A 114,579-nucleotide genomic window follows, 5' to 3' on the forward strand; every position below is an offset into this window, starting at 1 on the left:
AAGGGCGCCACGGCAAAGACGATCAAGCGGACTGAGCGCAGCAACAATCGCAAATCCAAGGTCCGCGCCCACATCGAGCACGTCTTCGCGGTTCAAAAGCAGAAGATGGGCTTGGTCGTCCGCACGATCGGCATCGATCGCGCCAAGCTCAAGATCGGCATGGCCAATATCGTCTACAACATGAGGCGATTTATGTGGCTCGAAGGCCGAAGTGTGCCTGCGTAGGAGGACCGAAGCCGAAAAACACCACTCTGGCGCCGAAGAACGCGCCGAAATAGGCCTCCAAACGGCCCGGCATGACCTGAAACTCGCCGCACGCCGCCGATCAGACCCGTTGATAGAGGTGTCCAGTTGGTATAACTGCCTGTCATGCAGGAAATAATTGGCAACACCCGCTATGACTTACGCTATTTACGCCGGCCATAGGCGCGCTCGACGCGAGCGATCCGTACTTCGTAATGGTCATACCACATATCGCGGCCGGCTTTTTGAGCCGCCATGTGGTCGACGACGCGCTTCCAGTTGCGGATGGCGTCCTCATTTTCCCAGAATGAATTGGTAATGCCGAAGCCGTCGGCGCCGCGCACGCTTTCAACGCCGAGATAGCCCGGCTGTTTAGCCGCCAATTCGATCATGCGGGTCGACATGTCGTTATAGCCCCATTCTTCCTGGGTGCGTTGCGAACTGAAAGTGACGACATAGTAGGGCGGGGCGGGCAGGGTGGCAAAGGTCATGCGGAGGCTCGGCTGAAGGTTTGACGGTAGGCGGTTGGGGTCGTGTTGAGATGTTCGCGGAAATGGTGGCGCAAATTGGTCGGGCTGCCGAAACCGGTATGTTCGGCGATGCGCTCTATGCTGATGTCGCTGGTTTCCAGGTGATCCTTGGCCTCGCTCAGACGGACATGCAGCAGCCATTTGGCCGGCGTCATACCTGTGGCCTCACCGAACCGTCGCAAAAAGGTGCGCTCACTCATGCCGGCGCGGCGGGCGAGGTCGGGGATGCGATGTTCCTTGTGCAGATGCGTGCGCATATAGTCGAGCAGAGGTCCCAGGCGATCGCTCTCGTAATGGGTTGGCACGCTGCGTTCGATGAATTGCGCCTGACCGCCGTCACGGTGGGGCGGCACGACGAGGCGGCGCGCGACGGTATTGGCGGCAGCGGGACCGAAATCACGCCGAATGAGATGCAGGCACAGGTCGATACCGGCGGCGCTGCCTGCCGATGTCATGATCTGGCCTTCGTCGATGTAGAGGACGTCAGGGACAACGTCGATGTCGGGATGGAAGGTTTTGAGCTGCTCGGTATACTTCCAGTGGGTCGTGGCGCGCAGCCCTTTCAACAGGCCACTTGCGGCCAGCACGAAGACGCCCGAACAGATGGTTAGGATACGGGCGCCGCGTCGATGGGCGGCGATCAGCATGTCAGTCACTTCATGTGGAACGGGTCGATCTATGGGCCAGCCAGGCACGATCACGGTTCCGGCGCCCTCAAAAACGTGCATTCCGCCATCGACGTGGATTTTCAATCCGGCGGTCGTCTGTGCCGGTTGACACTCCAGGCCACCCACCGCGAACTCATACCAGTTAGGTCCCATTTCCGGGCGGTCGAGGCCGAACACTTCAACCGCTATGCTGAATTCGAACAGCGGCATGCCATCAAAGGCGAGGAGCGCCACTTTACGATTGGGAAGGGACAATGACTTTGGCATGATTCTGTCTTTAGATGTCAGTTCTGCCATCTTCAAGGGCGAAATGGCCGGGATGAGGCGGTGACTCAAGTCAGGTCAGCCCCTGTCGTTGGCGGATATAATGAAAAATGTGTGCCCAGCCTTGATATTTGTGCGCTTTGCCTGTAATAGGCGCGCCTCGGCTTGAAGGAAGCAATTCCTTCGTGTCGTTCTGTCCGAGACCTTCGGGGATCAGGGGCCACCTGATCCATAATGTGCGAGAGCCCTTGCACGCCGAATTGAGACGGGACGCGAACCGCCAAACAGAATTCCCGTGCCGCCTTAAAAGGTCGCGCGTCTCTGTGGTGATCAGCATCTCATCTGGACAGTAACCTTCACGTTCCATTCGGGACGCGAAGGCTTTTGTTTGTTCTGCGGGTTTTCCGCAGGACGTCACCCCCATGGAGGCCAGCAATGGACCGCGCAAAAAAGGCCGAGTCGATCGAAGAGCTGAAAAGCGTCTTCGCAAACTCCGGCGCCGTGGTTGTTACCCAGTATACGGGTATGACCTTTGTGGAAATGTCTGAACTTCGCAACCGCCTCCGCAAGGAAGGCGCCGTTGTGAAGGTGTTCAAGAACCGTTTGGCTCAAAAGGCCCTGGATGGCAAGGTTGGCGAAAAGGGCGATGCCCTGTTCAAAGGCCCGGTCGCCCTGGTCTATTCGGCCGATCCGGTTGTTGCCGCCAAGGTTTCCGTTCAATACGCCAAAGAAAATGACAAGCTCAAGATCATTGGCGGCATCATGGACACGGAAGTCCTGACCGAAGCCGGCGTAAAGTCGCTTGCGACCCTGCCGTCTCTGGACCAGCTGCGTGGCAAGCTTATCGGCCTGCTGCAAGCCCCGGCGACCAAGATCGCTGGTGTTCTGCAAGCTCCGGCCGGCGCCGTCGCTCGCGTCATTGGCGCGTACGCTGCCGCGAACGCCTAATCAGACCCTTTCACTCAATACACTCATCTTTTAAGGAAATCACATGTCTAAGTTGGAAAAGCTGGTCGAAGACCTGTCCGCCCTGTCCGTCCTGGAAGCCGCTGAGCTCTCCAAGCTGCTCGAAGAAAAGTGGGGCGTTTCCGCCGCTGCTCCGGTTGCCGTCGCGGCTGCCGCTCCGGTCGGCGCTGCTCCGGCCGAAGCTGCCGAAGAGCAAACCGAGTTCACCGTTGTCCTGACCGACGGCGGCGACAAGAAGATCAACGTGATCAAGGAAATCCGTGGCATCCGTGCAGACCTCGGTCTGAAGGAAGCCAAGGACCTGGTCGAAGGCGCTCCGCAGAACGTTAAAGAAAACATCTCGAAGCAAGAAGCTGCCGACATCAAGAAGAAGCTGGAAGACGCCGGCGCCAAGGTCGAAGTTAAGTAATTTCGGCTTTAGCCAACGTCTGAAAAATTCAGGTCCGGAAGTTCGCTTTCGGGCCTGTTTTTTATTCAAACGAAAATAATTGACGTCGCCTCTTTACATGCCGCGGCAACGGGCGTATGTGACGCTCCCCCATAGGGCGTATTGCGCCTTGTTTCGGGGCCCGAATGCCGGTCTTATGCTCTTTCTACCGGCGAAGGGTTTGATCCGAATCTACGGATCATCACACAGCGTCTTTGGCTACACAGCCATAAAAGAGCAGGCGCAAGGCAAATTTTTCGGCCGAAAACCGGCCCAAACCCAACCCTTCGCGCGCAGTTTACTCTGCATAATTTTGATCACAATCAGGCGTTTATAACGCAAGGAAAAACGATGGCCTTATCGTTCACCCAGAAGAAGCGGATTCGTAAGTCTTTCGGCCGCATCCCCGAAGCTATCCGCATGCCCAACCTCATCGAGGTGCAGCGCTCGTCGTATGAGCAGTTCCTGCAACGCGATGTTCGCCCGGCCAACCGCATCGATGACGGTCTGGAAGCGGTTTTCAAATCCGTTTTCCCGGTGAAGGACTTCAACGAGCGTGCCACGCTCGAATACGTCTCCTATGAATTCGAAGAGCCCAAGTACGATGTCGAGGAATGTATCCAGCGCGACATCACCTATGCTGCGCCGCTGAAGGTCAAGCTGCGCCTGATCGTTTTTGAATCCGACGAAGAAACTGGCGCCCGTTCCGTCAAGGACATCAAGGAGCAGGACGTCTATATGGGCGATATCCCGCTCATGACCGACAAGGGCACCTTTGTCGTCAACGGCACCGAGCGCGTCATCGTTTCGCAGATGCACCGGTCTCCGGGCGTCTTCTTCGACCACGACAAGGGCAAGACCCATTCGTCGGGCAAGCTGCTGTTTGGCGCGCGCGTCATTCCGTACCGCGGTTCGTGGCTCGATTTCGAATTCGATGCCAAGGACATGGTCTATGTCCGTATCGACCGTCGCCGCAAGCTGCCGGCAACGTCCTTCCTCTATGCTCTGGGCATGGACGGCGAAGAAATCCTGACGACCTTCTACGACGTTGTGCCGTACGAAAAGCGCGAAGCCGGTTGGGTCACGCCTTACAAGTTCGAACGCTGGCGCGGCGTGAAGCCGGAATTTGACCTGATCGACGCCGATTCCGGTGAAGTGGTCGCTCAGGCCGGCACCAAGATTTCCGCCCGCGCCGCCAAGAAGCTTGGCGACACGGTTAAGTCTCTGCTGCTGAGCCAGGACGCCTTGGTCGGCCGTTATCTGGCGCGCGACGCCGTCAATTTCGCGAACGGCGAAATCTATGCCGAAGCCGGTGACGAGCTTGATGCCGCCGCCGTAAAGACGCTGGAAGAGAACGGCTTCACCACGGTGGACGTGCTCGACATCGACCACGTAACCGTCGGCCCCTACATGCGTTCGACCCTGCGCGTTGACAAGAACAACTCGCGCGAAGACGCCCTGTTCGACATCTATCGCGTCATGCGTCCGGGCGAACCGCCCACGATTGAAGCCGCAGACGCCATGTTCAACTCGTTGTTCTTCGAGCTGGAGCGCTACGACCTGTCGAGCGTTGGCCGCGTCAAGATGAACATGCGCCTGGAACAGGAAGTCGCTGACACCGAGCGCGTTCTGCGCAAGGACGACATCCTGAAGATCCTCAAGATCCTGGTCGGGCTGCGTGACGGCCGCGGTGAAATCGACGATATCGACAATCTCGGTAACCGCCGCGTCCGTTCGGTCGGCGAATTGCTGGAAAACCAGTATCGCGTCGGTCTGCTGCGTATGGAACGCGCCATCAAGGAGCGCATGTCGTCGGTCGATATCGACACCGTCATGCCGCATGACCTGATCAACGCCAAGCCGGCCGCCGCCGCTGTCCGCGAATTCTTTGGTTCGTCGCAGTTGTCGCAGTTCATGGACCAAACCAACCCGCTGTCGGAAATCACGCACAAGCGTCGCCTTTCGGCGCTTGGCCCAGGTGGTCTGACGCGCGAACGCGCAGGCTTCGAAGTCCGCGACGTTCACCCGACCCACTATGGCCGTATCTGCCCGATTGAAACGCCCGAAGGCCCGAACATCGGCCTGATCAACTCGCTGGCTACTCACGCCCGGGTCAACAAGTACGGCTTTATCGAAAGCCCGTATCGCAAGGTCGTGGACGGCCAGGCTCAGGAAGAGGTCGTCTATATGTCGGCCATGGAAGAGTCCAAGCACGTCATCGCTCAGGCCAACATCACCATGAAGGATGGCCACATCGTTGAAGACCTGGTTCAGGGTCGCGTCAACGGTGAACCGGGCCTGCAACAGGCATCGACCGTCGATTATATGGACGTGTCGCCTAAGCAGGTTGTTTCGGTCGCCGCCGCGCTCATCCCGTTCCTTGAAAACGATGACGCCAACCGCGCGCTGATGGGATCGAACATGCAGCGTCAGGCCGTGCCGCTCGTTAAGGCGGATGCGCCTTTCGTCGGTACCGGCATGGAAGAAGTGGTTGCCCGCGATTCCGGCGCTACGGTCGCCGCCCGCCGTACCGGCGTGGTCGAGCAGATCGACGGCACGCGTATCGTTGTCCGTGCAACCGAAGAAAGCGATCCGAACAAGCCGGGCGTCGATATCTATCGCCTGTCGAAGTTCCAGCGCTCCAACCAGAACACCTGTATCAACCAGCGCCCGCTGGTCCGCGTGGGTGACAAGGTGTCCGCCGGTGACATCATCGCCGACGGCCCGTCGACCGACCTGGGCGATCTGGCCCTGGGCCGCAACGTCCGCGTCGCCTTCATGCCGTGGAACGGGTACAACTTCGAAGACTCGATCCTGATCTCTGAGCGTATCGTTCGCGATGACATCTTCACCTCTATCCACCTGGAAGAGTTTGAAGTCATGGCCCGCGATACCAAGCTTGGGCCCGAAGAAATCACCCGCGACATTCCGAACGTCGGTGAAGAAGCTCTGCGTAACCTCGACGAAGCGGGCATTGTCGCCATCGGCGCCGAAGTCCAGCCGGGCGATATCCTGGTCGGCAAGGTGACGCCGAAGGGTGAAAGCCCGATGACGCCGGAAGAAAAGCTTCTGCGCGCCATCTTCGGTGAAAAGGCCTCCGACGTGCGCGATACCTCGCTGCGCCTGCCGCCAGGCGTTGCCGGCACCATCGTCGAAGTCCGTGTCTTCAATCGTCACGGCGTTGAAAAGGACGAACGCGCCCAGGCTATCGAGCGCGCCGAAATCGAACGTCTCGGCAAGGACCGCGACGACGAACTGTCGATCCTGGAACGCAACATCTACGGTCGTCTGAAGGAACTGCTGCTCGGCAAGGTCGCCGTGTCCGGACCAAAGGGCATGGGCCGTGGCGAAGTCACCGAGGAAAAGCTGGCCGAGGTCTCCAAGGGCCTGTGGTGGCAGGTTGCCCTCGAAGACGAAAAGATCATGGCCGAACAGGAAGCCATGAAGCGTCAGTTCGAAGACGCCCGCAAGCGTCTGGATCGTCGTTTCGAGGACAAGGTCGAAAAGCTGCAACGCGGTGACGAACTGCCCCCGGGCGTCATGAAGATGGTCAAGGTGTTCGTGGCGGTGAAGCGCAAGCTGCAACCGGGCGATAAGATGGCCGGCCGTCACGGAAACAAGGGGGTTATCTCCAAGATTCTCCCGGTCGAAGACATGCCGTTCCTGGCCGATGGTGAACACGTCGACATCGTTCTGAACCCGCTGGGCGTGCCTTCGCGCATGAACGTCGGTCAGATTTTCGAAACCCACCTGGGTTGGGCCTGCGCCAATATAGGCAAGCAGATCGCGGCGTTGCTGGAAGACTGGCAGCATGGCGGTCAAAAGCAGGCGCTGATCGATCACCTGCACGGTGTCTATGGCAAGGATCAGGAACTTCCGGAAACGGATGAAGAACTGATGGACCTGGCCCGGAACCTGTCGCGCGGCGTGCCGATCGCGACCCCGGTATTCGACGGTGCGCATATCAGCGACATCGAAGACATGCTGGAGTTTGCCGGTCTCGATCGTTCGGGCCAATCGATCCTGTTCGATGGTCAGACGGGTGAGCAGTTCAAGCGTCCGGTCACCGTGGGCATCATCTACATGCTGAAGCTCCACCACCTGGTCGACGACAAGATCCACGCCCGCTCCATCGGGCCATACTCGCTCGTCACCCAGCAACCGCTGGGCGGCAAGGCGCAGTTCGGTGGTCAGCGCTTCGGGGAAATGGAAGTCTGGGCTCTGGAAGCGTATGGCGCCGCCTACACGCTGCAGGAAATGCTCACCGTCAAGTCGGACGACGTGGCGGGCCGCACCAAGGTTTACGAAGCGATCGTCCGTGGCGACGACAGCTTCGAAGCCGGTATCCCGGAAAGCTTCAACGTTTTGATCAAGGAAATGCGTTCCCTGGGTCTGAACGTCGAGCTGGAAAACGGGCAGGGCTAAGAGACGCGGGGAGGGCGCAAATCCTCCCCTGATCCCTAACCGCATTGAATTTTTTACGGGCCTCGCCCAAATTGGAGTCACTGGAATGAACCAGGAAGTCCTGAATATCTTCAACCCGGTCCAGGTCGCCCCGACCTTCGACCAGATCCGCATCACCCTGGCGTCGCCGGAAAAGATCCTGTCGTGGTCGTTCGGCGAGATCAAGAAGCCGGAAACCATCAACTATCGTACTTTCAAGCCGGAACGTGACGGCCTGTTCTGCGCCCGTATCTTTGGTCCGACCAAGGACTACGAATGCCTGTGCGGTAAGTACAAGCGTATGAAGTACAAGGGCATCATCTGCGAAAAGTGCGGCGTCGAAGTGACGTTGTCGCGCGTTCGCCGTGAGCGCATGGGCCATATCGAGCTGGCCTCTCCGGTCGCTCACATCTGGTTCCTGAAGTCGCTGCCGTCGCGTATCGCCATGATCCTCGACATGGCCTTGAAGGACGTCGAGCGCGTTCTGTACTTCGAAAACTACATCGTCACTGAGCCTGGCCTGACCTCGCTGAAGCAGCACCAGTTGCTGTCGGAAGACGAATACTACCGTTGCCAGGAAGAATTCGGCGATGACAGCTTTACCGCTGAAATCGGCGCCGAAGCCGTGCGCAACATGCTCATTGCCATGAACCTGGCCGAGATTGCCGAGAAGATCCGCAGCGATCTGGTAGACAACACCTCGGAAATGAAGGGCAAGAAGCTCTCCAAGCGCCTGAAGCTGATCGAAAACTTCATGGAATCCGGCAATCGCCCGGAATGGATGATCTTGACCGTTGTGCCGGTCATTCCGCCTGAACTGCGTCCTCTGGTTCCGCTTGATGGCGGTCGTTTCGCCACGTCCGACCTCAACGATCTCTATCGCCGCGTCATCAACCGGAACAACCGTTTGAAGCGCCTGATGGAACTGCGCGCGCCGGATATCATCATCCGCAACGAAAAGCGCATGTTGCAGGAGTCGGTTGACGCCCTGTTCGATAACGGCCGCCGCGGTCGTGTCATCACCGGCGCCAACAAGCGTCCGCTGAAGTCGCTGGCCGATATGCTAAAGGGCAAGCAAGGCCGCTTCCGTCAGAACCTGCTTGGCAAGCGCGTCGACTATTCCGGCCGTTCGGTCATCACCGTCGGTCCGGAACTGAAGCTGCACGAGTGCGGCATTCCGAAGAAGATGGCTCTGGAACTGTTCAAGCCGTTCATCTACGCCCGCCTCGACGCCAAGGGCCTGTCCGGTACGGTCAAGCAATCCAAGCGCATGGTCGAACGTGAGCAGCCGCAAGTGTGGGATATCCTCGAAGAGGTCATCCGCGAACACCCGGTCATGCTGAACCGCGCTCCGACCCTTCACCGTCTCGGCATTCAGGCGTTTGAGCCCAAGCTTATCGAAGGCAAGGCCATCCAACTGCACCCGCTCGTCTGTTCGGCCTTCAACGCTGACTTCGACGGTGACCAGATGGCCGTGCACGTGCCGCTGTCGCTCGAAGCCCAGCTTGAAGCGCGCGTCCTGATGATGTCGACCAACAACATCCTGTCGCCCGCCAACGGTCGTCCGATCATTGTCCCGTCGCAAGATATCGTCCTCGGCCTCTACTACCTCTCTCTGGTGAAGGACGGCGAAATCGGCGAAGGCATGATCTTCTGCGATCTCAACGAAATCCAGCAGGCGCTCGACTCGAAGGCCGTGTCCATGCACGCCAAGATCAAGTGCCGCTTCACCCAGAAGGACGCAGATGGCGTCGTGCGCACCAAGGTCGTTGACACGACCCCGGGCCGCATGAAGATCGCTGCCCTGCTGCCGCATAACGAAAACATCGGCCTTAAGGTTCTGGACAAGACCCTGACCAAGAAGGAAATCGGTAACCTCATCGACATCGTCTACCGCCACTGCGGTCAGAAGGCGACGGTGATCTTCGCCGACCAGATGATGGCGCTGGGCTTCAAGGAAGCTGCCCGCGCCGGTATCTCCTTCGGCAAGGACGACATCGTTATCCCCGACACCAAGAAGGGTATCGTCGATGAAACCCGTCATCTGGTTGAAGAATACGAGCAGCAATACGCCGACGGTCTGATCACCAAGGGTGAAAAGTACAATAAGGTGGTTGATGCCTGGTCCAAGGCGACCGACCGTGTGTCGGATGAAATGATGAAGGAAATCAGCCGCAAACATACGGACGCCGATGGCCGCGAAAAGGAGATCAACTCGATCTACATGATGGCCAACTCCGGCGCCCGGGGTTCGCAGGCCCAGATGAAGCAGCTCGGCGGTATGCGCGGCCTGATGGCCAAGCCCGACGGCTCCATCATCGAAACGCCGATCATCTCGAACTTCAAGGAAGGCCTGTCGGTTCTGGAATACTTCAACTCGACCCACGGTGCTCGTAAGGGCCTCGCGGATACCGCGCTGAAGACCGCCAACTCCGGCTACCTGACTCGTCGTCTGGTCGACGTCGCCCAGGATTGTATCATCATGGAAACCGACTGCGGCACCACCAAGGGCATTACGCTCAAGGCGGTTGTCGAAGGCGGTGACGTGCTGGTCTCGCTCGGTCAACGTGTTCTGGGCCGTACCACGGCTGAGGACATCAAGGACGTGGCGACCCAGGAAGTCGTGATCGAGGCCGACACCTATATCGACGAAAATGTAGTGGACCTCATCGACGCCGCCGGCGTGCAATCGGTCAAGGTTCGCTCCGTCCTGACCTGTGAAGCCGAGCTCGGCGCCTGTGCGGCCTGTTATGGCCGTGACCTGGCTCGCGGCACCCGCGTCAACATGGGTGAAGCGGTTGGTGTCATCGCGGCTCAGTCGATTGGTGAGCCTGGTACCCAGCTGACCATGCGTACCTTCCACATCGGCGGTACCGCTCAGGTCGCCGAACAGTCGTTCTACGAAACGACTTCGGATGGTGTGGTCAAGTTGTCGACGGCTCCGACGGTTAAGGGCTCGCATGGCGATCTGATCTCCATGTCGCGTAACTTGATCATCACCATCCATCACGATGGCAAGGATCGCGAAACTTACAAGGTGCCGTACGGCTCACGTCTGCGCGTCACCGCAGGCGCGACGGTCAAAAAGGGCCAGCGTCTGGTGGAGTGGGATCCGTACACCACGCCGATTATCACGGAAGTCGGCGGTAAGGTCCGCTACGAAGACCTCAATGAAGGTCAGACGGTGCGTGAGGAAACCGACGAAGCGACCGGTATCTCGAACCGCGTCGTGGTCGATTACCGCGCGTCCAAGGGCGCCGAACTGCGTCCGAGCATGGGTATCACCGACGATGCCGGCGCCTACAAGAAGCTGACCAATGGCGGTGACGCTCGTTATCATCTGCCGGTCGGAGCCATTCTCTCCGTCGGTAACGGTGATGAGGTCAAGCCGGGTGACATCGTCGCCCGTATCCCGACCGAAGGCGCCAAGACCCGCGACATCACCGGTGGTCTGCCGCGCGTCGCCGAACTGTTCGAAGCCCGCCGTCCGAAGGATTGCGCCGTCATCGCCGAAATGGATGGCCGCGTTGAATTCGGTCGCGACTACAAGAACAAGCGCCGCATCAAGATCACGCCGGAAGGCGAGGGCGAAGCCGTCGAATTCCTGATCCCGAAGGGCAAGCACATCTCCGTCCATGACGGCGATTTCATCCAGAAGGGCGACTACATCATCGACGGCAACCCTGATCCGCACGATCTGCTGCGCATTCAGGGCGTCGAGGCGCTGGCCGAATACCTGGTCAACGAAGTGCAGGAAGTCTATCGCTTGCAGGGCGTGCCGATCAACGACAAGCACATCGAAGTCATCGTGCGTCAGATGCTGCAGAAGGTCGAAATCCTCGATGCCGGCGATACGGGCCTCATCAAGGGCGACCATCTCGACAAGGCGGAAGTTGACATCGAAAATGCCAAGGCTGAAAAGCGTGGCGGTCGGCCGACCCTGACCCAGCCTATCCTGCTGGGTATTACCAAGGCCTCGCTGCAGACCAAGTCGTTCATTTCGGCCGCGTCCTTCCAGGAAACGACCCGCGTTCTGACCGAAGCCTCGGTTCAGGGCAAGATCGATACCCTGGATGGCCTGAAGGAAAACGTCATCGTCGGCCGTCTGATCCCGGCCGGTACTGGCGCCTATCTGCGCCAACTCCAGCGCGTCGCCATGAAGCGCGACGAGCAACTGTCGCATCAGCGCGAAGAGGCCATGGAGCCTCTGCCCGCCGAAGTGCTGCTTGAAGGACCTGTGGACGCCGGCGAATAAGCCGTCTTCAGAGACATAAATGATAAAGCCTCCGTGCTTAGGTGCGGGGGCTTTTTTCATGTCTGAAATCTGTCCAATTGTTAACTGGTCACAGGCAACCGCTCTTTATAGCTTCGCCTCATGACAAGGCTACCGTGTTCCAGATTCGCATTTGCTCTTGCTGCTGCCTGCCTGGGCCTCGCCGGTTGCAGACCGGAGACAGCGCCAGCAGCTCAGCACGCCGTGGCGGAGGGACTGGAAACACCCCGCCCTTCGGGACCGTTTGGTGTTGGTGTGGTTGAACGGGATGGCCGCTGGTTGATCTACTATCCGGCGGAAATGAACCATACAGCACAAGCGGCGCCAGCCCTGCCCAAGGACCACATCGCAGACTTGAAGCGCCGATTCGGGTCGGTGGTTTCGCAGGCATTGGAGGCAGGCATGGGGTTCGCGGTAGCCAACGCGCACCCGGCGACAGGGGCGCGGCCCGTGATCGTATTCGCGCCGGGTTGGCATATGATGGCACAGGACTACCGCGCTGTGCTGGAGGATATTGCCAGCCGCGGATACGTTGTTATGGCGCTGGAGAGGCTGCCGGAAAGCCAAACACCGCCATACGCTGCCACGGCGCGAGCGCTTACAGAAGGCGAGGCGCTTGCCGCCGGAATCGCCGCCGACCGTATGGATTGGCTAAATGCGGCAATCGATTCCCAAAAAATTGTTTTTGTGGGGCACTCGGTGGGCGGTGCGGCCGCGGTGCTGGCGGCAAGCAGGAACCCGACGGTCAAGGGCGCCGTCAATCTCGACGGGGATTACGCGAATGAGGCCGCATCAGCCCGGCCCACTGTCCCTGTCTTGTATATGCTCAGTTATGCGCCGGACGAAGCCGCGTCGAGTATTGCCCGCCGGGCTGAGGTCTGGCGTCAGGTGAAAGCGAAATCATCCGCGCCGCTTGCCCTGCAAGTCCAGGGCTTTCGCCATTTGAATTTCATGGATGCTGCGCTTCTGGCCGAGCAGGTCCCCCTCAAGGCGCGTGCCAATGGCTTCGGCTATTATATTCCCGCCGCGGGGCTACGCATGACGGCGGACCTTGTCGCGGCCTTTTGCGATGAATATGGGAACGGTAACGGGTGGGCCTTGGCGCAAAAACGCGTGCATTGGCGCGACGCAATTCCCTTGGCGGATTAAAGCGCGGACCGGATCGATTTTTTACGCCGAATAGCATCAGCTCGCGGGCAGCCGTCGTGAAAAGGAACGCAGTATGGATCCGGTTATCTACACACCCGATATGGAACACAGTATCGACGACGAGGCGGAGATTAATGCGCATCTGGCGGATACCTTGCTGAAGATCAGCAAACAGACAGAAGCCGACGGGTTTCATGGCCTGCGCAGCGTTCATGCCAAGAGCCACGCCTTGCTGGTTGGTGAACTCGAAGTCGCGTCCGACCTGCCACCGCATCTCGCTCAGGGGCTTTTCGGTCATGCCAAAACCTATCCGGTCGTAATGCGGTTTTCGACGACACCCGGCGACATTCTGCCCGACAGTGTATCAACCCCGCGCGGTCTGGCCATCAAGGTGGTGGGGGTCGAAGGCGCGCGCCTGCCTGGCTCCGAACCCGATGTGACGCAGGATTTTGTCATGGTCAATGGCCCGGCATTCCAGACATCCAACGCAAAGTCCTTTCTCAACAGCCTGAAATTGCTGGCGGCTACGACGGACAAGGCGGAAGGCGCCAAGGTCGCTTTGTCCGCGGTAATGCGTGGTACTGAAAAAGTCATCGAGACGTTCGGTGGCAAGAGTACCTTGGTTCGTGGCCTCGGCGGCGAACCGGCCAGCCATCCGGCCGGCGAAACCTACTATACCGGTGTACCGATCCTCTATGGTCGCTACATCGCCAAACTTCAGGTCGCGCCGGTATCTGAAAACCTGACCATGCTGGCGGATCAGGCGATCGATATCACCCATGGCCAGACGCCCATCCGTGACGCCATGATCGAGCATTTTGCACTGTATGGCGGTGAATGGGAGGTGCGCGTTCAACTGTGCACTGACCTCGATACCATGCCGGTCGAAGACGCGGCAAAAGTATGGCCGGAAGACCAAAGCCCCTATGTCACGGTCGCCAGGTTACGCGTGAAGTCTCAGACGGCCTGGAGCGAAGAACGATCCCAGGCTGTGGATCACGGCATGTCGTTTTCGCCGTGGCATGGGCTTGCGGCGCATCGTCCGTTGGGCTCGATCATGCGGTTGCGAAAGTCTGCTTACGAAGCTTCGGTGCAGTTCCGGTCGGTGCATTCAGGGCATCCGGTTGTCGAACCCAGGTCATTTGACGGCCTGTTTACCGATGAGCCGGCATCGGAGCTGACGGATGTTTATTACCCCTGAAACGCTTGACTCCATGTAACCTATAAGTTACAAATAACCTATAGGTTACATGGAGGGTGCTATGTCAGAAAATGAACGCCTTATCAAGCAGGCAGAACACATGGGCGGCCTACGCCGCCTGCTACTGATCGGCCAGGCTGTCGGTTATATTGGTTGGATTGGGTCACGGGGGCTGGGCTATGTCCAAGCCCTTAACATTGATCCGCTTCTTCTGATGGTGGTACAAAATCTGTGCTGGCCGTTATGGGGAGCTAGTCTGTTGGCAAGCCTGTGGCTGATGCGTCGCACACCCAAGAACCGCCAACTCAGCGCGCTACTGGATGATGAGCGCACAGCTGAGCTGACCAAAAAGGTCTTCCAAATCAGCTATTGGGTCCTGTTGATTGCCGTAGCGCTTGTCTATGCCTCTACGTTTGTGACCGACGTCGATATACGCGCCGTAGCGCCAATCCTGCTGTCGCTCGGTGTCGCGGTCCCGTCACTGACCTATGCCGCTCTTTATCGCGGCTGATCGATGAGCGTTCTGAAAAACCGGTTAAAAGAACACAGGTCCGCGCGCAACCTGACCCAAGCTGATTTGGCGGTTATGGCGCAGGTGTCGCGCAAGACAATAAATACCATTGAGAACGAAGTCTTTATCCCATCCACGCTTCTCGCCTTGTCTCTGGCTCGGGTGCTGGACGTCAAGGTCGAGGACCTGTTTTACCTGGAGGAGACATGAAACTGCGCACATGGGGACGTAAGCCGGACCCTCGTAAGCTGGAAAGCGATCGGAAGCGTCAGCAATCGATGATCTATACGGCCATTTATGGCGGCAGCGCGGGCGTCCTTATGATGGCCTTAGCGGCTTCGGCCCTGTCGCGCTAAACCGCCTGGCCGGCCGCCCAACCCGATGACCACGCCCATTGGAAATTGTATCCGCCCAGCCATCCCGTCACATCGACGCATTCGCCGATGAAGTACAGGCCCGGCTGAAGCTGGCTTTCCATGGTCTGAGAGGACAGGCCACGTGTGTCGATGCCGCCCACGGTGACTTCGGCCGTCCGGTAGCCTTCTGTGCCGTCGGGGATAAAGGACCAGCGATTGACGGCATCGGACAGGGTCTGCATCACGGTCTTGCCAAGGTCAGCCATGCGCGCCTCCGGTGACAAGGCGTGCCAGTCCAGAATCCGATCGGACAGGCGCCGCGGCAGAAACTCCGCAAACGCATTGCCAAGTGTTTGCTTGGGCCGGTCCTTGCGATGCGTCTGCAAGGCTTCGAACGTGTCTGTTCCCGGCAACAGATCGACCTCCACCGATTGTCCCGGCTTCCAGTAGCTTGAAATCTGTAACACCGCCGGTCCCGACAGGCCGCGGTGCGTAAACAAGAAGCCATCGGTAAAGCGCGTCTTGCCGCAGCTAACGCGCGCGGTCAGCGATACGCCGGACAACCCGTCTATGGCGGCGAGCCTGTCACCGCCGAAGGTAAAGGGTACGAGCCCAGCCCGGGTATCGGTGATGTCATGGCCGAACTGGCGGGCTATGTCGTAGGCCAGACCGGTGGCGCCCATTTTCGGGATCGACAACCCACCGGTGGCGACCACCAGCTTGCTGCAGCGTAATTGACCCTGCGAGGTTGCGATTTCGAACCCATCGTCCCGACGGCTGACGCCGGTAATGTCGACGCCCAGATGCAGGTCGGCACCGGCCTGGGTCAGGTCATCGATCAACATGTCAATGATGTCGCCCGCCGACGTTTCGCAAAACAATTGCCCCTCGGTCTTTTCGAAATAGGGAATCCCGCGCGCGATGACGCGGTCGAGGAAATCCCAAGGCGTAAAGCGTTTCAATGCCGAGATGCAAAAGTGCGGGTTTTGCGACAGGAAGTTTTTAGGGGTGGCCTGCAAATGGGTGAAATTGCATTTGCCACCGCCCGATATCCGGATCTTTTCGGCCGGTTTTCGCGCGTGATCCAACACGATCACCCGTCGTCCGCGACGGGTGGCTTCTACGGCGCACATAAGTCCTGCCGCGCCTGCGCCCAATATGACAACATCGAACCTGACTTCGGCCATTCGCAAATATTTCTCTCAACTTGACCCAAGGTCTATCTTGTTCGCGCCGCAACTTACGTTAAGGTCAGCCGCAACCCTGTACCACAAAACCGGAGGCGAACATGTCCGATCTCGAAACCATTACCCAAAAAATTGCTGGCGCCGTTGGTGAAAATTCCGGCCTCGGCAAGATCATCAAGGTCGACTTCGGCGACGCCGGCAAGATTTTGATCAATGCGGCTACCGTTCCGAACGTGGTCAGCAATGATGACGGCGAGGCCGACACGACGATTCAGATTTCCATCGACGACCTGAAAGCCATGGCTACTGGCAGCCTTGACCCCATGATGGCCTTCATGATGGGCAAGATGAAAATCCAGGGCGATATGAGCGTTGCCCAGAAACTGGCGCCCCTGCTTAAGGGCTAAGCCTGTGTCTTGGCTGAAAAGCCTATGAAATCAGCCGGGCCCATGCGTATTGGGCCCGGCGTTGCTTACCACGCTGTCGGCCACGAACGGATTGGTTTGCCGTTCGACGTTGAAACTCGACATCGGGCCGTGCCCCGGCACGAAGCGCACATCGCCCAGCGGCCATAGCTTTTTCGTAATCGCGTTGATGAGATCGGCATGGTTTCCGAGTGGGAAATCCGTGCGCCCGATCGATCCCTTGAATAGTACGTCACCCACCTGAGCGAATTGTGACGGGGCGTGGTAAAATACAACATGCCCGGGGGTGTGACCGGGGCAATGAATAACGTCCCAGGTGGTCTCGCCCAGCGTAACCGTGTCGCCATCTGTCAGCCAGCGGTCCGTGGTGAAGCTGCGCATGTCCGCAATGCCGTAGCGCTGTCCCATGGACGGAATGGTGTCGATCCAGAACTGGTCGTCCTCATGCGGCCCTTCTATCGGCGCACCGGTTCGCTCCTTGAGTTCAGCCGCGCCGCCGGCATGGTCGGCATGGCCATGCGTTATCCAGATTTTTTCGACCGTCAGACCGCGACGCTGTATTTCCTCCAGAATCGGATCCAGATCGCCACCCGGATCGATGATGGCGGCCTTGTTCGTCTTCGTGCACCACACCACCGTGCAGTTTTGCTGAAGCGGGGTCACGGGCGCGACGAACAGACGGATTGGGGGCGTTTCAGACATGCGGGCTCATTACAAAAAGGGTTCTGATAGCAAAAAGGGCTCCGGCACATATAAGCGCCGGAGCCCTTTTTGTCATATGACAACGACTATTTCTTTACATCGTCCACGCCGTGGCCCAGGGCCTCGGCAACGGTTTCCAGTTCGTCGTCTTCGGAAATGTCGATGCCCTTGGCCAGCTTGGAATGCCAGAAGCCGTAGCCAGCATAGATCAGCAGGCCGACCAGCGCGTAGCAGACCAGGATGGTCAGCGGCAGGGTATTGCCCCGCTTGTAGTGATCGATCATCGGCGAGAAGTTTTGGTAGGCCAGGAACAGGCAGGCCAAAATACCGAGCACGGCAGTGACGATGCCGCCGGGCACCTTGAACGGGCGCTCCATTTCCGGATGCTTGACGCGCAGGTAGATGACCGACAGGCAGACGATAGAGAAAGCAACGGCTGTCCCGAGGCTGACCAGGTCGCCGAGCAGCGAAATCGGCAGGAAGGAGGCCGCCACGGCGATCATGATGCCGAGCAGGATGGTGCCGAGCCACGGGGTGCGGAACTTACGGTGGATCTTGGAGAAAACCGCAGGCAGAAGGCCGTCACGCGCCATGGTGTAGAAGATGCGGGTCTGGCCGAAACACAGCACCAGCATGACCGAGCTGAGCCCGGCGACGGCGCCGACCTTGATCAACAGGCTGATGGCGTTCATCTGACCGCTTTGGACATAGGGCCACGGGAAGTTGGCCCAGGTCAGGGCCATGTGGTCGATGGCGACGGCGATAGGAGCCGGGCTGGCCAGTTGCAGGTAAGGAACCACACCGGTCATGACGGCGGCAACGGCCATGTAGATGATGGTGCAGATGATCAGCGCGCCCAGGATGCCGATGGGCACATCGCGCTTCGGGTTCTTGGCTTCGGCGGCGGCGGTGGAGACGGCTTCGAAACCGACATAGGCGAAAAAGATGATGGCCGCGCCACGGAAAATACCACCGACGCCGAATTCACCGGGGTTGCCGGTCGCTTTCGGGATGAAGGGGTGCCAGTTGGCTGGATTGATGTAGGAGATGCCGACGGCGATGAAGGTGATCAGGACGATAATCTTCAGGATCACGATGGCATTGTTGACGTTGGCGGATTCGCTGACGCCCAGCACAAGCAGGCCGGTGACCAGCGCAATGCCTATGGCGGCGACCAGGTTGAATGTGCCGGTCATCGACATGGTGGTGTGTCCGGCGGCATCAGCGGTCGCCTGAACCAGCGGCGTGGCCCACATGACGGCAGCATGGTCTCCGCCCGGTGCCCCCGCAATCGCCGGGAAATGGACGCCGAAATCACCCAGCAGGCTGACGACATAGCCGGACCAGCCAACGGCGACGGTAGAGGCGGCGATACCGTATTCCAGCACCAGCAGCCAACCCATAATCCACGCGGCATATTCGCCGAGCGTGCCGTAGGCGTAGGTGTAGGCCGAGCCCGAAACGGGCATGGTCGACGACAGCTCAGCATAACAAAGACCTGCCAGAGCGCAGGCGATACCGGCCACGACAAAGGAGATCATGATGGCCGGACCGGCATTGGCCGACGCGACCTGACCGGTCAAAACAAAAATGCCGGCGCCAATAATGGCGCCGACACCCAGCGACATGAGATTAAGCGGCCCAAGCGTGCGCTTGAGCGGACTTTTTGCTGCCTCTGTCTGGATTTTGAGAATCGACTTTTTTAGACCAAGTCGATTGAAAATATTGGCCATCAGACCCCTCGCAAATTTTTTGTTATTGATGCGCCAGCCTTACAGACACAGCGCTTGACGGGCCTTGGTCCGGCCCCTGACGGTCACGCTATCGTCATATTGTCACTTTGGCAACGGGTTAATAAATATGGGGGAAGGCTGTGGCCGGTGCGAAACATCGCCCGGTCGGACTTGAGTTCAATAGGGGTTCTGCTACCAAGGCCCGATGTTGCCTGTCGAGGAAATCTATACGCCGCTGAAATCGTGGCTGACGCAGAACGCCACGGCCCTAGTCATTGCGCCGCCGGGGGCGGGGAAGACGACCGGTATTCCCTTGGCCCTGCTCGATGCCCCTTGGCTTGCGGGGCAGAATATCGTCCTGCTTGAACCGCGTCGTCTGGCCGCCAGGGCCGCCGCTGCCCGCATGGCCGAGACCTTGGGCGAGCCGGTCGGTCAGACGGTCGGTTTTCGTGTGCGCGGCGACAGCAAGACGTCCGCCAAGACACGGATTGAGGTCGTCACCGAAGGGATTTTCTCACGCCGCATTCTCGACGATCCGTCATTGGAAGGTGTGGGGTGCGTCATTTTTGACGAATTCCACGAACGCAGCCTCGATGCCGACCTGGGGTTGGCGTTTGCCCGTGACGCGCAAGGCGTATTGAGGGACGATCTGCGCCTTCTGGTCATGTCTGCCACACTGGATGGCGATCGGGTATTGGGATTGCTCGAAGGCGCGGGCCGGTTTGAATCGCTGGGGCGGAGTTTTCCCATCGATACCCACTATCTGGGCCGCGATCAATCATTGCAGATGGAGCAGGACGTGGCACGTCACGTCGCGCGTCTGTCGGCCAAGCTTACGCCGGAAAATGCGGAAACCATGCTCGTATTCCTGCCAGGGCAGGGCGAAATTCACCGTGTTGCCCGCTTCCTGGATGAAAAGGGCGTGGCGCCGCATATCGATGTTTGCAAGCTCTATGGCGCGATGGATTTCAAGGATCAGGCCCATACCTTGGCCCGCAATGCGCCGGGGCGCCCGAAGATCGTCTTAGCCACCGCCATAGCGGAAACGTCGCTGACTCTGGATCGCGTATCAATGGTTGTCGATTGTGGTCTGTCCCGGCTCGGCCGGTTCGATCCGGCCCGCGGTGTGACGCGTTTCGTCACCGAACGCGTGTCGAGAGCTTCCGCCGATCAGCGGCGCGGCCGGGCCGGACGCACCCAGGCGGGCGATGCCTACCGCCTTTGGGATGCCGAACAGGACCGCTCCCTGATTCCGTTCGCCAAGCCGGAAATCCTGGAGACCGATCTGTCGCAACTGGCGCTTAGCCTGAGGCTTTGGGGTGCCAAATCGACGGAAGGCTTGGCGTTACTCGATCATCCTCCGAAGGCGGCGATGGACGAAGCGGTGAAGTTGCTGCGGGCGCTCGGCGCGGTGGACGCCAACGGCGACCTGACCGGCCACGGCAATGCTATCGCGCAGTTGCCCATGGCGCCACGTCTGGCGCACATGTTGATAACGGCGGCATCATATGGCGCGGCGGAGCAGGGGGCGAACCTGGCCGTCCTGCTGTCGGAAAACGGTCTGGGGGGCAAATCGACCGACCTGGATGCGCGTCTGGAGGCGTTGGCGCGTGACCGGTCGCCGAAAATTGCGCAGGCGCGTACCCTGGCGCAAGGATGGGCGCGTCAGGCTCAGGCACTTGTGAAAAATCAACCCAAACAAGCCGGTGGAGCACGCTTCTCCCACCATTTGTTAGCTGAGTGTTTTCCAGAACGGATTGCGAAAGCCCGCGGCAAGCCCGGCGAGTTTGTTATGGCCAACGGTCGTGGCGTCTATGTCGATGCGCATGACCGCCTGGCGCGTGAGTCCTTTCTCGCGGTTGGTGACCTGGGCGGCGGCGCTAACCGTGACCGTATATTGCTGGCCGCGCCCTTGACGGAGGTGGAAATTCTAAGCCTGTTCGCTGACCGGCTAGAGCAGGAAACGGTGCTGGAACGCAACAATGGCCGGTTCCGCGCCTTCGATCAGACGCGGCTGGGCGGAATTGTGTTGGCCAGCAAGCCGCTCGAAAAGATACCGGCGGACTTGCTTCTTCGCGCCGAAGCCGAGGAGATTCAGCAGAGAGGCCTCAACGCCCTTAACCTACCGGAAAGCGTTCAGACTTTGCGCGCCCGCGTCGCCTTCCTGCGGGCACAGGATAACACCTGGCCGGATCTGTCGGATACAGCGCTCCTGGCCACCCTTGAGGACTGGCTGGGGCCCTACGCCGCCGGCAAATCCATGCTGTCGCTGGGCGGCGGTATTGTATCGCAAGCGTTGCATAATCTGCTCGATTACGACCAGCAGCGCGCGCTCGACCGGTTGGCGCCGGAAACCTGGCGCATGCCGACCGGTTCCAACATACGCATTGATTACGGCGCCGAAGGCGGGCCGCGCGTGGAGGTTCGCGTCCAGGAGCTTTATGGCACTCAAATTCATCCGGTCGTTGGTCCCAATCGTACGCCTCTGACCTTATCGCTCACCTCGCCGGCGCACCGGCCGATCCAGATTACCAAGGACCTGCCGGCGTTTTGGGACGGGGCGTGGGCCGAGGTACGCAGCGAGATGAAGGGGCGATATCCCCGTCACGTCTGGCCGGAAAATCCACGAGACGCCGATCCTACGACCCGCGCCAAGCCGCGCGGCACCTGAAACGGATTAATCCTTTATGCGAGCCACGCGTATAAGGTCGAAAAGGAGTTTGCCATGATCACTGTCCACCACCTCGACAATTCCCGTTCGCAACGCATTCTTTGGCTGCTGGAGGAACTCGGCCTCACCTATGAGGTCAAGAAATACAAGCGCGATAAACGTATGCTGGCGCCGGCCGAACTCAAGGCGGTTCACCCTTTGGGCAAGGCGCCGGTGATAACTGACGGGCTAAGGACCCTGGCGGAAACGGGGGCGATTATCGATTATCTGGTGACGACGTATGGCGCAGGCAAGCTGATCCCGCCGGCAGGAACCGAAGACCGGTTCAGTTATACCTACTGGATGTATTACGCCGAAGGCTCGGCGATGACGCCTTTGTTGCTGAAACTGATCACCACCCAGATCCGCAAGCGGACGCCCTTGATCCTACTGCCGGTGGCGTCAGGCATAGCCAATTCGATCGACAAGACGTTGGTGACGCCCAACCTGAAAGCCAATGTCGATTTTTGGGAGCAGGCGCTTAACAAGGCACCATGGTTTGCCGGCGCGGAATTCAGCGCCGCCGACATCATGATGAGTTTTCCGATAGAAGCGGCATCATCACGCAAGTTGGCGCAGGATAAGCCAGCCATAGAGGCCTGGCTAAAAGCTATTCATGACCGTCCAGCTTATCAAGCGGCCCTTAAGCGCGGCGGCCCCTATGCCTATGCGTAAGTGGCTTGCTCGTCGGACTTAGATGGTGATGCAGCCCGCAAAAGCAACGCCGATGAACGGCAGGACGATGAGTTTCAGAATGAGCTTTTTCATGACGTACTCCACAAGACGATCTGCCGCACAGGCTAAGGGCGATGGCGGGCATTGTAAACGACAAAGGCGCCGTTTTTAGCGGCGCCTTACGGTTGGGGGTGTGATTCCCGATACGGCCTTAGCGGCTATATGTGAAGTGGGAGCCACTGCGGTCGACGATGATGCAGCCTGACAGCGATGAAGCCAGAACGGCAACGAGAAGAAGTTTGATAGCGATGGATTTCATGGTTTTCCCCAATACTTAGAATGCCAGATACTTAGCCAGATATTTTGAATGCCAGCTACTTAAAACGATGGCGAACTTGACATCACATCGGCCGGCTTTTCTTTGGCGCTAGCCGGTGGCGACGAGTCATAGTCACGATCAGGGCTGACATACATGATGCAGCCGGTCAAGCTGGCGGCCAGCGCGGCAACGCAGGCCAATTTGATGACGATGGATTTCATAGCGGTGTCTTTCGGTTGAGACGCCGGATGCGCCCCCTCGATATCGAACTTAAGAGCGGCTCTATGAACGCTATATGAACCAAATCCACCTTAATTCTTTTTAATTATCAAGCTTCAGCAGGCATTTCTGCGTCCTGTGTCTCTTTTGCCCACCGACTGGCCAGAGGCGTACAGATCAGAAGCTGAAGCGGATGATAGATCATAATGGGCAAAAGAATGAGCCCGAGCCCGGGATTTCCCGCAAATATCAGATGCGCCATGGGAACGCCGGATGCCAAGCTCTTCTTAGTGCCACAAAAAACAACGGCCGACCTGAAGGTGGGTGCGATATGGAAGCGGTCGCATAGTTTCCATAGCAACACCAGGACAAGGAAAAATAAGCCAAGCGTTGCCGCAACGGTGAGGGCCAGGGTAATGGGCGAATTGCCACTCCAGATATTCTTGGCAAAGGAATCGCAGAACGAGGTGTAAACCAGCAGGATGATGGTGCCACGGTCGGCAAATTGGGCCCAATTACGATGGCGTTGCAACCATGCGCCGATGAGGGGCCGAGCGATCTGGCCCGCCACGAGCGGTAGCACCAGCCAACAGGTCAAATCGATGAAAATACTCCACACATCAAGGGTTTGTCCCGAAGTTTGAAGGAGCAGGCTCATCCATAAAGGGGTGATCAGAATACCTAGTGGGCTGGACAGGCTGGCATTGAACAAAGCGACGGGCACATTGCCGCGTGCGGCCGCCGTCATCGCGACCGAGGACGAGATGGTCGAGGGCAGGGCGCAGAGGTAGAATAGGCCAATGCGCAGGTCCGGCGTAATCCACCGGCCCACAACAGCCAGGAACGCCAGGCCGATCAGCGGGAAAAGGACGAAGGTAGTGCCCTGGATGATCAAGTGTAGCCGCCAGCGCATGATGCCGTCGCGCAGAGCGGCAAAGGACAGCAGGGCGCCGTTGAGAAAGAAGACGAGGGCGATGCCGAGCTTGGTCAGCAATTCCGGCTGCAGCACGCCGCCTTCGGCGCCCGGCCCTGGAAACAGCGCTGCCAAGACGATGGCCAGTACCATTCCGGTCAGGAAGCCATCCAGTTTGACCTTGCCGATAGTCACAGGCCTGCGGCTGCGTAGATCATTATGCCGGTCGCGACCGACAGGTTCAGGCTGTCGGCACGCCCCTTCATCGGAATTTTGACATGCAGGTCGCAGGCCGCCGCGACCTCGGGTGTCAGGCCCGATTGTTCGGTGCCCATCAAAAGCAAGGTCGGACGGACGTATGGCGCCGTGCGGTGATTGTGGGTGGCGGTTAGCAAGGTTCCGACGACCGAGCCGGTCCAGCGCGGGCGGTCGTTCAGGAATGCCTCGCGCGTACATTTGACGATCGGCAGGGCGAAGATTGAGCCCATGGTGGCCCGGACGGTTTCGACCGAAAATGGATCGACGCAATCCCCGATCAGGATGACCCCGCCTATGCCGGCGCCGTCTGCCGTGCGGATAATGGTACCGAGATTGCCGGGGTCGCGCACCTGTTCCAGCGCCACCCATACGTCATTAGAGGATGGATCGATATCGGCCAGTGTCTTGGCAATCTGCGCGAACACCGCCACCACCATCTGCGGATTGTCCTTGCGTGAAATTTTCTCAAGTATTTCGTGGGTTACTTCCAGAACTTCACCATTGGCATGAAGCGTTTCGTCTATGGCACGCCTAAGCAGGGGATGATGATCGGCATCCTTGCCATAGACCAGAATTTGCGGCGCAAACCCTTGGTCCAGCGCATCGATGATGATCTTCAACCCTTCGGCCAGGAACTGCCCGGTGACTTCGCGTTCCTTGCGCATATGCAGGGCGCGGATGTCCTTGACCGTCTGGTTGGTCAGCGACGTAATGTGTTTGATCATTTTGCGGACCCACCCAGCCAGCGGGCAAAGAAGCTGAGACCGATTTCGCGCGGCGCTATGTCGGCGGCACGCTGGCCCTTCGGTGGCTTTGCGTCTTCGACCAGAGTCAGTTCGCCATAGTCGACACGGCCGCCTTTTTGCGGTCCGACCGCTTCGGCGACCAGATGCGCCAGGGCCGGGCCCGATACGCGCGCGGCGTAAGCGTTGAGCAAAAGAAAGGCGGCGTCATCGCTTAGCAACTGGGCGCACAGATGGATCATTTCGGGCAGGTCTTCAAACAACCGCCAGACCTCTCCTGTCGGTCCGCGCCCGTATTTGGGCGGATCAAGGATAATGCCTTCGTACTTGGAGCCGCGCTTGACCTCGCGTTGGACATATTTACGGGCATCTTCGCAAATCCAGCGAATGGGAGCGTCGGCCATACCCGACAGGGCGGCGTTTTCGCGTGCCCAGCCGATCGCCTTTTTCGACGCATCGACGTGGGTCACCTTGGCGCCCGCCGCGGCGGCAACCAGGCTGGCGACGCCGGTATACCCAAACAGGTTCAGGACGCGCGGAGCGTTACGCCGGGCGATAACGTCTTTTTGCCATGCCCAGTTGGCGGCCTGTTCGGGGAAGAAAGCCAGGTGACGGAAATTGGTAAAACGGCCGTAGAATTTGACACTGTCCCAAGCGAGCGACCATTGGTCGTCCGGCCGCCGGCTGAAGCGCCAGTTGCCTTCGTCATCTTCGCCCTGTGGGTCGAATATGGCGTCGGCCTTATCCCAGACCTGGGGGTATTTGGGCGCCCACCAGCACTGCGGTTCAGGCCGTATGACCAGGTAATCGCCGTAGCGTTCCAGCTTCTTGCCGTCGCCGGAATCGACGAGCGCATAGTCAGCCCACGCTTTGGTGCGCAAGGTAGTTGGCGTATCATTGATAATCATGCAAACGCCATAAGCGTTTGGCCGGTATTCGTAAAGTCAAAAGCTCGCCTTTACGCCTTGTGGAAAGCTGTATCGGCGAGGGCAGAATCCTTATAAAGCCATTTTTGTTTGAATGCCTGCAGCACTAGGCTCCTTACTGGGCTCCTTCCGGGAGATTTCGTCACGAAATCGGGTGCTGTTACGGGGCGCGGCTTTTGAACCGGGATGACCAGTTTGACGACAGGATATCGGCCGCATTTGGGGCCGCACAAATGGAAACGAACCGGCGTTTGCACTACGGCCTGCCTCCTGCTTGTCGCCAGCCTATCTGTGGCCGGCCCGGCCGTGGCGCGGGCAGTTGCGCCTAAGGGGGATGTTCGCGCCCTGACCGTCGTCTCGCTTGACATGTGCGCGGATCAGTATGTCCTGGGGCTTGTGCCGCGCGATCAGATTTTGGCCCTGTCGGAACGATCGGCCTTGCCCGATTCCAATTTTCGCGAGCGGGCCGAATATGTCCGGCGCATAAAGCCGCGCATAGAATCCATCCTGGCTCTCAATCCTGATGTGGTTGTACGTACATGGGGCGGTGATTTAAATCTAATCAAGGCGCTGGAAAGACGTCATATAAAAGTTATCAATATCAATGATATAAACAATTATGAACAGGCGAAATCTGAGCTGTTCCGCATCGGTCATGAACTCGATCAGGAGGCCAGCGCCCAAATCGAGGCGCGCCGCTTCGATATGGCCCTTGCGGATATTCAGCCTTTGGGCCGCGGGCGCTCGGTCCTTTACTACACGCCGTCGGGTTACAGTGCCGGACCGGATACAATGACCGGCGACATGCTGCGCCGACTCGGTTTCAAGCTGGAAACTCAGGACAAGGGGTATTTCTATTTGTCGCCGGAAGTCTTGCTGAGCAAGAAGCCTGACGTCTTTGCCCTGGCCTTTTACGATGACGCCTACGCCATGCGCCGAGTACCCGGCCGAAACCCGCTGATCCGCGCCCGTATCGCCGACACCCCGCATATTGTGCTGCCGCGTCAGGCCTTGAGCTGCAATGGCTGGTTCACGGCCTACGATCTGGTTCGGGTGTCGAAAACGCCAATCCATGTCGGTAGCGGAAAGGCCGGTTTCTAATGCATGTGTCCCAGACCGCTTTTAATGCTGTGGTGGGTATTGCCATCGGGCTTTTGCTCATTGTCTTGATGTTGTTTGGCGACATCGCGCTCAGTGGCCATATGTGGCTGGACGCGCTCATCCATTGGGATTCGATTGGGGCAGAAATTGTCTGGGGCATTCGAATGCCACGCAATCTGGTGGCCGTCGGTGTGGGCGCGATGCTGGGAATGAGCGGCGCTTTGATGCAGGGGCTTCTGCGCAACCCCTTGGCGGAGCCAGGCTTGCTGGGCGTTTCGGCCGGATCGGGGCTGGGCGCCTCCTTGGCCATCGTTTTCGGCCTCGGCCTCGTTCCCTTTGCTGTTGAGAGCTTTGCCTTGGGGGGGGCTGTTATTGTGGCGATCGTCCTGCTCATATTTGTACAACGCTTTCCGCAGCGGCAATCGCTTATTCTGCTGGGGGTTGGGCTTTCCGCCCTGTGCGGTGCCCTGATGTCTCTTGTCTTCAATCTGGCCCCGTCGCCGGTCACCCTTTCCGAAATCATGAACTGGATGATGGGGTCGGTGCAGAACCGGAGCTGGTTCGACGTCCTGATCTGTATCTTCGGTCTGGCTGCTGCCGGGCTGCTTAATTTGACGCTGGGCAAGGGGTTGCGGCTGTTGACACTGGGGGAAGAGACCGCGCGATCCATGGGGGTGGATATGACCCGGTTGACGCAGGTGGTGGTGATCGGCTCATCCCTATTGGCAGGGCTTGCGGTATCGGTTGCGGGGGTAATTGGCTTTGTCGGCCTGGCGGCGCCGCACTTCGTTCGCGCCTTCGGCATCAAGGATCCGTACGCACTTATCTGGCCGTCGACACTGACCGGCGGGCTGATGGTCTTGCTGTCCGATGGCATAACGCGGTTCCTGCCGCCGACCGCCGACGTACACTTAGGGGTCCTGACCTCGCTGGTCGGTGCGCCCTTGTTCGCTGTATTGGCCTACAAGAGCGCCAGAAGTTGGATGCAGGATTGATGACGCAGCTTTCTATCGACAAGGTCACTGTCGCTCTCGGTCAGGAGACCGCCGTTCATGCGGTCAGCGCCGAGTTGGCCCCCGGCGGCCTGTATATTATCGTCGGTCCCAATGGGGCCGGAAAGACAACGCTTTTGAAAGCCATGGCCTCGTTGCTACCCTTGCAATCGGGGGCCATACGCCTGGATGGTCGCGACCTGAAATATATCACCCTGGCGCGGCGGGCCGAGCAGATGGCCTACTTGCCGCAGGACCGCAGTATCGCCTGGGATCTGAGCTGCGTCGATATTGCGGCGCTGGGGGCGCCGCACATGGCGCCGGAGCAGGCGCGCCGGGCGGCGTTCGCGGAATTACAGGCTCTGGGGCTTCAGGAGGTTTCGGACAGGGGCGTATTCAGCCTGTCGGGTGGGCAACGGGCACGCGTTTTGCTGGCGCGCGTTCTGGCCGGTCCGGCGAAAGTGCTGTTGCTGGATGAGCCGCTGATAGCGCTGGACCCGGCCTGGCAACGCCAGGTGCTGATCCGATTAAAAGCGCGGGCGGAAAGTGGCCAGACCGTCGTCCTGAGTTTGCATGACTTACATTTGGCTGCCCAGTTCGCCGATTCGGTTCTGCTGATGAAAGAGGGCCGGCTGATCAAGATGGACCAGCCGGAAAAAATATTTGTGCCCAAGCTGTTGTCGGACGTCTTTAATCTCGACGGTGAACTTGTGGGCGGCGCATTGAGGCTTGAAAGCCGGCCTAAGCTTTAAGCGCAGGCGCTTTGATCTCAGTCCCGTTTCGCCTTCTTCTTTTTTACCGTCGTTTTCTTGTGTTCAGACGTGCGATGGCTTGTGGCGGATTTCTTTTTCGCCGCCGTTCCTTTTGTCTTGTGGGTTTTCGGTTCTGCCACTGCCTTTGCCGGCGATTGCGCCGTGGCACGCGGCTGAGCGGTGAGTTGCTGCGCCACCTGCGGATCGGTTGTCTGAGCCTTTTGGTAATCAAGGTAGTTGATCGGAGCGTCCGGTTGCTCGGTGTCGCTGAACTCAGCTCCGGTGAAGGGGCCAATCTGCCCGGGGCTGCCACGGGTGACATCCGCCATCGCGGTAAGGGCCGCCGTGCCGCCGTTGAGGCGGGCGCGGTAAACGCGCATGTTTTCCGTCACGCGCATCATATAGTTGCGCGTTTCGGTGAATGGGTGGCATTCGATAAATGACAGCGCGTCGGCGCCTTCGCCACGGGGGTCTCCGCAATCATTGACCCAGGTCTGCATTCGGCTGGGGCCGGCATTATAGCCGGCGGCGGCCATCACATAGGAGCCATCGAAGCGGTTGACCAGTTCCCCAAGGTGATAGGTCCCAAGCGTCATGTTGTAGTCAGGCTCATACAGGCGCGACTCGCTATAGCCGAGATTCATGCGATTGGCGACGGCGCGGGCTGTCGACGGGATGAGCTGCATCATGCCGCGGGCATTGGCATGGGAGCGAACGGCGGGGTCGAAGCTGGATTCCTGACGGGTGATAGCCAGGACAAACGCCTTTTCGGGTCCCGGGACATCGGGAACGGCGCGCACGGGATAGGCGCGTTCGGGCAGGTAGAAGCCACGTTGCATCGATACGCGCGCCACCTTCATGGCCATCAATTGCGAATCGTAAGACCCGACAAGATCGACCAGCAAGGCTTCTTCTTCGGCATTGGGCAAAATGTCGTCGAGGTGCAGAACGAGGGCGCGGAACAGGTCCAGCTCGCCCATTTGCCCAAGCATGCGGGCGGCCTTGATCATGTCGCGGCTTTCGAAGCGTTCCTTGTCGGCCCGTGAAGGCACCGGGTCCTTGCCAATGGTTATCGTTTTCTGGCCGGCTTTTTCGGCCGCCAGTTGACCGTAGAAGGCATAGATGTACTGCCCACCCTTGGCATAATAGCGTTGCGCGATCGCAGCGTCGGATTCCATTCCGTTCACCGCCGGATTGTTCCGCATTTCATATGCGCGTCCCAGCCAGTAATTGGCCCGGCCTTGCGTGATGGGAGAGGTGCCGGCCGTAGCCAGGCTTTGGAAATGGCTGATGGCGGCGTTGGCGTCATTGAGCTTGATCATCGCCACCCAGCCAGCGAAGAACTCGGCTTCGGCCTTGGCTTCCCCGGGTTCGAACCCACCGCCGTTCATGGCGTCGTAGGCGGCGCGGTAATTGCGCGCCTTGAGAGCGGATTTGAAGTAGCTCCAGCGCAGCGAATAAAGCTGGCTTGCGGCGTCCGGGCTGGCAGAGGCGGGCGGCAGATCGGCCAGCAGCGGGAAGCCAAGCGCTTCCAGCCCCTTGCCCGACAAATATTTGGCGCGCGCGAAGGCCAGGACCTGATTGTGGGGATCGCTGGCCAGGGCCGCCTGATATAACGAGTCCGCACTGGCTGCGCTGGTGCGCATGGCAATGACGGCATTGGCGATGTCGGCATCGTGCTGTCCGGCAAGGGCCGCGACGTCCCGGATGGCCTGCGAGGCGCCCGACTGGATATTGAGTTCCAAACAGATCAGGCGGGCCCTATGATCATCCTGGGTCAAATAGGTGCCGAAGGCCTGATAGAAGTTGGCCTGGGTCATGGCGTCGAACACCTTTGTGCGCCACCAGTTGCGGGCCAGGGCGCGTGCGTCCTCCGTGCGGGTCAGGTTGCCATAGGCGGTGATCAGGGCGGATGCACCTTCCGTGCTTTGCGGCGGCGCGCCCTTGAACCAGTCGACGATCTGTTGCGGCGTCATACCTGAGGTCGTTATGAGTTTTTCGGCGGCGATTTGGCGTTTCTGTTCACGCGGCCATCCCCACAGGTCGCGCCGAGCGGCATCGAGCGCAGCAAAACCGTAGATGTTGCCGTCGTTATTGATGATCGTCCAGGTGACGATCTTGCGCGCAATCGGACTGGACAATTGCGACGCCAGCGAATCGGCCTGGGTGAAGTTGCGCGCTTTTACCGCCGAAAGGGCCGACCGCAGGGTTTGCGAATCCGCCTCGGTCATGCCGGACGGTATATAGGGGCGGGCCGTATCCATCGGTGTGAAGACGGTGCCTTGCGGAATGCCGTTGACGTCGGGCGCCGGATCGTCCTGCGCGGCCACGGGTTGAAGGGTACACAGGCTTATCAGGCTTACACCCGCGACCAGAGCGATTTTACGCAGTCGGACGAGATTAAAACGGTTCGGGCGGTCAGTTTGAGGCATGATCTTCCTGTGTCTGGCCAAAGGCATTTGTCAAAAAAAGTCAGGTACGGACTATAGGCGATAGTTTCTTTTTAGAAAGACATTGCAGCGAAAGCTTTGCTTATCTATGGCTATTTTTTATATTCTCTGTGGGCAAAAACATGCCCCGATTGCAGCTTTTTCCGGCGTTAAAGGCCTACCTCCATGACCCATTCCACCGACCTTCCCTTGTTTCGCGGCGTCATCACGGCTCTGGTAACGCCGTTCAAAGGCGGTGAGGTGGATTACGCGGCCTTCGAAGCCATAATAGAGCATCAGATTGCTTCCGGCGTTCATGGCGTGGTGCCCGTCGGGACGACCGGCGAAACCTCGACTCTCAGCATGGAAGAGCATCGTAACGTCGTCGAATTATGCGTCAAAAAGGTGGCCGGTCGCATAAAGGTGATCGCTGGCGCGGGCTCTAATAATACGGCGGAAACCCTTGAACTGGCTCGCCACGCCAAGGCGGTCGGTGCGGATGCCGTGCTGGTGGTCGCGCCCTATTACAACAAGCCGTCGCAGGAAGGTTTGTATCAGCATTTCAAGGCATTGAACGACGCCGTTCAGATTCCCGTTTTGCTTTACAACGTGCCAGGTCGCACCGTTGTCGATATGAGCAATGAAACGATTGCGCGATTGGCGAAATTACCCAACATCGTCGGAATCAAGGACGCGACCGGGGAAATCGAACGCTTGAGCCAGATGCGCCTCGAAATCGCCGGCAATTTCTCCTACATCTCGGGCGACGATCCAACCTTGTTGGGCTACATCGCGCATGGCGGTCATGGGGTTATTTCCGTGACCTCCAATGTCGCGCCGGCTCAGGTGGTCGCCATGTATGAAGCCGCCAATCAGGGCGCGTTCGACACCGCCCGTCAATGGCAGGATAAGCTGATCACCCTGCACAAGGTATTGTTCGCCGATTCGTCACCATCGCCGACCAAGTATGCCATGAGCCGCCTCGGACTGTGCACCGATGAGGTGCGTTTACCGATCGTCGCCTGTTCGCAAGCTGTGCGCCCCTTGGTTGATAAGGCCCTGACGCTGGCCGGACTGGAACTGGAACAAGCCTGATGGCAGAACTGACTACCAACAAGACGATTGCCGACAATCGCCGCGCACGTTTTGATTATTTTCTCGAGCAGAATACCGAGGCGGGTATTTCGCTGACCGGCACCGAGGTCAAGGCCTTGCGGTCCGGTCGCGCCAATATCGCCGAATCCTATGTCAGCATAGAAAATGGCGACGAACTGTGCCTGATCAATGCGGATATCCCGCCCTACGGTCACGCCAACCGGTTCAATCACGAGCCCCGCCGTCCGCGCAAGCTGCTGCTTCACCGCAAGGAAATCAGCCGGTTCATGATCGCCATTCAGCGCGAAGGCATGACGATCATACCGACGCGGCTTTATTTCAACGATAAGGGACGCGTGAAACTGGAAATTGCTCTGGCCAAGGGCAAGAAGAACCACGACAAGCGCGAAGCCACTGCCGAGCGCGATTGGGCGCGCGACAAGGCGCGCCTTATGCGTGACAAGGGCTGAATATGGCTAGGTCGTATCCCGATGCGATGACATCGGATCGGGATGCGATCTAAAGTACGCCCGGATAGGCCCCGCCGTCGATCAGGAGGCTTTGGCCCGTAATGTAGCCCGCCTGGGCTGAGCACAAGAAGGCGCAGGCGGCACCAAATTCCGGTGGGGACCCGAACCGTTTTGCCGGAATTCGCGCTTGGCTGTCAGCGCGAACGACGCCTATATCCACGCCCTGTTGTTCGGCCTTGGCCGCCAGGCCCGTAAGCTGACGATTGGTATCGAACGAACCGGGCAGCAGAAAATTGATCGTCACATTGGCGTGGGCCACTGACCGCGCGACGCCTGCCAGAAATCCGGTAAGCCCGATACGGGCACCGCTGGACAGGTCCAGCCCCGACAGTGGCATCTTGACAGAGGCGGAGGTAATATTGACGATCCGGCCGAAGCGCCGCGAAACCATGCCGTCGATGACGCGCTGAACCAGTTCTATGGGGGTCACCATATTATTGGTGACTCCGTCGATCATAGCGGCGCGGTCGATTTGGCGGAAGTCGCGATAGGGCGGCCCGCCATTGTTGTTGACCAGAATATCGACCTGGGGCACGGCACTGATCAACGCATCCTGGGTTTCCGGCCGGGCAACATCGCCGGCTATGGCGATGATTTGGCCCCCTGTCTGTTCACGCAGTTCCGCAGCTACCGCATTCAGCTTTTCCGCGTCACGTCCATTGATGACGACAACACAGCCCGCACGTGCCAACTCGGTGGCGCAGGCTCTGCCTAGCCCCTGGCTTGACGCGCAGACAACGGCATAGCGTCCCTTAATGCCCAGATCCATTTATCATCCCTAGTCTATGAAATTTTTAGTGCTGCGACAGTGATAGCAGGTTGCCGTCTGGATCTTTGAACCATGCCACCTTGTCGCCTGACGGTGCGGTCCACACGCCATGAGGCGTCTGTGCTGCGCCCAAGGCCTCGTAAAGTTCAAACGTAATACCGGCGGCTGTCAGGTTGAAGACCTTGTCGTCAATATTGACGACCTGCCAGCCGAACACCGTATAGGGCGCGACAAACAGCTTTTCCGGGCGCGTGAGCCTTATCAGAGTGGAGCCCGACCGAAGCACAAGCGCGTAGTCATCCTGGCTGAATACCGTCAAGCCCAGCACGCCTTCGTAAAAGGCGCGCGCCTGTCCGAAATCGCTGACCGCTAGAAAGCCCATTGGCGTGCCATCGCTGAGCGGCTTCGTTCCTGGCGTGACGTCCGCAGGTGTGGCTGACTTGTTAGGGGTAAGGTTCAAACCGAGCATGACGACGCCTCCGAATAATACCGCCGACAGCATGACGCCGCCGGCGATAAAAAATCAAATCGGAATGTGGAAAGCGTCAGACGGTTTCGTCGTATTCGTCTTCGGCGCCAAGGAATTTTGGCGGATTGGAATGGGCCTGACGCGGACGGCCGACAACCGTGGCCAGATCGGCCAGATCGACAAAGGTATCCGCCTGGCGGCGCAATTCGTCGGACGTCATGGGCGGTGACGATTTGACCGTCGAGACAACCGTGACACGCGCGCCCTTGCGCTGCACCGCTTCAAGCAGCCGGCGGAAGTCGCCATCGCCCGAGAAGAGGACGAGATGATCAGCATGCTCGGCCATCTCCATCATATCGCAGGCGATTTCTATGTCCATGTCGCCGCGCCAGCGTTTGCGGCCTTGACTGTCGGTATATTCCTTGGCCGTCTTGGTGATAAGGGCGAAGCCGTTGTAATCCAACCAATCGACCAGGGGGCGGATCGGCGAATAGTCGTCGCCTTCGACAAGGGCGGTGTAATAATAGGCCCGGATCAGAATGCCGCGCTTGCGGAATTCATCGAGCAGCTTGCGGTAATCGATGTCAAAATTCAACGCCTTGGCGGCGGAATAGAGGTTGGCACCATCGATGAAAAGGGCGATACGGTCAGTTGGGTAAAAGCTCATAGTTCAATCAATATCCTGAAAATAAATAGTCAAAATGGCAGAAATAGATGATCCCGACGCGATCTTTATCGCCTACGGCTCAAACCTGTTATCAGGTCCGGAAACTGCATCGCAAGCTTTTGAGCGGGTTGTCAAGGATTTGCGCGATAGCGGATTGCAGGTTACAAAAATTTCACGTCTGTGGTCGTCCATAGCGTGGCCAAATAATCAGGACCCGGCATATGTGAATGCTGTTTTGCAAATTAGAACTGACTTGCAACCTGATGAATTGTTACAATTATTACATAAATTAGAATATGCGCGCGGACGTGTTCGCGACGAAAAAAGAAACGCGCCGCGTGTACTCGATCTCGACATAGTTGCGTATGGGCGCCACGTTTTAGCTTCGGAAAACGGATTGAATTTGCCCCATCCCCGAGCGGCAGATCGCGCCTTTGTGATGGGGCCTCTTGCCGAAATTTCGCCCGGCTGGGTGCATCCGGTTCTAGGGCGGACAGCGCAAGACCTGTTGACGACGGCCACAGTCGGGCGCGACGCCTATCCGTTGGACTGAGCCGCCTTCTTTTGCGTGGCGGCATACCTTTGGTCGATCCATACGTATAGAGCGACCCCGACAAGGACAAGTATAGTGCCCGCAACGTCGGCCAGGCTGATATGCTGGTTAAGGATGAGAGCGCTCATGGCCAGGGTGAAGATCGGGTTGACGAAGCTGATGATCGCATTGGCCTGGGACGAGATGCGGCTGAGCGCGAAATTGGTCAGGTAGCTCGGCAACACCGTGGCGCCGATCGCCAGGCCTATGACCAGTGCCAGCAACGGCGGCGTCAGGTGGATATCGCTGATGCGGTGGACGATCAGAAAATGAATGCCGGTCGCGATCGCCGCGCCGCTCATGGCCCAGGACGTAAACAGCGACGGTCCCATGCGCTTTATCAGCGGCTTGGCCAGCAGCAGGTAAAGCGCGAAGGCGACGGATGAAACGGTGCACCACAGGGCGCCGGCCACGATCATCGAGCCGTAGGTGGTCAGGTCGGTGAAAAAGACGAGGGCGAGCCCGGCATAGCTGATGGCGAAGGCCGACACGGCCTTAAGGCGGAACGGCTGTTTGAAGAACAGGGCGCCGAACAGGATCACGAACAGGGGGTAGGTGAACAGGATCAGCCGTTCGAACTGTGGCGACAGCGTGGTCAGGCTTTCAAAATCGGTATAGCTGGCGACCCAGTAGCCGAGTGCGCCGACAAGCAGGGTGCGGATATAGAGCCAGGGGGCCTGATCGATAGGTGGCAGGGTGTTGGTCCCCTTCGCGCGGGCGCGCAGGAAGGTCAGGATGCCGAAGACAACGAAGAAGGGGGTAGCGAAGGCCAGCCGCAGGGCAATGAGGGACGATGCGTCGATCTCTAGGTTATAAGCCAGCTTGATCCAGATGCCCTTGCTGGCGAACAGGAAGGCACCGAGCATGGCCAGTATATAGCCGCCCCAGGCCAGGAACCAGGCGGGCTGTTTGCTGTGGGCATCGCTAGTGGACATTCAAAGGAGCCTTGATCGGGCGCCTGTCGTTTATGCTGCGCCATTTGGAAAGGGCGCGGAGCGAAAACCGTCGCCTAAGATTTTTTGCGGATGCCAAGGCGCACGGTCTTGCACGTCCAGATAAGCTTGGACATGATGTCGATGTGCGTTAGCGCAAAAGTATTGGCGAATTGGGTAATCATGGCGGCGGGCTTAGACAGTTTGAGGCATAAGCGCAACCGCAAAGCCGCCTTCCAGTTCTCACTTTGTGTTGCCGTCTGTTTGGTGGTTTGTGTACCGGCGTCGGCACAGCCGCTTCGTATCGCGGGAAAGGCCTTTGTGATCGATGGCGATACGGTGGTGATCAATCGCCGGCATATTCGCCTGTTCGGGATCGACGCGTTCGAACGCGATCAGACCTGCGGGCGCTTTCGCTGTGGCGCCGAAGCCCGGCGCGTGTTGCAGGCCTTGACGCAGGACCAGATCGTGTCCTGCGAACAGCAGGATATAGACCCCTACGGTCGAATGGTGGCGATTTGCCGGACCGCGGCCGGACTGGATATTGGTGGCGAAATGGTCCGGCGCGGGCTGGCCGTTGATTACCGCACCTTCAGCGACCGCTATATGGGCGAAGAAGCCGATGCCCGGGCGCATAGAAGGGGCGCCTGGGCATACGGCTTCCATAGTCCGTTACAGTATCGCCGCGAAACGCGTTAAGCGACCTTGGTGATGGCGTTGGCCGCCGACAGAACGGCTTTTATGCTCGCCGTCGCCACGTCATGGTCGATGCCGACGCCGAAGACCGTCAAATCGCCAGCCTTGCATTCGACATAGGCGACCGCCTGGCTTTCGCTGCCGACCTGAAGCGCGTGCTCGGCGTAGTCGACGACTTCCAGACCCAGGTCATAGTGCGAGTTCAACCCGCGTACGGCGCTGGAAATCAGGCCGTTGCCGTGGCCGATGACCGATGTTTCGACGCCGTCCTTGATGATGCGGCCAACAAAGGTCCTTTGTGCGCCGGACCGAACAGGCCCCTTGTGGTCGTACTCGATCAGTTCATAGGCTTGCGGGCCGGTCAGGTGGTAAGCCGCCTGGAAGGCGTCCCAGAGTTCGCCGCCGCTGACTTCCTTGGCGGAGGCATCGGTGATGTCCTGAACCTTGCGGGAAAAATCTACTTGAAACCGGCGGGGTAGCTTCAGGCCATGATTTTGCTCAAGTATCCACGCTATCCCCCCCTTTCCCGACTGAGAATTGACGCGGATGACCGCTTCATAGCTTTCGCCCAGATCCGCCGGATCGATCGGCAGGTACGGCATTTCCCAGTATCCGTCATTGCGTTTTTCGTGGGCGGCGAAGCCCTTCTTGATCGCGTCCTGGTGCGATCCCGAAAAGGCGGTGAACACCAGCTCGCCGGCATAGGGATGACGCGGGTGGACGGGAATATTATTGCAGTGGACGACGGTGCCTACGACTTCGCGCATATTGGAGAAGTCGAGCTCAGGCGAAACCCCCTGGGTGTAGAGGTTGAGCGCCAGCGTAACCAGATCGACATTGCCGGTCCGCTCGCCATTGCCGAACAGGCAGCCTTCGATGCGATCGGCGCCGGCCAGCAGCCCCAGTTCGGCCGCGGCGATACCGGTGCCGCGGTCATTGTGCGGGTGCAGGCTGATAATGACGCTGTCGCGCTTGGAGACGTGACGGCAGAACCATTCGATCTGATCGGCATAGACGTGCGGCCCGGCCACTTCGACCGTGGCCGGCAGGTTCAGGATCAGCGGGCTTTCCGGTGTCGGCTCGACGACCTTGATGACCGCTTCGCAGACTTCCAGCGCGAATTCCGGTTCCGTGGCGGTGAAGGTTTCGGGGCTGTATTCGAATCCCCACTGGGTCTGCGGCTGTTTGGCCGCTTCTTCGCGCAGCAGGCGCATGCCGTCGACCGACAGCTGGATGACTTCCGCCTGACTGCGGTCGAAGACGACGCGGCGGAAGAGCGGGGAGGTGGCGTTGTACAGGTGGACAATGGCCTTCTTGGCGCCGCGCAAAGCCTCGAAGGTGCGCTTGATCAGGTCTTCGCGTGCCTGGACCAGGACCTGGATGGTGACATCGTCGGGTACCAGGTTTTCGTCGATCAGCTTGCGCACAAAGTCGAATTCCGTCTGAGACGCGGACGGGAAGCCGACCTCAATTTCCTTCAGGCCGATTTTCACCAGAAGATTGAAGAACATCATCTTCTTCTCGACATCCATGGGATCGGCGAGCGCCTGGTTGCCGTCGCGCAGATCGGTGGACAGCCAGCGCGGCGCCTTTGTGGTCGTTTTGGACGGCCAGGTGCGGTCGGACATGTCGATACCCGGTTCGAACGGGCGGTATTTATTGGCGGGATTGGACAGCATCATGGGTAGGAACCCTTACTTCGGAAATGATCGTATTTGGATGACGCGCGAAAAGTCTCCGCTCACAGGCTGGCGCGCGCCCGTGAGCTGGCGCGAATTCGTAGGGTGAGTAGCAGAAGAGAGATCATGATCAAACCCGAAAACGGGGAAAAAGCCGAAAGACGCGTCGCGACGAAATCCTGACCGCTATCAAGCGATCAGGCAACAAATAAGCGCGATATGGCGAAGGTGTGCGATCATGGCGGGGTTCATGTCACAAAGGGGGGCGACAAGTCAATGGTACGCCAGGGTGTGTCGGCGAACACGCGCGCGGGCGTTTTGTTATCTGTAAGTATATCTTGTGTTTTCCCCCGACACGCGCTATGGGCTGCGGTTCATGACTTTTGCGACTTCGCCCGATGGCCGCCCACACAGCGAGCAGGCCAAGCGGAGTCTTTACTTTATTGAGGTGCTTCATGGCCCGCGTCACCGTCGAAGATTGCGTCGAAAAGATCGATAATCGTTTCAACCTCGTTCTGTTGGCCGCCCACCGCGCCCGCGCCATTTCTTCCGGTTCGTCCATCCTGGTCGACCGCGACAACGACAAAAACCCGGTGGTCTCGCTGCGTGAAATCGCCGATGGCGCCATTGAGCCCAGCTCTCTGACGGAAAGCCTGATCGCCTCGCTGCAACGTGTCGATGAGCGTACCGAAGCCGAGGAAGAAGCCGAAACCCTGGCCCTGCTGGCCGATCCTCAGCACCAGCAAATGTCGGAAGGCGACCTTATTCGCGCCTTGCAATCCGACCGCGATGGTGGTCAGGAAGAGCGCTACTAGGCATACCCTGGCGCAAGCCGCGGAAAACGCCATATATAATTAGGCTCCGGACGCGGTCCGGGGCCTTTTTTGCTTGTGAAATGAGAAAGCTGTGAGACACTTTTAACCCGGTCTCATGTAGGCTTCGGGGCTGTAATGGGAATTAGCGTTGGATATGTCATCTGAAGGTGAGCAAATACTGGAAAAAACCAGCCAGGCGTCCGAAATAACCAGCGCCGGAACCGTTGCCACGTCTGCGAGTCCTGCGCCGAATCGTCCAAAATTCCTCCGTCAGATAGAATTAATCGATCGCGTCGCGGCTTACGACCCGACGGTTGACGAAGCAATGCTTAACCGCGCCTATGTCTATGCCATGAAGATGCATGGTGCCCAGTTGCGTGCGTCCGGTGATCCATACTTTGCTCACCCCATCGAGGTGGCTGGAATTCTGACCGACTACAAGCTGGACGCGGCGGCTATCGCCACGGCGTTGCTGCATGACACCATCGAGGACACGCCTGCCACGCGTGAGGAAATCGCCGAAAAGTTCGGCGAAGACGTGGCCAACATGGTCGAAGGCGTCACCAAGCTGACCCGGCTGGAATTGCAGTCGGAATATACCAAGCAGTCGGAAAACCTGCGCAAGTTCATATTGGCGATTTCGAAAGATATCCGCGTCCTGTTGGTCAAGCTGGCCGACCGTCTGCACAATATGCGCACCCTGCATTTCGTGGCGCCGGAAAAGCGCGAACGTATCAGCCGTGAGACCCTGGAAGTCTACGCCCCGCTGGCGCGGTCCATCGGGTGCAACCGTTTCGCGACCGAACTCGAAGACCTGGCCTTTTCCTTCATAAACCCGCTGGCGCATCAGGCGATTATCCACCGCCTAGAAGAAATGCGCACGGAAAAGGGGGCGACCATAGCCGCCATCGCCCGTGATGTCGCCGCCAAGCTGGAAAAGCAGGGCATTTCCGCCCGCGTCTCCGGTCGCGAAAAGTCGCCCTATTCGATCTGGAAAAAGCTTCAGCGCAAGTCAGTCGGTTTTGCGCAATTATCGGATATCTACGCCTTCCGCGTCGTCGTAAACAATGTTGAGGAATGCTATCGCGCCCTCGGTATCATGCATCGTGCCTGGCCGTGCGTGCAGGAGCGGTTCAAGGACTTCATCTCGACGCCGAAGTCCAACAATTACAAATCCCTGCATACCACCGTCGTCGGCCACAAGGGGACGCGCATCGAGTTGCAGATCCGGACCGAGGAAATGGACCGCATCGCTGAAGAAGGCGTCGCCGCGCACTGGGGTTACAAGAATCAGGCCTATGGGTTCGACGAAGAGGCCGCGACACGTGACGGTGGCCGTAATCCGATCAATTCGCTGCGCAATATCGTCACCATCGTTGAAAATGGCGGCGACAGCGAGGATTGGGTCGAGCACGCCAAGATGGAGATGTATCTCGATCAGGTGTTCTGTTTCTCGCCGAAGGGACGGCTGATTTCTCTGCCGCGCGGCGCCATGCCGCTCGATTTCGCCTTTGCCGTCCATACCCAGGTCGGTGAAACTGCCATAGGTTGCCTGATCAATGGCGAGCATAAGCCATTGCGCACCGTATTGCAGAATGGCGATCAGGTCGAAATCCTCACGGGGCTGGAATCGCGCGTCAATCAGGACTGGTTTTCCCTGACGGTTACGGGCCGGGCGCGTTCTGCGATCCGCCGTCATCTGCGCCAACGTGAAGCCGGTGATTTCATCAAGCTGGGTCGCGCCGCCATCGAACGCGCCGCCGCCCAGGTCGATAAGCGGCTGGAGGACATCAGCTGGCGGCCGGCCTTCGAACGCTTTCATGTGGCGAACGAGGATGCCCTGTTTGAACTGTGCGGACGCGGCAAGATATTTCCGGCCAAGATCCTGGAAGCCATTTTCCCTGGCCTGAAACTGCCGCTCATGTTGACGACCGATACCTTGACGCGCATCAAGGATGGTGTCGGCGGGGCAGCCTTCGTGCGCGGCAGCGCCCTGCGCGAACATCACAAGGTCATTTTTTCCAAATGCTGCTATCCGGTGCCGGGCGACCGTATTGTCGGCTTCGTCGAAGGCGATACGGTGCATGTCCATTCGATCGAATGCGAGCGACTTGAGGCACTTGAGTCGCAGGACGAAAGCTGGATCGACCTGCATTGGACGCTCAACGCCGAGAAAAATACGCTAAGCGTGGCACGCCTTCGGGTCGACATGCAGAATAAACCCGGCGTACTGGGGCAGGCCTGTACCCTGATCGGGGAAGCCAAAGGCAATATTATCAATATCGCTATAAACGCAGAACCCATGGATTTTCTCGACGTCGATTTCGATATCGAAGTGCTGGACGCCCGTCATATCACCAATATCTCGGCAGCTTTGCGCACATCCCCCATGATCGAGAGCGTCGATCGGGTGAGGGGATAGGCGTCCTTACAATTCGTCATCAATCGTGGTTTTAAATCCCGGCCGAACGCGCTAAATACGCGGCATAGAAAAGGATTGCCGCATGACCAGTGAAGACGTGATCAACGAGTTCCGCGCCGCCAACGCTTTGCGTGAAGGACATTTTGTCCTTTCAAGCGGCTTGCACAGCCCGATGTTCCTGCAGAAGAATCTCGTCTTCATGAACGCAGATCGGTGCGAGCGTCTGTGTAAGGCGTTGGCGCAAAAGATTGTCGCCCAGGTCGGCGAAGTCGATGTTGCCATCTCGCCTGCCGTCGGCGGCATCATCCCTGGGTACGAAACCGCCCGGCACCTGGGCGTGCCGTCTATGTACGTCGAACGCGAGGGCGGGGTTTTCAAGCTCCGTCGCGGCTTCCATATCGAGCCCGGCCAGAAGGTGGTCATGGTAGAAGATATTGTGACAACTGGCCTGTCTTCACGCGAATGCATCGCGGCGATCAAGGACGCCGGTGGTGAGGTGGTTGCCGCCGCCTGCATCGTTGACCGTTCTGGCGGCAAGGTTGATGTCGGCGTTCCGCTGATCGCCCTGGCTTCGCTTGAGGTGCCTGCCTATTCCGCCGATAACCTGCCGCCGGAATTGGCCGCGATACCTGTCGAAGATCCTGGCAGCCGCCGCCTGGCAAAGGCCTGATCGATGTCCGAACGCATACGCCTGGGCCTGAATGTCGATCACGTCGCCACCGTGCGCAATGCGCGCGGCGGTCACGCACCCGATCCGGTGCGCGCGGCGCACTTGGCGCTGGCGGCGGGCGTGGATGGGATCACCGCGCATCTGCGTGAGGACCGTCGTCATATCGTGGACAAGGACATTCTGGCGCTCAAGGCGACATGCGACGACTTCGGCCGCCCGCTCAATTTTGAGATGGCCATTACCGAGGAAATGGTCGAGATGGCCGTGGCGATGAAGCCTCACGCCGCCTGCCTGGTTCCGGAGCGCCGCCAGGAACGCACGACCGAGGGCGGGCTGGATGTCGCCGGCCTGCACAATTGGGTCGGAAAAGCCGTGTCGCGGTTGACCGATGCCGGTATCCGCACCTCCCTGTTTATTGCCACCGATCCGGCTCAGATAGACGCGGCCGCATCGGTCAAGGCGCCGGTGGTGGAGTTTCATACGGGCGCGCTCTGTGACGCCTTTCGCGATGGGCAGACCGCTATTTTTGATCATGAAATGAACCGCTTGCATCAGGCTGTTGAACGCGCTCATGAACGGGGCATCGAAGTCCATGCCGGTCATGGTATTGATTACGAGACGGTCACCTACATCGCGCGCATTCCGCACATTCGTGAACTGAACATCGGCCATTTTCTGATCGGCGAGGCCATTTTCATCGGATTGGAAGCATCGTTGCATCGCATGCGTGAGTTGATCGATGTGGCCCATGCCGAGGTCGCGGCGTGATTGTCGGCATTGGTGTCGATCTGTGCGATTCCCGGCGGATCGAATCGTCGATGGAAAAGTTCGAAGCGCGCTTTCTCAACCGGGTTTTCACGCCCGATGAACAGGCCCACGCCTTGGCGGCGGCGCGTCCGCGCCTGAGTTTTGCCAAACGCTTTGCCGCCAAGGAAGCGGTCGCCAAAGCCATGGGGACGGGCGTGCGCGGCTTTTTCTTCACCGATATTGAGGTGGTGTCTGGTCCGCTCGGCAAGCCGCATGTCCTCATGCATGGCGCGGCGGCGGACGTTTTGCGCCGTGTCGTCCCGGACGGCAAGGCGGCGCATATACATCTTTCGCTCAGCGACGAGGACCCATATGCCACGGCCTATGCCGTCATCGAGGCGTTGTAGAGCCCCTTGATTCTGAACAAGGTTTAATGTGGCCGTGGCCGGTACAGGGAAAAGAGCCTTGTGCTTGCCATAATCTGTGGTTAGTTGACAGTCGAAACGGGTACGTGCCCGCAGGTGACAGACGGCTTTTGGGGGCGATCCTTATGGCGAAAAGCGACGATACAGCAAACGAGGCGATTGCCGCCGCGGCCAATGCCGCCGGACGGATCGACCATCAGGCGCCCCCTTCCACCGACGATGAGGCCGACGAGGAAGAGGTTGTCGATACGCGTGACGCCAAGCAGGTCGCCATCGACGAAGCCAAGGAAATATTCAGCGTCGTTGCTGTCGCCCTGATCCTTGTCATGATCCTACGCACCTTCCTGTTCCAGCCGTTCACCATCCCGTCAGCGTCTATGGAGCCCAACCTGTACGAAGGCGATTACATCATCGTCTCCAAGTGGGATTACGGCATTTCGAAGTACTCCTTCCCGATCACCGTGCCCTTCATAAAGGGTAGGATCATGGAGCATGCGCCCAAGCGTGGCGATGTCGTGGTCTTCAAGCTGCCGCGCGACAACAAGACGGATTATATAAAGCGTGTCATCGGTCTGCCGGGCGACACGGTCCAGATGCGCAAGGACCAGCTTTACATAAATGGCAAGCCCGTGCCGAACACCGAGTTGGGGCCCGTCGTCGCCAAGGGATTCTCCCCTCGCTTTGCCACAGTCTATAGCGAACAATTGCCTGATGGCCGTACTCACCTCATGCAGGACATGGTCAAGGATGGCCGTGCCGACGATACAGGTGAGTTCATCGTCCCTGCCGGTCAGTATTTCATGATGGGCGATAACCGCGACAACTCCCTCGATAGCCGCTTCTCACCGGACGATCCCTATGAGCCGGGCGTGGGCTTTGTGCCGGCCGAAAACCTCGAAGGCCGCGCTGTCCTTATCCTGATGTCATGGAAGGAAGGCTCGTCCCTTTGGAAGCCGTGGACCTGGCTGAACTTCCACTGGGATCGTTTCTTCAAATCGCTGCACTGATTCCCGATCTCATTACGGGACGCGCGTTTGCCAAAGGCCGAGGGTTGTTGTAAAGCCAGCCGATGAACGCCCGCGTGTCCCCGTCCAAAGAGTCCAATCTGCGCCTGAAGGCGATTGATGCCTTGCAACGTAATCTCGGCTACACGTTTCAGAAGCCGGAATTGCTTGAACTGGCCCTGACACATGCCAGCGTGGCCGAAGGCGCGCGTAAGATGGCCGACAATGAGCGTCTGGAATTTCTTGGCGACCGTGTTCTTGGATTAATGATCGCCGAGACCCTGATGGAGGTTCTGCCGGAAGCGACCGAGGGTGAGTTGTCGCGACGGTTTCATACTCTGGTCAGCCGCGAAACCTGTGCCGACATCGCGCGTCGTCTCGAACTCGGGGCGGCGATTCGCTTAGCTGCCGGCGAGACCAAGAGCGGTGGCCGTGCCAACCCCACCATTCTGGGGGATGCCTGCGAGGCGCTTATGGCGGCCGTCTATATCGATGGCGGCTACGCCGCAGTACTGACCTGCTTCAAGCCCTTGTGGGAAGCCGCTATCCACGCCAGCGGTGACGTCTGGCGTTCCAACCCGAAGTCGTTTTTACAGGAGTGGGCGGTCGCCAACCATATGGGCGCACCGGTCTACAGCCTCGTTTCACGCAAGGGGCCGGACCACGCCCCTGTTTTCACCATAGAGGTCCGTATCGACGACCTTCCGCCCCAATCGGCCACCGGCAAATCCCGTCAGGAGGCCGAAAAGGCCGCCGCGCTTGGCCTTATCGAACGAGAAAAACTCAATTGACCGACACTCAAACCACCTGCGGCTTCGTTGCCATCATCGGCGCGCCCAATGCCGGCAAATCGACCCTGGTCAACCAACTGGTCGGCACCAAGGTGTCCATCGTGACGCAGAAGGTGCAAACGACGCGTTTTCCGGTGCGCGGCATCGCTATCGACGATGAATGCCAAATGATTCTGGTCGACACGCCGGGGATATTCAAGCCGCGCCGTCGTCTCGATCGCGCCATGGTCAGATCGGCCTGGTCCGGTGCTCAGGACGCGGACTGCATTGTTTTGCTGATCGATGCCGCCGCCCAATTGGCCGTCAAGCATCCGACCGGCGACATCAAGGCCACCGGTGCTGACCACAAGGCGGTCGAAGACGTGGACATGATCGTCAAGGGGCTTCAGGACAGCGGCGCCAAGGCGATCCTGGCTCTCAACAAAATCGACCTGATGAAGAGCGAAAACCTGCTGGCTATCGCTGACGAACTCTACAAGACGGGCGTCTTTGAGGACGTGATGATGATTTCGGCTGAAAAAGGCCATGGCATCAAGGATTTGCGCGTCCTGCTTAAGAAAAAAATGCCGGAAGGGCCTTGGCTCTATCCGGAGGACCAGGCCGCCGACGCGCCGGTTCGCATCCTGGCGGCCGAAATCACGCGCGAGAAGCTTTTCCTGCGCGTTCACGAAGAACTGCCCTATGCCGCCGCGGTCGTGACGACGGAATTCAAAGATATGCCCGATGGGGCAGCGCGCATAGAGCAGTCGATCTTCGTCGAACGTGACGGTCAGCGCGCCATCGTCCTGGGCAAGGGCGGCCAGACGTTGAAATGGATCGGCCAGAAATCACGTGAGGAATTGGCGAAGTTACTGGATAGGCCCGTGCACCTCTTCTTGCACGTCGAGGTCAAGGAGCGTTGGAGCGACGACCGCGCCCTCTATGCCCAGTTCGGACTGGAATACGATAGCTGATGCTGGAATTCGAGGATGACGCCATTGTCCTCGGTGCCCGCGCCCATGGCGAAACGGGCGCTATCGTTCATGTCCTGACCGAAAATCACGGCATATACGCCGCCCACATCGCGGGTGGAGCGTCGCGTCGCGTCAAACCGTTGTTGCAGTCTGGCGCCAAGGTCGTCTTCAGCTATCGCGCGCGCCATGCCGACCAACTGGGCGCGGCAACGCTGGAAGCCGGGGGCGGGTCTCCCGACCTGCTGGACGATCCGCTGGGTTTGCTTGGGCTTCAATGCGCCTGCGTCATGACGCAGAAGGTGCTGCCTGAGCGCGACGGCCAACCGGGCGCCTATCACGCCCTGTCGGCACTGATGGGCGTGCTGCCCTACGAAGATATCTGGCCGGCTGTCTACGTTCGCTATGAAGCCGGTATGCTTGATGCCCTGGGCTATGGACTCGACCTCAGCGCCTGCGCCGTAAGCGGCGAACGCGACGAGCTTATGTATGTCAGTCCGAAGTCCGGCCGTGCCGTCGGTCGTGCGGCTGGCGAGCCCTATAAGGACAAACTCCTGCGATTGCCCGGGTTCATGCTGTCGTCACAAGGTGGGGTCGGCGAGGGCGATGTGGTCAGAGGACTTGAGCTGACAGCCTTCTTTCTGGAGCGTCACGTTTTTCACCCGCACAACAAGCCCTTGCCGGACATTCGCTTGCGCTTGCAGGACATGCTGTCGCGCTGATCCTTGGCGCGACTCACTCGTTTCACTAGAGTGTCCGCGTATTCAAAAGAGACCAATGGTGACGCGTTGCCAATCCTTTGGTAATAAATGTGTTATAACTCTGTTACAGATAACGAGGTTCCAGTCGCGTATGTCGCCTTACAGTGAGCAGGAAATCTTAGCCGCCAACGTCAATCCGGCCACCGGGCTGGCGACTGACTATCTGAATTTGTTCAACGAAGCGATCATGCTCTTTGAAATGGGCCTCGACATGCCCGACATGGCCGAGGAACTGGCTGACTGGAAGAAGCGCGGCTACGTCGAACACTTTGAGAAGTCTGGTTTTGAGATGAAGGATGTGGTCATATCGGCCTATCATCACGCGCCGGCGGACCTGAGATGCGATTTTGATGACGTTTGCGAACGCGCTTTGGCGAGCTTTGATTCGTCGATAAACATTTTGATGAGTTCTAACCTGGAGGATCCGGCAGCGCGGGCCGATCTGGCGGACCGTCTGCGCGATATGAAGGCGTTGGTAATAGAGATGGATTCACATATCCACGGTCGCGCGGCCATGGCCAAGAGCCTGCAAAGCGAAGTCGACGCGCTTTTCTGACACGTCCAGGGCGCCAATCAACAGGATAAAGCGTGAACAAATGCGTGCTGAGGTCGTGCAGGTCTTGTCTTGACTCCTTACAGGCCCTAGCCTGCGGGTATGAGTGATTTAGTGATTCCTCCGGGAAATTCCGATGACGCCGGCGGGCGTATTCTTGACGAGCCGATGGGGGATGCCCTGTCGAAACGTTACCTGGCCTATGCCTTGTCGACAATCATGCACCGAGCGCTGCCTGACGTGCGCGATGGGATGAAGCCGGTTCACCGCCGCATCATGTACGCCATGAGCAATATGCGACTGACGCCCGAAGCGGCGGCGCGCAAGTGCGCCAAGGTCGTCGGCGAAGTCATGGGTAATTTCCACCCGCACGGTGACCAGTCAATCTATGACGCCTTGGTGCGCCTGGCTCAGGATTTCGCCCAGCGCTACCAATTGGTCGAAGGCCAAGGCAATTTCGGCAATATCGACGGCGATAACGCCGCCGCGATGCGGTATACCGAATGCCGCCTGACCATTGCGGCCATGTTGTTGATGGACGGCATCAATGAAGATGCCGTCGATTTCCGCCCGACATATGATGACCAGGACGAAGAACCCATTGTTCTGCCTGCGGGCTTCCCGAACCTTCTGGCCAATGGCGCGACCGGTATCGCCGTCGGCATGGCCACGTCTATCCCGCCACACAACGTTTCGGAGTTGATCGACGCCTGTCGCAAGCTGCTGAGCAAGCCGGACACGACGACCGAGGAATTGATGGAATTCATCCCCGGTCCGGATTTTCCGACCGGCGGTATCTGCGTCGAAAGCAAGGCCTCAATTCTTGAGTCCTACAAGACCGGCCGGGGCTCTATCCGCACACGGGCGCGCTATGAGGTCGAGGACCTGGGGCGCGGCAACTGGCGCATCGTCGTTCGCGAAATACCCTATTACGTCCAGAAGTCGCGCCTGATTGAGCAACTGGCCGATCTGATCGAGGCCAAGAAGGCACCGTTGCTCGGCGACGTGCGCGACGAATCGGATGAACAAATCCGCCTCGTGCTCGAGCCGAAGTCGCGCAATATCGAGCCTGAAGTCCTGATGGAAAGCCTGTTCAAGGTCTCCGATCTGGAAACACGCTTCGCCGTTAACATGAACGTCCTGGATGCGACGGGAACACCTCGGGTCATGGGTCTGAAGGAATGCCTGGTGGCCTTCCTGGATCACCGCCGCGTCGTTCTTATCCGCATGTCGAACTGGCGCCTTGATCGCATTGAGCGTCGCTTGCACATGCTCGACGGTCTGATGATCGCCTTCCTCAATCTGGACGAAGTCATCCGGATTATCCGTGAGGAAGAAAAGCCCCGCGACGTCCTGATGGCGCGTTTCAGCCTGAGTGAACTCCAGGCCGACTATATCCTCGATACCCGTCTGCGCCAATTGGCGCGGCTTGAGGAAATGACCATCAGCGAAGAACACAAGAAACTGTCGGAAGAACGCGATGGTATCCGCGCCCTTCTGGACAGTGAAAAGCTGCAATGGAAGCGTATCGATCAGCAATTGGCCGAGGTGCGCAAGAAATTGCTGTCGCCGCGTCGTACGACCTACGCGGATGCGCCGGTCGGAATCGAGGTCGCGGCCATTGAATCCTACCTCCCGAAGGAACCGATTACCGTCATTCTGTCGCAGCGCGGCTGGATACGCGCTGCTAAGTGCAAGGTCGATGATCCGTCGGAATTGAAGTTCAAGGAAGGCGATGAACTGGGGTATCTGGTGCCGGGCTTTACGACCGACAAGCTGCTTATCCTGACGTCCGACGGACGCTTCCTGACCCTGGGCTGCGATAAGCTGCCTTCAGGCCGTGGAAACGGTGAGCCTTTACGCTTGATGCTCGATATCGAGGAAAGCGCCAAGATCGTCACCGTCTTCATGATGAAGGCGGGGCAAAAGCGCGTGATGGTATCGAAAAACGGCTATGGCTTCGTTATGAACGAAGAAGATGCTGTCGCCAACAAGCGTGCCGGCAAGCAGGTTCTCAATGCCGACGGGACAGAAGCCTTCGCCGCCTTGGCGGTAACAGGCGATCACGTCATGGTGCTGGGTGAAAACAACAAGGTCCTGGTCTATCCTGTATCCGAACTGCCTGAAATGGCACGTGGCAAGGGGGTCAAGCTTCAGGCCTATAAGGACGGCGGCGTAAAGGATATTGCCGTGTTCGATATGGCGGCGGGTGCGCAGTGGTTTGACGGTCAGGGCAAGGCCCGCGATTTCAAGGATGTGAAAGACTATATCGGCCGTCGCGCCAGCGTGGGCCGCATAGCGCCACGCGGCCTGCGCAAACTGCGTCCTTAAGCAGTTTGGACATGTGGAAAGTCATCTATTGGGTGATTTCAGGCGTAATAGGCTGCCAGCCCAGGTCCGTCAGGGCCTCCAGCGGCTGGTAGCGCGCCTTATAATCCATCTTGGGGCTGTCCTTGACCCAATAGCCGAGATAGACGTAGTCATAGCCGGCGCGATGGGCCTGGTCGATATGATCGAGAATGATAAACCGGCCAAGCGACCGTGACATCATGTCGGGATCGTAGAAGCTGTAAACCAACGACAGTCCGTCGTTCAGCGCATCGACTAAAACACAGGCAACCAGCTGATCGCCCAGCCGATATTCGATCATGTGCGTGCGTACCAATGTGTCTTCGACCATGGCGACCAGATCCGCCCAACTCATATCCATCATGCCGCCGTCGGGATGGCGCGCCTTCAGATATTTTTGCAGCAGATCGAACTGTTCGCGACTGGCTTCGGCTTCGACGAAGGCCTTGGTCACATCTGAATTAGCCCGTACCACCCGCCGGTCGGATTTAGACAGGTCGTAACGCTTGACCGGGATGCGGACACTCTGGCAAGCGCGGCAGGTCTGACACGCCGGGCGGTAGGCGATGTTTTGAGAGCGACGGAAGCCTATGGCTGACAACTGATCGTTGACACTGATGGCTTCGAGCGGCGGCAAGTGCACGAACACCTTACGCTCTTCCTGACCTGGCAGGTAGGGGCAGGGGCCGGGGATTGTCAGATAGTATCTGAGCTTTCGACCTGGGAAGTGTTCACTCATTCTACGCCAACGGAGCTTTCGGACCGTTTCCTGGAGTCACGCACGGACGATACCGCTGCGATCAGTTGAACCCAAATTTCAACGTACCGCAAGAACCAAATCCAGACATCGCAAAGGTTTTATTGCGGCAGAACCGGCGCCTCACGCAATAGAACGATAGCGATCCGGCGGTTTCCGGCCAAGGACGGATCGTCGGGATACAGGGGCTCCTTGGCTGCTTTGCCGGCGACCTGGGCAATTCTGTCCTGATCCACACCGGCCCCTTGCAGGACCGCGCGTGATGCATCAGCGCGCGCCGAAGACAAGGCCCAGTCTTTTGGGTTCTGCCCGCTCTGGCCGACCGTGCCCGACGTATGGCCGGTGATCGAAATCCGGTTGGGTAGCTTGTTGATGATCTTGGCCACAGCGTTTAGGAGCAGGCGCGCACGCGCATTGGGCTGAGTGGAGTTCTGATCGAACATCGAGCGACCTTCCTGGTCGATCAACTGAATGCGCAGGCCTTCCGGCGTCTGATCCACCAGGATATTTTTAGAGAGTTCAGCCAGTTCCGGCATGTCCTGCAGCGCCTGACGCAACGACTCAGCAGCACTTTGGAAGGCCTGCTGTTCCCGCTGTTGTGCATCTGTTTCTTCGTCGGAGTCCGCCGTCGAAGCCTTGCCGCCCGCCTGGCTTGTTCCGTCTTTGTCGGCGTTCTTGGGCGCTTCGGGCGCCATCTGTTCGATAAATGACATGGTGCCTGCGTTTTTGTCGCCGTCAGCCCCCAGCGCCTGGCCGCCCAATATGCCGCCAGAGCCCGAGGTCGACTGAGAAACGTTGGCAGGGGCGAAATAGTCGGCGACGCCCCTTTTTTGTTCAGGAGACGTCGTGTTGATCAGCCACATCAGCAGAAAAAACGCCATCATGGCGGTGACGAAGTCAGCATAGGCGACCTTCCACGCGCCGCCATGGTGACCGCCACCGACAACTTTCTTGACTTTCTTGATGACAACGGGGGCGTCGCGACTGGCCATGGAACACGCTCTTATTACACTCTGGCCGAACCCTAACCGGATTAACGTTAATAGCGTCTTGATGGAACGCGTTTTTTGCCTATTTGGTTGCCATGATGAAGCGGCTGAACTAGGAACGGGGCATGGATACGAAAGCCTTGCGGCAAGCTCTGGGTGGATTTGCCACCGGCGTCTGTGTGATCACCGCGCCAGACATGGACCATGTGGACGGCCATATCGTCGGCATGACCGCCAATTCGTTCAGTTCCGTGTCTCTGGCGCCGGCTTTGGTGCAATGGTGCCTGGATCTCAAGGCGCACCGCTATGCCGTTTACGCCCAAGCACCCAAGTTCGGGATCAATATACTGAGCGGTAGCCAGGAAGCCTTGTCGCGGCGCTTCGCGCGTGAAAACGCGCATATCATACCGGAGGAGGGGCTGATCAGCCCCTTACACCCGCTGCGCCTGAATAATGTGGCGGCATTTCTGGCCTGTGATCTTTATGAGGCACGGATGCTTGGTGACCACCTCGTCATTGTCGGCGAAATCACGCATTTCGAAGCCGATCCGGCGCAGGGCGGATTGACCTTTTTCCGCGGCAAGTACGGACAGATAGGAGCCCTCTCATGAAATTATGTTTCGCAGGCCTGGGTGTCATGGGCGCGCCTATGGCTGGCCATCTGGTTAAGGCGGGGCACACCGTCACGGGCTTCAATCGTACGCATCAAAAGGCGGTGGACTGGGCCAAGGCGCACGGCATGCATGCGGAAATGGCGCTAGGCACCGCCTTGATCGGGGCGGAAGCTTTGATCCTGTGTGTGGGACGCGATGAAGATGTTCGCGAAACGGTTCTGACGGCGCTTGCCAACCTGAAGCCGGGAGCTTCGATCATCGACCATACGACGACTTCAGCTAAGCTGGCCCGTGAGCTTCATGCCGTTTGCGCTGAAAAACACATACGGTTTTATGACGCGCCGGTGTCTGGCGGCCAGGCGGGGGCGGTCAATGGACAACTGGCCATCATGGTGGGCGGCGATGAAGAGGGGTATGCGGATATCATTGCGCTGACCGCGCCATATACGAAGTCCATAACACGGCTTGGCGGTGCGGGCGCTGGCCAGACGGCCAAGATGGCCAACCAGATTGCGATTGCCGGGGCAGTCCAGGGCGTTGCCGAAGCTCTGCATTTCAGCAAATGTTCAGGGCTCGATCCCGAACTGGTGTTCACCGCCATTTCGGGCGGCGCAGCCGGGTCGTGGCAGATGACCAACCGTTGGCCCACCATGGCGGAAGGCCAATATGACTTCGGCTTTGCCGTCGACTGGATGCGCAAGGATCTGGGGATCGCCCTCGATGAAGCGCGCCATAACGGCGCTCATCTCGCCGTTGCCGCGTTGGTCGATCAGTTCTATAGCGAAGTCCAGGCAATGGGGGGTAGCCGTTGGGATACGTCAAGCCTTCACGCCCGCCTCGAAGCCCGCCGCAAAGATCCAAACAGCCGTAAGACCTGATCGGTTATTTGTTTGGCCTAATGCGGCTTTGGCGGGTTGAGGATAGCATTCGCCTTGGCGCGGTCGTCCGGTGTCAGTTCCGGCTCGATTTTGGTGGCCGCCTGCGTGGCTTTTTCCAGACCGGACATCGATGCCAGCCGGAACCACACATAGGCCAGCATTACATCCTTTTCGCCGCCCTCGCCGTGCGACAGCATGACCGCAAGATTGAACATGCCGTCTGGCTCTCCTGACTTGGCGGCTTCGGCGAACCATTTGCGGGCAACTACCAAATCTTTTCCGACGGCTTCGCCCGTATAGAAATAGGTGCCAAGCGCAGTCTGCGCCGCCGCCTGACCTTTAAGGGCCGCATCTCGGTAATAGGCGAGGGCCTTGGTGGTGTCCTGGGGCAGGGTATCGCCTTGGTCGTACATGCGCGCGACGGCGAATAGCGCGTCGGGATGGCCACGGCTGGCGGCGGCCATCAGCCATTGCGCCGCAACTTTTCTATCTTCGGCTACCCCGTCTTCGCCATTATAATAGATGAGGCCAAGTTCATACTGTGCCGGCGTAAAGCCGAGGTGGCCGGCCTTCTGGAAAAGGCTTATGGCTTTCGCGCCATTTTTATCGCCACCATAGCCCTTTTGATAAATTTGGCCCAGGACGTATCCGGCCGGCACATAGCCGATCGCGTCTGCCTTGACGTACCATTTTCGAGCCTCCTTCGGGTCGCGGGCCACGTCCCATCCCACCATATAAATCTTGGCCAGGGTCATCGTCGCGTCGGACCGCGTGCTCATATAATAGGGATCAACGGGATCGAAGGTCTGTTCGTCGCCAGGCGTAAACTTCGCTTCCGCGACCTGTTTCAACCAGTAGATCGCCTTTGCTGTGTTCCGCGTCGCCCCCAGGCCGGACAGATACATCTTGCCGGCCATGAACGCCGCCTGTTCATAGCCGATCTTCTTGTACGCCGTTTCGAACAAGCCAAGCGCCTTTTCATAGTCACCGGCGTCGAATGCCGCATAGGCATCTTTAAGCGAATGATCCTTGCGCAGGATAAAATTACGCCCCGCGGCGAAGGCTATGTCTGCGGAGGTGCAGCCGCCAGGCTGCTCGGCGATGAAGTTGCTGTTCGACGTCGTGGTGGGCGTGCCGTCGGCATCCGTCTTCAGATTGCTTTGGTCCTGGGCGGCGTTGCCGAAGGGGCTGGTGTCGCGGATTTGCGAATTGGGAGACGTGGGATCAGTTTCGTCGGCGCCGGGTTCCCGGTTGCTACTATTGTCACCGTTGTGGAAGTCGTCCATGTAGTCTTGAACGATCTGGTCGTCATAGGCGCTATAACCGCGGGCGAAACCGCAAGAGCTACTGCTTTGGGTCGTGATGCGCACGGCGGCACGATCGCGTCGCGTTTTCTGCCCCATAACCACGACGGTCGTAGCATCGGGCACCGGCGATGCCTGTGAGGCGATATCCGGCGGTGCCGCCGTTTGTGTCTGAGCACTTGCTGGAAAGCACAGTACGGCAGCGCAAAAGACGACGCGTGTTCCAAACCTGATCATTATCCACCCCCGCGTGTAATTTTTCACGGTATAATGATCTTGGGTCACAAATCGTCAAGCGAAATTGTTTGAATTTGCGCGAATTTGACGCGAAGGCGCGATTAGTTCGTGGCGTTCTTTTCGACGTATCGCTGAAGGACGCGGCTGTAGCTGTCGTCGAACTGGATCAGCGTAATGTCGTCATACGGCCATTCCACTTCATCTTCCTGCCAGGCGCCGCCGGGATCGACACTCTTGAGCACCACGCAGTCGTCTTCGACCACATCGACCAGGCCGACATCGGCGCTATCGGCAGCCGAAGCCACGACGAATTTTTCCTTGAACTTAAGCGACCGGAACAATTCGGGGAAGCTGCCTATACGCACCCAACTGTACCGCTTCGTGCGCTTGACGCTGTTGAAATCGAGGATTTTCAACTGCGCCTCGGCATAGTCCGAGACTTCGCAGTTTTCGATCAGGTCGATGGGAACCACCAGGGCGCCGACATCCTGCCATTCGTGAATGGCCTGTATCAGGACCAGATCCGGACCAACCGCCAGAACAAAGCCATCGTGCCCGCCACTGTCGAGCGTCAGGTGCACGAACGTGCCGAGGTTTTGTGCCGCTTCGAGGGTTTTGCGGATATCCATAATCAGGCTTTCAACTGTTCGGCGACATATTTGGCGAAATAGGTAAGGATACCCGAGGCGCCGGCGCGTTTGAAGGCGAGCAGGGTTTCCATCACGCCGCGGTCATGGTCCATATAGCCCTTTTCCACGGCGGCCTTGATCATGGCGTATTCGCCGCTGACCTGATAGACGAAGGTCGGCACCTTGAAGGTGTCCGAGACGCGCTGAACGATGTCGAGATAGGGCAGGCCGGGCTTTACCATCACCATATCGGCGCCTTCCGATATGTCGATGGCGACTTCGCGCAGAGCTTCTTCCGTATTGGCCGAATCCATCTGGTATGTCTTCTTGTCGCCTTTCAGCGCCTTGACGCCGATGGCGTCACGATAGGGGCCGTAAAAGGCGGAAGCATATTTTGCGGCGTAGGACATGATCATGGTGTCCTGATGGCCCGCAGCCTCCAGCGCCCTGCGAATGGCGCCAATTCGTCCATCCATCATGTCTGAGGGGGCCAGTATATCGGCGCCGCCGGCCGTGAGCGCCAGGGATTGCTGGACCAGCATGTCAATTGTCGCGTCATTGGCGATTTTGCCGTTGACCAGCAGGCCATCGTGACCGTGATCCGTGTAGGGGTCGAGGGCGATATCGACGAGCAGGCCGATGTCCGGCACGGCGGCCTTGATGGCGCGACACGCCTGGACGATCAGGCCTTCCGGATCTATCGCGGCCTTGGCGTCCGGGGTGCGGATCTTTTCGTTCAGATGCGGAAAAAGCGCTATGACGCGTATCCCGAGGGCGTGAGCCTCACGCGCTTCCTTAACGGCTTCGGCGATGCTTAGGCGGTCAACGCCTTGCAGGGAACCGATGGGGTCGCGTGCCCTGTCCTGATCGTGAACGAAGATGGGCCAGACCAGGTCGGACACATGCAGGCGGTTTTCCGCGACCAAATCGCGTATCCAGCCGTGCTGACGCAGGCGGCGGGGACGGCCAAGGGGGTAGGGAGCGAGTATCGGGTTGAAGGTCATGGCGCACTCTCGATTCGTCGACAGAGCTTTAGGCGCATCAATTGATCGCATCAACCCTTTACGCCGTTACGATTTGACGCAGCCGCCTTATGCTGACAACTCGGCCGCCATGTCGCGCAAGGTTTCGACCGTGTTGAGATTGCGCGCCGTCATGTCGGCTTTTATCGCCTTGCCTATCTTTTCCACCAGCTTCGATCGCCCGATACCGTCGGGTGCATAGAGGTACATCAGTTCGTCTGTAATTTCGTAGGCTTCACTGTCAGCCTTGAGGCTATCCATAAGCTCGCGATCGACATGCGACGGCGGCGCCTTGAAGAAGAAGACGTGCTGTGCCTTGCCCGTATGTTTGTGGTTCCGATACGGATTGTCCTTCAAAACCGTCTCCAGATGCGACAAGGTCACAAGGTGCAGATTGGCGTGGTACCCAAAGGTTTTTTCGACCACGCCGTCGATCAGGGTTTCCAGTTCCTGTTCGGACAAGGCGGATCGGAACAGGACATTCCCGCTTTGGATATAGGTCCTGACGTCCTGGAGCCCAGCCGCTTCCAGAGCGGTGACCAGGTTCTTCATGACCATTTTTCGTCCGCCGACATTGACGCCGCGAAAAAGCCCGATCCATATTTTCGACATCCGTGCTCTCCCTGAGCCAAAAAGGTGCGACAATCCGTCCGAAAATGTTTTGGCAAAATGGCTGGAAATTAGAACCGATTTGTCACATTGTCAGTATCAATGCACCCGGTAGGGTTATTTTAACCGGCTGCGGACTTGTTTATAAAGCGGCGAAGCGTTATTTCGCCGGTCATGAATGTGACCTTTTGCCGGTCGCTGGAGTTTGTCATGGACTATAATGCCGCTTTCGAGGCCGCTGTTGATGCTGTTCGCGCCGAAGGGCGTTATCGAGTGTTTGCCAATCTGAAGCGTCATGCGGGTGATTTTCCGCGCGCGACCTGGGTTCGTGACGACGGATCTGAGCAGGAGGTCACCGTCTGGTGCTCCAACGATTATCTTGGCCAGGGGCAAAATCCGGTTGTCATGGAGGCCATGCATGAGGCCATAGACGCTGTCGGATCCGGCTCGGGCGGCACGCGCAATATATCCGGTACGACCTGGTATCACAACGCTCTGGAAGCCGAGCTTGCGGACCTGCACCATAAAGAGGCGGCGCTGGTTTTCACGTCCGGTTATGTGGCCAACGAAGCGACGCTGACGACCCTGTACAAGATCTTGCCTGGCCTGATCATCTTCTCGGATGAACTGAACCATGCGTCCATGATTCAGGGGATTCGCAACGGCCGTGGCGAACGTCATGTCTTCCGTCACAATGATCTGGATCATCTGGAAGAGCTGCTCAAAGCGGCGCCGGCCAATGCGCCCAAACTGGTCGCCTTTGAATCGGTCTATTCGATGGATGGGGATATTGCCAATATTCGCGGCACGGTGGCGCTGGCCAAGCAGTACGGCGCCCTGACCTATATCGATGAAGTTCATGCTGTCGGCCTATACGGCGAACGCGGGGCGGGTGTCGCCGAACGTGATGGCATCATGGGCGAAATCGACATTATCGAAGGCACGCTTGGCAAGGCATTCGGCATGATGGGCGGCTATATCGCCGGCACATCGGCCATGGTCGACGCCATTCGCCTCTGGGCTTCGGGCTTTATCTTCACGACGTCCTTGCCGCCTGCGGTCATGGCTGGGGCTGCGGCAAGCGTGCGTTACCTTAAGGAACACAACGAAAGGCGCGTCGCGCATCAGGAGCGCGCCCAAACCTTGCTGAAGCGTTTGCGCGAAAAGGGCATAGCGACCTTCCCGACGCAATCGCACATCGTGCCGGTTCTCGTTGGCAACGCCAAACACTGCAAGATGGTGTCGGACATGCTGCTCAACGATTTTGGCATCTATGTCCAGCCGATCAATTACCCGACCGTGCCCAAGGGAACCGAGCGTTTGCGTTTCACGCCATCGCCCGACCATACGGATGAGATGATCGACCATCTGGTCGAGTCGATGGACAAGCTGTGGACCATGTGTAACGTGGCGCGTTTGCCGGCAGTGGCGTAAGGCTTGCTGAAGTACGCGTCGCGCGGCACACTCCGTTACGGCTGTGAGTCACGCAGCGAAACGGCGAGACGGCGAACATGTCCGAAGTCTTTATCGAAATGCAACGCAACGGCGCCTATCTTAAGGTGACCGCGATAGATTCGGGGACTGGCGAAGAAGCGTCGGCCATGGGGCCAGTAAGCGATCCCGAAGGTGTGAAACGTCTTGCCATTCTTAAGTTGCAAAACAAATTGTCCACAATAACAAAGCCGCTTTCGGGGGGACGCGGCAAGCTGATTTGACCTGGACATATGGCTATACACGGAACGAAGCCTGAATTGTCTTCCCGCTCAAGATGACGCCTCAGGTGGTGTTAAAAACCTTGCCTCACGCGGGTTGAGGGCGTAAACGCTGCCCTATCCCATTCCCTACTCCAGCACAGGATCGATCACGTGAACGCACCCGCGAACGCCGGCTCATTCATCCCTCAGGGCTATTTTCATAATGACCTGGCCACTGCCGACGCCGAAGTCATGTCGGCCATCAAGGGCGAACTGCATCGCCAGCAGGATCAGATCGAGCTGATCGCGTCCGAAAACATCGTCTCCAAGGCAGTGCTGGAAGCGCAGGGCTCCGTCCTGACCAACAAGTATGCCGAAGGCTATCCTGGTCGCCGTTACTATGGTGGCTGCGAGTACGTCGACGATGTTGAGCGTCTGGCCATCGAGCGCGCGAAGAAATTGTTCAACTGCGCCTTTGCCAATGTTCAGCCCCATTCGGGCGCCCAGGCCAACCAGGCGGTGTTCTTTTCCCTGCTTCAGCCCGGCGACACCTATATGGGCATGGATCTGGCCTGCGGCGGTCACTTGACCCATGGCTCGCCTGCCAACCAGTCGGGTAAATGGTTCAATGTTGTGCCCTATGGCGTGACGCGTGACGAAAACGTCATTGACATGGAGCAGGTCGCCGATCTGGCCAAGCAGCACAAGCCGAAGCTGATCATTGCTGGTGCATCCAACTACAGCCGCAAGATCGATTTCGCCCGCTTCCGTGAAATTGCCGATTCGATCGGCGCCTATCTGTTCGTCGACATGGCCCACTATGCCGGTCTGGTTGCCGGCGGCGTCTATCCGGACCCGTTGCCGCACGCGCACGTCGTCACCACCACGACCCACAAGACTCTGCGTGGACCGCGTGGCGGCATGATCCTGTCGAACGACGAGGCACTCGGCAAAAAGATCAATTCAGCGGTTTTCCCGGGTTTGCAGGGTGGGCCGCTTATGCACGTCATCGCCGGTAAGGCCGTAGCGTTTGGCGAAGCATTGCAGCCGGAGTTCAAGGCCTATGCCCGTCAGGTCGTGGCCAATGCCCAGGTTTTGGCCAGCACCCTGGTCGAGCGTGGCCTGGCGATCGTTACCGGCGGTACCGACAGCCACGTTATGTCGGTTGACTTGCGGCCTAAGGGGCAGACCGGCAAGGCGACGGAACACGCGCTCGAAGCGGCCTTCATCACCTGCAACAAGAACGGCATTCCGTTCGATCCGCAACCGTTCACCATCACGTCCGGTGTTCGCCTCGGCACGCCCGCGGGCACGACGCGTGGTTTCAAGGAAGCCGAATTTGCCAAGATCGGCAATCTTATCGCCGACGTGGTTGAAGGCATGGCGGCGAACGGCGGTGAGGCCGATCTGGCTGTGCAGGAAAGGGTTCGTGCCGAAGTTCTCGCGCTAACTAAGCAGTTTCCTATATATAGCTGATTTATCACGCTAAATATTAGAGTGTTGGAGAGGGTTTCTGGTCGCGGCCGGGAACCTTTTTCTTTGTCGGCATGGCGGCGCGCTTGCGCCCGCCCCGGAGACCTTGTCTGGCACGGCTTTACCTTGGCGCTATTTATGCTACTGATCCTCGTGCAGAGTTGTGCGCGAGTCTTTTAATTCGTTCGCGCGTAATTATATAAAGACATTATCCCTCAAACGGTTACCTGAAACTCATCATGCGCTGCCCATTCTGCGGAAACCTCGAGACACAGGTGAAGGATTCCCGCCCGTCGGAAGACGGCGCGGCGATACGCCGCCGGCGGTCGTGCTCGGAGTGCGGTGGCCGTTTCACGACCTTTGAGCGGGTTCAGTTGCGCGATCTGATGGTGGTTAAACGGTCGGGACGGCGCACGCCTTTCGATCGGGAAAAATTGGAACGATCCATTGCCATTGCCATGCGCAAGCGTCCGGTCGATCAGGACCGTATTGACCGGATGGTGTCCGGCATCGTGCGTCAGCTCGAAAGCATGGGTGAGACCGATATTCCGTCCGATACTGTCGGTGGTTTGGTCATGGAAGCCTTGAAGTCGCTCGATGTTGTGGCCTATGTCCGCTATGCATCGGTGTACCGGGATTTCCGTGAGACATCCGATTTCGCCAAGTTCCTAGGTGACGAAGGTCTTAGCAATGCCGTCATCGAAGACCCTAAGGATATAAAGCGCGGGCTGGGCGAACAGGATATTTCCCCCTCGGACGATGCTTGACGGGCGATGAAAAGCCGGTCGTTGACCCTGTTATGTGTGCGAGGCGCCGTTGGCCAGGCCTGAAATTACCTTGAAACTGGCGACGACGCTGGACGGCCGCATAGCGACGGCCGGAGGACAAAGCAAATGGATCACGGGCGAGGAGGCGCGCCGCGTCGTGCATGAATTGCGCGGCGGTCATGACGCTGTTCTGGTCGGTATCGAAACGGCGCTTCAGGACGATCCGGAACTGACGGTCCGCCTACCCAATTACGAAGGCTACCAGCCCGCCCGCATCGTTCTGGATTCGCGCTCTCGCTTGCCGCTGACCTCAAAGCTTGTCCAGACGGCGCGCGTCATTCCGACCTACGTCGTGACAACTCAGGACATCAGCGGCGAAATGCAGTCCTTGGGCGTCAAGGCGCTAAAAGTGCCGTCAAAGCATCAGCGTGTCGATCTTGAAAAGGCGCTGGAGGCGATCAGCGCCACCGGCATAGAGCGACTGTTTGTCGAAGGTGGCGGTGTGATCGCCACCGCATTCTTGCGGGCCGGCTTTGTGGATCGGCTTGAATGGTTTCGCTCGGCTACCATCTTGGGCGGAGATGCCAGGCCGGTGATCGGTCATCTGAATATTGACGACTTATCGCGCATCGTGCGCTTCACGCGGCTGGGCGTACAGGCGGTCGGTGACGACCTTTGGGAGACCTACGAATTGTCATGACCGTCAAGGTACGATAATCGTAAATAGAAAGAGATACAGGTGTTTACGGGTATTATTTCAAGCATGGGCACAGTGGGTGCCATGATCCGTTCCGATGGCGGTTTGCGCCTCACCATGGAGGTCGATTTCGACCTCGATGATGTCGATATCGGCGCCTCCATCAGCCATGCGGGCTGTTGCCTCACTGTCGTGTCGAAGCAGGGCCACAGCTATGACCTCGATGTGTCCAATGAAACCCTGTCCCTGACCAATCTCGGACGCTGGCAACCGGACAGCCGTGTCAATATTGAGCGGGCGCTCAAGATGGGCGACGAGCTCGGCGGCCACATCGTATCCGGCCACGTCGATGGGCTGGCCAAACTGATCGATGCGGTTCAGGATGGCGACAGCTGGCGCCTGACCTTCGAAGCGCCGTCGCCGCTGCATCGTTTTATCGCCTCCAAGGGATCGGTGGCACTCGACGGGATTTCTTTAACGGTCAATGAAGTCGAAGGCCAGACCTTTGGCGTCAATATCATTCCCCACACCTGGCTGCACACGACAATATCAAAAACGGCCATCGGCGACAGCGTAAACCTTGAGGTTGATCGCTTGGCGCGCTATGCCGCTCGCTGGTTCGAAACCGAGTAACGCGCAATGACATTGAACAAGATCACCACAGACCTGCAATCGGCGAATTATGATAGCCCGATTTCCTCGATCGAGGACATCCTGGAGGATGCGCGCAACGGTCGGCCCTATATTCTCGTCGATGCCGAAGATCGGGAAAACGAAGGCGATGTCGTCATTCCTGCCCAGATGGCGACACCGGATATCATCAATTTCATGGCGCGGTTCGCGCGCGGACTGATCTGTCTGTCCATTACCGGCGAACGCGCAAAAACGCTGCGCCTGCCGCCGATGGTCCATGACAATGGTGCACGTAACGGCACGGCCTTCACGGTATCGGTCGAAGCCAAGGATGGCATTTCAACCGGCATCTCACCCAAGGATCGCGCCCATACGATTGCGGTCGCTATCGATCCGACCAAGGATTCGCGGGATATCGTTTCGCCGGGTCACGTCTTTCCACTGGTCGCCCGCGACGGTGGCGTGCTGGTGCGCGCCGGCCATACCGAGGCCGCTGTAGACATATCGCGTATGGCCGGGCTTTACCCGGCTGGTGTCATCTGCGAAATCATCAATGATGACGGCACCATGGCTCGTCTGCCAGATTTGATAAAGTTCGCCCAGACGCATGGTATGAAGATCGGCACCATTGCCGACCTGATCGCCTATCGCCGTCGCACCGAACGCTTTGTTGAGCGCGTGCTGGATCGGCCGTTCGACAGTGAATGGGGTGGTCAGTTCCGCTTGATGGTCTATCGCAACCAACTGGACGAGTCTGAACATCTGGCCCTCGTCAAGCATCAGCCGTCGCCCAGCAAGCCAACCCTGGTGCGGATGCACCAGTTGGATATTGCGTCGGACGTCCTGGGTGGGCAGGGCGATGGATTGCGCAGCGGCTATGTGCAAAAGGCGATGCAGGTTCTGGCCGACCATAACGGCCCGGCTGTGATGGTCTTGTTGCGCGATCCCGATCCGAAGGTGTTGTCCAGCCGCTTCGGCGCCGACGACAGCCAGGCACAAAATCACCGCGGCCTGCGCGATTACGGTGTCGGTGCGCAGATATTGCTCGATCTGGGCGTGCGCGACATGATCGCCCTGTCGGCTACGCGCCCCAAGCCCGCGGCGCTGGAAGGGTACGGCCTGTCGATCATCGACTGGCAAACCCTGTAGACTGGCCCTTGTAGATTGGCAAACCTTGTAAATTTCGCTTTTTTGCGCCTAGATAAAGGCGTATGAAGCCCGACTCTAGAATATACATCCGAGGACGACTCGCTTGACCATTGAAACTCCGCTTCGCATCCTGATCGTCGAAAGCCGCTTTTACGACGATATTGCCGATGAACTCCTGGCCGGTGCGAAAGGTGCCCTGAGCGCCCTTGGGGCTGAATTCGATGTGGTGACCGTTCCCGGCGCCTTCGAAATTCCGGCTGCCATCGCCATGGCGGAAGATGCCGCCCATCGTCCGATGGGCCGCGCCTACGACGGATATGTCGCGCTGGGTTGCGTTATTCGTGGCGATACGACGCACTATGACTATGTTTGCCAAGAATCGGCGCGTGGCTTGATGGACCTGAGCTACAAGCAGCGCCTGGCGATCGGCTATGGCATATTGACCGTTGAAGACGAAGATCAGGCGTGGGTACGTGCACGTCGCTCGGAAGGCGACAAGGGCGGTACGGTCGCCAAGGTGTGTCTGACCATGATCGGCCTGCGCAAGACCTTGATGGACGGCAGCCAATGAGTGATGCGCCTCAAAATCCGGGCACGCCGCAAAGCCTGCAAGCCGTGATCGATCAGTTGAATGCCAAGGGCAGCGAACCAAAAGGTTTGTCGAACAAGGAAAAGCGCGCCCGTACCGTGTCGCGGCTTATCCTGGTTCAGGCCCTGTATCAGCTTGAATTGACCGGAACCGGTGTCGAGACGGTCATCCGTGAGTTTGCCGACCATCGCTTCGATACCGATCTGGAAGGCGAGCCTCTGGCGGCGGCTGACGAAGCCTTTTTCGCCGAGGGCGCCCGCGCCGTGGTAAAGGAGCAGTCCGTCATCGACGCGCTCATCGTTGACCGTCTGGCATCCGGCTGGCGGATTGAGCGCCTCGATACCACGGTCCGTGCCATTCTGCGCGCCGGCACCTGGGAGTTGAAATTCCGCCAGGATATAGGGCTGGAAGTGATCATCAACGAGTATGTCGAGATTGCGCGCGCTTTCTTTGGCGATGCCGAAGCCCGTTTTGTCAACGGCGCCTTGGACGGCATTGCCCGGGACGTTCGTAAATAAGCGAAATTTCACGGAAACTTTTGTCGCAATTTCTCCGATTGCGTGCAAAATGCCGCGCGCTCACTGAGGCCGGATTATGCCCGAACACGACGAATTTTCCATTATCGATCAGCTTTTCAAACCGTTGGCCGGGCTAAGCCGCGAGGCGAGGGGGCTGATTGACGATGTCGCCGTAATTCCAGGTGATGAGACGTGTGATCTTGTCATCAATACCGACGCCTTGGTAGCGGGTATTCATTTCTTTGAGCACGACCCGCTGGACCTGGTGGCGCGCAAGCTAATGCGCGTCAATCTGTCGGACATTGTCGCCAAGGGGGCCAAGCCTTACGGCTATCAACTGATGACGGCCTGGCCGCGCGGCACGCCCTACGCCGAAAAAGCCGACTTTGTGCGCGGTCTTAAAACCGATCAGGACCGCTACGGCCTCTCGCTCTTCGGGGGAGATACCGTGTCCACCGAAGGCCCCTTGGTGGTGTCGATGACCATGTTCGGCAAGGTCCCTGCGGGTAAAGCCTTGTCGCGTCTCGGCGCGCGAACTGGCGACAGGGTGCTTATCAGTGGATATATAGGTCAAGGATATCTGGGCCTGAAGGCCTTGCAGGGGCAGCTTCTTGGTCTCTCGCATGAAGATGTCAACGAAGTGATCAGCGCCTATCACCTGCCGGAAATCCGTACAGACCTGGTGGTAGCCGTACGCGATCATGCGCGCAGCGCCATGGACATTTCCGATGGCTTGCTGGGGGACGCCAATCATTTAGCCCTCGCCAACAACCTCATGATCCGAATCGATCTCAACAAGGTGCCGACCTCGCTGTCAGCGCGCGCGGCCATTGCATCCGGTATCAGCCCGGTCGAACTGGTGACCGGCGGCGATGATTATCAAATCCTGTGTACCGCCGATGAATCGGGGGCGCGGGCGCTGGTCATGGCCGGTTTTTACGATATCGGCATGTGCCTTGGCGTGTCCGAAGATACGCCGGCCGGGGCGGAGCTATGGGCGGATGATCGACGGATCGACGTGGCGGCCAAAGGTTATACGCACCGTCTTTAGACGTTTCTTACAAGTTGGAATATAAATCCGCCGTTCAACCAGATTGTCGAGTGGTCACATTGCGGTTACCCCAACATCATACGCCGTGCATAAGAGCAGCGCGTGCTGTGGAGGGTAACCAAGATGAAATCGATTCACAAAATTGGTGTAGTGGGCCTGGCAATCGCCTTTGGCCTGCCTATGGCCGCTTCGGCCCAGCAATATGATGTCCGTCAGTATGACGGCTATTGCTACGCCAAGAAGAAGGATGCTCAACGAAACGGTACCATTATCGGCGCCGTAATCGGTGGTCTGGTTGGTAGCCAGGTGTCAAAGCATGAACGAGGTCTTGGCACTGTCGGTGGTGCCGTTATTGGCGGCGCCATAGGTAACAGCGCAGGCAAGTCCAGCGTCAAATGCTACAATGGCGAATATTACTCCTATCAGGGCGCCTATTACGATCCGGCGCCGCCGCCTGCCGGCTATTCTGTTGTCTACTACAAGGAACGGCCGCCGCAAGGTTACTACCAGAAGGTCTATTACGACCGGTATCACCATGAGCGTCCCGGTCCGTGGGGGTATAGCAATGATGCCTGGCGTCACGACGATCAGAACCCGAATGGTTGGCGCGACAAAAATGGCTATTGGCATGACGGCTGGCGCGATTCTAACGGTCGGTGGCATGAACGCCGCTAGCCTTCCGAGCATTGGACTATAGTCTGAGGATGCGAAGCCCTCCGGTTCACCGGAGGGTTTTGTCTTTATCAACCATTTACGGCTAATTTCTCGAGCACCGGTCCCTGCGTTTCGAAGGGCTATAAACGGTTTGGCGGCACCAAATCGTGTTTTGGAAATTTTGGCGAAATGACGAACCTGATCGATAAACGTGCGCTCTTCTGCGGCCTTAGCGGTTTGATCATCGGTTGCGCCTTGGCTCTGCCGGTACAGGCGAGTAGTGGCGAGGGCAAGGAAGGGAAGGCGGCTTCGGCGCCTTCCGTACAACTGGGAGCCATCGGCATTCCGGTCACGGTCGACGGCAAGGTGGTCAACTACATCTTTCTCAGCATCAAGATAAATCTCAGCCCCAAGGCGAACGAGGCCAAGATGCGGGATATGGAACCCTATTTCCGTGACACATTGGTACGCGTGTCGTCCCGTGTGTCTTTCGCCCAGGCCAAGCGCGATGACCTCCTGGACGAGGCCCGCTTCAAGCAGGTGATGACCCCCGAGTGGAGCAAGATCACCGGGGCGGGTATGATTACCTCGATCGATATCGTCTCTCAGAGCCCTAAACGGCATCCCAGATAACATTATGCCGCAAGCTGCACAGGTTGTTGCGCTGCATTACATCCTAACTTCCTGAATTTTCATAAGATAAGTATTCGTGGCTCTGCAATGCAGCATTCACGACGTAAAAGTCTTTGAAATATAATGGGTTGTGCGCTCATCTTCGCTTGAAACTCAGATAAACATAAGGCACTCTTTGCCCCTGTCAGAAAATAAGGCTCTGAATTTGTCCTGTTTTTTGACTCCTAGAGCGGGGGTGGCAGGTTAGCGACACTCCTTACATATAAAGATACAGGGGTTACACTATGAATATTGCTTTGATGCTGGCGATTGCGGCCGGCATACTTGGCCTGCTGTATGGCGTCATTCAGACCCTCAATCTGATGAAGGCCAGCGCGGGTAATGCGCGAATGCAGGAAATCGCCGCGGCAATCCAGGAAGGGGCTGCGGCATATCTCAAGCGTCAGTATACCACCATCGCCCTTGTGGGCGTCGTTATCTTTGTCCTGGCCTTCTGGAAGCTCGGCGCCTTATCCGCTATCGGATTTGCCATCGGCGCGCTCCTGTCGGGTGCAGCTGGTTATGCCGGTATGCTGATATCGGTAAGGGCAAACGTCCGGACAGCTCAGGCCGCTTCGGAAAGCCTGCAAAAGGGCCTCAAGCTGGCTTTCAGCGCCGGTGCTGTCACCGGCCTGTTCGTCGCTGGTGGTGCCCTTCTCGGCGTGTCAGGCTACTATGCCTATCTGACCGAAGTACTGAAACTGGGCGCGCATGACCGTGAACTGATCAACGCTCTGGTCAGCCTTGGTTTCGGCGCCTCCCTGATTTCGATTTTCGCCCGCCTCGGCGGCGGCATCTTCACCAAGGGCGCGGATGTCGGCGGTGACATGGTTGGTAAGGTCGAGGCCGGCATACCGGAAGACGATCCCCGTAACCCGGCGACCATCGCCGATAACGTCGGCGACAATGTTGGCGATTGCGCCGGTATGGCGGCCGATTTGTTCGAAACCTATGCGGTGACAACGGTCGCCACCATGGTTCTGGCAGCCATATTCTTCGGTGACACGCCGTATGTGAACACCATGATGCTATTGCCGCTGGTCATCTGCGCCGTTTGCATCTTCACCTCTATCGCCGGCACCTTCTTTGTTCGTCTGGGTAAGAGCCAGAACATCATGGGGGCGTTGTACAAGGGATTGATCGCCACCGGCCTGATGTCCATTATCGCCGTCGGCGGCGTCATCAAATACATGGATGGTCTGGGTCTCGATACGCCCTTCTCCTATACGGCGGCAGGCACGACCTTCACCTTTACCGGCATGACCCTCTTCTGGTGCGGCATGGTCGGGTTGGCGGTGACGGCGGGCTTTATCGTTGTGACCGAATACTATACCGGCACAGGCAAGCGTCCAGTCGTCTCTATTGCCCAGGCTTCGGTCACCGGGCACGGGACGAACGTCATCCAGGGGCTGGCCGTTTCCATGGAATCCACGGCTATACCGGCCCTGATCATCGTCGCCGGCATCATCAGCTGTTATATGCTGGCGGGGCTCTTCGGGATCGCCATCGCCACCACCACCATGCTGGCCTTGGCGGGGATGATTGTGGCCCTCGATGCCTTTGGCCCGGTTACCGACAATGCGGGTGGCATTGCCGAAATGGCGGGTCTGGACAAGGAAGTGCGTCATACCACCGATGCACTCGATGCGGTCGGCAACACCACCAAGGCCGTCACCAAGGGCTATGCCATCGGTTCGGCCGGTCTGGGGGCGCTTGTCCTCTTCGCCGCCTATACGTCGGACCTGAAATATTTTGCGGCCCACGCGACGCCGGGTTCGTTCTTTGACGGTCTGGGCGATCTCACCTTCTCGCTATCGTCACCGTGGGTCGTCATCGGCCTGCTGATCGGCGGCCTGCTGCCCTATCTGTTCGGCGGCATGGGTATGACGGCGGTCGGCAAGGCCGCGCAGGCGGTGGTAGAGGAAGTGCGCAAGCAGTTCCGCGAAGACCCAGGTATCATGGCCGGCACGTCGAAACCGAACTACGCCCGGGCAGTGGACATGCTGACCAAGGCGGCGATCCGCGAAATGATCGTTCCATCCTTGTTGCCGGTCCTGTCGCCGATCGTTCTGTTCGTTGTCGTCTACAAACTGGGCGGCGCGGTGCCGGCGTTTGAAGCGCTGGGCGCCATGCTGCTTGGTGTCATCGTTACCGGCATCTTCGTCGCCATATCCATGACCTCTGGCGGCGGCGCATGGGACAATGCCAAGAAATCGTTTGAAGACGGTTTCAAGGATAAGGATGGCGTGGTCCATCACAAAGGCTCTGAAGCGCATAAGGCGTCTGTTACCGGGGATACGGTTGGCGATCCTTATAAGGATACGGCTGGTCCTGCTGTCAATCCGATGATCAAGATCACCAACATCGTGGCCTTGCTCATGCTCGCGGTCATGGCTCACGGTTGATCGCCAGAGGGCCAGTATAGATCGCCGATCTGACGGAATCAGATCGGCGCTCTATTTCTTTGCTTTACACGGTTTTTTATCCGAAAAGTGCGTCACACTTTTCGGAAAGCACTCTAACAAAAAGCCCGCCAGGCAACTGGCGGGCTTTTATATTGGGTATAGGCAGGAACTATTCGCGGCGGCGGTTGTTGCCGGGGTTGCGATCCTGATCGTTGCTGAGGCGTTGATGGCCGACGGTGCCCAGTACCTGCTCCAGAGCGGTGAGGGACCGGCCGCGGGTTGGCGTTTTGTTGGGGTTCGGTGTCAGGTCGCGGCCATCAGCGAGCGACAGCGTCTTCACCGCTGTCACCGTCTGGGTGCCGGTATCGAAATTGACCACTGTCACCGAGCGCGACGTCACGCGCGACTGTTTGTAGGTCATTTTCATCGACGTCTGGTCGATATAGTACCATTCCGACGGATTGTAGATCGACGTCTGGGACGGTGCGCCCAGCTTGTCGAGCACCACGGCTTGCGTATCGCCAACCTTGATGTCTGTGGAGGGCTTGGCGTCGTGGGACAGGTAGCCATGGTGCGTCATGGTCGGCGCGCACGCCTGGACCATGAGGGCCAGGGCCGAAACGCCAGCGATTACCAGACTGGTCTTAAGAGTAGGCAGGCGCATGAATATCCTGTTTAGTAAACGAACGCATTTGACCTATAGGGAATTTAGGCTTACGGCAAGCTTAAGGCCTAAACATGGCCATGAATAGTGAAATTTTTTGCCCCGGCCGTAACCCGGATGCGCCTGTTTTCAAGGCGGCTTTTGCGACGGCGAGGATGAGATATGCAACCCCTTTTGGATAAACTCAAATCCGTCTTCAAACCGCGACCGGTTAAGCTGATTGGTGATCGCCTGTACGCCGCTTGCGTGACGCAGGCGCGTCTGCCGGTCTTCTATGTCGATTACGGCATCGACGACGCCATCGGCGCTCGTTTCGAGCTTTTGACGTTTCACGTCGGTCTGGTTGTGACGCGGCTGAAATCTTTGCCCGCCGATGACCCGAGGACGGAGCAGGCGCGTGACACGGCCCAGCATCTGTTCGACGCGTTTTTGCTGGCGCTTGATTCGACGCTTCGCGAACAAGGTGTCGGTGATCTGGCCGTACCGAAGCGGATGAAAAAGCTGGGTCTGGTGATCTACACCCGCATGAAGCACTGGGACGATCTGTGGCGTGATGGGGCGGGATTGGGCGCCGAGGCGGACTATGCCGCCCGAACAATCTTTGCGGGCAGCGACTATTCCGGCGAGACGGAGGGCGAGGGCGCCCAGGATGCTATATCCGCGGCCGTCCTTGAACGCGCCCAGGCCTTTGCCATCTATGCTCAGAACGCCTATGACGCCTTTCGCGTTGATGACACGCTGGCGGGGCGCATAAGCTGGCCTGCGCCAGCAGCGCTTGAAATTGCCGAGGACTCGGCCGAGACCATAATTACCAGTGGAGATGCGTAAATGGACCAGCATGATATCGAAGAAAATCTGTGGGAGCATCGCGTGCGCTTCGATCAGGCGCTCAAGGGAATGAAAATCGAACTGGTGGCGGATGATGCGCGCCGGGCCGCGATTGCCAAGGGTTTCGGCATGGTGTCGCTTGACAGTTTAACGGCTGAGATTGAAACCCGATCTGCCCCAAGCGATAAGCCTATGGTGCAAGTCACCCTGAAACTGACAGGCGCCGTCACTCAGGAATGTGGCGTCTCCCTTGAGCCGTTCAGCCATCCCATAGCCGCTGACCTCACTATTGATTGTATCGAAAAGGGCCGGGTAACGGACGAAGTCGCCGAGATCGGCGCGCATGAATTCACGTTGGACGATCTCGACGAACCGGATGTCATCGAAAACGGCCAAATCGATCTGGGGCAATATGTTATCGAGGCACTGGGCGAGGCTTACGACCCGTTCGCTCGCAAGCCGGGGGTCGTATTCCAAGAGCCGGAAGTCGAGAAGGAACCGTCGCCGTTTGCCGTTCTCGCCAAACTGAAACGTGATGAATAGCCTTATGTGCGCTTATGATAGGGCTTGCATAGTTGCGAACTCGCGCTATCGTCCGCCGCTCGCGCCTGCGTCTTGTGAGAAGTTTAAGTGAGGTCAGATAAGTCCGTGACGACAACCGAGGAACCTCTCATTTCTCCTGTACCTAAAGATGCGCTGGTGATTGCGATTGACGCCATGGGCGGCGATCATGGTCCGGCTGTAACCGTTTGCGGCGCCGGGCTCGTCTTGGACGAGCGACCGGATTTGTTTTTTCAACTGCATGGTGATGAGGCACGCATCAATGCCGAACTGGCGCGCCTTCCTAAACTTAAGGCACGTTCCGTGGTCGTGCATACGGACCAGTGTGTCGCCATGGACGAAAAGCCCGCCCAGGCGATTCGGCGCCGCAACACTAGCCTGGCCAATGCCATTAACGCGGTGAAATCTGGTGAGGCGAGGGCGGTCATATCGGCGGGCAATACCGGCGCTTTGATGGCCTTGTCGAAAATGATACTCAAAATGATGACTGACGATCTGGAACGTCCAGCCATCGGTTGTTCTTGGCCCAACAAAAAGGGTTTTGGAACGGTGCTTGATGTCGGCGCCAATGTCACCTCCGACGCCCGCCAGTTGATCGAATTCGCCCTGATGGGCGCGGCCTTCCATCGCGCCGTACGCGGCGTTGAAAAGCCATCCATAGGTCTTTTGAATGTGGGTTCAGAGGACGTAAAGGGCCACGAAGAGGTGCGCGAAGCGCACAAGCTGTTGCGCGAAAATACCCTGGGGTTGAACTATCACGGCTTCGTCGAAGGCACCGACCTGTGCGCCGGCACGGTGGACGTGGTTGTCACAGATGGTTTTACCGGGAATGTGGCGCTGAAGACGGCCGAAGGCACAGCGCGGTTTATTAAAGACCTGCTTAAAGAGGCTTTTAAATCCTCGCCCCTGGCAATGTTGGGCGCCCTGGTGGCCGGTCCGGCACTAAAGGCCATGGCCAAGCGGATAGATCCGGCGGCGGGCAACGGTGGTCCCTTGCTTGGACTAAAGGGCATTGTTATCAAAAGTCATGGCGGCGCTGATGCCCGCGCCTTCTCCAACGCTATCAAGGTAGGCCTATCACTCGCCGCCAGTGGGTATGAACGTGACATCATCGAGTCTTTGAAGCAATTCTCCCAAAGCATCGATGAGGCGGAACAGGCGGCTATTGCCGCAGCCGCCACGGAGACAAATATAGGGGATAAGCCGGCCGCCAGCCAATTGGAAGCCGCGGGCAATAAGGTAAACTAGATGGGTGTGTTAAGATCGGCGGTCACCGGGGTCGGCGGATTCCTGCCTGAAACGGTGGTTTCCAACGACGATTTCGCCAAGACGGTAGACACGTCTGATGCATGGATCGTTGAGCGCACCGGCATACGCCAGCGCCACAAGGTCGATGCCGGGATGAAGACGTCCGATATGGCGGTAGAAGCCGCCAAGGTGGCCCTGGCGGCGGCGGGCAAGACAGTGGCTGATGTCGATCTGATCATCGTAGCGACGACGACGCCTGATATGCCGTTTCCATCTACGGCATCCATCGTGCAGCATAAGCTGGGCGCGCCGACCTGTCCGGCGTTCGATGTGCAGGCGGTCTGTTCGGGCTTTGTCTACGCCCTAAGCGTGGCCGATGGTTTCGTGGCGCGCGGTCTGTCAAAATGTGTGCTGGTCATCGGCGCCGAAGCCATGAGCCAGTTGCTAGACTATTCTGATCGCGGGACCTGTATCCTGTTCGGCGACGGCGCCGGTGCGGTGGTGCTTGAGCCTGTCGAAGGTGCGGGCAGTAAGACCGACAGGGGCATACTTGGTTTTGATCTTCGCTGCGACGGGTCGAAGGTGGATCTGCTCTATGTTGATGGCGGGACTTTCGAAGCGGAAAACCGTATTGGAAAGATCCGTATGCAAGGCAACCAGGTCTTTAAGCAGGCCGTGCAGAAGATATCTCAAGCTGTTGAAGCGGCTGTGGAAAAATCCAATTTGGAGATTGCCGATATTGACTGGTTCATTCCGCATCAGGCCAATCAACGCATCCTGAACGGTGTCGCGGAACGGCTCGGTCTGGATGAGACGAAAGTCATATCGACCGTAGCGCAGCATGCCAATACCTCGGCAGCCTCCATTCCGCTCGCCTGGTATGTTGGCGTGCAGGACGGCCGCGTCAAGCCGGGCGACCTGGTTCTGATTGAAGCGCTTGGCGGTGGTCTGACCTGGGGCGCGGCGGCGATTCGGCTGTAGGTGGCATTTGATCCGTCGGATTCAGGTTTTTTATCATCACTTCGCTATAACCCTTTGACGCAAACGGTAATTTGCGGCATGCTTGTGTCTGTAATTGGTGCAACCATTCAACGGACGGGGCATAAACACCATGAAAACGCAGACCTTGACGCGGGCTGAACTCTTCGAAGACGTGCACAACGAACTCGGTTTGCCACGTCAGGAATGCGCTGCGATCGTCGAACGCACGCTTGATCTCGTGGTTGAAGCGCTGGAGCGCGGCGATACGGTCAAGCTCTCAGGCTTCGGCGTTTTTCAGGTGCGTGAAAAAAATGCACGTGTCGGCCGTAACCCTAAGACGGGCAAACCTGCCGCTATCGATCCGCGCAAGGTGATTTCGTTCCGCGCCTCTCAGATTGTCAAGGCCCGCGTCGATGCCGGCACCCATGAGTAACCCCCATGAGTAACCACGGAGTAGCGTACCGGTGAATAAGGGGCCTTTAGCCTTACGGACCATTTCTGAAGCCGCCGACGCATTGGGCGTGCCTCAACATGTTCTGCGTTTCTGGGAAACCAAGTTTACCTTCATCCGTCCGACCAAGCGGGCTGGCGGCCGCCGGTTTTACCGGCCGCAGGATATCGACCTGCTGCAAGGCATAAAAACGTTGCTCTATGACCGTGGCTATACGATTCGCGGCGTCCAGAATCTGTTCAAGGAACATGGCCAAAAGGCTATTCTGAAACCAACGGGTCTGGGCGAGGCGGTTGCTACGGAACAGGGGCTCGTGTCGCGCGAAGAGATCGCGGTCGAAGACGCAGCCGGCGTCGGCCAGCCGGTTTTTGTAAGAACGGATATCGTTCCGACCATGGGTCTTTCGAGTGAGATGCGCGAAAGCTTCCTCAACATCGCCAAGGCGTTGGAAGACGCACAGGCGACGCTTGGACGTCAGATTGGCAAGGCTGGCCGTCGATCGTGACGTGGGTGCGCGTCGCTTCCGCTGATGCGCCACCGCTTTTGGAAATGGTCCCAAGATTTCTTTGGAAATATGCCTTTTGGGGATTGCGGGGGGGCGGTTTCGCCTCTATAAGCCGCCCTCTCCAAGGGGCGGTCTTGCCGTTACTTGCGAAATTGGACGGAGCGTGGCGCAGCCTGGTAGCGCACTTGACTGGGGGTCAAGGGGTCGCAGGTTCGAATCCTGTCGCTCCGACCATTTAAACAAAAACAGCGTGGGCTTTTCGGCCCACGCTGTTTTTGCTTGTCGCAAAAGTGTTATATACAAATGATACTATCTCCTTGCTGGAATACAGCACAATGAAACATAATTGAGGAGACTGAATGGTATCAAATACGGCCCTTTGGCAGGCCATAAACGCCTACGAACTGGACAACGCTGATGCAGCGTTTCCGTTTAGCCGCCGGTTGGCGCGAGACAATGGCTGGTCCCTTGCCTCTGCCCTGTCGGCCATCGCTGAATATAAGCGATTTATATATCTGGTTTGCGTCTCCGGCACGGTGCTTACGCCCTCGGAAGAGATTGACGCGGTCTGGCATCTCCACCTTCTCTATACACGTGACTACTGGGGGCGTTTTTGCACTGAGACGCTTGGGCGTGATATCCATCATGGTCCGACGCGCGGCGGCAGCAAAGAGGCCGATAAGTACCTGGGATGCTACCGTGATACCCTGCTGCACTATGAGAAGGAGTTCGGCGTGCCGCCACCGCGGCTGTGGCCAGATGAGGTGACGCGGTTTAATGCGCCGCCGCCCATTCTCCTAAATCCTGACGATCACATCATCCTGCCCAAACGGCAGGTTTTTTTATGCCTGTCTCTCACCGGACCGCTCGTCCTGGCGGGGTGCGAGATGGCCATACCTGTCTCGACCGTGCAGGGACCAATCGTATGGGCCGTCTTTGCGCTTCTGGGACTCGTCGTCTGTGCGCTTAATATGGCGAAGATCCTAAAGCACGGTTTTGTTGGCTTTGTCATACTGGCGACCTTCATGATCGCTTTTGCCGAGTTTTGGTTGAGCCCCAAGCTCGAGGCTTTGCTCAGTCAACTGGCTGGGGGCGCCGTTGACGCCGCTGTCAGTCAGGGACTGATCGCGCTGTTGGCCATGATGTTGGCCATCCAGATTCAGGCAAAAGACCGTCGCGGAGGCTCCGGCTCCGGCTCCGGCTCCGGCTCAGGCTCGGGCTCCGGCTGCGGAAGCTGCGGCGGCGGCGGCCACAGCGGATGCGGAGGCAGCTCCGGTTGCGGGTCGGGGTGCGGAGGCGGATGTGGCGGCGGTGACTAATCGTGCTCTATGCGCCGGTCGGGCACCAGCCAGATCAGAGCCACGGCGACGTAGCAGGCCAGACCGGCAAAGCTATTCCAGAAGGTGAGGGCGATACCCGCAATATATAGGCCCGTCGAAATCATCCCCTTTACGTCCTTGCCAATAGCCGTCGTGAGAATACTGTTCTGGCCGTTGCAGGCAATCAGGACGCGCACCAGAATATAATAGGCTATACTGGGCATTAGCAGGGTAAAGCCATAGAAGGCGGTAGGGATGGTCGCAAAATCGCTTTCGCCCATCCAGCGTGTGCTGAACGGCACCAGGGACAGCCAGAAGAGCAGGTGGGAATTGGCCCATAAGGTCGCGCCATTGATCCGCTGGGTGGCATGAAGCAGGTGGTGATGGTTGTTCCAGTAAATGCCGACATAGATGAAGCTCAGCGCGTAGAGTAAAAACGTCGGCAGAATATGGAGTAGCGCGTCGATGGACACGCTGTCGGGGGTATGAAGTTCCAGCACCATGATGGTGATGATGATGGCTACGACGCCATCGCTGAACGCTTCCAGCCGGGTCTTGGTCATGGGCTTGACCATCGGGGGCGGCGCATCGGGCGCAGGGGGGGAGGCAAGGGGTGTATCGCTCATTTGGATTTTTTCTTTCCCTTGTAATTTTCGGACCACGAAATAAGGGGGATAATGGGCACACCCCACAGTGTGCCGGCCAGTGCGTAGAAGATCAGTGCGGTTATCTTACCGCCATGAAGCACCCCAGCCAGAGACGTAATGGCCACGACGTAGACAACCAGAAAGACGACAATGCCGACGCAGGCGATCGCACGGCGTTGCGGCAGGCTCAGGCCTTTTGGCGGATTGTCTGACATCACCGGCGCTCAAGCATGCGGGTCAGATGGAAGAGCCCAAGGAGAACGGAACTGCCCACAAGAGAAACCATCAAGATCGAGAAAAAGTGATCGTCGAGCTTTTCGGAGGTTTGAACAAAAAAGTTGAGCAAAATCGCGCCGAAAATGGCGATGAACACGTTGATGGGAAAGCTGAAACGGCTTTTGCTCATGGCATTGGCGATCCATCCTATAAGGAAGCCAGCCAGCGTCGCCAGGATGTAGTTCTCGGCCGTCATAGCTTTGGTAGTCCTTTCTTTGGCCTTTTTTCTTCGGCAAAGCGCTTGAATTGATAGGGCCCGTGTGGGCAAATCACGACGCGGGCGAAGCGGCGGATGACCTTTAGTTATCGTGTCTTGCACGGTACGGCAAGGATTTGCGTCGGCCATAGCCTGAAGGTTAGATTGAGAATGAGGCGTAAAGTGCGACTTCCCCTTCGGTCGCCGCTGGTAGCGGTATGGTTGTTCGTTGCGGCATTTATGGTTGTCGCCATGGTCTTTGTCGGCGGCGCGACGCGCCTGACCGAGTCTGGGCTGTCGATTACCGAATGGAAGCCGATTTCCGGTGTCATTCCGCCTATGAACGACCAGGCCTGGCAGGCGGAATTCGCTGGCTACAAGAAAATTCCGCAGTTCAGCCAGATTAACCCGAATATGAAGCTGGAGCAGTTCAAAGGCATTTACTGGTGGGAATGGGCGCATCGTCTGATTGCCCGTCTGCTGGGCGTGATCTATCTGCTGGGCTTCCTTATTTTGCTGGCCATGCGAGAAATCCCCAAACGCCTGATATGGCGCAGTGCCGGGCTTATTGCATTGATTGGACTGCAAGGGGCTGTCGGCTGGTGGATGGTGTCAAGCGGCCTGTCGAAGCGTGTCGAGGTCGCGCCTGAACGGTTGATGACCCATCTGTCGCTTGCCCTGCTTTTGCTGGGCACCACCATATGGACGGCGCTTGAGGCGTTGAACGGCGAAAAGCGCGGTCGCGGCGCGCCGACCGGATGGAAAGTCGCCACGGGCTTTTTGCTGGCCGTTGTGTTCGTCCAGTGCATGTTGGGTGCGCTTGTCGCGGGCAACAATGCCGGCCTTATATATAACGACTGGCCCCTGATGAATGGCCATATCTTTCCGTCTGTCGACTGGACCAAGGGGGTCGGTTACAGCTTCCTGCACGATCAGGGGCTAGTCCAGTTCGTGCACCGCATGAACGCCTATCTGCTGCTTATCTTCGTCACGGCCTTTGCTTTGGTGATTACCCGAAAGACCAATGACGACAGGCTGAAGACGTCATCGGCCGTTCTGGCGACGGGGGTGTGGATACAGGCGGCTCTCGGAATCACCACCCTGGTTACCGTCGTTTCTCTCGGTTTTGCTCTGGCGCACCAGCTTGTGGCGGCGTGTCTGGTAGCGCTGGCGGTCGGGCTGATGTGGATGGTCGCCCGCGCCGATCGCGTCTTCAGATAGCCTGCGTTGAAAACGACTTCCACGGGCCGGTAATGGCGACCGTCACGCCATTGGTCTGGATATTCGCGAACAGGGTAGAGCCGTCGGGCGAGAAGGTGACGCCCGCCCATTCCGAATGCTGGCCTTCGACATTGCGGGCAAAGGTCGTGACCTTGCCGTCCGGCGTCACGATGCGCAGATGGTTGTACAGGATGTCTGAGTACCGGTCTTCGCACACATAGAGGTGTCCCCACGGCGCCACGGTCAGGTTGTCGGCGTAATCGAGCACCGACAGGTCGCTGGATTCGACAAACAGCTCGATCTGGCCCGGCGCATCACTTTCCCGGTCAGTGCCTTCGTATGGGCTGGGGATGTAGCGCATGAGCTGGCCAAAGGCTTTTTCGCCGCCGGAGGTGCAGGCAAAATAGAGCTCGCCGTCGCCGAAATGAATGCCTTCCCCGCGTGAGAAGCGTGCAGCGCCGGCCAGGTAGGCTTGGGTACGCAGGCTGTCATCCGGGCTTTCGACATCCTTCAGATCAATCCAGCGCACCGCGAAGGTCTGGCCTTGACGCCACAGTTTCGAATATTTGTTGCTGGTGGCCGCACGTGGGACGTCCCGGATCATCAAGGCCTGAAGGCGGCCGCCCTTGTGCAGGTCGCGTGTGTCGGCGGGCAGGTATCGATAGAACGCGCCGTCCGACATGTCCTCCGTCATATAGACGATGCCCGTGCGCGGATCGATTGCCACGGCTTCGTGATTGAACCGCCCCATAGCCTTGATGGGCTGGGGTTCGATCAGGCCCTTGTGGCCGGAAGGCACTTCGAAGACGTAGCCATGGTCCTTTTCAACACCGTCGCCCGCTGCCTGTGTGGTTTCTTCACACGAAAGCCAGGAGCCCCATGGTGTTGAGCCACCGGCGCAATTGGTGGACGTACCGGTCAGCGACAGGTGATGGCTTTCCAATTGTTGCGTTTTGATATTGTAGACGAGGGTGGTGGTGCCGCCGCTGAGCGGTTTCCCAGCCTTATCGAAATCGTAGATCCGAGACCTGTCGACCTTGTCGAGCAGGTGGTAGGTCTCCCCCAATGGCCCAATACCGTAAACGGTGTGCTTGATCTCATGGTTACGAACCAGGACGACCTTGTCCGGGTCGGCATGGGGGAAGGCGGACATCCCGTCATGCAGCCCCGGCACCAGCAGGCCATCGCCCATGGTCTCACCAACCGTGGAAAAGAGGCGATAGGAAAAACCGGCCGGCAGTTCGATAAAGCCTTTTGGATCCGGCTGTAGGGGGCCATATCCTTCTATCTCGCTGCGATAGCCCGGATCGCGTGTCGGTTCGGCGCGCACGGCTGCGTCTGCGCGGCGACCCAGGCCTGTAAAGGCGAGAGAAGTCGCCAAGGCGCCATTGAGCAGTAGACGGCGGGACAGTTGCATGGTTTGCCTCACGATTAGGGTGTATCTACGCCATGGCATGGTAGCGTCACGTTTTTATGACATAAAATAATGCGGTAATTTAATACCAAGTGATATTTTGCCAATGAAATCAAAGGGCTTTACGCATATGTCGAAATAAATGTACATTGACACGCGGTATCCCCTCATGTACATGACGCCCCTCTTCGTCTGGCGAAGCTTGTTTTCGCCGGAAATCAAAGGATTTTATCATGTTGACCTCCACGACAGCGGCGCTGAAGCCCGCGGATGTCGAGAAGAAGTGGATCGTGATCGACGCCGAGGACGCCGTGCTCGGCCGTCTGGCCTCGTACATCGCCATGCGTCTTCGCGGCAAGCACCTGCCTACCTACACGCCGCACGTTGACTCGGGCGATTACATCATTGTCATCAATGCCGAAAAGGTTCACCTGACCGGCAAGAAGGAAAATGAGATCTTTTACTGGCACACCGGCCACCCCGGCGGCGTCAAGCAGCGTACCCTCGGTCAACTGCTGAACGGCAAGTATCCGGAACGCGTCCTGACCAAGGCTGTTGAGCGCATGATGCCTAAGGAAAGCCCGCTGGCCCGTGGTCAAATGACCAACCTGCGTATCTACGCGGGCGCCGCCCATCCCCACGAAGCTCAACAGCCGGAAGTCATCGACTTCAAGGCGTTGAACCGCAAGAACGTCCGGAGCGCATAATTATGGCCGAACAAGCTCAAGGTCTCGAAGCCCTCGCTTCGCTGTCGTCGAACCCGGTCGAGGCGCCTGCCGTCCGCGTCCAGCAACTCGACAAGTATGGCCGCGCCTATGCCACCGGCAAGCGCAAGAACGCCATCGCCCGCGTCTGGATCAAGCCAGGCTCCGGCAAGTGGATCATCAATGACCGTGAACAGGAAGTGTATTTCGCACGCCCCGTTCTGCGCATGATGATCGCTCAGCCGCTCAACCTGACGGAGCGTGCGTCGCAATTCGACGTTTTTGTTTCGGTTCAGGGTTCGGGTTTGTCCGGCCAGGCCGGCGCGATTCGTCACGGCCTGTCCAAGGCGCTGACCTACTATGAACCCGGCCTGCGTGGCGTCCTGAAGGCCGCTGGCTTCCTGACCCGCGACAGCCGCGTCGTTGAACGTAAGAAGTACGGCCGCGCCAAGGCTCGTAAATCCTTCCAGTTCTCGAAGCGTTAATCCGCACGGGTTTCATACTCATGCAAGAAGCGCTTCGGGAAACCGGAGCGCTTTTTCTTTTGTTCCTTGTCCCTGAGGGAGTTCGATATGTCCCATAAAGTTTTCATAGATGGCGAAGCCGGTACAACGGGCCTGCAGATCCGCGAGCGTCTGGAAAAGCGTTCGGATATCGAACTGATTCGTCTCAGTGACGACAAGCGCAAGGACGCCGATGCGCGCAAAGGCGCCTTAAATTCCGCCGACGCCGTCATTCTGTGCCTGCCGGACGACGCCGCGCGCGAAGCCGTCTCGCTGATCGAAAATCCGGACGCGCGCGTCATCGATGCGTCGACCGCGCATCGCACCGACGAAGACTGGACCTATGGGTTTGCTGAAATGGCCAAGGGACAACGCGACGAAATCCGCGCCTCGAAGCGCATCACCAATCCCGGTTGCTATGCAACGGGCTTCATCGCACTCGTTCGCCCCTTGGCTGAAGCAGGGATCATCCCGCCGTTCTGGCCGCTGACCTGTAACGCAGTGTCGGGCTATTCCGGCGGCGGTAAGGCCATGATCGCCGAGTTCGAACAGAACACGACGGCGGACAACTACCGCATCTACAAGACCGACCTGAATCATAAGCATCTGCCGGAAATGACCTTCTACGGCGGCCTGGAATCGCCACCCGTCTTTATGCCGGCCGTTGGACGCTATGCTCAAGGCATGATCGTTGAAGTGCCGTTGCAGATGTGGGCGCTGCCCGACGAACCGGAGCTTACGAAGCTGCATGAGGTGCTGAGCGCCGCCTATGAGGGGGAACGTTTTGTTACGGTCGCACCGCTGGCTGAATCCAAAGCCACCAAGCACCTTCAGCCGGAAATGCTGAACGATACCAATCAGCTTCTGATCCATGTCTTCGGTGACGAAATTGGCCAACAGGCGCGTTTGGTCGCCGTGCTCGACAACCTGGGCAAGGGGGCGTCCGGCGCTGCTGTACAAAACCTCAATCTGGTATTAGGTGTGGAAGAAGGCCTCGGTCTAAAATAGGAAAGGGGACGTACGTGACGGACGCACAGTCGAAGTCGAACAGATTTAAGATTTTAGCGATTGTTTCCATCATTCTGATTGTCGCCATTACCTGTGCTGTGGCCTGGCTGGCTTTGCGTGTCGACCGGCACGATGCGGGCGGCTTTCCATGGTACGCCTTGACGCCTGTTTATATCGCTCCGGTATGGATTGCTGTGATCGCCCGCCGTCACCGCAAAAACAACGATAAGGAACGCCGATGAATCTGATTAGTTGGGCTGCCATCTACCTGATGATCTGGTGGGTGACGTTTTTCGCCATATTGCCATTGTGGAACCGTACGCCGACCGAAGAAGGCACTCTGACGGAGCGAGGGCATGACCCCGGTGCACCGATCACTCATAATCTTTCGAAGAAGGTCAAGATCAACAGCCTCGTCGCGCTCGTGGTATGGATCGTGGTGATGCTATTCATGTTCGTCTTCCATTTCCCCTTGCCCAATATTCCAACTGCCTGATGATACGCCTTGCAGTGGATGTCGCGAATCCGCCGCATTTTTTGTCCATTAGGTTCCAAACTTCAGGCGTCTACGTGCCTGTCCCGGTGGCGTATCCAGTCCAAAAAGTGCCTTTCCCTTTTGGGTTCAAGTCACTAGAGCGATAGTAGATCAGGTCGAATCGACCATCGCTCTGAATTTTGTTTGGCGCGCAGCCTTTGCTTTTAGATTACGGATTCTTCCCATGCGCCTGTCGCGCTTTTTCCTGCCCCTGCTCAAAGAAAACCCCGCCGAGGCTCAGATTGTCTCCCACCGCCTGATGCTGCGGACCGGCATGATCCGTCAGGAGGCCGCCGGCATCTATGCATGGCTGCCGTTGGGCCTGAAGGTGCTCAAAAAGATCGAAAAGATCGTCGAAGAGGAAATGACGCGCGCTGGCGCCATCCAGTTGCTGATGCCGACCCTGCAATTGGCCGACCTGTGGCGTGAATCCGGTCGTTACGAGGACTACGGCCAGGAAATGCTGCGTATCAAGGACCGTCACGAGCGCGAGATGCTCTACGGTCCAACCAACGAGGAAATGATCACGGAAATTTTCCGCGGCACGGTACGCTCCTATAAGGACCTGCCGCTGAACCTGTTCCACATCCAGTGGAAGTTCCGCGACGAGCAGCGTCCCCGTTTTGGCGTCATGCGCGGGCGTGAGTTCCTGATGAAGGACGCCTATTCGTTCGACATTGATGAGGCGTCGGCACGCAAGGCCTATAACCGCATGTTCGCGGCCTATCTGAACACCTTCTCCCGTATGGGCCTGAAGGCGGTGCCCATGCGTGCGGACACCGGTCCGATCGGCGGCGACCTTAGCCACGAATTTATCATTCTGGCGGAAACCGGCGAAAGTGCCGTCTTCTGTCACAAGGATCTGGTTGACATGCCCGCGCCGGGCAACGATGTCGATTGGGATAACCTGGAAGGTGTGTTCCAGGAACGGACGGCTCTGTACGCCGCCACCGAAGAAATGCACGATCCGGAAGCCTTCGCCAAGATTCCCGAAGACAAGCAGTTGTCGGCGCGTGGTATCGAGGTCGGCCATATCTTCTACTTCGGCGAAAAGTACTCCAAGCCGATGCGCGCCGTGGTCAATGGGCCCGATGGCGAAATTACCGTGCACATGGGATCGTATGGCGTCGGCGTGTCGCGTCTGCTGGGGGCGATCATCGAAGCGTCGCATGACGAGGCGGGGATCATCTGGCCGGAAAGTGTCGCGCCGTTCGAGGTCGCCATTATAAATCTGCGTCAAGGCGACACGGCTTGCGATGCCGCGTGTGAAAAGGCCTATAAGGCTTTGACTGCTGCCGGACGCGATGTCCTCTATCATGACAGCGATGAACGCGCGGGCGCCAAGTTCGCCGCGATGGATTTAATCGGTGTGCCGTGGCAACTGATCATCGGGCCCAAGGGGCTGGCTGACGGTCAGGTGGAGATAAAGAACCGCGCCACAGGCGAACGTCTCACCGTGCCCTTCGATGAGGCTCTGGCACAACTGTCTAAGGCGTAATGCATGGGGGCGCTGTTCGGCTTCAAGGCCTGGGAATTCGATCTCGCCTTCAAATATTTGCGTACCAAACGTAAGGACGGCGGCATTGCCGCCATCGCCATCATTTCCTTCGTTGGTATCATGCTGGCGGTGACGGCTCTTATCAGCGTCCTGTCGGTCATGAACGGGTTTCGCGACGAAATGGTATCGCGTCTTCTCGGTTTTGGTGGTGACGTCTATGTCGCGGGCGCACCGTTGAACGATTTCGCCCATCGCGACGACATGTTGAAGCGGATCGCCGCCGTTCCGGGGGTGACGCAGGTGACGCCGCATATCGACTCGCCTGGTCTTGTGCAAAGCGCGCACGGCGATGCCATGCCGACCTTGATGCGCGGCGTTATTCCGTCGGCCATCAAGGCTACGCCGATTATCCGCGACAACATCAAAGGCGGTTCGCTGGCTAATTTTGGCGTCGGCGACTACGGCGGCGACACGATCCTCATGGGGGATGACCTGGCGCAAAATCTCGGCGTCAATGCGGGCGATGAGCTCACCCTGATCTCGCCGGGCGGTTCGACGGCCTTTGGCGCCGCGCCGCGCCGCAAGGTCTATACGGTCGGCGGGTTGTTCAACAGCGGTGTCAGCGATATCGACCGCCTGTTTATCTATTTGCCGATCACGCAGGCGCAACTGTTCTTCGATCGCGAAGACGAGTGGGACCAGGTCGAAATCAAGGTCAAGAAGCCCTACGAGGTTGAATCCTATGAGCCGGCTATTCGCGCAGCGGTGGGCGGGCAGGGGGCCTTGGTCTACAACTGGAAGGAACAGAACGCGTCGATGTGGAGCGCGCTGAAGATCGAGCGCACAGCTATGCGTTTCATCCTGTTCTTCATCGTCATTATCGCCATGCTCAACATCATTTCCGGAATTGTGATGCTTGTGAAGAATAAGACGCGCGATGTGGCTATATTGCGGACAATGGGCGCCGATCGGGCCGCGATTTTGCGCATCTTCTTTATTGCTGGCACGACGATTGGTGCGTTGGGTACGGCGTGCGGGTTGATCATTGGCGCGCTGTTTTGCACCTTTATTGCCCAGATCCAACATTTTCTGGAATGGGTCTTTCACACCAAACTGTTTGACCCCAGCGTCTATTATCTTGACGCGGTCCCGGCCAAGATGGAGCCGACCGAAGTGGCCTTTGTGGTGATTGCGTCCTTCCTGGCCGCCTGTATTTCTACCTTCTTCCCGGCGCTCTGGGCATCGAAACTCGAACCTGTGGAGGCCCTGCGCTATGAATAAGCCCGTCCTGTCGCTTAAAGGCTTGCATCGCGACTATGCCCTGGGTGACGGCCGCACTCTGGCCGTTCTAAAAGGCGTCGACCTTGAGGTTCAGCCGGGAGAGCTGGTTGGGCTAGTCGGCCCGTCCGGCTCGGGGAAGTCGTCGCTGCTGCACGCCGTAGGCCTGCTTGAAGCCGCCCCCAATGCCCGGCTTGTTATCGATGGCGAGGATTTTCATTCCGCCGATGAGCGCAAGCGAACGGCCGCGCGTCTGCAAAAGATCGGTTTTGTATATCAGTTCCACCATCTTTTGCCGGAATATACAGCACTGGGAAACGTAGCGCTGCCGCAGCGGATTTTGGGGCGTCCGGTGAAGGAAGCCGAAGCGCGGGCGCGTCAATTGCTTGAAGCGCTGGGACTGGGCGAACGCCTTGATCACTTGCCTGCGCAGCTGTCGGGGGGGGAACAGCAGCGTGTCGCCGTCGCGCGGGCCTTGGCGAACAAGCCGCGTCTGCTGCTTGCCGACGAACCGACCGGCAACCTGGATCCGGCCACCTCTCAACAGGTGTTCGATGCTCTGAAAGCCATCATAAAAGAGCAGGGCGTTGGGGCGTTGATCGCGACCCACAACCTGGAACTGGCGCGCCACATGGATCGGGTCGTGCGTTTGTCAGACGGTCAACTGGTGCCAATGGACTTCGCGGCGGAATAAATCCACAAAACTCTCAACAGCTTATAACTTTGTTCCGCTGTGGACAAGATTCTCGCTTGCGTGTGGAACAAAAGGGGAATATAGAACAAATCAAGAATTGAGAACGTTATAAGAACTTATCGCTTCAGAACGAGGATGTGGAAAAATGGTCAGCGCCCTGCATAACCTGTTGTCTTTCGTAGCCGTTACAGGCTTTGTCGTTATCATGTGTCATGTGCTGTCGCTTGCGGCCTGAGTCGCGACTGAGTCGCTGAAGCAGATGGCCAAAGCCTTTTAACAGGAGCGGGCCTTGAGCGAAGCATTTGTCCATCTTAGGGTGAAGTCGGCTTATTCGCTCCTGGAAGGCGCCATCAAGGCCTATGACATGGGCAAGCTGGCGCACAAGCAGAATATGCCGGCTGTCGGAATCGCCGACCGGTGCAATCTCTTTGGCGCCCTTGAATTTTCCCAGTCCTGCAAGGACTCCGGCGTTCAACCCATTATCGGATGCTCTCTGCCTGTCCTCGGTATAGGCGGTATGCCGGCCGAGCGATGGGGGAAAATTCCGACCGTGGTTTTGTTCGTGCAGAATGAAACCGGATATCTCAACCTCACCAAACTCTCCTCTATTGCTTATGTTGATGCCGATGCGTCCGAAGAACCGCACGTCCGTTGGGATCAAGTGGTTCAGCATAATGAAGGTTTGATCCTGCTGTCGGGAGGGTTTGACGGCCCCGTTGACGTCATGTTCCGTCAGAACAAAGCCGATGAAGCAAAGGCCGCGTTGCGGGCTATGCATGAGGCGTTTGGCGATAGGTTCTATATCGAGCTACAGCGTCACGACGGTAGTCCGCATGGCGGTATCAAGGGCAGTGCGACGGAATTCGGTCTTGTCGAATTCGCCTATGCGAACGATGTGGCTTTGGTAGCGACCAACGATGTCCAGTTCGCGACACGTGATCTGGCTTCGGCGCATGAAGCACTCCTATGTATTTCCGACGGCGCCTATATGGGCCAGGATGACCGCCGCAAGGTGACTAAGGAGCATTGGTTCAAGCCGGCTTCGGCCATGCGGGATCTGTTCGAGGACCTGCCGGAAGCCTGTGACAATACCCTCGAAATCGCCCGACGCTGTGCTTTTCTGGTCAACAAACGCGATCCGATCCTGCCGCGTTTCGATACGGGCGCGGGCCGAAATGAGGCCGAAGAACTGGCCTATCAGGCGCGCGAGGGACTGAAGGATCGCCTTAAGCAGATCAAGCTGGCTGTGCCTGAGGAAGACTATTGGGCGCGTCTGGAGCGGGAAATCGGCATCATTCAGCAGATGGGATTTCCTGGTTACTTCCTGATCGTTTCCGACTTTATCAAGTGGGGCAAGAACCATGATATTCCCGTCGGACCAGGCCGGGGTTCGGGGGCCGGTTCGGTTGTCGCCTGGGCATTGACCATTACCGATCTCGACCCCTTGCGGTTTGGATTGCTGTTTGAGCGCTTTCTGAATCCGGAACGCGTCTCCATGCCCGACTTCGACGTCGACTTCTGTCAGGAACGGCGCGAAGAGGTTATCAGCTACGTTCAGGAAAAATATGGCCGCGACCGTGTGGCCCAGATCATCACCTTTGGTACCTTGCAGGCGCGCGCGGTGCTGAGGGACACCGGCCGTGTCATGCAAATGCCGCTCGGCCAGGTCGATCGTCTGTGCAAGATGGTCCCTAACAACCCGGCCAATCCGACGACCTTGGCGCAGGCTATTGAAATCGAGCCGCGCCTGAAGGAGGCGCGTGACGACGACGAGGCGGTCAAGCGGCTGTTGGACACGGCGTTGAAACTGGAAGGCCTGTACCGCAACGCGTCGACCCACGCCGCCGGTATCGTCATCGGTGATCGGCCACTGACCGAATTGGTGCCGCTTTATCGCGACCCGCGGTCCGATATTCCGGCGACGCAATTCAATATGAAGTGGGTGGAAAGCGCGGGGCTCGTCAAATTCGACTTCCTCGGCCTAAAGACCTTGACCACGCTCAAGCGTGCGCAAAACTATCTGCGCAAGCGTGGGATTGATATCAATTACACCACCTTGCCCCTCGACGATGCGGCTACCTATGAGTTGCTTGCATCGGGCCAGTCAATCGGCGTGTTCCAGTTGGAAAGTCAGGGCATGCGCGATACGCTGCGCAAGATGCGTTGCGGCTCCCTGGAAGAAATCACCGCTTTGATTTCTCTCTATCGCCCGGGACCGATGGATAATATCGACACTTACGTTGACCGTAAGTTCGGTCGCATGGAAATCGATATGCTGCACCCCAGCCTTGAGCCCGTGCTCAAGGAAACCTACGGGGTTATCATCTATCAGGAACAGGTGATGCAGATTGCGCAGATCCTGTCGGGATACAGCCTGGGTGAAGCCGACCTTCTACGCCGCGCCATGGGTAAGAAGAAGAAGGAAGAAATGGACTTGCAAAAAGCAAGGTTCATTTCCGGCGCCAAGGAAAAGGGCGTTGATGAGCGCCAGTCGGACAGCATCTTCGAACTGGTCAACAAGTTCGCCGGCTACGGCTTCAATAAGTCCCACGCCGCGGCCTACGCCTTCATTTCCTATCAAACTGGCTATTTGAAAGCGAACTATCCGGTCGAATTCTTTGCTGCCTCGTTCAGCCTAGATATCACCAACACGGACAAGCTGGCTGTTTTTTATCAGGATGCGCGGCGCTTCAACGTCACCGTGCGACCGCCAGATATCAACCGCTCCATGGCCGATTTCGACGTCGAGGATGGCGAAGTCTTGTATGCGCTGGGCGCCATCCGCAATGTCGGCTTCGAAGCTATGCTGAGTGTTGTCCAGGCGCGTGAGGAAGGGGGGCGGTTCACTGATCTTTTTGACTTCCTCGAACGTATAGACCCCAAGGCGGTGAACAAACGCGCACTGGAAAACCTGGCCAAGGCGGGGGCTTTCGATTCGATCCATCCCAATCGTGCCCAGATCGTGGCTGCGGCCGACATTTTGATTGCCTACGCCCAGAGCATGGCGGCCGACCGGGCGGCCTCCCAGGTTAGCCTGTTTGGCTCCAACGAATCGTCGCGACCGCGTTTGCCGAAGGTCGCTATGACGTCGGGCCCTGCGCGCCTGGACGAAGAACTGGCAGCGATCGGCTTTTATCTGTCGGGCCATCCGCTTCAGGATATGCTTGATGTCTTCAAGCGCCGCAATGTCACCCTATATGCCGACGCCTTGTCTCTGGCCGCCGAAGGGCGCGAGGCGTTCCGCATGGCTGGCATTATCCGTCGCAAACAGGAGCGCGCGGCTGCGGGGTCGGGCGACAAGTTCGCCTTTGTTACGCTTTCGGACCCCAGTGGCGAATACGAGGTCCTGTTCCCACCCGAATCCTTGCGCAAGAACCGCGATCACCTGGAGGTCGGCGCATCCATTGTGCTGAAGGTGCGCAGCAAGGGCCGCGACGGAGAGGTGCGCTTCTTCGGCGATGAGGCGCAACCTCTGTCTGCCGTCCTCAATACCGGAGAGATGGGGCTAAAAGTCCGTGTTCTGGCCAACGTCATCGACCTGGCGGAATTGCGCGAGAAAGTCGAGGCGTCCAAGGCGCCGAAGGGCGGCGAAATCAGCGTTTCGGCTGATCTGGGCGGCGAGGGGGAGATCGAGTTCAAGCTGCCGCATCGCTATAGCCTGGATGCCCACTTGCGTGGCGCTTTGAAACATATGTCCGGCATTCTGGAAATCGAAGACGCCTGATCGGAATTTTTATGCGTCGCAAGGCTTGATTTTTCTTACAATTGTGACTAGGTGCACGCCATCTCACACGCAGATGCGCGCCGTCTTTCTTTTGAATGCAGCGTTCCGAGGCTGAAACGGGCATGGGCTCGCCAGGCTTTTCTATCTGCGGAGGATTATCGGAAGAAGGATACAATATTATGGCTATGCCTGAAATCTCCATGCGTCTGCTGCTCGAAGCTGGCGCTCACTTTGGTCACCAGACGCACCGCTGGAACCCGAAAATGGAACGCTACCTCTTCGGTTCGCGCTCCAACATCCACATCATCGATCTGTCGCAGTCCCTGCCGTTGTTCCACCAAGCCCTGTTGAAGGTGCGTGAAGTGGCCGCCGCCGGTGGCCGCGTCCTGTTTGTCGGCACCAAGCGCCAGGCGCAAGGCCCGGTCGCGGCCTCCGCCAAGCGTTCGGCCCAATACTATGTCAACCACCGCTGGCTCGGTGGCACCCTGACCAACTGGCGCACCATTTCGGGTTCGATCGCTCGCCTGCGTGAACTGGAACAGGTTCTTGACAACAATCCGGCCGGCCGTTCCAAGAAGGAACTGCTGACCCTGACCCGCGAACGCGAAAAGCTGGAGCTGTCGCTGGGCGGTATCAAGGACATGGGCGGTATCCCCGACCTGATGTTCGTGATCGACACCAACAAGGAAGGCATTGCCATCCAGGAAGCGCGCAAGCTGAACATTCCTGTCATCGCGATCCTCGACTCGAACTCCGATCCGGACGGCATCACCTATCCGGTTCCGGGTAACGACGACGCCGCACGCGCCCTGCAACTGTATTGCGACTTAGTCGCCGATGCGGTTCTGGACGGTCTGGCTGCCGGTCAAGTGGCCTCCGGCCGCGATCTGGGCGCCTCGATCGATCCGGTCGAGCCGGCTCTGGTTGCCGAGGATACCGCTGAGGCTTCCACCGAGGCCTAAGGCTTCCTATATGGGGGCCAACGTCGATAGTTGGCCCTATCGAGACTTGCAGCAGCTTAAGGCCCCCACGTTGTTTTTGGGTGGCTTTAAGCTGTTGCTGAATTGACATGTACCGCAGTTAAGACGCTGCGAGAACTTAAACACTAAACTTTGGAGGATTTCATGGCTGAAATCACTGCTGCCCTGGTTAAGGAACTGCGCGAAAAGTCGGGCGTGGGTATGATGGACTGCAAGAAGGCGTTGGCCGAGAACAACGGCGACATCGACGCATCCATGGACTGGCTGCGCGCCAAAGGCCTTTCGAAGGCCGCCAAGAAGGCTGACCGCGTCGCCGCCGAAGGTCTTGTCGCCATCGCCACCAAGGTCGAAGGCAAGGGCATGACCGCCGCTGCCGTCGAAGTGAACGCCGAAACCGACTTCGTGTCGCGTAACGACCTGTTCCAGGCCCTGGCCCGCAACGCCAGCAAGGCCGCGCTCGATGTCGATACCGTCGAAGCCACCGCCGCTGCCGTCAACGACGAAATCACCAACCTGATCGCCACGATCGGTGAAAACATGGTTGTGCGCCGTTTCGCCAAGTTCAGCGTTTCGGAAGGCGTCGTCGCCACCTATATCCATAATGCCATCGCGCCGGATCTCGGCCGTATCGGCGTTCTGGTTGCGATCGAGTCGGCCGGTGACCCGGAAGCGCTGAAGGACATGGGCCGCAAGGTTGCCATGCACATCGCCGCGACCCAGCCCTTGTCGCTGAACGTCGAAGACCTGAACCAGGAACACGTCGAACGCGAAAAGGCGGTTCTGACGGAACAGGCCAAGGAATCCGGCAAGCCGTTGCAGGTTATCGAAAAGATGATCGAAGGCCGTATCCGCAAGTTCTACGAAGAAGTCGTGCTGCATAAGCAAGCCTTCGTCATGAATCCGGATCAGACCGTCGAACAACTGGTCGAAGAAACCGCTAAGACGCTCGGCACCCCCGTGAAGATCGTCGGTTTCAACCGTCTCGCCCTCGGCGAAGGCGTGGAAAAGAAGACCGAAGACTTCGCGGCCGAAGTCGCATCGATGATGGGCGGCCAATAAGCCATTTCATTACCGGAATCGGGGCGTCGGCATTTGACATGCCGGCGCCCCTTTTTTATGACAAAAGACCGCTAAAGCGCTAAAGCCTTCTTACCCTGACGCCTGACTGATTCCGGAGCCTGCCAAATGACCATCCCATCTTCGGAACCGCTCGCCTATAAACGTGTGCTGCTCAAGGTCTCCGGCGAAGTGCTGATGGGGGACCAAGGTTTCGGCATCGACATGAAGACGGTCCAGGCCGTCGCTGAGGAAGTCGCCGCCGTGGCGCGTTTGGGCGTGGAATTGTGTCTCGTTATCGGTGGCGGCAATATCTTCCGTGGTCTATCCAAAGCGGCCGGCGACATGGAACGCTCCAGCGCTGATTACATGGGTATGCTGGCCACGGTCATGAATGCCTTGGCCATGCAAAATGCGTTGGAACGCCAAGGGATCGATACACGTGTCCAATCGGCGATCCAGATGAATGCCGTATGCGAACCTTTCGTACGCCGCCGCGCTATTCGCCACCTCGAAAAAGGCCGTGTTGTCATTTTCGCCGCAGGAACGGGCGCGCCGTATTTTACTACAGATACGGCTGCCGCTTTGCGGGCGGCGGAAATGAATTGCGACGCTCTGTTCAAGGGGACATCGGTCGACGGCGTCTACACGGCCGACCCCAAGAAGGATGCGACCGCCGAACGTTACGACAATCTGAGCTATCTCGAAGTGCTGTCGCGCGATCTGAGGGTAATGGATGCGTCGGCGGTGTCGCTGATGCGGGAAAACCATATCCCGATCGTCGTTTTTTCCATCCGTACGCCGGGTGCGCTGAATGAGGTCATTCACGGCCGCGGCACCTATACCGTCATCAAGAAATAAGGAGGGCCCAATGGCCAAGCCCGAACTCACCAACTATAGAGATCGCATGGATAAGGCGGTCGATGCGCTGAAGGAAGATTTTTCCGGCCTGCGCACTGGCCGTGCTTCGGCCTCATTGCTCGATCAGATCGTGGTCGACGCCTATGGTTCGACCATGCCGCTTACTGCCTGCGCCGCCATATCCGTGCCGGAAGCGCGCATGATCAGTGTCAATGTTTATGACAAGGGTACGGTTATCGCTGTGGAAAAGGCCATACGCAATTCTGGTCTGGGCCTGAATCCCATTACGGACGGCACGACTCTGCGCATCCCCATTCCGCCGCTGACCGAGGAGCGCCGCAAGGAATTGGTCAAGATCGCCGGAAAGTACGCGGAAAGCCAGAAGGTTGCGGTTCGCAACGTACGTCGCGAAGCCATGGACGATCTCAAAAAGGCCGAAAAGGCGTCGGAGATTTCCGAGGACGAAGAGAAGAAGGGCGGCACTGAAGTCCAGGGCTTTACGGATGCGGCTATCAAGCGTATCGACGAATTGCTGAAGGTCAAAGAAGCCGAAATCATGCAGGTATAGGCCTGTCCGCCGGAAAGTTGCGTTTATGCCGTTAGGCCCCACGGATGCTCTGACTGTCACCTCTCGTACGGGAGTGACGGCCCATGACCTGACGGCGTGCGATGCTCGCACCGCCTTGCACGTCGCCATCATAATGGATGGTAACGGACGTTGGGCCAAGGCGAAAAACCAAATACGAACCATGGGTCACAAGGCCGGCGTAGGTGCGTTGAAACGCACCATAACAGCAGCCGTTGATCTGGGCGTGACACATCTAACGGTTTTTGCGTTTTCAACGGAAAACTGGCGTCGTCCGGAATCCGAAGTCAACGACCTGATGGGGCTATTGCGGGCCTTTATAAAATCGGACCTCGAGCGCCTGCGCCGAGAAGGTGTTTGTGTACGCATCGTCGGCCAGAAGGCGGGCCTGCCGGCTGATATCGTTGGCATGGTCAATGATGCCCATGAAAAAACCAAGGATAATTCGCGTTTTTTCCTTCAGGTCGCTTTGAACTACGGCGCTCAGGCGGATATCGTGGAGGCGGCGAAAGCTATAGCTGCCGGCGTCAAGTCGGGCGCCATCGATCTGGACGACATCACGCCGGAAAGCTTTGGTGGTTATCTGTCGACCAGCGGTCTGCCGCCGCTCGACCTACTTATCCGGACAAGTGGTGAACACCGGCTATCGAACTTCCTTCTGTGGGAAGCGGCTTACGCTGAGTTCGTATTTCAGGACACCCTTTGGCCGGACTATGGTCGCGAACATTTAAAGGCCGCGCTGGACATATTTTCCCGCCGGGATCGCCGGTTCGGCGCCGTGGAAACGGGACATGTCCAAAAGCCCTGATGACGCCTTGAAAGCCGTTGCGAAACCAAGCAGCAAAGGGCGTGAGCTGGCGATTCGAATCGTGTCGGCGCTCGTCTTGATTGCGGTTGTTCTCGTTATCACTATGTTGCCGGATCATCGCCCGTTCCTGGTCATGCTCAGCGTCGGTGTGGCGCTTTTGTGCATCGAATGGGGACTGATGATGGCCCCGAATATTTCCGGTCGAATATCGGTGGCTGTTGCCCTGGCGGCCATCAGCGCCTTGTTCGTTGGTTTCCTCGGGCATCCGATTCTGTCGATTTTGGTTCTGACTTTCGGAGCCTTGTGCGCGGGACTCTATGCCTACCGGCTGCACGTCGGGTGGTTGGATGCGGCCTATGGCGCCATGTATATCGGCTGGCCGGCGATCGTGATCATGTGGCTGCACCAAAGCAAAAATGGCACCTTGTGGGTGTTGTTTGCCTTTCTTATCGCTTGGGCAGCCGATAGCGCAGCGTTTCTGGTCGGGCGAATGGTGGGCGGCCCCAAGCTTTGGCCACGCTATTCGCCGAACAAGACATGGTCCGGTTTCGCTGGCGGTTTGATTGCCGGGATGCTGACGGCCGGCGCCCTGTCGGACCTGACCGGGTTATTTAAGCACGATATTTCGGCGTCAATGGTTGGCCTTTTGACTGCCTTGGCCACTATGGGCGGCGATCTGTGGGAGTCCGCGCTAAAGCGCCGGTTCGGCGTCAAGGATGCCGGCACGCTTATCCCCGGCCATGGCGGGTTGCTTGATCGCGTCGACGGTTTAATGTTTGCTATCGTCGCCATCGGCGGCATTCGGCTATTGGTTTTGTTGGGGACCGAGATATGAGACGCATATCCATTCTCGGTTCTACGGGGTCGATCGGTGTTTCCACCCTGCGCCTGCTCGATGAAACAGGCACCCTGGGTGAAGACTATGTCATCGAAGCCCTTATCGGCGGGCGAAACGTCGAGTTGCTGGCCGAACAGGCGCTGAAATACCGCCCGGCCATCACGGTTCTTGGCGACGCCGTCCAATGGAGCCGTTTCCGGAAGCTTATCGGTAATGCCGGGCTTGAGATTGCCTGTGGTGAAGAGGCTGTCTGCGCTGCCGCCGGGCGTAAGGCCGACTGGGTAATGGCGGCAATTGTCGGGATTGCGGGGCTTAAGCCGACCTGGGCTGCGGCGGGGACCGGTGCCGTTTTGGCTTTGGCAAACAAGGAAAGCCTGGTGTGTTGCGGACGAGCGCTGATTGAGCGCGTCGAAGCGCACGGCGGTCGCGTCTTGCCGGTCGATTCCGAACACAACGCCATTTACCAGGTGCTCGATCAATCGCAACGCGACCGCGTGTCCCGGCTTATCCTGACCGCCTCAGGCGGGCCGTTTCTGGGGCGGACGCGTGAGGACCTGAAATCGGTGACGGTGGAACAGGCTCTGAAGCATCCGAACTGGTCGATGGGCGCTAAGATCACCATCGATTCGGCCACGCTGGCGAACAAGGGGCTCGAATTCATCGAAGCGGCCTACCTGTTTGATGTCCCGGCTGACAAAATTTCCGTGCTTGTTCATCCCCAGTCGGTGATCCATTCCATGGTCGAATACAGGGACGGCTCGTCGCTGGCGCAACTGGGCTCACCTGACATGCGCGTGCCCATTTCTTACTGCCTGGCCTGGCCCTATCGCATAGATTGGGAGGCGCCGCGCCTGGATCTGGCGGCGCGCGGTACACTGACCTTTGCCGAACCGGACCTCGATGCCTTTCCAATGCTGAGGCTAGCGCGTCAGGCCCTGGAAGCCGGCCAGGGGATGCCGACGGTTTTCAACGCCGCCAACGAGGTCTGCGTACAGGCCTTTCTGGACCGCAAAATCGCCTTTTTGCAGATCGCCGAATTTGTGGAATCTGCCATGATGCGGGCTCAATTGCCGTCTATCCCTTCCAAAGATCACGTTAATCGTGATACGAACGATGGCATGATGATATCTGCGCTGGACATCGACCGCGATATCCGGCGTTTGATGGGCGAACTTTTCGCCGAGTCGCGCTTGCGGGCGTAGGGTAGGGGAGACGGCATTTGTTGAATTTGATCGCGGGCGTCGTGCCCTTTCTGATCATGATCTCGGTTATCGTGTCCTTTCACGAATACGGACACTATGGTATCGCGCGCCTGTTCCGGACCCGTGTTGAACGATTTTCTGTCGGGTTCGGCAAAGTGCTTCTGCGTCACAAGGCCAAGAATGGCGTCGAATGGTGCCTGAGCGCCATACCTCTCGGCGGTTACGTCAAATTTGCCGGCGACGAGAATATTACCTCCATGATGCCATCCAAGGAGGATCTAGAGGCATCACGCGCCGCGATCACGGCGCGAGAAGGCGCCGATGCCGTCAATGACTATTTCCATTTCAAGCCACTTTGGCAACGTTTTCTCATTATCCTGGCTGGACCCGCGGCCAATTTCGTGTTGGCCATCCTCCTGCTCAGCATCGTCAGTTTTGCCTTAGGCGAACAATACCGCAAACCGACCGTGATGGGTTTTGCGCCGGGTAATGTCGCTGAGGCGGCGGGTCTTAAGGTGGGGGACACGTTTCTTTCGATCGATGGGCATAAGGTCGCATCCGAAGATGAGGCCCGCATTATGATCGCTTTGCGCGCCGAAACGCCGACGCCGGTCGAAATTCAGCGTGGCCAGCAGATCATAAAGCTTGTGCTGACCCCGAAGCGCGCCTTGCTCGACCTAGGTAAGCCCAACGATACGGTGACCGGTGGCGTGCTGGGGATTGCGTTGGGGGGAGAGATCGTCAGGCGCCCGGTTAATGCCTGGGAAGCATTGGTCATGGGCAACGCCAAGACGTGGCGCGCCCTTGATACAAATCTGACCTATATAAGCCGTATTTTCACCGGAAAAGAAAACGGTGACCAGATCAGTGGTATTTTGGGGATGACCAAGGCGACGGGCGATGTCACCGTTGCGATGGCTAAGTCTCAGCTTACCGTCTATGAGAAAAGCGTCAATATGGCGCTGCTGTTCCTGCAATTCACCGCGATGATTTCCATCGGCGTCGGCTTCCTTAACCTGTTGCCGGTCCCTGCGTTGGATGGTGGTCATCTCGCCTTCTACGCCTATCAGAGTGTGGCCAAAAAGCCCATTCCGGCAGGAATCCAAAACGCCGCCTTCCGCATTGCTATAGTGCTGGTAATAGGCTTAATGTTATTCGCATTCTGGAACGATATGAACCACATGGGTCTGAGCAAGTTCATCGGGGGGCTTTTCTCGTGAACTCCGTTCCCAATTTCGTTTTCGGATCAAAGGCGCGCGCCGCCCAGTCCATGGTTACAAGAGGCCAAATGACCTTTACACGCTCACTTACTCTCAGCGTCAGCGTACTGGCCCTGATGAATTTAGGTCTTTTGGCTTCGGGCGCGCACGCGGCAACCCTGATGCAGGATGCCTCCACCGGTGGCCAAGACCCCGCCGCCGTGGCTCCTCCGCCCCAAGCTGCGGCGCCGCAGGCCGCCCCGGCCCCCGTGGACCAGACCGCTTATGTGAATCATATCGTGGTGAAGGGAAATGAGCGGATCGATTCGGCGACCATCATTTCCTATCTGCCGTTCCAGCCTGGCGTAACCGTCGACGCGCAATTAATCGATTTGGGTGTCAAAACCCTGTATCGCACCGACCTCTTCTCGGACGTCCAGATTGCCATGAACGGCAATGAGATGGTGGTGACCGTGGTCGAAAGCCCGATCATCAACCAAGTGGTGTTCGAGGGCAACCACGCCATGACCAAGGACAAGCTGCGAGATGAAGTGCAGATCCGTCCTCGCGGTGTATTCACCAAGGCGAAGGTTCAGGAAGATGTTCAACGCATTATCGAGTTGTACCGTAAGGGTGGCCGTATCTCGGCGACCGTCACGCCCAAGATCGTCGAACTGCCGCAAAAGCGCGTCGATCTGATCTTCGAAATCGTCGAAGGTCCGAAGACCGGCGTGTCCAACGTCAACTTCATCGGTAATCATGCCTTTTCGGACAACGACCTGAAAAGCGTTGTCGTTACGCAAAAATCCTTGTGGTGGAAGTTCTTCTCGTCGAACGACAACTACGACCCCGATCGGATGGATTACGACCGCGAACAGTTGCGTAAGTTCTATACGAACCGTGGTTATTACGATTTCCGCGTCATATCGGCGGTTGCCGAATTGACACCGGATCGCCGCAACTTTGCTATTTCCTATACCATCGATGAAGGCCAGAAATATAATTTCGGGCGCATCACGATCAAGACTGACAATGACAAGCTGAAGGCCGAAAATCTTCAGCATGCGATCTCCATCCGCCCGGGGCAACTCTACGAAAGTGATCGCGTTGAAAAAGCGGTGGATGACCTGACATTCGCTGCTGGCGCGGCCGGCTACGCGTTTGTCGACATCCGTCCTTCGGAAGAAGCCGACCCGAACACCAAGAATGTCGATCTTGTTTTCAACGTGCACGAAGGCGCGCGCGTCTATATCGACAAGATCAACATCGTCGGCAATACCCAAACCCTGGACCGCGTTATCCGTCGCCAGATTTTGGTGTCGGAAGGCGATGCCTACAACAAGGCCCTGCTTGAGCGTTCAAAGATGTATGTCCGTGGTTTGGGCTTCTTCAAGGATGTCAACGTAACCGAAAAGCCGTCGTCCGTACCCGGTAAGACCAATATCGAAGTGGCCGTGCAGGAGCAGCCGACGGGTGAATTGTCGTTTGGCGCTGGTTTCTCGTCGATCCAGAAATTCATCCTCGATATCGGTATCACGCAGTCGAACTTCCGCGGTACAGGTCAGCAGATCCGGGCCCGTGTATCCACGGGGTCGATATCGAAACAGATCGATTTCTCGTTTACCGAGCCGCGCTTCATGGGCCGCGACATACAGGCCGGTTTCGACCTGTTCCAAAGCTCTTACCATTATGATGGTGTTGACTACTCGACCGATACGATTGGTGGAGGCGTGCGCATGGGCTACAATCTGAATGGTTTCTCGGTTTTGCGCCTGCGTTACAACTATCAAAGCGACAATATCCAGTACACGTCGGCGTCAAGCTGTGACGGTCTGCTTTACAATTGCGGCCAAGGCATTACCTCGTCCGTGGGGTATTCGCTGTCGTTCGATCTGCGTAACGATTACGTTCAGCCGACACGCGGCTGGACCGCGACACTGCGTCAGGATTTTGCGGGCGTGGGCGGCGATGTCAAATACGTGAAATCAGAAATCGAAGGCCATTGGTATTACGGCTTCAAGAAGGACATGGTCCTGCATATTTCCGGCAATGCCGGCTCGATCGTGCCATGGCGCGGCGATGCCGTCCGCATCAATGACCGCTACTACAAGGGTGGCGACTCCATGCGCGGGTTCCAATACGCTGGCATGGGGCCGCGTGATACCTCGACCGGTTATGCCATCGGCGGCCAAACCTTCGCCATCAGCTCCACAGAACTCGGCATTCCTAATGGCCTGCCAGACCAATACGGCCTTAAAACAGCTCTATTTGTCGATTTAGGTACGCTGGGAACTGTAGATAATCGCCTGAAGATTGATTCGACTGGTGCCCGTCGCACCAACATTGTCGATGATCTGTCGTTGCGTGCGTCCGCCGGCGTTACCATTCGCTGGAAGTCGCCGATGGGCCCGGTTCAGTTCGACCTGAGCCAGGTTCTGTCCAAGCAGTCCTACGATAAAGTCGAGTCCTTCCGCTTCTCCCAATCCACGCAGTTCTAACCTAAAATACCCCAGAGATGGACCCCAAGAACATGAAAAAAACTTCGCTCTTCGTTATCGCCTGTGCCGGTGCCCTGATCGCGGGCCAAGCCTTGGCCCAGACTGCCGCCCCGGCTGCTGCGCCCGCCGCGCCCACGCCGCCGACCTTCGGCGCTGCCGTTCCCGGTCAGTGCGTGCTTGACGAACAATCCGCCATGTCGACTTCGGCGATGGGTAAGGCCGCTTCGGACCGCCTGGTTCAACTGAAGGCCCAGGTCGACGCGGAATTGTCCGCTGAAGGCAAGGCCATTGAGGACGAATATAAGGCCCTGACGGCGTCGCAAAAAACCAGCTCAGCCACCCCTGCTGGCAAGACCGCATGGGAAGGCAAGGCGCAAGCCTGGGAAGGCAAGCGTCAAGCTTTCCAAGCCAAGGTTCAGCAACGTAACCAGGAAATGCAGTACACCCAGCAGGAGGTGATGCAGGCGATCTTCTCGAAGATGATCCCGCAAATCAATGCGGTTGTGACGCAAAAGGCCTGCGCAACCGTTCTGTCGGCTGACAGCCTGTTGCATTATGAATCGTCTGCGAATACGAATGGTGGCGCGACTCAGACCAGCTTCCTTTATGCCAACCCGGCGATGAACATCACCTCGGCGGTTGTGCAAAAGATGGATGCCTCGGGCGAGTTGTTGCCGACGTTCAACCGCGTCAGCCTCGACCAACCTGCTGCGGGAGCTGGTGCCGCACCGAAGAAATAACGAGTTTAAAACCGCTAATGCCTGATCTGCGCTTTTTTGATGTTGGTTCAAAAATAGACCTGGATCAGGCGGTAGCTATGACCTCGACCCGGCTTAATACGCCGGAGGAAAAGGGGAGTGGGTTCATAACGGCCTGCGCCCCTTTATCTTTGGGTGGTCTTGGGAAGGCGGCCTTTTTCAGTGACCGGCGATACCTGACCAACCTGCATCGTACACAGGCCGAGTTTGTATTTGTGCCGGCCGATTTTGTCGAGCATGTCCCATCTGACAGTATCGCCATCATCAGCGCCAGCCCACAAGCAGCTTGGGCGCGGATTGCGGCCTGCCTGTACTCCACGCGGCGCCACGACGGCGAAGCGGCCATACATAGTAGCGTACGCCTGGAGGAAGGCGTGTCTCTCGGCGTCGGCGTCGTAATCGGCCAGGATGTGGAAATAGGCGCGGGCACGCGCATCGAAGCCTATGCGGTGATCGGTCCAGGCTGCCGCATAGGACGGGATTGCCAGATTGGCGCCCATGCCACGGTCTATTGCGCCTTGATCGGTGATCGCGTCAGACTGGCGTCAAGTGTTCACATTGGCGAATCCGGTTTCGGTGTGGCGGGTGATGCCCGTGGACTCATAGATGTGCCGCAACTGGGACGCGTGATCCTGCAAGACGATGTCAGTATCGGCGCAGGCACGTGCATAGACCGGGGCGCCTATGACGACACGGTCATCGGCGAAGCCAGCAAGATCGATAATATGGTCCAGATCGGTCACAATTGTCAGATCGGCCGCAACTGCATCGTTGCCGCGCACTCGGGAATTTCGGGCTCCGTAACCGTCGGCGATGGTGCCATGTTCGGCGGACGGGCCGGTATTATCGATCATATTCAAATTGGCACTGGCGCAAAGATTGCCGCTGGGGCAGTTGTATTCAAGGATGTGGCCGCCGGAGCAATGGTTTCCGGCTTCCCCGCCAAACCGTCGCGCCAGTTCCTGCGCGAAATGGTGTGGCTGGAGAAAAACGCTATGGCAAAAGACAAAGGGTAAGACATTTCATGACGACGACGGCTGACGAAGCGGCGGAAATTACGGATACGGCGGGTGAAGACGTCGGCATCGCGGTGGACTATGCCGAAATCCTCAAGCGTATTCCGCACCGCTATCCGTTTCTGCTGATCGATCGCGGCGAAGGCTGGGTAAAGAACACCTCGATGGTAGGCATCAAGAATGTCACCTTTAACGAACCCTTCTTCAACGGGCACTTTCCCGAAAATCCGGTCATGCCGGGCGTGCTGCTGATCGAGGCCATGGGCCAGACCGGCGCCGTCCTGATGTCGAAATCTTTGGACGCAGATGTTGAAGGCAAGACCATCTTCTTTATGTCGATCGATGGTGTAAAGTTCCGCAGCCCGGTCCGTCCGGGGGATGTGGTCCGCATGCCCGTCAAGGTCGTGCGTCACCGCGGCGACATTTTCAAATTTCGCGGCGAGGCCTATGTGAACGACAAGATCGTCTGCGAAGCTGAGTTTGCCGCCATGGTGGTTGAGAGCCCAAAATGACTGTAACCATACACCCGACGGCGATCGTGCAGGATGGCGCTCAGCTTGGTGAAGACGTATCCATCGGGCCCTACTGCATCGTCGGGTCACAGGTTACATTGAAGGACCGCGTGCAACTGAAATCCCATGTCGTGATCGACGGGATTACCGAACTCGGGGCCGACAGCATGGTGCATCCCTTTGCTTGCCTGGGTGGACCGCCGCAGCACCTGGCTCACAAAGGCGAACCGACCAAGCTTATCGTCGGTGAACGTGCGCTGGTGCGGGAAAATGTCATCATGCATACGGGCACTGAAAAGGGCGGCGGCGTCACCATTGCCGGCAATGACTGCATGTTTATGGCGGGGTCGGGCATCGCGCACGACTGCATTCTCGGCAATAACGTCATCATGGCCAATCAGGCCTCCTGTGGCGGTCATGTCCAGGTCGGGGATTTCGTCTTCCTTGGCGGGTCGTGCGCCGTGCATCAGTTCGCGCGCCTCGGTCGCTACAGCTTTATCGGCGGTGGCGCCATTGTCACCAAGGACGTCATTCCATATGGGTCCGTCTGGGGAAATCATGCGCGGCTGGAAGGCTTGAATCTGGTCGGACTGAAGCGCCGCGGCTTTTCGCGTGAACTCATCCTGGCCCTGCGTACGGCTTACCGCATGATGTTCGCCGAAGAGGGCACGTTCCAGGAACGCCTGGACGATGTTCTGGAAAATTTTTCAGATATCGATCAGGTGGTGGAAATCGTGCGGTTCATTCGTGAAGATTCGACGCGGCCGATCTGCTTGCCGTCGGATTGACGCCATCATAGTTTTTGGGTTGTGGGGGCTATGACCTCACATTTCCTTCCTTCTTTTCTTTCCCCGCCTTTAGGGCGGGAAAGAAATGAATAAGACATGGGGCCGCGGGCCTTATACCCCAATACAGGAGGGCGTATGTCCAACAACAAACTGGCCCTCATCTCCGGCGGGGGCTCCCTGCCGGTTGAAATTGCCGCCTACCTTCAGCGCACGAACCGGGCCTATACGGTTATACGCATCGACGGCCTGTCCGATGCCATGCTTGATGCGCATCCGGGACATACGCTCGGTCTCGGGGATTTCGCCAGGCTGTTCGAAATTTTGGCAGTGGAACAGGTCAAAACCGTGTGCATGTGCGGCTATGTCCAGCGTCCAGATTTCGACACCATGCAAAAGGATCACGGCGCGCAACATCTGCGGAGCATCCAGACGGCGGGGCGGGGCGGGGACGATTCCCTGCTGCGGCAGGTGGCGAAGGTTATCGCCAGCCAAGGCTATCACATCGAAGGCGCGCATGAGGTGAACCCGGAGCTGTTGATAGGCGCTGGGTTACAGGCCGGTCCCGACCCCTCTCCAGAGGCCATGGAAGACGCACAGGAAGCTATGCGGGTCGCAACCGCCGTCGGTGCGCTCGATATCGGCCAGGCGGTCGTGGTAGCGGGCCGCATTACCTTGGCCGTCGAAGCCCAGGAAGGCACCCAGGCCATGCTGGGGCGCATAGTGAACCTGAATCCGGTCCTTCGGGGAACGCTTGTCAATCGCAAGGGTGTTTTGGCCAAGCTAGCAAAACCCATACAGGATTTACGTCTCGACATGCCGACGATTGGCCTTCAGACGGTCGAAGACGTCGCGGCCGCCGGCCTGTGCGGCATTGTGGCACGTTCTCATCATCTGCTGATTGTTGATAAACCCGCCGTCTATGCCCGCGCCGCCGAATTGGGCGTCTTCATTTACGGTCACGATGTCCACTAAACAGAAACGTATCATGCTGGTTGCTGCCGAGGCGTCCGGAGACGCCCTTGGAGCTGGCCTGATAGCCCAGTTGCGCGCCCAGGCGCCCGATACGGATTTTGTCTTTTCAGGCGTCGGTGGCGTCCGCATGGCCGAAATGGGCGTAGATAGCCCCTTCGACATCTCTGAGCTGTCTATTCTGGGGCTGGTGGAAGGTCTCAAGGCCTATGGCCGTGTCATGAAGCGCGTACGTGAAACCGTGGCCTACGCCCAGGCTCAGAAGCCGGACGTGGTTGTCCTGATTGATTCCTGGGGGTTCACGCTTCGGGTCGCCAACGCCATTCGCAAGGCCATGCCGCACGTCAAGCTGATCAAATATGTCGGGCCTCAGGTGTGGGCCATGCGGCCGGGGCGGGCGAAAACCCTGGCGCGGGCTGTCGACCTGCTCTTAGCCCTGCATCCAATGGATGCCCCTTATTTTGAACGAGAGGGCCTGAAGACGGTTGTCGTCGGCAATCCAGCGCTGAACGTCGATTTCAGTCGGGCCGATCCGACGAAATTCCGCGCAAAACTTGGGCTTGGTGCGACGGATCAGGTGCTGTTGGTCCTTCCGGGGTCACGCCCCAGCGAAATCAAGCGGCTGATGCCGGTTTTCAATGACACGATGCGGCGCCTGCACGCGGAACGTCCGGAACTGACCATTGTGATACCGGTTGCCGATACGGTTCGCGAGCGTGTCGAAGCCGCAGTTTCCGATCTGCCGTTTGTGCGTTTGATCGGAGGCGAGGATGACAAGCATTCGGCCATGATGGCGGCGGATCTCGCTCTGGCCTGTTCGGGTACGGTATCGACGGAGCTGGCCCTGGCGGGGTGTCCGATGATTATCGCCTACAAGGTCGAACCGCTGACGGCATGGATTTTCAAAAATGTCGCCACGATAAAGCATATCACCCTGTTCAATATCATGGCGGAAAAGGAGATCGCGCCCGAGTTCGTTCAGGACGATGCCACGGCCGATAACCTCGTTAAGGCGGTAGATGCGCGTCTGGACGACAGGGCGCTCCGCGAGGCCCAAGTGCAGGCGCAGTTTGATGCGCTGGACATAATGGGGCGCGGGCAAAAGCCGCCAGCCGAAAAGGCCGCGGCGGCCGTCCTTGAGTTCATTGGCAAATAAGGTCCCACGCGACTTGGACAAAAACAAAAAAGCCCGCTTCGATTATCGAAGCGGGCTTTGATTTAGCTAGGTATCGTATTAGCCGCGTTGTGACACGGGAACGTAATCGCGCGGGCCCGAGCCGGTGTAGAGCTGGCGCGGACGGCCGATTTTTTGGCCTGGATCCTCGATCATTTCCTTCCACTGGGCGATCCAGCCGACAGTGCGCGCCAGGGCGAACAAGACGGTGAACATGGTGGTCGGGAAGCCCATGGCCGACAGGGTGATGCCGGAGTAGAAGTCTACGTTCGGGTACAGCTTGCGTTCGATGAAGAACTCGTCCTTCAGCGCGATCTGTTCCAGCTCCTTGGCGACTTGGAACAACGGATCGTTCTTGTCACCAACGGCTTCCAGAACTTCGTCGGCCGACTGCTTCATGACGGTCGCGCGCGGATCGTAGTTCTTGTACACGCGGTGTCCGAAGCCCATGAGCTTGTACTTGCGGGCCTTGACGCCTTCGATGAACTCAGGAATGCGCTCCGGCGTGCCGATTTCCTTCAGCATGTTGAGCGCTTCTTCGTTAGCGCCACCATGCGACGGGCCCCACAGGCAGGCAATGCCGGCGGCGATACAGGCGAACGGGTTGGCGCCAGACGAACCCGCCAGACGGACGGTGGAGGTCGATGCGTTTTGTTCGTGATCGGCGTGAAGGATGAAGATGCGGTCCATCGCCTTGGTCAGGATCGGATTGGCGACGTAATCTTCAGCCGGCACGGCAAAGCACATGCGCAGGAAGTTTTCCGAATAGGACAGGTTGTTACGCGGATGCACGAACGGCTGGCCTACGCTGTACTTATAGGCTCGGGCGGCGATGGTTGGCATCTTGGCGATCAGGCGGTGCGCCGAAATTTCGCGCTGCTTCAGATCGTGAATGTCGAGGCTGTCATGATAGAAGGCCGACAAAGCGCCGACGGCGCCGGTCATGATCGCCATCGGGTGGGCGTCGCGGCGGAAGCCCGAGAAGAAGCGGTCGAACTGCTCATGCAGCATGGTGTGGCGTGTGATCGAGGTTTCGAAAGGTTCGAACTCGGCAGCCGTCGGCAATTCGCCGTGCAGCAGCAGGTAGCAGGTTTCGAGGAAGCTCGATTGCTCGGCCAGTTGGCCGATCGGATAACCGCGGTGCAGCAGAACGCCCTTGTCGCCATCGATGAAGGTGATCTTGCTTTCGCAGGATGCCGTCGAGGTGAAGCCCGGGTCATAGGTGAATGCGTCGGTCTCGGCGTACAGCTTGCGGATATCAACGACGTCCGGGCCTAAGGTGCCCTTCATGACGGGCAGATCGACGGTCTTGTCACCGAGCGTGATTTTGGCGGGATTGGTTTGGCTCATATTACGCGTACCTCAGAAAAGGTTTCGACCCTTTATAGGCCTGTTGCGGCGCACCTAAATCGGCGTCGCGCCTGCTATATAAACTGTAACTCTAAATGAAAAGACCCCCTGTTAACCGAACAAGGGTCTCCTCGCGGCCCAATGCGGCCAAAAGCTTCGAAATATCCGGCGCAGGGTGGCCGGCCGACAGGAGGCCACGCAGGACAGGGCCTATCTTTCCGAAGCCAATCCCTTCATTTTCAACGAATTTTTTTAATTGTCCGTCAATATAGTCGTTAGACCAGTTGTCCCAGGTTAACACATTTTCGTGAAGACGATTGAGGCGTGATATTGTTTCCTCAGTCAGGAGATTTTTTGTCTTTTCGTCAAGCGGAACGGGGCCTTTTGCTACCGCGAACTGAACCTGTTCGGCCAATTGGACGATGGTTTGGGCACGTTCTTTCACAAGTGGAATGGTGCGGGCCAGAATCGCGTGGGTGTCGGGCGTTTCAGCATGGCCGGTGGCGACAAGCTCGGCTGTCACCAGCTTAACCAGTCGGGCATCGTCGGCGGCGCGAATCCAATGGGCGTTGACCGAGCCCAACTTGGCAAAATCGAGCCTGGCCGGCGACTTGTTGATATCGACTATATCAAACCAGTCTATGGCCTGGTCGTCGGTGAAAATTTCATCATCGCCGTGCGACCACCCCAGGCGCGCCAGATAGTTTCGCATGGCTTCTGGCAGGTAGCCAAGGCTTTGATAGTCGCCTACCGCCTGGGCGCCATGGCGCTTGCTCAGCTTTGCGCCGTCGGGGCCATGAATCAGCGGGATGTGCGCGAAGGTCGGGACATCCCAGCCCAGCGCCATATAGATGAGGCTTTGGCGCGCGGCGTTGTTCAGGTGGTCGTCGCCGCGAATGACGTGGGTGACGCCCATGTCATGGTCATCGACTACGACAGCCAGATTGTAGGTCGGATTGCCGTCCGAGCGCAGCAGGATCAGATCGTCCAGGTCTTTGGTATTGAAGGCTACGTCGCCTTGCACGGCGTCGCGGATGATAAGCGGGTCTTCCAGCGGTCCCTTGAAACGGATAACGTGCGGTTGCGACAACTCTTTGGCGGTAGGCGTACGATCGCGCCAGGGCGAACGCAACGCGTGCCCGGCGGCGCGGGCTTCCTCGCGCGCGGTCTCGGTTTCCTCCGCTGACATGAAACAGGCATAGGCACGGCCGCGTGCTACCAGGTCGGCGACGGCCTCTTTGTGGCGCGCTTCGCGGGCATGCTGAAAGACGATCTCTTCGTCCGCCTTGAGGCCCAGCCAGTCCAGCCCCTCGAAAATGGCGTCCACGGCGGCCTTGGTTGAGCGTTCGCGATCGGTGTCTTCGATACGGATCAGGAATTTGCCGCCGGTGTGTCGTGCGTAGAGCCAGTTGAACAAGGCCGTGCGCGCACCGCCGATATGCAGGTATCCGGTGGGCGAGGGAGCAAAGCGAGTGACGACGGCGCCCGATGTCGGGACTTGCGATTTGGAATGGGGCATGATCAGTTACTTTGGGGGATCGATTTGTGAGCGTCTTATAGCTCTCTTTGCCGCGAACCCAAGCCCTTTATAGCAGGTGAGGCGGGCAAGGCTTGAAAACGGCGGTCCAGTTCTTGAAAAATCGAACGGCAGATGTACTGGCCTTGCAGGCTGGGCGGTTGTTTTTGTGGCTACCGGTGGCTTTTGGGGTGGGGGCCGCAGCCTATCTAGGGCTTCTGGTCGAACCGGCCCTCCTATGGCTTCTTGCACCGGCCGGCGCTGCCGCCGCAGTTTCCGTTTTGTTGTGGCGGTTTAATATCAGTCGCTATGCATTTAATTTCATGATGCTTTTATCCGTCTTTCTATTAGGCGCCGTCGTGTGCAAGTTGCGCGCGGAGCACGTTCGGGCACCGGTGCTGGGGACCGAAACCAACCAATATATGGTTCAGGCGTTCGTAATGGATATCGTTTCGCCATCGGCCGACCAGCCGCGTTTATTGCTGGCGCCTATTGCCATACGTGGCCTGCCTCCTGAGGCAACGCCGTTACGTCTGCGGGTATCCCTGCGTCCGGGCGTCTTGGACGCGACAGGTATTAAACCGGGAGACGCGATATCGGTCTTCGCCATCCTGAACCCGCCGCCCTCGCCGAATATGCCCGGCGGGTACGATTTTGCCCGAACGGCCTTTTTTCAGGGTGTAGGTGGCGTTGGATTGGCGCCGGGCCAGCCGCGGTTGATGGAGCCTCCGCCGCACGGGTGGCAATTGCGTGCGGTCATGGCCCTGAACCGGCTGCGCTGGACCATTACGCAAAAGCTTGTCGCCGATACGGCGCCGCAAATGCCCAATGGCCGCGCTATCGGCGGGTTTGCGGCCGCCTTGGTGACAGGACATCAAGCTTATATCCCTCAGCCGCTCATACAGGATATGCGGGATTCCGGGCTGGCCCATATCCTCTCGATATCGGGCGTGCATATGGCGATTGTTGGCGGATTTATCTTCTTTACGCTGCGGCTTGTTATGGCCGCTATCCCTTGGCTGGCGGTGCGCGTACCGGTTAAGAAATGGGCGGCAGCTTTAAGCATCGTCTGCGTTCTGCTCTACCTGGCCATTTCCGGATCGCCAGCCCCGGCTGTACGGTCTGCCGTTGTCGCTTGTGTCGCGTTCGGGGCAATTTTGGTCGATCGCCGGGCGTTGAGTTTGCGGGCCTTGGCCATCGCCGCTATCGTCGTCATCTGCTTGACGCCTGAAGCGGTTATCCAGCCTGGGTTTCAGATGTCGTTCAGCGCGACCGCCGCCTTGCTGGCCTTGGCCGAGGGCATGAAGCCGCCCATGCGGGAAATCAGCGTGCCCGTCTGGATCCGGGCCGCTCAAGCGACAGTGCACGGTATCTGGCTATCTTTGCTGGCCTCCGGTGTAGCGACTGCTGCAACGACACCTTTCGCCATTGCCTATTTCAATCGTTTTTCGGTCTACGGCCTACTGTCAAATCTCTTTGAGGCCCCCGTAACGACCTTTATCGTCATGCCGTCTCTCGCTATGGGTACCACGATGTCCGCCACGCCCGTTGGATGGTTGTTCCTGCGTGTGGCAGGGGCGGGGTTATGGGTTATCGAACGTATTGCCGCCATTACCGCGGACTTGCCCCATGCGGTGATCAGCTGGCCGTCGGCCCCGGCTTACGTCCTGCCGATTTCTTTTTTGGGATTATTATGGATTTGCCTTGTGCGGGGGAAAGCGCGCTGGATCGGTCTGATTGCAGCGTCAACCATCTTGTGGTGGCCGCGTGTGCTGGCTCCGGATATTTGGGTGGATGCAGAAGGGGGCAATGCCGCCATTCGCACGGCCGCTGGCGCCTACGTCCTGCGGTCAAAGGTAAGGCAATATGGGTTCGAGCAGTGGACGCAACACTACGGCATTGCGGTGTTGGACGAAGGTAAGCGCAATGAAGCCTATGCTTGCAAGGGATACGGCTGTGTTCCGCTCGGTCAGCCGCGCATAGGCTTCTGGTTCAGCAATAAGCCACCAAAGTCGGCACGTCTCAACGAACTGTGCCAGGCAAGCGATCTGATCATTCTGCGCAACCCCATGGGGGATTGGCCGGCTGAATGCGCCAGGGTCAACCGCATCAGCGCCGGTGATTTTCGTCGTCTCGGCGCCATGGAACTGACACGCACAGAAAAGGGCTGGGCTATTAAGGCAGCCCAGCCCCTGAGAGGCAAACGCTATTGGACCAGTCCGTCGGAGGCGGAAGGCGGCGTTAGCGATTAATGGTAACGACGCATCAGGCCGACAAGGCGGCCCTGAACCTTGACTTGGCCGTCATTGTAGATTTGCGTCTTGTAATTCGGATTGGCGGCTTCAAGGGCAATCGATCCCCCCTTCTTGCGAAGGCGCTTTAGCGTCGCGGTTTCGTCATCGACGAGCGCGACCACGATTTCCCCGGTCTGAGCCGTGTCGGTCTTCTTGATGACAACAAAATCGCCATTCAGAATACCGGCATTGATCATCGAATCGCCTTCGATTTCGAGCAGGTAGTGCTCACCGGCGCCCAGCATGGATTCCGGCACGCGCAACCGGTCACGTTCCTGGCCCATGGCCTCGATCGGCACGCCGGCCGCGATCTTGCCAAGCAGCGGTAGTTCACGCGTATCGTCGTTAGAGGGCCTGACTGGATCGGCAGGGGCAGGGCGCGTGCCTTCGACGACCTGGGGAACAAAGGCTTGACGGCCGCGCGGCGGCGCTGACGTAGTGGCTTGATCCGGCAATTTAATGACTTCAAGCGCCCGGGCCCGGTGTGCGAGCCGACGTATAAACCCGCGTTCTTCCAGAGCGGTAATCAAACGGTGAATACCCGACTTAGAGGCCAGATCCAGCGCTTCCTTCATTTCGTCGAAAGAGGGGGAAACCCCGCCCTCTTTGATGCGTTCGTGAATGAACATCAGAAGTTCGCGTTGTTTGGTCGTCAGCATGGGACACCTTCGTATAAACCAGTTCGCAAAATGCAGAACAAGTCATGAACCTATGGAAGATGTTCTATATGTGTTCTTATTAATGTCAAGCTAACGATAATAGATTTTTTGTCGCTGTAGTGACATCGCCTTGCCGCATGAGGCTTTCGCCAACCAGCATCGCCGTCGCGCCCGTACGCGCCAGGCGCTTGACGTCGTACGGTGTGAAAATGCCGCTTTCGGCGACCAGAATATGGTCCTTCGAAACCGCGTGCGCCAAGGTCTCCGTCACCGCCAGGTCGACATGAAAATCCCTGAGATTACGATTATTTATGCCGATCAGCTTGGATTTGAGTTTCAGAGCCCTGTCCATTTCCGCAGCGTTATGCACTTCGACAAGTGCATCCATACCGTAATGCTGGGCGCAGTCGATCAGGTCGGCGGCCAGTTCATCATCTATCATGGCCATGATGACCAGAATGGCATCGGCGCCGATGGCCCTCGATTCGGTCACCTGCCAGGTATCGACAAGAAATTCCTTACGGATGCAGGGCAGCGAAACAGCGGCCCGTGCGGCCTGGAAATGCGATTCGTGTCCCATAAAGGACGGGTTATCGGTCAGGATAGACAGACAAGACGCCCCGCCGGCTTCATAGGCGCGGGCTAGGGCTGGCGGATCGAAATCCTCCCGGATCAATCCCTTTGACGGGCTGGCCTTCTTGATTTCGGCAATGAGTGAGAGATTATCAGGCTGCTTATTGGCGACCAGGGCCTTGGCGAACCCTCGGGCCGGTCCGACCTCGTCTATTTGCGCCTCAAGGTCGTCCAGCGTCACATGCGTCCGCCGCGTCGCAACGTCTTCGCGCTTGTAGGTAGCAATCTTGTCGAGAATGTCCAGCATATCGTCTCCTTGGGTAGCGACCTTGGACGCTAGCACGGCGTGCGTTCACAGAGCAGCAACAGTTATGTTATGTGAATGTTATGACGCTTTTGTCGTCGCAACCAGGGTGTCTAGCGCGCTGCGTGCGCGGCCATCGTCAATGACGTTTGCCGCCAGTTCCACGCCTTCGCGCAGGGTTTCCACCGTGTCGGCTACCAGGAAGGCGGCGGCCGCGTTCAGCATGACGATATCGCGATACGCGCCGGTCTTGCCATCGAGCAGGTCGGACAGTTCGGCGGCATTGTATTCAGGGGCGCCACCGGTGATGTCGGCCAGCGCGGCACGGGGCAGGCCGACCGCTTCAGGCGTGATCTTGAACAGGCGGACAAACCCGTCCTTCCATTCGGCGACATCGGTTTCACCCGTCGTTGTCAGTTCATCCAGGCCAGATCCGTGCACAGACCACGCCTTGGTGGCGCCAAGTTGACCCAGCGCCTGAGCGATCGGTTCAACAAAACGCGGCGAGGGTACGCCAACAACCTGACGCTTGGCGCCCGCCGGGTTACTGAGCGGTCCCAGCAGATTGAAAATGGTGCGGAAGCCGAGCTGCTGACGGATCGGCGAGACATGTCGCATGGCGCCGTGATGCGCCTGGGCAAAGAGGAAGCAGATACCGGCCTCGTCCAAGGCCTTGCGCTGTTGTTCCAGTGTCGCTTCAATATTGACGCCGAGCGCCGCCAACACGTCCGCGGTCCCGGACTTGGACGTAATGGCGCGGTTGCCGTGTTTGGCGACCTTGAGGCCGCCGCCGGCCGCGACGAATCCCACGGCGGTGGATATGTTGAGCGTGTGCAGCCCGTCACCGCCGGTGCCGCAAACATCGATGACGTCGTAAGGGTGGTCAAGGTGAATGGCCGCCTTGCGCATGGCGCGGGCGCAGGCGGCGATTTCGCCGACGGTTTCCCCGCGAATCCGAATAGCAGTTACCGCAGCGGCCACCTGGGCCGGCGTTGGTTCACCACGCAGGCAGGCAGTAAAGAATTGTTCGGCGTCGTCTTCGTTGAGGGTCTGGCCTTCGGCCAGTTTCGACAGCAAGGGTTTGAAAGCGTCAGACATAGAGGTTGTGGCTCTCGATACCGGCCAGTTGCAGGAAGTTGGCCAGCAATTGATGACCGCCTTCGGTGGCGATGGATTCGGGGTGGAACTGCACGCCGTGGATAGGCCGGGTCTTATGCTGAACGCCCATTATTTCACCATCTTCGGTCCAGGCGGTGATCTCCAGATCGGCCGGCAAGGTTTCGCGCTTAATAGCCAGAGAATGGTAACGCGTCGCTGTAAAGGGATTGGGCAAGTCTTTGAAAATGCCCTGATTATTGTGATGTATCAGGCTGGTCTTGCCGTGCATGAGCGTCTTGGCGCGAATGACATCGCCGCCATAGGCCTGGCCGATCGACTGGTGCCCCAGGCAGACACCCAGAACCGGCATATCTTCGGGAGCAGCACGCAGCAGGGGCAGGCAGATGCCGGCCTGGTCCGGCGCGCAAGGGCCGGGTGACAGGAGAATGGCCTTGGGCCCCAGGGCGAGCGCGTCTTGAACGCTCAGCGCATCGTTGCGGTAAACCTGCGTATCCGCGCCGAGCTCGGCCAGGTAATGGACAAGATTGTAGGTAAAGCTGTCGTAGTTGTCGATTACCAGGATCATAGCCGCCTCCGAACGCACGCCGTCTCTCAGGCGTATGTAAGCAAAAGCCTTTCGCTTTCCAAGTCCAAACGTCACAAGGGCGCGCGGCGCAGCAAAAATATGCTTTTGGGTGAGCGTATCAGTGTGCGTTATTTCGCATTAAACTATGACGATGAATTTGATTCGAGCAAATGGTAGCGGTCAGGAAGATGCATTAACCGATGACCGCCTCGGCGCGGCGCTTGATCTGCTGACAGCCTCCAAGCCGCGCACGATGCCGGGCCACTGGCTCATTCTGGCGCTTTGCGCCTTTATCGCCGCCACTACGTTTTTTGTGTATATGGCGACAAGCTTGACCGCCAAACCTGCTCCCGTCCCTTTAGCGTCAAAAACGGCAACGACGCCAGTACCGCCTTCAGTAAACAAGGCCGACTTCGAACTCTCAGGCTCGTCGCTTAGTGCTGAGTCTGCGGAACCCGTTACGGACGCCGTGCTGATCGGCAAGGAAGAAAGCCGCTAACGGATTTGATCGTCGGGTGAGATTTGGGTGGTGGCCTAGTTCTGGCTGTAGGTATACCGCCACGCGTCCTGAGCTGCTTTAATGAGCGCGCCGGCCTTGTGGCAGGTTTCCTCATATTCCATCTGCGGTACGCTGTCGGCAACGACGCCGGCACCTGCCTGAACATAGATGTTGCGATCCTTGAACAGCGCCGTGCGCAGAACGATGCAGACATCGATGCTGCCGCCGCTGGAGATATATCCCGCGCCTCCGCCGTAGCCGGCGCCGCGTTTGACATCTTCCAATTCGTCGATGATTTCCATAGCCCGCACCTTGGGCGCGCCGGACAAGGTGCCGGCTGGCAGGGCGGCCAATAGCGCATCGACCGGATCGAGGTCCTCCGGCGCATCGCCTTCGACGTTCGATACGATATGCATGACGTGACTGTAGCGTTCGATGACGAACTTTTCCGTGACCTTGACCGAGGCCGGTTTGGCGACACGGCCGACATCGTTGCGGCCAAGGTCGAGCAGCATCAGGTGCTCTGACAGTTCCTTAGGATCGGCCAGAAGTTCCGCCTCCAGCGCCTTGTCCAGCTCCGCCGTCTTGCCGCGCGGGCGTGTACCGGCAATCGGGCGGATGGTCAGCTTGCCATCGCGGATGCGGACCAGGATTTCCGGAGACGAACCCGCCAGCTGGAAATCGCCGAAATTGAGATAAAAGAGGTAGGGCGACGGATTGTGCCGGCGCAGGGAGCGGTAAAAAGCGAAGGGATCGAGTGGATAAGGCGCCTCGAACCGGTGGCTCAGCACGACCTGGAAGATGTCGCCCGCAGCGATATATTCCTTG

At 58.2% G+C, this 114,579-nt stretch carries 113 protein-coding genes and 1 tRNA gene (1 of these 114 only partly in view); 81 read left to right on the top strand and 33 right to left on the bottom strand.

Annotated features, from left to right (window positions below):
* Positions 1-225: transposase (locus tag AEAC466_RS37265; RefSeq protein ID WP_023459003.1), on the top strand; the 225-nt coding region annotated here is incomplete at its 5' end.
* Between the two features lie 182 nt (positions 226-407).
* Here AEAC466_RS37265 and AEAC466_RS37270 read toward each other — a convergent pair.
* Positions 408-734: an antibiotic biosynthesis monooxygenase family protein gene (locus AEAC466_RS37270; RefSeq protein WP_023459004.1), complete on the bottom strand. Its 327-nt coding sequence runs from the start codon at positions 732-734 to the stop codon at positions 408-410.
* A complete protein-coding gene (gene ftrA / locus AEAC466_RS37275; RefSeq protein WP_023459005.1) occupies positions 731-1,708 on the bottom strand; it encodes a transcriptional regulator FtrA in 978 nt (325 codons plus the stop codon). The genes AEAC466_RS37270 and ftrA overlap by 4 nt, the downstream gene beginning before the upstream one ends.
* 432 nt (positions 1,709-2,140) lie before the next feature.
* On the opposite strand from ftrA, the gene rplJ reads away from it, so the two are divergent.
* The 9 genes from rplJ (at position 2,141) to AEAC466_RS44560 (ending at position 15,031) form a co-directional block, all read left to right on the top strand.
* On the top strand, positions 2,141-2,653 hold the full coding sequence (gene rplJ, locus AEAC466_RS37280) for a 50S ribosomal protein L10 (RefSeq protein ID WP_023459006.1): 513 nt from the start codon (positions 2,141-2,143) through the stop codon (positions 2,651-2,653).
* Between the two features lie 43 nt (positions 2,654-2,696).
* Complete coding sequence (rplL, locus tag AEAC466_RS37285) at positions 2,697-3,080, top strand: 50S ribosomal protein L7/L12 (protein ID WP_023459007.1); 384 nt, start codon at positions 2,697-2,699, stop codon at positions 3,078-3,080.
* Positions 3,081-3,449: 369 nt separating this feature from the next.
* Positions 3,450-7,523, top strand: a complete 4,074-nt coding sequence (gene rpoB, locus AEAC466_RS37290) for a DNA-directed RNA polymerase subunit beta (protein ID WP_023459008.1) — start codon at positions 3,450-3,452, stop codon at positions 7,521-7,523.
* 85 nt (positions 7,524-7,608) lie between these two features.
* Positions 7,609-11,796, top strand: a complete 4,188-nt coding sequence (gene rpoC, locus AEAC466_RS37295) for a DNA-directed RNA polymerase subunit beta' (RefSeq protein ID WP_023459009.1) — start codon at positions 7,609-7,611, stop codon at positions 11,794-11,796.
* 273 nt (positions 11,797-12,069) lie between these two features.
* Positions 12,070-12,963 (top strand): alpha/beta fold hydrolase, encoded by an 894-nt coding sequence (locus tag AEAC466_RS37300; protein ID WP_023459010.1) that lies wholly within the window; start codon positions 12,070-12,072, stop codon positions 12,961-12,963.
* 73 nt (positions 12,964-13,036) lie between these two features.
* Positions 13,037-14,164, top strand: a complete 1,128-nt coding sequence (locus AEAC466_RS37305) for a catalase family protein (protein WP_023459011.1) — start codon at positions 13,037-13,039, stop codon at positions 14,162-14,164.
* A gap of 61 nt (positions 14,165-14,225) precedes the next feature.
* A complete protein-coding gene (locus AEAC466_RS37310) occupies positions 14,226-14,675 on the top strand; it encodes a hypothetical protein (protein WP_023459012.1) in 450 nt (149 codons plus the stop codon).
* Positions 14,676-14,678: 3 nt separating this feature from the next.
* The gene (locus tag AEAC466_RS37315) at positions 14,679-14,885 is read left to right on the top strand and encodes a helix-turn-helix transcriptional regulator (RefSeq protein ID WP_023459013.1); all 207 of its coding nucleotides are present in this window, start codon (positions 14,679-14,681) and stop codon (positions 14,883-14,885) included.
* On the top strand, positions 14,882-15,031 hold the full coding sequence (locus AEAC466_RS44560) for a hypothetical protein (protein ID WP_023459014.1): 150 nt from the start codon (positions 14,882-14,884) through the stop codon (positions 15,029-15,031). The genes AEAC466_RS37315 and AEAC466_RS44560 overlap by 4 nt, the downstream gene beginning before the upstream one ends.
* Here the strand turns inward: AEAC466_RS44560 and AEAC466_RS37320 are convergent.
* A complete protein-coding gene (locus AEAC466_RS37320; protein ID WP_023459015.1) occupies positions 15,028-16,218 on the bottom strand; it encodes an NAD(P)/FAD-dependent oxidoreductase in 1,191 nt (396 codons plus the stop codon). The genes AEAC466_RS44560 and AEAC466_RS37320 overlap by 4 nt on opposite strands.
* 101 nt (positions 16,219-16,319) lie before the next feature.
* Here AEAC466_RS37320 and AEAC466_RS37325 point away from each other — a divergent pair, with 101 nt between their 5' ends.
* Entirely contained in the window at positions 16,320-16,625 is a 306-nt protein-coding gene (locus AEAC466_RS37325; protein WP_023459016.1) for an SCP2 sterol-binding domain-containing protein, read from the top strand.
* Positions 16,626-16,655: 30 nt separating this feature from the next.
* On the opposite strand, the gene AEAC466_RS37330 is transcribed toward AEAC466_RS37325, so the two are convergent.
* Positions 16,656-17,345, bottom strand: a complete 690-nt coding sequence (locus AEAC466_RS37330) for an MBL fold metallo-hydrolase (RefSeq protein ID WP_023459017.1) — start codon at positions 17,343-17,345, stop codon at positions 16,656-16,658.
* Positions 17,346-17,431: 86 nt separating this feature from the next.
* Positions 17,432-19,078 carry an amino acid permease gene (locus tag AEAC466_RS37335; RefSeq protein WP_023459018.1) on the bottom strand — a complete coding sequence of 549 codons (1,647 nt, stop codon included), beginning with the start codon at positions 19,076-19,078 and terminating at the stop codon, positions 17,432-17,434.
* Positions 19,079-19,283: 205 nt separating this feature from the next.
* Between AEAC466_RS37335 and hrpB the strand changes: the two genes are divergently transcribed.
* Both hrpB and AEAC466_RS37345 read left to right on the top strand, forming a co-directional pair.
* Positions 19,284-21,749 carry an ATP-dependent helicase HrpB gene (gene hrpB, locus AEAC466_RS37340; RefSeq protein WP_023459019.1) on the top strand — a complete coding sequence of 822 codons (2,466 nt, stop codon included), beginning with the start codon at positions 19,284-19,286 and terminating at the stop codon, positions 21,747-21,749.
* A gap of 54 nt (positions 21,750-21,803) precedes the next feature.
* Positions 21,804-22,463: a glutathione S-transferase gene (locus tag AEAC466_RS37345; protein ID WP_023459020.1), complete on the top strand. Its 660-nt coding sequence runs from the start codon at positions 21,804-21,806 to the stop codon at positions 22,461-22,463.
* A 378-nt stretch (positions 22,464-22,841) separates the two neighbouring features.
* Here the strand turns inward: AEAC466_RS37345 and AEAC466_RS44565 are convergent, their stop codons facing one another.
* The 4 genes from AEAC466_RS44565 to AEAC466_RS37360 form a co-directional block, all read right to left on the bottom strand.
* The gene (locus AEAC466_RS44565) at positions 22,842-23,003 is read right to left on the bottom strand and encodes a hypothetical protein (protein ID WP_023459021.1); all 162 of its coding nucleotides are present in this window, start codon (positions 23,001-23,003) and stop codon (positions 22,842-22,844) included.
* Between the two features lie 107 nt (positions 23,004-23,110).
* A complete protein-coding gene (locus AEAC466_RS37350) occupies positions 23,111-24,109 on the bottom strand; it encodes a bile acid:sodium symporter family protein (RefSeq protein WP_023459022.1) in 999 nt (332 codons plus the stop codon).
* On the bottom strand, positions 24,106-24,897 hold the full coding sequence (locus AEAC466_RS37355; protein WP_023459023.1) for a TrmH family RNA methyltransferase: 792 nt from the start codon (positions 24,895-24,897) through the stop codon (positions 24,106-24,108). The genes AEAC466_RS37350 and AEAC466_RS37355 overlap by 4 nt, the downstream gene beginning before the upstream one ends.
* The gene (locus AEAC466_RS37360; protein ID WP_023459024.1) at positions 24,894-25,823 is read right to left on the bottom strand and encodes a class I SAM-dependent methyltransferase; all 930 of its coding nucleotides are present in this window, start codon (positions 25,821-25,823) and stop codon (positions 24,894-24,896) included. Before AEAC466_RS37360 ends, AEAC466_RS37355 begins: the two co-directional genes overlap by 4 nt.
* Before the next feature lie 204 nt (positions 25,824-26,027).
* Between AEAC466_RS37360 and AEAC466_RS37365 the strand changes: the two genes are divergently transcribed.
* From AEAC466_RS37365 to AEAC466_RS37375, 3 genes are read left to right on the top strand one after another with little or no spacing between them, the layout of a single operon-like run.
* Positions 26,028-26,942, top strand: coding sequence for an ABC transporter substrate-binding protein (locus AEAC466_RS37365; protein WP_023459025.1), 915 nt, complete (start codon positions 26,028-26,030; stop codon positions 26,940-26,942).
* Positions 26,942-27,937, top strand: a complete 996-nt coding sequence (locus AEAC466_RS37370) for a FecCD family ABC transporter permease (RefSeq protein WP_023459026.1) — start codon at positions 26,942-26,944, stop codon at positions 27,935-27,937. Before AEAC466_RS37365 ends, AEAC466_RS37370 begins: the two co-directional genes overlap by 1 nt.
* Complete coding sequence (locus AEAC466_RS37375; protein ID WP_023459027.1) at positions 27,937-28,686, top strand: ABC transporter ATP-binding protein; 750 nt, start codon at positions 27,937-27,939, stop codon at positions 28,684-28,686. Before AEAC466_RS37370 ends, AEAC466_RS37375 begins: the two co-directional genes overlap by 1 nt.
* Positions 28,687-28,703: 17 nt before the next feature.
* Here the strand turns inward: AEAC466_RS37375 and AEAC466_RS37380 are convergent, their stop codons facing one another.
* Positions 28,704-31,118: a lytic transglycosylase domain-containing protein gene (locus tag AEAC466_RS37380; RefSeq protein ID WP_023459028.1), complete on the bottom strand. Its 2,415-nt coding sequence runs from the start codon at positions 31,116-31,118 to the stop codon at positions 28,704-28,706.
* Positions 31,119-31,301: 183 nt separating this feature from the next.
* Here AEAC466_RS37380 and dapA point away from each other — a divergent pair, with 183 nt between their 5' ends.
* Both dapA and smpB read left to right on the top strand, forming a co-directional pair.
* The gene (dapA, locus tag AEAC466_RS37385; protein ID WP_023459029.1) at positions 31,302-32,210 is read left to right on the top strand and encodes a 4-hydroxy-tetrahydrodipicolinate synthase; all 909 of its coding nucleotides are present in this window, start codon (positions 31,302-31,304) and stop codon (positions 32,208-32,210) included.
* Complete coding sequence (gene smpB, locus AEAC466_RS37390) at positions 32,210-32,680, top strand: SsrA-binding protein SmpB (RefSeq protein ID WP_023459030.1); 471 nt, start codon at positions 32,210-32,212, stop codon at positions 32,678-32,680. The genes dapA and smpB overlap by 1 nt, the downstream gene beginning before the upstream one ends.
* A gap of 49 nt (positions 32,681-32,729) precedes the next feature.
* On the opposite strand, the gene AEAC466_RS37395 is transcribed toward smpB, so the two are convergent.
* From AEAC466_RS37395 to AEAC466_RS37400, 3 genes are all read right to left on the bottom strand, one after another.
* A complete protein-coding gene (locus tag AEAC466_RS37395) occupies positions 32,730-33,509 on the bottom strand; it encodes an SDR family oxidoreductase (RefSeq protein WP_023459031.1) in 780 nt (259 codons plus the stop codon).
* A 25-nt stretch (positions 33,510-33,534) separates the two neighbouring features.
* Positions 33,535-33,978, bottom strand: coding sequence for a VOC family protein (locus AEAC466_RS0122625; protein ID WP_235074311.1), 444 nt, complete (start codon positions 33,976-33,978; stop codon positions 33,535-33,537).
* A 76-nt stretch (positions 33,979-34,054) separates the two neighbouring features.
* Positions 34,055-34,645: a LabA-like NYN domain-containing protein gene (locus tag AEAC466_RS37400; RefSeq protein WP_023459033.1), complete on the bottom strand. Its 591-nt coding sequence runs from the start codon at positions 34,643-34,645 to the stop codon at positions 34,055-34,057.
* A 34-nt stretch (positions 34,646-34,679) separates the two neighbouring features.
* On the opposite strand from AEAC466_RS37400, the gene folK reads away from it, so the two are divergent.
* Positions 34,680-35,198, top strand: a complete 519-nt coding sequence (folK, locus tag AEAC466_RS37405) for a 2-amino-4-hydroxy-6-hydroxymethyldihydropteridine diphosphokinase (RefSeq protein WP_023459034.1) — start codon at positions 34,680-34,682, stop codon at positions 35,196-35,198.
* On the opposite strand, the gene AEAC466_RS37410 is transcribed toward folK, so the two are convergent.
* Positions 35,183-36,172, bottom strand: a complete 990-nt coding sequence (locus AEAC466_RS37410) for a DMT family transporter (RefSeq protein WP_023459035.1) — start codon at positions 36,170-36,172, stop codon at positions 35,183-35,185. The two genes, folK and AEAC466_RS37410, sit on opposite strands and share 16 nt — an antisense overlap.
* Positions 36,173-36,352: 180 nt before the next feature.
* Between AEAC466_RS37410 and AEAC466_RS44195 the strand changes: the two genes are divergently transcribed.
* The gene (locus AEAC466_RS44195) at positions 36,353-36,868 is read left to right on the top strand and encodes a thermonuclease family protein (protein WP_081714671.1); all 516 of its coding nucleotides are present in this window, start codon (positions 36,353-36,355) and stop codon (positions 36,866-36,868) included.
* Here the strand turns inward: AEAC466_RS44195 and leuA are convergent.
* On the bottom strand, positions 36,865-38,547 hold the full coding sequence (leuA, locus tag AEAC466_RS37420; protein ID WP_023459038.1) for a 2-isopropylmalate synthase: 1,683 nt from the start codon (positions 38,545-38,547) through the stop codon (positions 36,865-36,867). The genes AEAC466_RS44195 and leuA overlap by 4 nt on opposite strands.
* Before the next feature lie 452 nt (positions 38,548-38,999).
* Here leuA and rpoZ point away from each other — a divergent pair, with 452 nt between their 5' ends.
* From rpoZ to parC, 11 genes are all read left to right on the top strand, one after another.
* Positions 39,000-39,359 (top strand): DNA-directed RNA polymerase subunit omega, encoded by a 360-nt coding sequence (rpoZ, locus tag AEAC466_RS37425; protein ID WP_023459039.1) that lies wholly within the window; start codon positions 39,000-39,002, stop codon positions 39,357-39,359.
* A gap of 154 nt (positions 39,360-39,513) precedes the next feature.
* Positions 39,514-41,781, top strand: a complete 2,268-nt coding sequence (locus tag AEAC466_RS37430; RefSeq protein ID WP_023459040.1) for a RelA/SpoT family protein — start codon at positions 39,514-39,516, stop codon at positions 41,779-41,781.
* A gap of 82 nt (positions 41,782-41,863) precedes the next feature.
* Positions 41,864-42,451 carry an orotate phosphoribosyltransferase gene (pyrE, locus tag AEAC466_RS37435; protein WP_023459041.1) on the top strand — a complete coding sequence of 196 codons (588 nt, stop codon included), beginning with the start codon at positions 41,864-41,866 and terminating at the stop codon, positions 42,449-42,451.
* 3 nt (positions 42,452-42,454) lie between these two features.
* Positions 42,455-43,219 (top strand): pyridoxine 5'-phosphate synthase, encoded by a 765-nt coding sequence (locus AEAC466_RS37440; RefSeq protein WP_023459042.1) that lies wholly within the window; start codon positions 42,455-42,457, stop codon positions 43,217-43,219.
* Positions 43,216-43,605 carry a holo-ACP synthase gene (acpS, locus tag AEAC466_RS37445; RefSeq protein WP_023459043.1) on the top strand — a complete coding sequence of 130 codons (390 nt, stop codon included), beginning with the start codon at positions 43,216-43,218 and terminating at the stop codon, positions 43,603-43,605. Before AEAC466_RS37440 ends, acpS begins: the two co-directional genes overlap by 4 nt.
* Positions 43,606-43,748: 143 nt before the next feature.
* Positions 43,749-44,630: a signal peptidase I gene (gene lepB / locus AEAC466_RS37450; RefSeq protein ID WP_023459044.1), complete on the top strand. Its 882-nt coding sequence runs from the start codon at positions 43,749-43,751 to the stop codon at positions 44,628-44,630.
* Positions 44,631-44,692: 62 nt separating this feature from the next.
* Positions 44,693-45,418, top strand: coding sequence for a ribonuclease III (rnc, locus tag AEAC466_RS37455; RefSeq protein ID WP_023459045.1), 726 nt, complete (start codon positions 44,693-44,695; stop codon positions 45,416-45,418).
* On the top strand, positions 45,415-46,371 hold the full coding sequence (era, locus tag AEAC466_RS37460) for a GTPase Era (protein ID WP_023459046.1): 957 nt from the start codon (positions 45,415-45,417) through the stop codon (positions 46,369-46,371). Before rnc ends, era begins: the two co-directional genes overlap by 4 nt.
* Positions 46,372-46,373: 2 nt before the next feature.
* Positions 46,374-47,090 (top strand): DNA repair protein RecO, encoded by a 717-nt coding sequence (gene recO / locus AEAC466_RS37465; protein WP_031239102.1) that lies wholly within the window; start codon positions 46,374-46,376, stop codon positions 47,088-47,090.
* A 130-nt stretch (positions 47,091-47,220) separates the two neighbouring features.
* Positions 47,221-47,685 carry a hypothetical protein gene (locus AEAC466_RS37470; protein ID WP_023459048.1) on the top strand — a complete coding sequence of 155 codons (465 nt, stop codon included), beginning with the start codon at positions 47,221-47,223 and terminating at the stop codon, positions 47,683-47,685.
* A 99-nt stretch (positions 47,686-47,784) separates the two neighbouring features.
* The gene (gene parC, locus AEAC466_RS37475) at positions 47,785-50,013 is read left to right on the top strand and encodes a DNA topoisomerase IV subunit A (protein WP_023459049.1); all 2,229 of its coding nucleotides are present in this window, start codon (positions 47,785-47,787) and stop codon (positions 50,011-50,013) included.
* Between the two features lie 25 nt (positions 50,014-50,038).
* Here the strand turns inward: parC and AEAC466_RS37480 are convergent, their stop codons facing one another.
* Entirely contained in the window at positions 50,039-50,770 is a 732-nt protein-coding gene (locus tag AEAC466_RS37480; protein ID WP_031239103.1) for an arginyltransferase, read from the bottom strand.
* Between the two features lie 119 nt (positions 50,771-50,889).
* Positions 50,890-51,780: a flagellar motor protein MotB gene (locus AEAC466_RS37485; protein WP_023459051.1), complete on the bottom strand. Its 891-nt coding sequence runs from the start codon at positions 51,778-51,780 to the stop codon at positions 50,890-50,892.
* Between the two features lie 122 nt (positions 51,781-51,902).
* On the opposite strand from AEAC466_RS37485, the gene AEAC466_RS37490 reads away from it, so the two are divergent.
* Together AEAC466_RS37490 and AEAC466_RS37495 are read left to right on the top strand one after the other, a co-directional pair.
* Complete coding sequence (locus AEAC466_RS37490; protein ID WP_023459052.1) at positions 51,903-52,388, top strand: flavin reductase family protein; 486 nt, start codon at positions 51,903-51,905, stop codon at positions 52,386-52,388.
* Complete coding sequence (locus AEAC466_RS37495; protein WP_023459053.1) at positions 52,385-53,269, top strand: NAD(P)-dependent oxidoreductase; 885 nt, start codon at positions 52,385-52,387, stop codon at positions 53,267-53,269. The genes AEAC466_RS37490 and AEAC466_RS37495 overlap by 4 nt, the downstream gene beginning before the upstream one ends.
* 17 nt (positions 53,270-53,286) lie before the next feature.
* Here AEAC466_RS37495 and AEAC466_RS37500 read toward each other — a convergent pair whose 3' ends face one another.
* The 4 genes from AEAC466_RS37500 to AEAC466_RS37515 all read right to left on the bottom strand — a co-directional run bounded on the left by AEAC466_RS37500 (position 53,287) and on the right by AEAC466_RS37515 (position 57,073).
* The gene (locus AEAC466_RS37500) at positions 53,287-54,810 is read right to left on the bottom strand and encodes an SEL1-like repeat protein (protein WP_023459054.1); all 1,524 of its coding nucleotides are present in this window, start codon (positions 54,808-54,810) and stop codon (positions 53,287-53,289) included.
* A 101-nt stretch (positions 54,811-54,911) separates the two neighbouring features.
* Positions 54,912-55,439, bottom strand: a complete 528-nt coding sequence (locus tag AEAC466_RS37505) for a hypothetical protein (RefSeq protein WP_023459055.1) — start codon at positions 55,437-55,439, stop codon at positions 54,912-54,914.
* A gap of 2 nt (positions 55,440-55,441) precedes the next feature.
* Entirely contained in the window at positions 55,442-56,443 is a 1,002-nt protein-coding gene (gene hemB / locus AEAC466_RS37510; RefSeq protein WP_023459056.1) for a porphobilinogen synthase, read from the bottom strand.
* A gap of 87 nt (positions 56,444-56,530) precedes the next feature.
* Positions 56,531-57,073, bottom strand: coding sequence for a DUF1697 domain-containing protein (locus tag AEAC466_RS37515; protein WP_023459057.1), 543 nt, complete (start codon positions 57,071-57,073; stop codon positions 56,531-56,533).
* Positions 57,074-57,280: 207 nt separating this feature from the next.
* Between AEAC466_RS37515 and hemA the strand changes: the two genes are divergently transcribed.
* From hemA to AEAC466_RS37580, 13 genes are all read left to right on the top strand, one after another.
* A complete protein-coding gene (gene hemA, locus AEAC466_RS37520; protein WP_031239105.1) occupies positions 57,281-58,504 on the top strand; it encodes a 5-aminolevulinate synthase in 1,224 nt (407 codons plus the stop codon).
* A gap of 77 nt (positions 58,505-58,581) precedes the next feature.
* Positions 58,582-58,785 carry a DUF6898 family protein gene (locus AEAC466_RS37525; protein WP_023459059.1) on the top strand — a complete coding sequence of 68 codons (204 nt, stop codon included), beginning with the start codon at positions 58,582-58,584 and terminating at the stop codon, positions 58,783-58,785.
* A gap of 150 nt (positions 58,786-58,935) precedes the next feature.
* Positions 58,936-60,240 (top strand): serine hydroxymethyltransferase, encoded by a 1,305-nt coding sequence (gene glyA, locus AEAC466_RS37530; protein WP_023459060.1) that lies wholly within the window; start codon positions 58,936-58,938, stop codon positions 60,238-60,240.
* A 236-nt stretch (positions 60,241-60,476) separates the two neighbouring features.
* The gene (gene nrdR / locus AEAC466_RS37535; protein WP_023459061.1) at positions 60,477-61,004 is read left to right on the top strand and encodes a transcriptional regulator NrdR; all 528 of its coding nucleotides are present in this window, start codon (positions 60,477-60,479) and stop codon (positions 61,002-61,004) included.
* Positions 61,005-61,053: 49 nt separating this feature from the next.
* Positions 61,054-61,704 carry a RibD family protein gene (locus tag AEAC466_RS37540; protein WP_031239107.1) on the top strand — a complete coding sequence of 217 codons (651 nt, stop codon included), beginning with the start codon at positions 61,054-61,056 and terminating at the stop codon, positions 61,702-61,704.
* A 39-nt stretch (positions 61,705-61,743) separates the two neighbouring features.
* Positions 61,744-62,334 (top strand): riboflavin synthase, encoded by a 591-nt coding sequence (locus tag AEAC466_RS37545; protein ID WP_031239108.1) that lies wholly within the window; start codon positions 61,744-61,746, stop codon positions 62,332-62,334.
* Between the two features lie 6 nt (positions 62,335-62,340).
* Positions 62,341-63,483 carry a 3,4-dihydroxy-2-butanone-4-phosphate synthase gene (ribB, locus tag AEAC466_RS37550; protein ID WP_023459064.1) on the top strand — a complete coding sequence of 381 codons (1,143 nt, stop codon included), beginning with the start codon at positions 62,341-62,343 and terminating at the stop codon, positions 63,481-63,483.
* 103 nt (positions 63,484-63,586) lie between these two features.
* Complete coding sequence (locus AEAC466_RS37555) at positions 63,587-64,054, top strand: 6,7-dimethyl-8-ribityllumazine synthase (RefSeq protein ID WP_023459065.1); 468 nt, start codon at positions 63,587-63,589, stop codon at positions 64,052-64,054.
* Entirely contained in the window at positions 64,051-64,590 is a 540-nt protein-coding gene (nusB, locus tag AEAC466_RS37560; protein ID WP_023459066.1) for a transcription antitermination factor NusB, read from the top strand. Before AEAC466_RS37555 ends, nusB begins: the two co-directional genes overlap by 4 nt.
* 76 nt (positions 64,591-64,666) lie before the next feature.
* Positions 64,667-65,641: a thiamine-phosphate kinase gene (thiL, locus tag AEAC466_RS37565; RefSeq protein ID WP_023459067.1), complete on the top strand. Its 975-nt coding sequence runs from the start codon at positions 64,667-64,669 to the stop codon at positions 65,639-65,641.
* 123 nt (positions 65,642-65,764) lie between these two features.
* A complete protein-coding gene (locus AEAC466_RS37570) occupies positions 65,765-66,316 on the top strand; it encodes a glycine zipper 2TM domain-containing protein (RefSeq protein ID WP_023459068.1) in 552 nt (183 codons plus the stop codon).
* Between the two features lie 168 nt (positions 66,317-66,484).
* Positions 66,485-66,928: a hypothetical protein gene (locus AEAC466_RS37575; protein WP_023459069.1), complete on the top strand. Its 444-nt coding sequence runs from the start codon at positions 66,485-66,487 to the stop codon at positions 66,926-66,928.
* Between the two features lie 284 nt (positions 66,929-67,212).
* Positions 67,213-69,372, top strand: coding sequence for a sodium-translocating pyrophosphatase (locus AEAC466_RS37580; RefSeq protein ID WP_023459070.1), 2,160 nt, complete (start codon positions 67,213-67,215; stop codon positions 69,370-69,372).
* 169 nt (positions 69,373-69,541) lie between these two features.
* Here the strand turns inward: AEAC466_RS37580 and bamE are convergent, their stop codons facing one another.
* Positions 69,542-70,036: an outer membrane protein assembly factor BamE domain-containing protein gene (bamE, locus tag AEAC466_RS37585; protein ID WP_023459071.1), complete on the bottom strand. Its 495-nt coding sequence runs from the start codon at positions 70,034-70,036 to the stop codon at positions 69,542-69,544.
* Between the two features lie 162 nt (positions 70,037-70,198).
* Between bamE and AEAC466_RS43850 the strand changes: the two genes are divergently transcribed.
* From AEAC466_RS43850 to AEAC466_RS37625, 8 genes are all read left to right on the top strand, one after another.
* A complete protein-coding gene (locus AEAC466_RS43850) occupies positions 70,199-70,864 on the top strand; it encodes a ubiquinol-cytochrome C chaperone family protein (protein ID WP_023459072.1) in 666 nt (221 codons plus the stop codon).
* Complete coding sequence (locus AEAC466_RS37595) at positions 70,865-71,407, top strand: YceD family protein (protein ID WP_023459073.1); 543 nt, start codon at positions 70,865-70,867, stop codon at positions 71,405-71,407. It abuts the gene before it with no gap.
* A gap of 156 nt (positions 71,408-71,563) precedes the next feature.
* Entirely contained in the window at positions 71,564-72,673 is a 1,110-nt protein-coding gene (gene plsX, locus AEAC466_RS37600; RefSeq protein ID WP_023459074.1) for a phosphate acyltransferase PlsX, read from the top strand.
* Positions 72,674-73,654 carry a beta-ketoacyl-ACP synthase III gene (locus AEAC466_RS37605; protein WP_023459075.1) on the top strand — a complete coding sequence of 327 codons (981 nt, stop codon included), beginning with the start codon at positions 72,674-72,676 and terminating at the stop codon, positions 73,652-73,654.
* 130 nt (positions 73,655-73,784) lie between these two features.
* Positions 73,785-74,087: an integration host factor subunit alpha gene (locus AEAC466_RS37610; protein ID WP_023459076.1), complete on the top strand. Its 303-nt coding sequence runs from the start codon at positions 73,785-73,787 to the stop codon at positions 74,085-74,087.
* A 31-nt stretch (positions 74,088-74,118) separates the two neighbouring features.
* On the top strand, positions 74,119-74,610 hold the full coding sequence (locus AEAC466_RS37615) for a MerR family transcriptional regulator (RefSeq protein WP_081714672.1): 492 nt from the start codon (positions 74,119-74,121) through the stop codon (positions 74,608-74,610).
* 157 nt (positions 74,611-74,767) lie between these two features.
* A tRNA-Pro gene (locus AEAC466_RS37620) sits at positions 74,768-74,844 on the top strand.
* A gap of 125 nt (positions 74,845-74,969) precedes the next feature.
* Positions 74,970-75,929: a glycine-rich domain-containing protein gene (locus AEAC466_RS37625; protein WP_023459078.1), complete on the top strand. Its 960-nt coding sequence runs from the start codon at positions 74,970-74,972 to the stop codon at positions 75,927-75,929.
* On the opposite strand, the gene AEAC466_RS37630 is transcribed toward AEAC466_RS37625, so the two are convergent.
* The 3 genes from AEAC466_RS37630 to AEAC466_RS37640 are packed head-to-tail and all read right to left on the bottom strand — an operon-like array spanning position 75,926 to position 77,048.
* Entirely contained in the window at positions 75,926-76,555 is a 630-nt protein-coding gene (locus AEAC466_RS37630) for a TMEM175 family protein (RefSeq protein WP_023459079.1), read from the bottom strand. The two genes, AEAC466_RS37625 and AEAC466_RS37630, sit on opposite strands and share 4 nt — an antisense overlap.
* Positions 76,552-76,791: a DUF2842 domain-containing protein gene (locus AEAC466_RS37635; protein ID WP_023459080.1), complete on the bottom strand. Its 240-nt coding sequence runs from the start codon at positions 76,789-76,791 to the stop codon at positions 76,552-76,554. The genes AEAC466_RS37630 and AEAC466_RS37635 overlap by 4 nt, the downstream gene beginning before the upstream one ends.
* Complete coding sequence (locus tag AEAC466_RS37640) at positions 76,791-77,048, bottom strand: hypothetical protein (RefSeq protein ID WP_023459081.1); 258 nt, start codon at positions 77,046-77,048, stop codon at positions 76,791-76,793. The genes AEAC466_RS37635 and AEAC466_RS37640 overlap by 1 nt, the downstream gene beginning before the upstream one ends.
* A 183-nt stretch (positions 77,049-77,231) precedes the next feature.
* On the opposite strand from AEAC466_RS37640, the gene AEAC466_RS37645 reads away from it, so the two are divergent.
* On the top strand, positions 77,232-78,269 hold the full coding sequence (locus tag AEAC466_RS37645; protein WP_369794529.1) for a COX15/CtaA family protein: 1,038 nt from the start codon (positions 77,232-77,234) through the stop codon (positions 78,267-78,269).
* On the opposite strand, the gene AEAC466_RS37650 is transcribed toward AEAC466_RS37645, so the two are convergent.
* Positions 78,262-79,686: an alkaline phosphatase PhoX gene (locus AEAC466_RS37650; protein WP_023459083.1), complete on the bottom strand. Its 1,425-nt coding sequence runs from the start codon at positions 79,684-79,686 to the stop codon at positions 78,262-78,264. The genes AEAC466_RS37645 and AEAC466_RS37650 overlap by 8 nt on opposite strands.
* Before the next feature lie 230 nt (positions 79,687-79,916).
* Here AEAC466_RS37650 and rplM point away from each other — a divergent pair, with 230 nt between their 5' ends.
* From rplM to lpxB, 24 genes are all read left to right on the top strand, one after another.
* Positions 79,917-80,390 carry a 50S ribosomal protein L13 gene (gene rplM, locus AEAC466_RS37655; protein WP_023459084.1) on the top strand — a complete coding sequence of 158 codons (474 nt, stop codon included), beginning with the start codon at positions 79,917-79,919 and terminating at the stop codon, positions 80,388-80,390.
* A 2-nt stretch (positions 80,391-80,392) separates the two neighbouring features.
* On the top strand, positions 80,393-80,872 hold the full coding sequence (gene rpsI, locus AEAC466_RS37660) for a 30S ribosomal protein S9 (RefSeq protein ID WP_023459085.1): 480 nt from the start codon (positions 80,393-80,395) through the stop codon (positions 80,870-80,872).
* An 87-nt stretch (positions 80,873-80,959) separates the two neighbouring features.
* Positions 80,960-81,898 carry an N-acetyl-gamma-glutamyl-phosphate reductase gene (argC, locus tag AEAC466_RS37665; RefSeq protein ID WP_023459086.1) on the top strand — a complete coding sequence of 313 codons (939 nt, stop codon included), beginning with the start codon at positions 80,960-80,962 and terminating at the stop codon, positions 81,896-81,898.
* 14 nt (positions 81,899-81,912) lie between these two features.
* Positions 81,913-82,140 (top strand): hypothetical protein, encoded by a 228-nt coding sequence (locus AEAC466_RS37670; RefSeq protein WP_023459087.1) that lies wholly within the window; start codon positions 81,913-81,915, stop codon positions 82,138-82,140.
* The gene (locus tag AEAC466_RS37675; protein ID WP_023459088.1) at positions 82,137-82,394 is read left to right on the top strand and encodes a DUF1467 family protein; all 258 of its coding nucleotides are present in this window, start codon (positions 82,137-82,139) and stop codon (positions 82,392-82,394) included. The genes AEAC466_RS37670 and AEAC466_RS37675 overlap by 4 nt, the downstream gene beginning before the upstream one ends.
* Before the next feature lie 223 nt (positions 82,395-82,617).
* On the top strand, positions 82,618-83,931 hold the full coding sequence (proS, locus tag AEAC466_RS37680) for a proline--tRNA ligase (RefSeq protein ID WP_023459089.1): 1,314 nt from the start codon (positions 82,618-82,620) through the stop codon (positions 83,929-83,931).
* Positions 83,932-83,934: 3 nt separating this feature from the next.
* The gene (locus AEAC466_RS37685) at positions 83,935-85,212 is read left to right on the top strand and encodes a lipoprotein-releasing ABC transporter permease subunit (protein WP_023459090.1); all 1,278 of its coding nucleotides are present in this window, start codon (positions 83,935-83,937) and stop codon (positions 85,210-85,212) included.
* Positions 85,205-85,903 carry an ABC transporter ATP-binding protein gene (locus AEAC466_RS37690; protein ID WP_023459091.1) on the top strand — a complete coding sequence of 233 codons (699 nt, stop codon included), beginning with the start codon at positions 85,205-85,207 and terminating at the stop codon, positions 85,901-85,903. Before AEAC466_RS37685 ends, AEAC466_RS37690 begins: the two co-directional genes overlap by 8 nt.
* Positions 85,904-86,192: 289 nt before the next feature.
* The gene (gene dnaE / locus AEAC466_RS37695; RefSeq protein WP_031239115.1) at positions 86,193-89,627 is read left to right on the top strand and encodes a DNA polymerase III subunit alpha; all 3,435 of its coding nucleotides are present in this window, start codon (positions 86,193-86,195) and stop codon (positions 89,625-89,627) included.
* 179 nt (positions 89,628-89,806) lie between these two features.
* The gene (gene rpsB, locus AEAC466_RS37700) at positions 89,807-90,589 is read left to right on the top strand and encodes a 30S ribosomal protein S2 (protein WP_023459094.1); all 783 of its coding nucleotides are present in this window, start codon (positions 89,807-89,809) and stop codon (positions 90,587-90,589) included.
* A gap of 162 nt (positions 90,590-90,751) precedes the next feature.
* Positions 90,752-91,666, top strand: a complete 915-nt coding sequence (gene tsf / locus AEAC466_RS37705) for a translation elongation factor Ts (RefSeq protein WP_031239117.1) — start codon at positions 90,752-90,754, stop codon at positions 91,664-91,666.
* Between the two features lie 126 nt (positions 91,667-91,792).
* Entirely contained in the window at positions 91,793-92,524 is a 732-nt protein-coding gene (gene pyrH / locus AEAC466_RS37710; RefSeq protein ID WP_023459097.1) for a UMP kinase, read from the top strand.
* Between the two features lie 10 nt (positions 92,525-92,534).
* Positions 92,535-93,092 carry a ribosome recycling factor gene (gene frr, locus AEAC466_RS37715; RefSeq protein ID WP_023459098.1) on the top strand — a complete coding sequence of 186 codons (558 nt, stop codon included), beginning with the start codon at positions 92,535-92,537 and terminating at the stop codon, positions 93,090-93,092.
* Positions 93,093-93,117: 25 nt separating this feature from the next.
* Positions 93,118-93,918 (top strand): polyprenyl diphosphate synthase, encoded by an 801-nt coding sequence (gene uppS, locus AEAC466_RS37720; protein ID WP_031239118.1) that lies wholly within the window; start codon positions 93,118-93,120, stop codon positions 93,916-93,918.
* On the top strand, positions 93,902-94,753 hold the full coding sequence (locus AEAC466_RS37725) for a phosphatidate cytidylyltransferase (protein WP_023459100.1): 852 nt from the start codon (positions 93,902-93,904) through the stop codon (positions 94,751-94,753). Before uppS ends, AEAC466_RS37725 begins: the two co-directional genes overlap by 17 nt.
* Positions 94,750-95,958 carry a 1-deoxy-D-xylulose-5-phosphate reductoisomerase gene (gene dxr, locus AEAC466_RS37730; RefSeq protein ID WP_023459101.1) on the top strand — a complete coding sequence of 403 codons (1,209 nt, stop codon included), beginning with the start codon at positions 94,750-94,752 and terminating at the stop codon, positions 95,956-95,958. Before AEAC466_RS37725 ends, dxr begins: the two co-directional genes overlap by 4 nt.
* A 17-nt stretch (positions 95,959-95,975) precedes the next feature.
* Entirely contained in the window at positions 95,976-97,178 is a 1,203-nt protein-coding gene (locus AEAC466_RS37735) for a M50 family metallopeptidase (RefSeq protein ID WP_031239121.1), read from the top strand.
* Between the two features lie 68 nt (positions 97,179-97,246).
* Positions 97,247-99,655: an outer membrane protein assembly factor BamA gene (bamA, locus tag AEAC466_RS37740; protein ID WP_023459103.1), complete on the top strand. Its 2,409-nt coding sequence runs from the start codon at positions 97,247-97,249 to the stop codon at positions 99,653-99,655.
* Between the two features lie 32 nt (positions 99,656-99,687).
* Positions 99,688-100,395: an OmpH family outer membrane protein gene (locus tag AEAC466_RS43855; RefSeq protein WP_162148960.1), complete on the top strand. Its 708-nt coding sequence runs from the start codon at positions 99,688-99,690 to the stop codon at positions 100,393-100,395.
* 17 nt (positions 100,396-100,412) lie between these two features.
* Positions 100,413-101,429, top strand: a complete 1,017-nt coding sequence (lpxD, locus tag AEAC466_RS37750; RefSeq protein WP_023459105.1) for a UDP-3-O-(3-hydroxymyristoyl)glucosamine N-acyltransferase — start codon at positions 100,413-100,415, stop codon at positions 101,427-101,429.
* An 8-nt stretch (positions 101,430-101,437) separates the two neighbouring features.
* Entirely contained in the window at positions 101,438-101,941 is a 504-nt protein-coding gene (gene fabZ, locus AEAC466_RS37755; RefSeq protein WP_023459106.1) for a 3-hydroxyacyl-ACP dehydratase FabZ, read from the top strand.
* Positions 101,938-102,729 (top strand): acyl-ACP--UDP-N-acetylglucosamine O-acyltransferase, encoded by a 792-nt coding sequence (gene lpxA / locus AEAC466_RS37760; protein ID WP_023459107.1) that lies wholly within the window; start codon positions 101,938-101,940, stop codon positions 102,727-102,729. Before fabZ ends, lpxA begins: the two co-directional genes overlap by 4 nt.
* A 135-nt stretch (positions 102,730-102,864) precedes the next feature.
* A complete protein-coding gene (locus tag AEAC466_RS37765) occupies positions 102,865-103,701 on the top strand; it encodes an LpxI family protein (RefSeq protein WP_023459108.1) in 837 nt (278 codons plus the stop codon).
* A gap of 13 nt (positions 103,702-103,714) precedes the next feature.
* Positions 103,715-104,854 carry a lipid-A-disaccharide synthase gene (gene lpxB, locus AEAC466_RS37770; protein ID WP_023459109.1) on the top strand — a complete coding sequence of 380 codons (1,140 nt, stop codon included), beginning with the start codon at positions 103,715-103,717 and terminating at the stop codon, positions 104,852-104,854.
* Positions 104,855-104,932: 78 nt separating this feature from the next.
* Here the strand turns inward: lpxB and gltA are convergent, their stop codons facing one another.
* Together gltA and gltX are read right to left on the bottom strand one after the other, a co-directional pair.
* Positions 104,933-106,222, bottom strand: a complete 1,290-nt coding sequence (gene gltA / locus AEAC466_RS37775) for a citrate synthase (RefSeq protein ID WP_023459110.1) — start codon at positions 106,220-106,222, stop codon at positions 104,933-104,935.
* A 91-nt stretch (positions 106,223-106,313) separates the two neighbouring features.
* Complete coding sequence (gltX, locus tag AEAC466_RS37780; RefSeq protein ID WP_023459111.1) at positions 106,314-107,741, bottom strand: glutamate--tRNA ligase; 1,428 nt, start codon at positions 107,739-107,741, stop codon at positions 106,314-106,316.
* Positions 107,742-107,929: 188 nt separating this feature from the next.
* On the opposite strand from gltX, the gene AEAC466_RS37785 reads away from it, so the two are divergent.
* Complete coding sequence (locus AEAC466_RS37785; RefSeq protein WP_235074316.1) at positions 107,930-109,990, top strand: ComEC/Rec2 family competence protein; 2,061 nt, start codon at positions 107,930-107,932, stop codon at positions 109,988-109,990.
* Here AEAC466_RS37785 and lexA read toward each other — a convergent pair.
* The 4 genes from lexA to AEAC466_RS37805 all read right to left on the bottom strand — a co-directional run bounded on the left by lexA (position 109,987) and on the right by AEAC466_RS37805 (position 113,252).
* Positions 109,987-110,691, bottom strand: a complete 705-nt coding sequence (lexA, locus tag AEAC466_RS37790) for a transcriptional repressor LexA (protein ID WP_023459113.1) — start codon at positions 110,689-110,691, stop codon at positions 109,987-109,989. The two genes, AEAC466_RS37785 and lexA, sit on opposite strands and share 4 nt — an antisense overlap.
* 85 nt (positions 110,692-110,776) lie before the next feature.
* On the bottom strand, positions 110,777-111,571 hold the full coding sequence (gene trpC, locus AEAC466_RS37795) for an indole-3-glycerol phosphate synthase TrpC (RefSeq protein WP_023459114.1): 795 nt from the start codon (positions 111,569-111,571) through the stop codon (positions 110,777-110,779).
* Between the two features lie 78 nt (positions 111,572-111,649).
* Complete coding sequence (trpD, locus tag AEAC466_RS37800) at positions 111,650-112,666, bottom strand: anthranilate phosphoribosyltransferase (protein ID WP_023459115.1); 1,017 nt, start codon at positions 112,664-112,666, stop codon at positions 111,650-111,652.
* Complete coding sequence (locus AEAC466_RS37805) at positions 112,659-113,252, bottom strand: anthranilate synthase component II (RefSeq protein WP_023459116.1); 594 nt, start codon at positions 113,250-113,252, stop codon at positions 112,659-112,661. Before AEAC466_RS37805 ends, trpD begins: the two co-directional genes overlap by 8 nt.
* Positions 113,253-113,397: 145 nt before the next feature.
* Between AEAC466_RS37805 and AEAC466_RS37810 the strand changes: the two genes are divergently transcribed.
* The gene (locus AEAC466_RS37810; RefSeq protein WP_155913736.1) at positions 113,398-113,751 is read left to right on the top strand and encodes a hypothetical protein; all 354 of its coding nucleotides are present in this window, start codon (positions 113,398-113,400) and stop codon (positions 113,749-113,751) included.
* A 35-nt stretch (positions 113,752-113,786) separates the two neighbouring features.
* Here the strand turns inward: AEAC466_RS37810 and trpE are convergent, their stop codons facing one another.
* Positions 113,787-114,579, bottom strand: the 3' portion of a protein-coding gene (gene trpE / locus AEAC466_RS37815; protein WP_023459118.1) for an anthranilate synthase component I. 725 nt of this gene lie beyond the right edge of the window; 793 of the gene's 1,518 nt are visible here — the last part of the coding sequence; the start codon falls outside the window, past its right edge — the gene reads right to left on this strand; the stop codon is at positions 113,787-113,789.

It is taken from the genome of Asticcacaulis sp. AC466 (assembly GCF_000495815.1).
Classification (GTDB): Bacteria; Pseudomonadota; Alphaproteobacteria; order Caulobacterales; family Caulobacteraceae; genus Asticcacaulis.

Coding starts and splice junctions, on each gene's coding strand:
- AEAC466_RS37270 (WP_023459004.1), bottom strand. CDS start 734: ATGACCTTTGCCACCCTGCCCGCCCCGCCCTACTATGTCGTCACTTTC.
- ftrA (WP_023459005.1), bottom strand. CDS start 1,708: ATGCCAAAGTCATTGTCCCTTCCCAATCGTAAAGTGGCGCTCCTCGCC.
- rplJ (WP_023459006.1), top strand. CDS start 2,141: ATGGACCGCGCAAAAAAGGCCGAGTCGATCGAAGAGCTGAAAAGCGTC.
- rplL (WP_023459007.1), top strand. CDS start 2,697: ATGTCTAAGTTGGAAAAGCTGGTCGAAGACCTGTCCGCCCTGTCCGTC.
- rpoB (WP_023459008.1), top strand. CDS start 3,450: ATGGCCTTATCGTTCACCCAGAAGAAGCGGATTCGTAAGTCTTTCGGC.
- rpoC (WP_023459009.1), top strand. CDS start 7,609: ATGAACCAGGAAGTCCTGAATATCTTCAACCCGGTCCAGGTCGCCCCG.
- AEAC466_RS37305 (WP_023459011.1), top strand. CDS start 13,037: ATGGATCCGGTTATCTACACACCCGATATGGAACACAGTATCGACGAC.
- AEAC466_RS37310 (WP_023459012.1), top strand. CDS start 14,226: ATGTCAGAAAATGAACGCCTTATCAAGCAGGCAGAACACATGGGCGGC.
- AEAC466_RS37315 (WP_023459013.1), top strand. CDS start 14,679: ATGAGCGTTCTGAAAAACCGGTTAAAAGAACACAGGTCCGCGCGCAAC.
- AEAC466_RS44560 (WP_023459014.1), top strand. CDS start 14,882: ATGAAACTGCGCACATGGGGACGTAAGCCGGACCCTCGTAAGCTGGAA.
- AEAC466_RS37320 (WP_023459015.1), bottom strand. CDS start 16,218: ATGGCCGAAGTCAGGTTCGATGTTGTCATATTGGGCGCAGGCGCGGCA.
- AEAC466_RS37325 (WP_023459016.1), top strand. CDS start 16,320: ATGTCCGATCTCGAAACCATTACCCAAAAAATTGCTGGCGCCGTTGGT.
- AEAC466_RS37330 (WP_023459017.1), bottom strand. CDS start 17,345: ATGTCTGAAACGCCCCCAATCCGTCTGTTCGTCGCGCCCGTGACCCCG.
- AEAC466_RS37335 (WP_023459018.1), bottom strand. CDS start 19,078: ATGGCCAATATTTTCAATCGACTTGGTCTAAAAAAGTCGATTCTCAAA.
- hrpB (WP_023459019.1), top strand. CDS start 19,284: ATGTTGCCTGTCGAGGAAATCTATACGCCGCTGAAATCGTGGCTGACG.
- AEAC466_RS37345 (WP_023459020.1), top strand. CDS start 21,804: ATGATCACTGTCCACCACCTCGACAATTCCCGTTCGCAACGCATTCTT.
- AEAC466_RS44565 (WP_023459021.1), bottom strand. CDS start 23,003: ATGAAATCCATCGTCATCAAATTGGCCTGCGTTGCCGCGCTGGCCGCC.
- AEAC466_RS37355 (WP_023459023.1), bottom strand. CDS start 24,897: ATGATCAAACACATTACGTCGCTGACCAACCAGACGGTCAAGGACATC.
- AEAC466_RS37360 (WP_023459024.1), bottom strand. CDS start 25,823: ATGATTATCAATGATACGCCAACTACCTTGCGCACCAAAGCGTGGGCT.
- AEAC466_RS37365 (WP_023459025.1), top strand. CDS start 26,028: ATGACCAGTTTGACGACAGGATATCGGCCGCATTTGGGGCCGCACAAA.
- AEAC466_RS37370 (WP_023459026.1), top strand. CDS start 26,942: ATGCATGTGTCCCAGACCGCTTTTAATGCTGTGGTGGGTATTGCCATC.
- AEAC466_RS37375 (WP_023459027.1), top strand. CDS start 27,937: ATGACGCAGCTTTCTATCGACAAGGTCACTGTCGCTCTCGGTCAGGAG.
- AEAC466_RS37380 (WP_023459028.1), bottom strand. CDS start 31,118: ATGCCTCAAACTGACCGCCCGAACCGTTTTAATCTCGTCCGACTGCGT.
- dapA (WP_023459029.1), top strand. CDS start 31,302: ATGACCCATTCCACCGACCTTCCCTTGTTTCGCGGCGTCATCACGGCT.
- smpB (WP_023459030.1), top strand. CDS start 32,210: ATGGCAGAACTGACTACCAACAAGACGATTGCCGACAATCGCCGCGCA.
- AEAC466_RS37395 (WP_023459031.1), bottom strand. CDS start 33,509: ATGGATCTGGGCATTAAGGGACGCTATGCCGTTGTCTGCGCGTCAAGC.
- AEAC466_RS0122625 (WP_235074311.1), bottom strand. CDS start 33,978: ATGCTCGGTTTGAACCTTACCCCTAACAAGTCAGCCACACCTGCGGAC.
- AEAC466_RS37400 (WP_023459033.1), bottom strand. CDS start 34,645: ATGAGCTTTTACCCAACTGACCGTATCGCCCTTTTCATCGATGGTGCC.
- folK (WP_023459034.1), top strand. CDS start 34,680: ATGGCAGAAATAGATGATCCCGACGCGATCTTTATCGCCTACGGCTCA.
- AEAC466_RS37410 (WP_023459035.1), bottom strand. CDS start 36,172: ATGTCCACTAGCGATGCCCACAGCAAACAGCCCGCCTGGTTCCTGGCC.
- AEAC466_RS44195 (WP_081714671.1), top strand. CDS start 36,353: ATGGCGGCGGGCTTAGACAGTTTGAGGCATAAGCGCAACCGCAAAGCC.
- leuA (WP_023459038.1), bottom strand. CDS start 38,547: ATGATGCTGTCCAATCCCGCCAATAAATACCGCCCGTTCGAACCGGGT.
- rpoZ (WP_023459039.1), top strand. CDS start 39,000: ATGGCCCGCGTCACCGTCGAAGATTGCGTCGAAAAGATCGATAATCGT.
- AEAC466_RS37430 (WP_023459040.1), top strand. CDS start 39,514: ATGTCATCTGAAGGTGAGCAAATACTGGAAAAAACCAGCCAGGCGTCC.
- pyrE (WP_023459041.1), top strand. CDS start 41,864: ATGACCAGTGAAGACGTGATCAACGAGTTCCGCGCCGCCAACGCTTTG.
- AEAC466_RS37440 (WP_023459042.1), top strand. CDS start 42,455: ATGTCCGAACGCATACGCCTGGGCCTGAATGTCGATCACGTCGCCACC.
- lepB (WP_023459044.1), top strand. CDS start 43,749: ATGGCGAAAAGCGACGATACAGCAAACGAGGCGATTGCCGCCGCGGCC.
- rnc (WP_023459045.1), top strand. CDS start 44,693: ATGAACGCCCGCGTGTCCCCGTCCAAAGAGTCCAATCTGCGCCTGAAG.
- AEAC466_RS37470 (WP_023459048.1), top strand. CDS start 47,221: ATGTCGCCTTACAGTGAGCAGGAAATCTTAGCCGCCAACGTCAATCCG.
- parC (WP_023459049.1), top strand. CDS start 47,785: ATGAGTGATTTAGTGATTCCTCCGGGAAATTCCGATGACGCCGGCGGG.
- AEAC466_RS37480 (WP_031239103.1), bottom strand. CDS start 50,770: ATGAGTGAACACTTCCCAGGTCGAAAGCTCAGATACTATCTGACAATC.
- AEAC466_RS37485 (WP_023459051.1), bottom strand. CDS start 51,780: ATGGCCAGTCGCGACGCCCCCGTTGTCATCAAGAAAGTCAAGAAAGTT.
- AEAC466_RS37490 (WP_023459052.1), top strand. CDS start 51,903: ATGGATACGAAAGCCTTGCGGCAAGCTCTGGGTGGATTTGCCACCGGC.
- AEAC466_RS37495 (WP_023459053.1), top strand. CDS start 52,385: ATGAAATTATGTTTCGCAGGCCTGGGTGTCATGGGCGCGCCTATGGCT.
- AEAC466_RS37500 (WP_023459054.1), bottom strand. CDS start 54,810: ATGATCAGGTTTGGAACACGCGTCGTCTTTTGCGCTGCCGTACTGTGC.
- AEAC466_RS37505 (WP_023459055.1), bottom strand. CDS start 55,439: ATGGATATCCGCAAAACCCTCGAAGCGGCACAAAACCTCGGCACGTTC.
- hemB (WP_023459056.1), bottom strand. CDS start 56,443: ATGACCTTCAACCCGATACTCGCTCCCTACCCCCTTGGCCGTCCCCGC.
- AEAC466_RS37515 (WP_023459057.1), bottom strand. CDS start 57,073: ATGTCGAAAATATGGATCGGGCTTTTTCGCGGCGTCAATGTCGGCGGA.
- hemA (WP_031239105.1), top strand. CDS start 57,281: ATGGACTATAATGCCGCTTTCGAGGCCGCTGTTGATGCTGTTCGCGCC.
- AEAC466_RS37525 (WP_023459059.1), top strand. CDS start 58,582: ATGTCCGAAGTCTTTATCGAAATGCAACGCAACGGCGCCTATCTTAAG.
- nrdR (WP_023459061.1), top strand. CDS start 60,477: ATGCGCTGCCCATTCTGCGGAAACCTCGAGACACAGGTGAAGGATTCC.
- ribB (WP_023459064.1), top strand. CDS start 62,341: ATGACATTGAACAAGATCACCACAGACCTGCAATCGGCGAATTATGAT.
- nusB (WP_023459066.1), top strand. CDS start 64,051: ATGAGTGATGCGCCTCAAAATCCGGGCACGCCGCAAAGCCTGCAAGCC.
- thiL (WP_023459067.1), top strand. CDS start 64,667: ATGCCCGAACACGACGAATTTTCCATTATCGATCAGCTTTTCAAACCG.
- AEAC466_RS37570 (WP_023459068.1), top strand. CDS start 65,765: ATGAAATCGATTCACAAAATTGGTGTAGTGGGCCTGGCAATCGCCTTT.
- AEAC466_RS37575 (WP_023459069.1), top strand. CDS start 66,485: ATGACGAACCTGATCGATAAACGTGCGCTCTTCTGCGGCCTTAGCGGT.
- AEAC466_RS37580 (WP_023459070.1), top strand. CDS start 67,213: ATGAATATTGCTTTGATGCTGGCGATTGCGGCCGGCATACTTGGCCTG.
- bamE (WP_023459071.1), bottom strand. CDS start 70,036: ATGCGCCTGCCTACTCTTAAGACCAGTCTGGTAATCGCTGGCGTTTCG.
- AEAC466_RS43850 (WP_023459072.1), top strand. CDS start 70,199: ATGCAACCCCTTTTGGATAAACTCAAATCCGTCTTCAAACCGCGACCG.
- AEAC466_RS37595 (WP_023459073.1), top strand. CDS start 70,865: ATGGACCAGCATGATATCGAAGAAAATCTGTGGGAGCATCGCGTGCGC.
- AEAC466_RS37605 (WP_023459075.1), top strand. CDS start 72,674: ATGGGTGTGTTAAGATCGGCGGTCACCGGGGTCGGCGGATTCCTGCCT.
- AEAC466_RS37610 (WP_023459076.1), top strand. CDS start 73,785: ATGAAAACGCAGACCTTGACGCGGGCTGAACTCTTCGAAGACGTGCAC.
- AEAC466_RS37625 (WP_023459078.1), top strand. CDS start 74,970: ATGGTATCAAATACGGCCCTTTGGCAGGCCATAAACGCCTACGAACTG.
- AEAC466_RS37630 (WP_023459079.1), bottom strand. CDS start 76,555: ATGAGCGATACACCCCTTGCCTCCCCCCCTGCGCCCGATGCGCCGCCC.
- AEAC466_RS37635 (WP_023459080.1), bottom strand. CDS start 76,791: ATGTCAGACAATCCGCCAAAAGGCCTGAGCCTGCCGCAACGCCGTGCG.
- AEAC466_RS37640 (WP_023459081.1), bottom strand. CDS start 77,048: ATGACGGCCGAGAACTACATCCTGGCGACGCTGGCTGGCTTCCTTATA.
- AEAC466_RS37650 (WP_023459083.1), bottom strand. CDS start 79,686: ATGCAACTGTCCCGCCGTCTACTGCTCAATGGCGCCTTGGCGACTTCT.
- rplM (WP_023459084.1), top strand. CDS start 79,917: ATGTTGACCTCCACGACAGCGGCGCTGAAGCCCGCGGATGTCGAGAAG.
- rpsI (WP_023459085.1), top strand. CDS start 80,393: ATGGCCGAACAAGCTCAAGGTCTCGAAGCCCTCGCTTCGCTGTCGTCG.
- argC (WP_023459086.1), top strand. CDS start 80,960: ATGTCCCATAAAGTTTTCATAGATGGCGAAGCCGGTACAACGGGCCTG.
- AEAC466_RS37675 (WP_023459088.1), top strand. CDS start 82,137: ATGAATCTGATTAGTTGGGCTGCCATCTACCTGATGATCTGGTGGGTG.
- proS (WP_023459089.1), top strand. CDS start 82,618: ATGCGCCTGTCGCGCTTTTTCCTGCCCCTGCTCAAAGAAAACCCCGCC.
- AEAC466_RS37685 (WP_023459090.1), top strand. CDS start 83,935: ATGGGGGCGCTGTTCGGCTTCAAGGCCTGGGAATTCGATCTCGCCTTC.
- AEAC466_RS37690 (WP_023459091.1), top strand. CDS start 85,205: ATGAATAAGCCCGTCCTGTCGCTTAAAGGCTTGCATCGCGACTATGCC.
- rpsB (WP_023459094.1), top strand. CDS start 89,807: ATGGCTATGCCTGAAATCTCCATGCGTCTGCTGCTCGAAGCTGGCGCT.
- tsf (WP_031239117.1), top strand. CDS start 90,752: ATGGCTGAAATCACTGCTGCCCTGGTTAAGGAACTGCGCGAAAAGTCG.
- pyrH (WP_023459097.1), top strand. CDS start 91,793: ATGACCATCCCATCTTCGGAACCGCTCGCCTATAAACGTGTGCTGCTC.
- frr (WP_023459098.1), top strand. CDS start 92,535: ATGGCCAAGCCCGAACTCACCAACTATAGAGATCGCATGGATAAGGCG.
- uppS (WP_031239118.1), top strand. CDS start 93,118: ATGCCGTTAGGCCCCACGGATGCTCTGACTGTCACCTCTCGTACGGGA.
- AEAC466_RS37725 (WP_023459100.1), top strand. CDS start 93,902: ATGTCCAAAAGCCCTGATGACGCCTTGAAAGCCGTTGCGAAACCAAGC.
- dxr (WP_023459101.1), top strand. CDS start 94,750: ATGAGACGCATATCCATTCTCGGTTCTACGGGGTCGATCGGTGTTTCC.
- bamA (WP_023459103.1), top strand. CDS start 97,247: ATGACCTTTACACGCTCACTTACTCTCAGCGTCAGCGTACTGGCCCTG.
- AEAC466_RS43855 (WP_162148960.1), top strand. CDS start 99,688: ATGAAAAAAACTTCGCTCTTCGTTATCGCCTGTGCCGGTGCCCTGATC.
- lpxD (WP_023459105.1), top strand. CDS start 100,413: ATGCCTGATCTGCGCTTTTTTGATGTTGGTTCAAAAATAGACCTGGAT.
- fabZ (WP_023459106.1), top strand. CDS start 101,438: ATGACGACGACGGCTGACGAAGCGGCGGAAATTACGGATACGGCGGGT.
- lpxA (WP_023459107.1), top strand. CDS start 101,938: ATGACTGTAACCATACACCCGACGGCGATCGTGCAGGATGGCGCTCAG.
- AEAC466_RS37765 (WP_023459108.1), top strand. CDS start 102,865: ATGTCCAACAACAAACTGGCCCTCATCTCCGGCGGGGGCTCCCTGCCG.
- lpxB (WP_023459109.1), top strand. CDS start 103,715: ATGCTGGTTGCTGCCGAGGCGTCCGGAGACGCCCTTGGAGCTGGCCTG.
- gltA (WP_023459110.1), bottom strand. CDS start 106,222: ATGAGCCAAACCAATCCCGCCAAAATCACGCTCGGTGACAAGACCGTC.
- gltX (WP_023459111.1), bottom strand. CDS start 107,741: ATGCCCCATTCCAAATCGCAAGTCCCGACATCGGGCGCCGTCGTCACT.
- lexA (WP_023459113.1), bottom strand. CDS start 110,691: ATGCTGACGACCAAACAACGCGAACTTCTGATGTTCATTCACGAACGC.
- trpC (WP_023459114.1), bottom strand. CDS start 111,571: ATGCTGGACATTCTCGACAAGATTGCTACCTACAAGCGCGAAGACGTT.
- trpD (WP_023459115.1), bottom strand. CDS start 112,666: ATGTCTGACGCTTTCAAACCCTTGCTGTCGAAACTGGCCGAAGGCCAG.
- AEAC466_RS37805 (WP_023459116.1), bottom strand. CDS start 113,252: ATGATCCTGGTAATCGACAACTACGACAGCTTTACCTACAATCTTGTC.
- AEAC466_RS37810 (WP_155913736.1), top strand. CDS start 113,398: ATGACGATGAATTTGATTCGAGCAAATGGTAGCGGTCAGGAAGATGCA.